Source organism: Aquitalea sp. (genome assembly GCF_030150775.1).
Lineage (GTDB): Bacteria > Pseudomonadota > Gammaproteobacteria > Burkholderiales > Chromobacteriaceae > Aquitalea > Aquitalea denitrificans.
Genome location: NZ_JASLFG010000036.1, coordinates 1 through 113,802, shown reverse-complemented (window position 1 = coordinate 113,802; position 113,802 = coordinate 1). Strand labels below are relative to the sequence as shown.

The following is a 113,802-nucleotide window of genomic DNA, read 5'->3' as shown; positions in this document are numbered from 1 at the left end:
AAAGTGATATTTGCCGAGCATCTGCTGCGCCACATCCCGCTGGCGGCACGCATCCGCCGCGTGTTGCAGGAACGCCCGGGCCAGCGCGCACCGCGCCTGCGCTTTGAACAGGAGCTGGAAGATTCGCTCAGCGATGGTGCCGCCGAGGAAACACTGGATACGGTAATCAGCTGGGGCCGTTATGCCGAGATCTTCTCTTATAACGACCACAGCGAAACCTTCAGCCTGGAAGACGTGGAAGGCGCGCAGTAAGCGCCCTCCTGTCTTTACCGCAAGGGCCGCACCCATCAGGGCGCGGCCCTTGTGCGTTATTCGGCTACAATAGCCGCTTACCCCCAGTCAGACGCCCCATGTCAGAACGCCAGTTTGAAGATATCGCCCGCGGCGACAGCACGCTGCGCCAGCTCACGCGCGAGGCCAATGCGCTGATGGCGCTGGACCAGGTATTCCGCAGCCAGTTGCCACCGCAGCTGGCCGAGGCCTGTCGTGCGGTGCGCATTCGCGATGGCGAACTGGTGGTGTTTGCCAACAACGGCATTGTTGCAGCCCGGCTGCGCATGATGGGCAACAGCCTGCTGGCCCCGCTGGAAGCACGCGGCTACAGCGCCAGCAAGGTGCGCATCAAGGTGGACATCCACCTGACGCCACCACCGCCACCGCCCAAGCGCATCGGCATCAGCCAGCAGGCGCTGGCTGAAATCGAAGCCGGTGCGCAGCAGGTGAGCAACCCGCTGGTGAGCGCCGCACTGGCGCGGCTGATTGCCCATCACAAGTCTCGTTCCTGAACCCCGCCTGCCAATGAAAACAGGCCGGAACCCTGAATGGTTACGGCCTGTTGTTTCGTGTGCGGGCAGCGACAATCAGATTACATAGTCCTGCTGTCCAGCGGCATCTTGCAGGAATACCGCCAGCTTGCGCGGGGTCACATACACGGTATCTCCCGGCACGATGCCCAGCGCGCGGAAACGCTCCTTGCTGACCGCCGCCTCGATAGTCTGGCCATCAGCCTGCTGCAGCTCAACCCGCACCACCGGCCCGACAGCGTGAATGTGCTCGACCCGGCCTTGCGCCAATGCACCATCGGCCTTCAAGGTAAGGTCCAGATCATGCGGGCGAACATAGGCCACCGCGGCATCGCCGCTGGCGTCCTGATGCTGGCTCAGCGCCTGTTCGTAATTGCCGATGGTGAGCTGACCGGCATCCACCCGGCCGTGGAACAGGTTCACATCGCCGAGGAACTGGGTGACAAAAGGCGTGGCCGGATGTTCGTAGATATCATCCGGACGGCCCACTTGCTCGATATGGCCGTGATCCATCACCACCACGCGGTCGGACACTTCCAGCGCTTCTTCCTGATCGTGGGTCACAAACACGCTGGTGATGTGCATGTCGTTGTGCAGCTCGCGCAGCCAGCGACGCAAGTCCTTGCGCACCTTGGCATCCAGCGCACCGAAGGGTTCGTCCAGCAGCAGCACCTTGGGCTCTACCGCCAGCGAACGGGCCAGGGCAATACGCTGGCGCTGGCCGCCGGACAACTGGCCGGGATAGGCATCGGCCAGCCAGTCCAGCTGCACCATCTTCAGCAACTTCATCACCCGTTCGCGGATTTCCTCTTGCGACGGGCGTTCGCGGCGCGGCTTGACCGACAGGCCAAAAGCCACGTTGTCGAATACCGTCATGTGGCGGAACAGCGCGTAATGCTGGAACACAAAGCCCACCTGACGTTCGGCCACATGGGTATGGGTGGCGTCGGCACCGCCAAACAGCACCTGGCCGGCATCGGGCCGTTCCAGCCCGGCAATGATGCGCAGCAAGGTGGTCTTGCCGCAGCCGGATGGCCCCAGCAGCGCCAGCAACTCGCCGGAAGCGACATCAAGACTGACATTGTCCAGCGCGGTGAACTGGCCGAACTGTTTGCGGATATTGCGGATTTCAATGCTCATGCTTGTTCTCCGACCGCAGCCAACAGCAGCGGTCCACCAGATCGTTTACGGTTGTGCGGCCTGTAGCCGGGCTTCGGCAGTACGCAGGGTGGAGGCCTGTTGCTGGCGGTGCAGCCGCCATTCCACCAGCGACTTCACCAGCAGGGTGATCAAGGCCAGCATGGCCAGCAGCGAGGCGCAGGCAAAGGCGCCAACAAAGTTGTATTCGTTGTAAAGGATTTCCACATGCAGCGGGATGGTGTTGGTTTCACCCCGGATATGACCCGACACCACGCTGACTGCGCCAAATTCACCCATGGCACGGGCGTTGGTCAGGATCACCCCGTACAGCAGACCCCACTTGATATTGGGCAGCGTCACCTTGCAGAAGGTCTGCCAGCCGCTGGCCCCCAGCACAATGGCGGCCTGCTCCTCATCCGCGCCTTGCGACTGCATCAGCGGAATCAGCTCGCGGGCGACAAAGGGGAAGGTGACAAATACCGTGGCCAGTACGATGCCCGGCACGGCAAAGATCACCTGCAGGCCGTGGTCCTGCAGCCAGCTTCCGGCAACGGTATTGGCACCGAACAGCAGGATGAACATCAGCCCGGCTACCACCGGCGATACGGCAAAAGGCAGGTCGATCAGCGTGGTGAGCAGGCTTTTGCCGCGGAATTCAAAGCGCGCAATGGCCCAGGCCGCTGCCACGCCAAACACCAGGTTGAGCGGCACCGCGATGGCGGCGGAAATCAGTGTCAGCTTGATGGCGGACAGCGCCTCCGGCTCCACCAGCGCAGTCAGGTACAGCTGCCAGCCCTTGTGCAATGCCTCCCAGAACACGCCGATCAGGGGCAGCAGCAAGAACAGGAACAAAAATACCAGCGCCACGGCGGTGAGGGCATAGCGTACCGGGCGGCTTTCAGTCGTCAGAGTGGCCATGTTTACCCCTTAACGCGCACCGTGGCGGCGTGCGGCCCACCACTGGATCAGGTTGATCAACAACAGGAAGACAAAGGAAATGCCCAGCATCACCAGCGCCACCGCGGTGGCCCCTTGCTGGTCGAACTGGTCCAGCTTGGAGACGATGATCAGCGGCGCGATTTCCGACACCATCGGAATATTGCCGGCAATGAAGATGACCGAGCCGTATTCACCGGTGGCGCGGGCAAAAGCCATGGTGCCGCCGGTAATCAGCGCGGGCAGCGTGGCCGGAAAGATTACGCGGCGGAAAATGTCCCAGCGGCTGGCACCCAGGCAGGTGGCGGCTTCTTCCAGTTCCTTTTCCAGGTCTTCCAGCACCGGCTGTACGGTTCGCACTACAAAGGGCAGGCCGATGAAGGTGAGCGCCACGATGATGCCCAGCGGAGTGAACGCCACCTTGATGCCCAGCGGGGCCAGAAACTGGCCGATCCAGCCATTGGGCGCATACAGGGTGGTCAGCGCGATACCGGCCACTGCGGTAGGCAGGGCAAACGGAAGGTCCACCAGCGCATCCACCAGCCGCTTGCCGGGGAAGGGGTAGCGCACCAGCACCCAGGCCACCAGAAAGCCGAATACCAGGTTGATGAGGGCGGACAGACCGGCCGTGGCAAAAGACAACCGGATGGATGCCATTACCCGCGGGCTGCCCACTGCAGCGGCGAAACCGTCCCAGCCCATGCCGACGGTGGAATACACCAGCGCGGCAAAAGGCAGCAGCACGATCAGCGCCAGCCAGAACAGGGTAATGCCAAAGCTGAGCCGGAAACCCGGCAGCACACTATGACGCAGATTCAGGATATTGCTCACGCTGGCTCCACTTAATGCTTGCTGTAGATCTGGTCAAACACACCGCCATCGGCAAAGTGCTTTTTATTGACCGCCGCCCAGGAACCGAACACGCTCTGCACGGTAAAGGTTTTCACATAGGGAAACTGGGCATCGAATTTCTGCGCCACCGCCTTGTCCTGCGGGCGCAGATAGTTTTGTGCGGCAATGGTCTGGCCTTCAGTACTCCACAAGAAGCGCAGGTAGTCTTCGGCCTGCTTGCGTGTCCCCTTCTTGTCCACCACCTTGTCAACAATGGCCACCGGGTTTTCTGCCAGCACCGACAGCGGCGGGTAGACAATTTCAAAGCTGCCACGGCCAAATTCGCGGGCAATCAGCTCGGCCTCGTTCTCGAAGGTCACCAGCACATCGCCAATCTGGCGCTGCATGAAGGTAGTGGTGGCGGCACGGCCACCGCCATCCAGCACCGGCACATTCTTGAAGATGCCCGTCACCAGTGCACGCGCCTTGGCTTCGCTGCCGCCCGGCTGTTTCAGCCCGGCACCCCAGGCGGCCAGATAGGTGTAGCGGCCATTGCCCGAGGTTTTCGGATTGGGGATGATCACCTGCACGCCCGGTTTGGCCAGATCGTTCCAGTCACGCACCTTGTGCGGATTACCCTTGCGCACCAGGAACACTGTGGTGGAGGTAAACGGCACCGAGGCATTGGGCAGGCGGCTGGACCAGTTGGCCGGAATCAGCCCACGGGTGGCCAGCAGGTCGATGTCCGATGCCTGGTTCATGGTGATCACATCCGCCGCCAGGCCATTGGCCACCGACAAGGCCTGCTTGCTGGAGCCGCCATGCGACTGCTGGATGGTGACGGTTTCGCCGGTCCTGGCCTTGTAGGCTTTCTGGAAGGCCGGGTTGTAGTCCTTGTAGAAATCGCGCATCACGTCGTAAGACACATTCAGCAAGCTGGCATCAGCCAGTGCATGAGCGGACAGGACCACGGCGAGAAGGCCGGCAAGGGCGCGCAATTTCATGATGGACTCCGGAATGATTGGGAACGGCCTTCATGCTAACCCGGTCGTTTTATTCTAAATAATAATATTATTTACTACATTTATATCAAATTAATCTATAAAACCAATGTAGGGTGGCAAGCAACTTTCCACCCTGCCATCCTCTCCGCTAGAAAATCCACCCCCCTCCATGCAGCAAACACGCTGCTCATGGCCGCACAACCACAGCTGAATGGTGGTCAGCCAACAAGCACCACCCTGGCGCGGTAATTGCATGGTGTGATGAAGCGACGATCAGGTATGCTGTTGCGCTCAAGCGGTTTGAGTCCTGACGGGTCCGGCGGCCTCCTCAGCACTGAAACCGTTTATTTTTCAGGACCAGCCATGACCACACTCACTCCGCACCACCTGCGCCGTGAACTGAATGAAGAGGCCCATGCCCGGCCCTATGCCGCCATTCCCTCGCCGGCCCGGCTAACCTCGCTCAGCCTGTATTACGACTTTGACGACGTCCCGCAGCGTGCTGCGCTGGCCAACCTGGCCGAGCGCATGGGCCTGCCCGCCCCCCTGCCCGGCCAGGCTTATTATTCAGCCAGTGCTGGCGACCTGATGGTGCGCTGGTCGCTGCATGCCGAGTTTGCCCGCTACACCTTCATTGTTAGTGGCGATTGCAACGACCCGTTCGACCGCACGCCGCTGGACCGCATCCCACCAGCCTGGCTACGCGATCTGCCCGGCGTGGTGCTGGTGGCACTGCATGCCGTGCTGCTGCCGGCCGAGCGCGAAACCGAGCTGGCCGACATGTCCAGCCGCTGGTTTGGCGGTCGCGAGCTGATTGGTGCCGAAATCGGCGATGGCAACGGTGCCGCTTATACCGACCTGCGCCTGCATCCGGATGCCCGGCTGGCTGAAGGATTCTCCCGCTATGTGGTGGTGGACCGCGCCATGGGCCCCAACCAGTCCGGTCGCATGCTGCAGCGGCTGTTCGAGCTGGAAACCTACCGCATGCTCACCTTGCTGGCCCTGCCCATTGCCAAGAAGCAAATGCGTGATCTGGACAATCTGGGCATCGCGCTGCGCGCCATTACCGAACGCATGGCCGGCAGTGAGGGCAATGGCTCGGACGCACAACTGCTGTCCGAGTTGACCGGCCTTGCCACCCGGGTGGAGCAGTTGATATCGGAAAGTCAGTATCGCTTTTCTGCTTCACAGGCCTACTACCGCCTGGTGGAAGCACGCATTGGCGAATTGCGCGAACAGCGCATCTCCGGCATGCAGCCCTTCCGTGAGTTCATGGAACGGCGGCTATCCCCGGCAATGAATACCTGCGACACCGTCCTGCGGCGGCAGGACCGCATCACCGCCCGCCTGCAACGCACCACCGCCCTGCTGCGTACCCGGGTGGAAGTGCTGCACGAAGAACAGAACCGCGCCTTGCTTGCCAGCATGGATCGCCGTGCCGCCTTGCAGCTGCGCTTGCAGGAAACGGTGGAAGGCTTGTCTGTTGGTGTGCTGACCTACTACATGGTGAGCCTGCTGCACCATCTGCTGGCTGCAGTCGAATCGGTAGGTGTACATCTGAATATCGAGCTGCTGACCGGCATTGCCATTCCGCTAGTGGCACTGGTGGTGTGGTTCAGCATGCACAAGCTGAAGGCCTCACTGGGAAGCGGGCACAAGGAACTGTAACAGGACAGCAGCACACAGAAACTTCAGGAGCCGGCCTATATTGCGTAGTCCGGCTCTTTTGCATTGCTACACCGGAGCGCTGGCAAGCAGGGCCGCAAGCAGCTCAGAATCATCTGGTTATTAACTATTCTTATTGTCAGTTGATAAACATTCCAGGAAAATTACCACTTTAATTTCAGGGTTTACCTTGTCTTGCTACAGCCAATTCGTATCCACTCCAGATACGTCACCCCGCCCATTACAGCAGCTTGCCACTGTCTGCACGGGCAATTGAATGAAATCAGCGACTTCGCTACAACAGCAGACTTCAGCCCCACCCACCGCGCGGTTACTCACCATGTCCCATCAAAACCAGAAGCTCAAACCCGTTCTCACCGGGTTCATTGCCATTGTCGTAGCCCTGTTACTTGCTCTTGGCAGCATCATGCTCTTCAGTCTGCAACGCATAGACCAGACTGCCCATTACGAATTGGACATCACCAATGCGCTGGTGCGGAACATGGCCGATGTGCGCTACCACGTGGTGCAGATCCAGCAATTTCTTACCGATGTCAGCGCCACCGGCGAGGCTGATGGCTACAAGGACGCCGAAGAGCACTATCAGGCCCTGTTGCAAAACCTGCCGAACATCAGCCGCCTTGACCCGCAGCTGAGCAGCCAGGTAAATGGCATGCAACAGTCGCTGGACCAGTTCTATGCGGTGGGAAAACGCATGGCCAAGGCCTATGTCGATGGCGGACGCGAAGCCGGTAACGTACTGATGAAGGAGAAGGGCAGCGGCTTTGATGACCGGGCTGAAACACTGACCAGACAAGTAGAAGCACTACACACGGAAATCCAGAAACGCGATAATTCAGCCTATGCAGCCATGAACCAGACTGCAGCGGATCTGCGCAATATGATGCTGGGCCTGACTGCCGTGCTGGTCATTGTGGTGTTGCTAGGCGGCGTTCTGCTGTACCGCCGTGTATTTGGCGTGCTGGGCGGCGAACCGGCCCTGGCAATGGAGGTGGCCAACCGCATTGCCAGCGGCGACCTGAGCCAGCACATCGAACTCTCAGCCGCCAGCCAGGGCAGCCTGCTGGATAGCCTGGCGGCCATGCAGCGCCAGCTGCGCGATATCACCAGTAATATCCGCAACCTGTCAGGCGAGCTGGACAGCAGCGCTGGCAGCATGAACGCGACAGCTCACAATCTGCAGCAAAGCAGCACGGTACAAAGCGAGTCCACCCGTCTGATGAGCGTATCGGTGGAAGAAGTATTGCAAAGCATCCAGCAATTGGGCGACCAGAGCGACGAGGTGGGCCAGGAAGCGCGCACCGCCGGTGCCATGGTGAGTGATTGCGAACAGCTGATCCATGCCACGGCCAGCGACATCAACCATATTGCCGAGCGTATCGGCAGTGCCGCCAGCGCCATCGACAATCTGGACAAGCAGACCGACGCCATAGCCTCCATTACCCGCACCATTCATGACATTGCCGACCAGACCAATCTGCTGGCACTCAATGCCGCGATTGAGGCGGCACGCGCCGGGGAAATGGGCCGTGGCTTTGCCGTGGTAGCCGATGAAGTGCGCAAGCTGGCCGAGCGCACCGGTGTGGCCACGGTGGAAATTTCCGGTCAGATCGACACCATCCGCCAGGGCATGAGCAACGTGGTGGGCGTGATGCAAAGCAGCGTGGATGCGTCCAGTCACGGTGTAGAACAAACCCACAAGGCACGTGAAGCCATCAGTGGCATCCGCCAGAATACCGACCAGATCGCCCAGCACATCCAGGGCATCAGCCTGGCCTTGCATGAGCAACAAAGTGCCATGAGCGACATGGCCCAGCGCATCGAAGTAGTGGCCAGCATGACCGAGTCCAACCAGGCGACGGTAGAATCCTCTGCCGCGGCATCGGACCAGCTCAACAGCCATGCCAAGGCGCTGAATGCTGCCATTGGCGTGTTCCGCGCCTGACAGTCATAAAAAAACCGCATCCGGCAAAGGATGCGGCTGAATCCACAGCCGGTAACTGACCCGCACCGGCTGCTTCCACCCAATCTGTCGTCCAGCTAGGACTGCACGGCCTCGCGCACTTGCTCCAGCCCGGTCGGATCGTCCAGTGTGGTCAGGTCGCCCGGGTCACGCCCCTCGGCCAGCGCCTGTATCGAACGGCGCAGCACCTTGCCGGAACGGGTCTTGGGCAGCTGGTTGACGAAATACACCCGTGCCGGATTGGCAATGGCTCCCAGCTGGGATGCCACCTTGGCAATCACTTCTTTTTCCAGTGCGGCTTTCTTGGCCGGGTCTTTCAACACCGAGGGATCGCGCAGCACGGCAAAAGCCTGCGGCACCTGGCCCTTCAGCGTGTCATGCACCCCCACCACCGCCACTTCGGCAATGGCGGAATGGCCTGACACGGCTTCCTCGATTTCACGGGTGCCCAGGCGGTGACCAGCCACATTGATCACGTCATCGGTACGGCCAAGAATGGTGAAGTAGCCATCGGCATCGCGAATGCCCCAGTCAAACGAGGAATACACCTTGCGATCCTGAAACAGGCTGAAATAGGTGTTTACAAAGCGCTCGTCCTGCCCCCACACCGTGCTCATGCAGCCCGGCGGCAGCGGCGGAATCACCGCAATTACGCCCTTTTCACCCGCCGGAACTTCCTCTCCGGTGGCCTCGTCCAGCAACTTCACGTTATAGCCATACACTGGCAGACCGGGGCTGCCTAGCTTGGTGGGCAGGGCTTCCACACCGTTGCACACGGTCAGCATCGGCCAGCCGGTTTCGGTCTGCCAGTAGTTATCCAGTACCGGAATCTTCAGCTCGTCGGCAATCCAGCTGGCGGTGGGTTCGTCCAGCGGCTCGCCGGCCATGAACAGGGCACGCAGACTGGACAAGTCATACTTGTGCAGCCATTCCGGGTCTTGCTTTTTCAGCACGCGGATGGCGGTGGGGGCGGAGAACATGATGGTGGCACGGTATTTTTCCACCAGCTGCCACCAGATGCCTGGGTCCGGACGGATGGGCAGCCCCTCGTACACCAGCGTGGCCATGCCGCAAATCAGCGGGGCATAGACGATGTAGGAGTGGCCTACCACCCAGCCGATGTCGGAGGTGGAAAAATAGGTTTCCCCCGCCTTGCCGCCATAGATGTATTCCATGCTGGAAGCCAGCGCCACAGCGTAGCCGCCGGTATCGCGTTGCACGCCCTTGGGTTTGCCGGTGGTGCCGGAGGTATACAAGATGTAGCTGGGGTGATTGGATTCCACCCACACCACCTCGGCACGGTCATCCAGATGCTGCTGGCGCAGGGTGGCGTAATCCAGATCGCGCCCCGGCTTCATCATCGGCGCTTCGGCCAAACCACGGTTGACCAGGATCACCTTGGCTGGTGCGGCGCTGCCTGCCAGTTCCATCGCCTCGTCCACCAGCGGCTTGTAGGCAATCACCTTGCCGCCGCGCATGCCGGCATCGGCGGTCACCAGCAGCTTGGGCGCAGCGTCTTCGATACGGGTGGCCAGGCTGGCCGAGGCAAAACCGCCAAACACCACCGAGTGAATCGCCCCCAGCCGCACCGTGGCCAGCATGGCAAACACGGCTTCGGGAATCATCGGCATGTAAATCAATACCCGGTCACCCTTGCCTACGCCCTGCGCCTGCATGATGGAGGCAAAGCGGCTGACTTCCTCGTACAGCTGGCGGTAGGTGTAGGTGATTTCAGCTCCGGTTTCGCTGGAAACATAGATCAGCGCAGCCTGGTCGGGTCGGCTTTCCAGGTGACGGTCTACCGCGTTGTAACAGAGATTGGTTTCGCCACCGGCAAACCATTGGCGAAACGGCGGATTGTCGTATTGCAGTACTTGCGAGTAGGGCTTGTGCCAGTGAATGCGCTGCGCCTCGGCACCCCAGAAGGCTTCTGGCTGCTCGATGGAACGGCGGTGAAATTCTTGATAGGCGCTCATGCAGTCTCCCGAGGATGTAGGCTAGTTCATTATTTTATTTATCAACCAAGCGGTTGCTAGATTAACAAAATAAGCCCTTTGCCGCACAGGGTCAAGTTTCATCGCCGGTAGATCTGCCTCCACTTCCTCGCGGTGGGGTCGGAAACAACAGCGTACGCATCAAAATACACTTAACTTCACTTATCAATAATACTTACCAATTTTGGCAATTTTTATTAGCGATAAACCAAATTTCATAGCTCGGTAACCGAATCATCATGCTGGGTCTCTAGACTGCGGCCAGTTACTTTTTGCCGAGAAACACCATGCCGCTAGATAGCACGCCCCAGGCCGCGCATACCGCCACGATGGCTGGTCATTTGTTGCAAACGCCGCCAACCGTGAGCCCTTCAGACAACAACTACCACGTACTGGAGCTGTTTTCGCAGGACGAATCGCTGGCCAATATCCCGGTGGTGGAACATCAGCGTGCGGTGGGCATCATCAACCGCAACACCTTCATGAGCACGCTGGCGCGGCCTTTTCACCGTGAAATCTTTGGCCGCAAGCCCTGCACCGCCTTCATGAATGCCAGCCCGCTGATCGTGGACTACCTCACCCCCATCACCGAGCTGTCCTTCATGGCGCTGGAAGCCGACCGCAAGGTGCTGTCGGACGGTTTTCTGATCAGTCTGGATAATGCTTACGCCGGCATGGGTCAGGGCGTATCGCTGATGCAGGCACTGGCCGACCAGCAGGCGGAGAAACACCGCCAGATGATGGAGAGCATCAACTACGCCAGCGTAATCCAGCAGTCCTTCCTGCAAAGCTCGCGCCGCGACATGGCAGCGGCGCTGGACGATTACTTCATGGTGTGGGCCCCGCGCGACATCGTCGGCGGTGACTACTACTACTTTGTCAAACGGCCGGATGGCTTCTTTGTGGCCGTCATCGACTGCACCGGCCATGGCGTGCCCGGGGCCTTCATGACGCTGATCATGGCCTCCACCCTGAAACAGGTACTGAGCAGCCACGACCTGCACAACCCGGCCGCCCTGCTGCGCGCCATCAACCAGCAGGTCAAACAGTCGCTAGGCCAGCTCACCCCGGAAGAAGCCGGCCAGGCCGACCACCCGGAACTGAACTCGGACGATGGCATGGACGGTGCCTTCTGCTGGTTCGACAACACCAGTCGCACCCTCACCTACGCCTCGGCCAAGACGCCGCTGTTTGTACTGCAGCCGGGCAAAGAGGAGGTGGACACGCTGGACGGCAACAAGAAAGGTGTGGGCTATGTCGGCACGCCGCTGGACTATCACTGGGACAATCACCAGCTACAGTTGCCGCCGGGTAGCAGGCTGTATATCAGCACCGACGGCATCATCGACCAGATTGGCGGCCCCAAGCGCATCTGCTTTGGCAAAAAGCGGCTGAAGGAAAACATCCTCAAGCACGCTAGCAAACCCATGCAACAGCAGCAGAAGCTGCTGATCGATGCCTTCCTCAAATGGCAGGGCGAAAACAGCCGTCGCGATGACGTCAGCCTGTTTGGCGTCCACCTTGCCTGAAGCCCATTCGTACCAGGAAAACAAAGCATGAGCCTGACCGACTTTCACCGATTCAAGGAACTGGCCCGCCAGGAAAACGTGGTGTTCTACTACACCGGCTATTTTTCCCAGAGCATCGTCACCGCCATGGGCGACTCGCTGCGCCTGCGCCTGGCCAGCCTGGATGCCAGCCAGACCGCCCGCCGCAAGCTGTTTTCAGTCTTCGTGGAAATGGCGCAGAACGTGGTGCACTACTCCGCTGATCACCTGAGTGCCAGCGCAGCCGCCGACCACGAAATCCGCATGGGTTCGCTATGGGTAGGCGAGGCCGATGGCCAGTTCTACGTGGTGTGTGCCAACCCCATCTCTGCCGAAGGGGTAGAGCACATCCGCGCCAAGCTCGAACCGCTGCGCACCATGACCAACGATGAAATCAAGGCGCGCTACAAGGAAAAGCTGCGTGCCGAAGGCGAAGCCGGTAGCAAGGGAGCCGGGCTGGGCTTTCTCACCGTGGCACGTGACTCCAGCAATCCCATCGAATTCGATTTTGTTGAAGAAACCGACGGCAAGCCCTTCACCACTTTCTACCTCAAAGCCACCATTTAAAAGCAGCCATCATGCAAAACCTGTATATCGCGCCCACTTCGTCCACGCCGGAAGTGAATTTCCAGTTCGACCGCCACCAGTTAAGCCTGCGCGGCGAGAGCTATCCGGAAAATGCCCACGCCTTCTTCGGCCCCATCATGCAGGCCATCAATGCCTACCTGCCCACCCTGCAATCCACCCAGGTCACGCTGGATGTTCAGTTGGCCTATTTCAACAGCTCCAGCACCAAGGTGCTGCTGGAACTGTTTGGTCTGTTCAACGATGCGGCAGTGGCCGGTAATTACGTCACGCTCAACTGGCACTACATTGAGGATGACGAAACCATTCTGGAGTTTGGCCAGGAAGTGGCCGACGACTTCACCGCGCTGGATTTCAACCCCTGCGCCCTGGTGGAGTAAACCACTGTCCGACAATATCCATCTGGCGGCTGACTGGATACGGCAGCAGGTTTTGGGGTAATCTGGCCGACTACCCTATCGTGATCTGTTTCAGGACATCCGCCATGAATGTGAAGGACTACATGCAGCGCGTCGGCCAGGCGGCGCGCAAAGCCAGCCGCGCCATTGCCAAGGCCGATACCCGCCAGAAAAACCAGGCGCTCAATGCCATGGCCGATGCCATCGTGCGTGATAGCGCCAAACTGCTGGCGGCCAACCAGCAAGATCTGGACGCCGCCCGCGCCGCCGGGCTGGATGCCGCCTTCATCGACCGTCTGGCACTGAGTGAAGCCACCGTGGCCAGCATGGCCGAAGGCCTGCGCCAGATCGCCACCCTGCCGGACCCGGTGGGTGAAATGGACGACTTCTGCTACCGTCCTTCCGGCATCCAGCTGGGCAAGATGCGCGTGCCGCTGGGCGTGGTGGGCATCATTTACGAAGCCCGCCCCAATGTCACCGCCGATGCCGCCGGCCTGTGCCTGAAGTCCGGCAATGCCACCATTTTGCGTGGCGGCTCGGAAGCCTTCCACAGCAACCAGGCCATTGCCGCCTGTGTCAGCGAAGGCCTGCGCGTGGCCGGCCTGCCCGCCGAAGTGGTGCAAGTGGTGGAAACCACCGACCGCGCCGCCGTGGGTGAGTTGATCACCATGCAGCAATATGTCGACGTGATTGTGCCGCGTGGCGGCAAGAGCCTGATCGCCCGCATCAGCGCCGAAGCCCGCGTGCCGGTGATCAAGCATCTGGATGGCAATTGCCATGTCTATATCGACGACACCGCCAATCCGGACAAGGCATTCAACATCGCGATGAATGCCAAGACCCAGCGCTATGCACCGTGCAACACCATGGAAACCCTGCTGGTGCATACCGCGTTTGCCGAATTCATCCTGCCGCGTCTGGCTGAGGCCTACTGGGAAAAGGGCGTGGAGCTGCGCGGCTGCGAACGCACCCGTGCCATCCTGGGCGACAAGGTAGTGGCAGCGACAGAAGACGACTGGTTTACCGAATACTCCGCGCCGATTCTGGCCATCAAGGTGGTGAAGGATCTGGACGAAGCCATCGAGCACATCAACCACTACGGCAGCCACCACACCGATGCCATCGTCAGCGAAGACTACGGCCGCGCCCGTCGCTTCCTGCGCGAGGTAGACTCTTCCAGCGTGATGGTGAATGCCAGCACCCGCTTTGCCGACGGCTTCGAATACGGCCTGGGTGCGGAAATCGGCATTTCCACCGACAAGATCCACGCCCGCGGCCCGGTAGGCCTGGAAGGGCTGACCAGCCAGAAATGGGTGGTACTGGGTGATGGTCAGGTACGCGGCTGAACCGCAGCAACTCCGTGATGAAACCGGCTACGGCCGGTTTTTTCATGCCTGCATGGCAGCGGCATGACAAATTCCCCACATTGCCACTTTCATGCCAGTGAAATACCAGCCACAACTTGCCAGCCACCGGCAGCTTCACTAGTGTAGGCAAACCAGATTGGCCGGGGGGCTCATCATGCTGCAATGGCTGTTCGCCACGCTACATTTGCTGGCCCTGGGCTGCGGCCTGGGGGCGATTGCCGCGCGCGGTCGCAATCTGGCATCCACACCCGATGCACCCGCGGTACAACGCAGTCTGCGCGCCGACAACTGGTGGTGCCTGTCCCTGCTGTTGTGGATAGTCAGTGGCAGCATGCTGGCAGCCAGCCATCTCTCCCTGCTGTGGTCGCAAGGCAGGCCGGTGCCGCTGGCCATGGCCAAGCTGGTGGGCATTGCCCTGCTGCTGCAGCAGGAATACCGTACCCGCCCACTGATACGGCAATGTCGGCAACGACTGGAACGCGGGCGCTTGCCGACCGAGGAAATCGGCAGCATGCTGGCACACCACAGCAGACGCCAGCTGCTTGTGCTGCTGGTGATCCTGGTGATTTCCACCGCGCTACAGTCCGGGCTGTTCAACACTCCTTAACATCTGCCTGGCCGGTCAGCAGGAACCACCAGCGCATGCCGGCTCTCCATCGGCTATTACCTGCCGGAGTCATCACAATGCCACCACAGCCAGCCTCCATCTTCCTGCGCGGCCTGCTCCTTGCCATTCTGCTTGGCACCAGCCTTGCCGCTCACGCCGACAGCACGCTGCAGCTGCCATCGGACAAGTCCCCGGCCCTGGTTGCCGATTGCCTGCAGCAGGGCATTCGCCGCCTGAAGATTCCGGATGACTACGTCAAGCGTGACACCGCCGCAGACAAGGCAGAATCCATCCGCCTGCTCAACCCGGTCAGTAACAAAACCAGCCTGCAAGTGGATATCCGTCCGCAAGGGGAAGGCAGCCAACTGCAGGCAGACCAGAACGGCATTCCGCTCACCCCACCCTGGCAACGACTGATCAAACGCTGTGCTGAATGAGCCTGTGGATAAATATAAAAAAGCACATTTATCTGTGGAAAACCGGGATAAAAACTGAACAAGCTGTGCATAAGCCCGCTTGCTGGTCTGTAATATGTGACAAGGGCTTGCAGGGAGGCCAAACTTCCCTGTGCACAACTTAACCTTTCCCACCCGCCATGGTGGATAGTGTGCATAGCCTGTGCATTATTCTGTGCATAAGTACACGGACAGTCTGCTGAGTGCCTCAGCATCATTGCCTGCTCGTCATCGCCGGTTCCGGCATGCCAATACACTGCAACTGCCCAAGCCGCCATCACATCATCAAATTTTCATGACCGAACGGTTACACTGGGGCGGAAGTCAATTTCTGGAACATCCACATGGCCACCATCGCCCATCCCCAGTATGAAGATCGCCTAGCCGCCGGCAGGGCTCGCCGAGAGCATTGCCCACGCACGCGTCAGGCCGAATGTGTGCTTAGCCCACAACGCGATGTGGTCGCCATGCTGCGCCAGACGTCTGCTGGCCGCGTCCCCGGGCTGGTGCCGCTACGCTATCAGCGCATGCAGGCCTCCCCGTTTGCCTTTTTCCGAGGTATGGCCATGATTCAGGCCGCTGATCTGGCAGCCGGCCCGCACAGCGGCATGCCGATGCAAGTATGTGGCGATGCGCATTTGATGAACTACGGATTCTTTGCCTCGCCCGAACGCCAGTTGATGTTTGACATCAACGACTTCGACGAAACCCATCACGGCCCGTGGGAATGGGATTTGAAACGCCTGGCCGTCAGCGTGGTGCTGGCCTCGCGTGAGCGCGGTTTTAGCGATGACGCCGCATCCCGTGCTGTTTGCCAGCTGGTCAGCACCTATCGCCGGCGCATGCAGGACTATGCCCGCATCAGCCAGTTGGAACTGTGGTACAGCAAGGTCGGTTTCGAACAACTGCTTGCGCGTGCGCCCAGCGACAGCATCCGCCAGCAACTGCTCAAGCTGGCAGACAAGGCCAGGGGCCAGACTCAGGAAAAACTGCTGCCGAAAATGACGGTTCTGGAGAACGGCAACCTGCGCCTGCGTGATGATCCGCCGGTTATCTTTCACATGCAGCAGCAAGATCAGGTATGGGGCAATGACGAACACTGGCTGGGTGACGAGCAGTACCAGGAACTGCTGCAGCCCATGCTGTCCCGGTACAGCAATACACTGAAGGAAGACCGCCGCGCTTTGCTGGACAGGTTCCGCCTGGTGGATGCTGCTTTCAAGGTAGTCGGTGTGGGCAGTGTCGGCACCCGCTGTCTGGTGATGCTGCTACAAGACAGTTACGACCAGCCCTTGTTCCTGCAACTAAAGGAAGCACGCAGTTCGGTGCTGGAACCTTATACCCAGCGTTGCGTCCACGGCCATCAGGGCAAGCGGGTGGTGTTTGGCCAGCGTCTGATGCAGGCCGCCAGCGACCTGTTTCTGGGCTGGACTACCGGCCCAGGCGACCGGCACTTCTATGTGCGCCAACTGCGCGACATGAAGGCAGCACCGACCCTGGAATCCTTTGCCAGCAGTGAAAGCCTTACCGCCTTTGGCCAAGCCTGCGCCTGGGCGCTAGCACGCGCGCACGCCAAATCCGGTGGACAAGCTGCCGGACTGGCAGGCTACATCGGACAATCTGACAAATTCGACCTGGCCATCGCCAGCTATGCACTTGCCTATGCCGATCAGGTAAAACGTGATTTTGCTGTTTTTACTGCCGCCCTGGCCCAGCAGGAGCTATAAGTAGATAAATTGCCACAAGCATGTCGGGATGTTGGGGTTTTCAGCAGTATTTCCCCAGCACTACTACATTTAGTATTAATAATGCTTCGGTATATTTATACATACCACTTATAAAAATTTCTCCAGCTAACGGGAACCCTACCGTGCGAGTCAATACCCGCCTCATCATCATCATTGCCGCCAGCCTGATTGCCCTGATCACCCTGGCCGCCACGTCGCTGTATATCACCCGCAGCACGCTGCAGAGTGAAAAACGCGAGCAGATCACGCTGCTGCTGCGCATGGCGGAAAACACCCTCGACTACTATGCCAAGCAGGAGGCCAGCGGCAAGCTGACGCGCCCGCAGGCACAGGACATGGCGCGCAAATCGCTCAAGGCGCTGAAGGTGAACGATATTTACTTCTTCGCCCGTGACAAGGACAACCGCCTGGTGCTGCATCCCAAGGCCGAGCGCGAAGGCAAGGTGGATATGGGCAGCACGGTGCCGGATGGTCGCACCACCGTAGCGGTATATGACGAGGCGCTGCAAAAAGACCACTACGGCATCGTCACCATTCTGACCTCGCGCGGGGACAGCAAGGAGCAGTTGCCCAAGCTCAACGGCGTGGTGCGATTCGACCCCTGGGGCTGGACTATCGGCACAGGCTTTTTCATTGATGACATCGATGCGCTGTTCTGGAAGCAAGGCACGGTATTGCTGATTCTCAGCGCAGTTGCCGTGGTTGCACTGGTACTGCTGGGTGCCGCCATGTCGCGCAGCATCATCCGCTCGCTGGGTGGAGAGCCGGCCTATGCCGCCCAGGTGGTGCGCCAGATTGCCCAAGGCAACCTCACCGAAAACATCGAAGTCAATGGCCCGCCACAAAGCCTGCTGGCTGCCATGCAGGAGATGCAACACAAGCTGCGCGAGATGATCAGCCAGATTCGCCAGTCCACTGACGATATCGGCCATGCCGGCCAGCAGCTGTCCGAACAGATGCAAAAGGTGGACGAGGTGTCAGGCATTGCCAGCAACTCCACCGCCTCTGCAGCAGCCTCCATCGAACAGCTGTCGGTCAGCATTGACCACGTCAAGGACAATGCCGGTGGTTCGGAAGAAGGTGCGCGCCGCTCCAGCCAACTGGCCCGCGAAGGCGAAGAAGTCGCCAAGGAAGCCGCCAGCGGTATCGAATCCATTGCCTCTCAGGTAGGTGATGTCAGCGACCTGGTCGGCAGCCTGGCCGAGCGTACCCGCAATATCAGTGGCATCGCCGAAACCATTCGCGACATTGCCAACCAGACCAATCTGCTGGCGCTCAATGCTGCCATCGAAGCAGCCCGTGCCGGCGAGATGGGTCGCGGTTTTGCCGTGGTAGCCGATGAAGTACGCAAGCTGGCCGAGCGCACCGCCAGCGCCACCGACGAAATCACCCATATCGTACAGGCCGTGGTCAGTGAAACCGGCACCGTCGCCGGACGCATGGAAGAAATCCGCCCAGCCGTGCAACTGGGTGTCGGCAAGGCCAATCAGGCCGCACAAACGCTGGATACCATCAGCCGTCAGGCCCAGTCTGCGCTGGAAAGCCTGCATGCCGTGGTCAGCGCCATGACCGAGCAAAGCCAGGCCGGGGCCAATATTGCCGTCAGCGTGGAACAAGTAGCCGGCGTAGTGGAAGAAACCCAGTCCTCGGTACAACTGGCGGTAACCGCCATGCGCAATATCGACGGCCACGCCCGCCAGCTGCACGAATCCGTCTCGCGCTTCCGCCTCTGACACCACACAGCCAAGGCAGCACACACCCGGCCCCGCCTGCGTGCGGGGCCGCTGCATTTGAGCCATCCACGACCAGCAAGGCAACACTAGGCTTGCCCTTCGGACTGCCAGTGGCATAATGCCCACAGGGCTCAGCCCACAAAACCAAAAAAATGATTCACCGACAGACAGGCAGATAGATGAAACAATCGAGAACGCTCCAGGGGAGACCTGCATGTCCCAGCATTCCATCACGGCTGCACAGGCCGAATGGCTGACCAAACATAACGTCCGCGACGTTGAACTTGCCTTTGCCGATGTCAGCGGATTTCCGCGCGGCAAAACCCTGCCCGCGCAGGCTCTGATCAAGGGCCAGGAATTGCGCATTGCCCGCGCCGTGGCCATTCAGACCTGCGTGGGAGAATTTCCCGACTACCGTTTCTACGGTGAAAACGACCCGGACGTAGTACTGCGCCCCGACTTTGCCACCCTCTACCCGGTGCCGTGGGCCAAGACCCCGCGCGCCATGGTGGTGTGCGACAACATCGACCACGACGGCAGCCTGTCGCCGCTGGCTCCACGCTCGGCACTGAAAAACATCCTGGCGCGTTATCAGGCCCGTGGTTGGACCCCGGTGGTGGCTCCGGAGCTGGAGTTCTACATTTTTGCCGCCCATGGTGATGCCGATCAGCCCTACCAGGCCCCGGCCCTGCGTACCGGCCGGCGCGAAAGCGGCTTCGATGCCTTCAGCTTCTCCACGCTGAATGACCTGGAACCCTTCTTCGACGACCTGTACCGCGCCTGCGAGCAGCTGGGCATCGACACCGATACCTATGTCCACGAAATGGGCCCCAGCCAGTTCGAGATCAACCTCAAGCACGGCGATGCACTGGCGTTGGCCGACCAGACCTTCCTGTTCAAGTATGCGCTGAAGGAAATCGGCTACCAGCACGGCCTGAACGTGGTATGCATGGCCAAACCGCTGTCAGGCCAGCCCGGCAGCTCCATGCACCTGCACCAGAGCGTGGTGGATGGCCAGGGCAATAATGTGTTCAGCCTGGCCGATGGCGAGGCCAGTCCGGATTTCTTCCACTACATTGGCGGCCTGCAGCAGTACCTGCCACACCTGATGCCGCTGTTTTGCCCCAGCCCCAACTCCTTCCGCCGCTTCGTCAAGGGCCTGGCCGCGCCGGTCAATGTCAGCTGGGGTGTAGACAACCGCTCGGTCGGCATCCGCGTGCCGGTATCAGGCCCGGCGGCACGCCGTGTGGAAAACCGCTTGCCCGGCTGCGATGCCAACCCCTATCTGTCGCTGGCCGCCAGCCTGGGTGCCGGCCTGCTGGGGGTGGAAGAAAAACGCAGCCCGAGCGAAGCGGCAGTCGGTAATGTCTTCAACAATGACAATGCTGCCACCTTGCCCAATACGCTGGATGCGGCCTGCGCACTGATGGCCGCGCACGACACTGCCAAGCGCCTGTTCGGTCAGGAATTCACCGATGCCTATCTGGCCGTGAAAGACATTGAACTGAGCCACTTCCACAACCAGATCACCGCATGGGAACGCCAGTACCTAACCACCCTGGCCTGATTTTCACCGTGCGTACAAAGCTGTCAGCCGCCCTCCTGCGACTGGCAGCTTTTTTCATGCCAACTACGCCGGATTGACCCTGCCACGCGCCTGGGCCACCATGCTGCTGTCCTGTCAGGACCAGACTGCCAACCCCGTCCCTCCCTGAGGAATGACATGCGTTTTACTGCCCTGCTCTTGTTGCTGCTGCCGCTGTGCACGCTGGCCGATACCGCGGCGCCGGAAGCGGCCAGCGGCTTTCAGACCCGTCCGGCGGTTTACAGCCGCCACAGCATGGTCAGCACTGCCAATCCCTACGCCAGTCAGGCTGCACGCGATACCCTGCGTCGCGGTGGCAGCGCCATTGATGCTGCCATCGCCGCGCAACTGGTGCTGGGGCTGACCGAGCCACAATCCTCCGGCATAGGCGGCGGCGCTTTCATGCTGTATTTCGATGGCCGCAAGCTCACCAGCTTTGATGGCCGCGAAACAGCACCAGTCACGGCAGATAGCCGCTTATTCCTGCAGGCCGACGGCAAGGCCATGGATTTTTACCGCGCCGTGGTGGGCGGGCGTTCGGTTGGCGTACCCGGCGTGGTGGCCATGCTGAAGCTGGCACATCAGCGTGGTGGCAAGCTCCCCTGGGCCAGCCTGTTCCAGCCGGCCATCCAGCTGGCACGGACAGGTTTTGCCATCTCACCGCGCCTGCACACCTTGCTGGGTACGGAACGTTTCTTGCAACAAGACCCACAGGCGCGGGCTTATTTCTATCAGGCGGATGGCAGTCCGCTGCCGGTGGGCAGCATCCTGAAAAACCCGGACTATGCCACCACGCTGGAACAGCTGGCGCAGCGTGGTCCGGCAGCGTTTTACCAGGGAGAAATCGGCCAGGCCATTGTCGATGCCATCAACCGGCACCAGGAGAACCCCGGCCACATGCGGGCTTCAGATCTGGCGGCCTATCAGGCCATTGAACGCAAGCCGCTGTGCGGCCCATATCGTCGCTGGCAGGTATGCGGCATGGATGCGCCCAGTTCCGGCGGTGTGGCCGTATTGCAGATGCTGGGACTGCTGCAGCGCTTCCCCCTGTCCACCATGTCGCCCACTGGCAGCAACACCATCCACCTGTTTGCCGAGGCGAACAAACTGGCTTTTGCCGACCGCAACCGCTATCTGGCCGATCCTGACTTTGTCGCCGTCCCCAGCCAGGCGCTGGTCAGCCGCGACTACCTGCAGCAACGCAGCCGGCTGATAGCCCCGGACCGCAGCATGGGACGCGCCACGGCGGGAGAACCATCCGGCATCCGGCTCAGCCTCTATGGCCGGGACAGCGCACCGGAACTCCCCTCCACCTCGCATTTGAACATTGTGGATCGCGCCGGGAGAGTGGTCAGCATGACCAGCTCCATCGAAGACCAGTTTGGCAGCCGGCTGATGGTGAAGGGCTTTTTGCTCAACAACCAGCTCACCGATTTTTCCTTCCGCCCGGATGAGGATGGCACACCGGTTGCCAACCGGGTGGAAGCAGGCAAGCGCCCGCGCAGCAGCATGTCACCCACTCTGGTATTCAATGACCGTGGTCAGTTTGTGCTGGCTACCGGCTCGCCGGGCGGCAGCCAGATCATCGGCTATGTCAGCCAGACGCTGCTGGGCTTGCTGGACTGGAAACTGGACCCGCAGCAGGCGGTCAGCCTGCCGCACTATGGCAACCGCAATGGCGATACCGAACTGGAAGAGAATCGTGGACTGGCGTCATCAATGGCAGCATTGCGCGCACTGGGCCATACGGTACAGGAAGTGGAGATGACCAGCGGCCTGTCCGCCATTGTCCGGACTGCACATGGCTATGCTGGCGGGGCAGACCCCCGCCGCGAAGGAGTAGTGCTGGGAGACTGAGCAGTCTTAACGGCGCGAAGCCTGTAGGCGACGTGCCAGTTGCTCAATGGCACCTTCACGGCTAAGCGGTTGACCATGCTGGTGCTGCTCGCTGGTAATCCATTTTTCCACCACCGAGCGATCACCCCGCGCAGCTTTCAACAGCAGGCCAAACGCGCGACCTGTGCTATGTTCCAACGGTTCCAGCGGACGCGACTGGGTATGTGCGGCATAGATACGACTATCTGCCATTTGCTGGGTTTTTTTTCGCCTCCCGGACTGTATGCTCCAGGCAAGAACAAGCACAATAGCCAGCAAACACAGTAAAGCAAAGATCATCATGATGTGAAACCAGTCTCCCTGAATGGCTTGGTGCAAGACGATAGCATACGACAATTTGTCGTAATGGCATTAAATGGCGACGCTGTTTACTTGAATTTGTTATAGATCAAGCAGTTCACAAATAGTTCGGGAAGCCAGGCTGGCCTGACTAGTATGCTAAAAACTAAAGATAACATTCTGTCGCGCCCCTTCTGATGGCTACCATGCCAGGCGCCAGACAGCGCCAGCCTGTAACTGGCTGGCAGACATGATGGTTTTACGAGGAGTGTGCCATGTACCAACATATCGTGATTGCTGTTGATGGTAGCAAGACCGCAGAAAAAGCACTAGATGAGGCAATTAGGATAGCAAAAATTGCGGATTCAGGAATTTCCCTGGTACATGTCGCCAGTTTGCGTGATATGGCCATTGAAGGCGTGGGTGCGCTGGACACCCACCAGTTGCACGATCTGGCTTTTCGCCAGGCGCGTGACTTGCTGGACAAGGCGGAAAAGCGGGCCATCAATGAAGGTATCAGCCGGGTAGACTGTCATATTGCTGAAAGCTGGGAGGGCGGCAAGGATATGGCCGAATCGCTAATCCGCTTTGCCGACAGCCGCCATGCCGAACTCATCGTCATCGGCACTCATGGCCGTACGGGTCTCGCGCATCTGCTGCTGGGCAGCTTTGCCGAAAACGTCATGCGCAAGACGCACTGCCCCTTATTGGTGGTGCGTGGCAACGAGGACTGAGCGCCAGAACCTGATCCCACTGCAGCGCAAGGCCACAGGCAAGGTGGCGGCTGCCATCCGCAGAGTGCAAGCGCTCTGCGGATTTTCTTTGGCCGCTCAGAACAGCGGACGGGCCAATACAAAGAACTCGCGGTTGCCGTCGGCCCCGGTAATCGGGCTTTCAATCCAGCGCTCCACCCGCCAGTCCAGATCGTCCAGACAATTGGCAATCTTGTCCTGCACACCGGCAAACAGGCTTTCATCCCGCACGATGCCGCCATGGCCCAGCGCACCGCGCCCCACCTCGAACTGCGGCTTGACCAAGCCGAGCAGACAGCCATTGTCCCCCAGCAAGGGCAGGGCCGAGGGCAGGATCAGGGTGAGCGAGATGAAGGACACATCGCACACCATCAGGTCGAAGGGCAAACCATCATTGGCCTGCAACAGGCGCTGCCTATCCAGCTCACGGGCATTCACGCCTTCAAGACAGCGAATGCGCGGATCATCCCACAACCGCGGGTGCAGCTGGTCATGCCCCACATCCACACCAACCACGTACTCGGCACCGGCTTGCAGCACGCAATCGGTGAAGCCGCCGGTGGACTGGCCCACATCCAGCACCCGCCAGCCATGAATATCCAGCCCGGCTTCCTGCAAGGCAGCATCCAGCTTCTGTCCACCACGCGAGACAAAGCGGTCGGATGGGTCCGGCCGGACTTCCAGCGGCGTACCGGCAGGAAACTTGCTGCTGGCCTTGCTGATAACCTGGCCATTGAGGCTGACCCGCCCGGTTTCCAGCAGGCTTTGTGCTGCCGTGCGCGAAGTGGCAAGTCCTTGTTCCACCAACAGAAGATCCACCCGCTTCATCGCCATTTCCTTGCTTGCATTTCAAAAGGCGACAGGGTGGCCAGTCCGCTGCAGCCTGTCAAGCACCACGCCATGTCACCGTCCGTGGCCACCAACTGTCACGCCCCTGTTGACAAGGCTTGGTCGCCTGCCCTGCTTGGTGCGATGATGTGCACATTGCAACAAGGAGCCAACGATGGACACACACCAACTGGACGCAGCAGAAGTCCGTGTGCTGGGCGCACTGATCGAGAAACAGGCGCTGACGCCGGACGCCTATCCGCTGACGCTCAACAGCCTGTCCTCCGCCTGCAATCAGCTGACCAGCCGTGAACCGGTCATGCAGCTGTCCGATGCCGACCTGAGCGCGGCGCTGGACAGTCTGCTGAGCAGAAAACTGATTGCCGAGCGCCTGCCAGCCGGCAGCAGGGTGGCCAAGTACGAGCACCGGCTGAACTATGAATGGAATATCGACGGAGCCCGTCTGGCCGCCCTGGCCCTACTGATGTTGCGCGGGCCGCAGACCAGTGCCGAAATCCGCACTCGCGCGGGCCGTATCTACAGCTTTGCCAGTGTAGAGGAAGTGGAAACAGCGCTGGAGGCACTGGCAGACAAATATCCGCCGCTGGTACAGAAGCTGCCGCGCCAGCCCGGAGAACGCGAGGCCCGCTGGTGCCATCTGCTCAGTGGCGAACCGGTTCTGAGCGAAACCGTTGCCGCGGCAGCAGTGATTGATGTTGGTCTGACCGGGCGCGTAGCCGCACTGGAAGCCGAGGTAGCCGCACTCAAGACCCGCTTGCAACAGCTGGAGCATAGCCTGGGCGAATAGCAGCCGGTTCTGCCAACAGCAAAAGCCCCGCCAGAGCGGGGCTTTTGTCTGCAACACCCATCCGGACCTATTTGGGCTCGAAGATGGCGTAAGTCTTGCGGGCTGGCTCCAGCACTTCCCATATGCCCTCGAATCCGGCAGGGATGACGAAATGGTCGCCGGCATACAGCTCTACACTGTCGCCCTGCTTATCGGTCAGGCGCACATAGCCTTCCAGCAGGGTGCAGAATTCGTGCTCGTGGTATTTCACGCGCCAGCTACCGCAGCCGCCGCTCCAGATACCGGCATGAAACTGACCGCTGGGATCGGAATAATGGTTCTCCACCGTCTGGGCGCATTCGCCGTCGATGCGGCGTTCGGCCGGTGCGGCAAACTGCTCCACCCGCACCGGGTTGCGTTGAAAAACGATGATGTCGCTAGCCTGGGTCATACCTACTTCTCCTGTTTTATTTGATCAAATTTCGCACAAAACAGGGCAAGCCGGCAAATTCTGCATGCACCAGACTGGTGAAGGCCTGACCAGGCCGGGGCATTCCTCAGGCATTTTCCACGGTAGCAGGTACACCCTCGTTCAGCCGCAATTCCCAATAACCTACATCCAGCCAGCGACCTGCCTTCCAGCCAACTTCGTGAAAAGTGGCCACCTGCTGGAATCCCAGGCTCTCATGTAAGGCAATGCTTGGTGGATTGGGCAAGGCAATACCAGCAATGGCCAGGTGCCCTCCCAGATCGCGCAATTGCTGCAACAAGGTGCGGTACAGCCGGCTGCCCAAGCCCTGGCCACGGGCGGCTGCGGCAAAATACACCGAAGTTTCCACCGCAAAGCGATAGGCATGGCGCACCCGCCAGCGTGTGGCATAAGCATAGCCCAGCAGCTCGCCGTGCAGTTCCACTACCAGCCAGGGCAGGCCTTGCTGCTGCACCTTGGCCACACGCTCAGCCATTTCTTCCGCACTGACTTCCTGTTCTTCAAAGCTGATGGTGGTGTCCCGCACGTAGGGATTGTAAATCGCCACAATGCTGGCGGCGTCGGCCGCCGTGGCCGGGCGGATGTGAATATCTTGGCTCATGCTCAGGGTCAGGGGCTGGATGATATCGTTCTACTCAGCAAGAAACGCGCCAGTCATGCTCAGGTCGTCCAGTCGGGAAAATATTGCCGACGCAGCCGCTCGACATAAGCCTGCAGATTCGGATGCTGCCGCACCGCCTGCTGGCTGGGGGTATCGCCCAGCGTGGCCAGCAGGGCCGAAGCGAGAAAGGCAAATACGGTGGCGTCCAGCCAGCACGGGGCCGCACCCAGCATATAGGGCTTGTCTGCCAGCAGCGCCGCCAGACTGGCGATATCCAGTTGCAACAGCGTTTTGCGTTCTTCCGGGCTGAACCGGCCCAGGCCCTGGCCGTGCAGATTGCCGCGCACCTTGCGCCGGATCATGCGGATGACCATGCCGCGCAGCAAGAATGGCACACGCTGGAAAAACACCCCGGGACCGCGGGCAAACACCGCATCATCCAGCCAGCGTTCATGCACCACACACCAGTACAGATGGTCGCTGCACAGGCATTCCATGCTCCAGGCCACGGCCTTGTCGGCATCGGACAGTCCGGCATCCAGCGAGATGCCATGCTTGCTGGCCAGATAGAGGCGGATCAGGGTGGAATCCGGCACCTGAGTACCATCGTCATCGATATACGGCAGCTTGCCCTTGGGTGCGCCACGCATGCTGCCGCGCTGCTTGCGGTAAGGCAGGCCGGAGAGCTTGAGTAGCAGCTCGGCCTTGATGACAAAGGGGCTGGGGTCGGGCAGGCCGAATGCCGGCCCGAAGGTGTAAAGCGTGATCATGCAAGCTTCTCCACAGGGCGGGGATCGCCCAGACTAGCACCGCCGCCGGACAATGACGATGGCTTTAATCCATCAGTTGCTGATACAGGTACACCAGCACCCGCGCCAGTTCCGCCGCGGTCTGCTCCTGACCGGCATTGCCGGTATGGCCACCGGCATCGGTTTCCATCAACAAGGCCGGATGCCCCAGCGCCTGCATCTGCGCCACCATCTTGCGCGCATGGCCGGGATGTACCCGGTCGTCCCGCGTGCTGGTGGTGAACAAGGGCAGCGGGTAAGGCACCGCGGCCTGCAGCTGGTGATAGGGAGAATAAGCCTGCAAGGCTGCCGCCTGCTGCGGGTCGGCCGGATCGCCGTATTCGTCTATCCAGCTGGCACCGGCCAGCAGCTCGGTGTAGCGCAGCATGTCCAGCAGCGGCACCTCGCACACCACGGCCTTGAACAATTCTGGCCGACGTACCATGCAGGCGGCCACCAGCAGGCCGCCATTGCTGCCGCCTTCAATGCCCAGCTTGTCCGGGCTGGTAAGGCCGCTGCCGATCAGCGCCTCGGCCACGCTGCAGAAATCATCAAACGATACCGGGCGCTTAATACCCTGCGCCGCCTGATGCCAGCCGGGGCCGAATTCCCCGCCACCACGAATGCACGCCAGCACGAAGGCTCCGCCCTTTTCCAGCCAGTGTGCGCCGAAGTTTTCCACGTAGTAGGGCATCATCGGCACTTCAAAACCGCCATAGCCGTACAACAGCGTCGGAGTTTGGCCATCAAGTACCGTATCGCGGGCGCGCACCACGAAATAGGGAATGTCCACACCATCGGACGCGGTGGCCCGGCACTGCTCGGCCACGAAACGGCTGGCATCGAATGCGGCGGGCTGCTGACGCAGGCAGCTGTGCTCGCCGGTAGCCACATTCAGCCGATACAGGCCGGTAGGGGTGAGGAAGTCGCTGAAACTGTAGCACAGCACATCGCTGTTCCAGGGCTGGTCGGCAAATTCGATGACGCCGCTGTCGGGCACCGGCAGGCTGCGGGCATGCCAGCTGCCATCCTGCCAGTCGAAAGCCAACAGACGACTGCGCACATTGTCGATCAGGTTCACCACCACGCTGCTGCGGGTGGTTTCCACCGACTCCACCGCCAGCCTGGCTGCCGGGGCCACCAGCAGCTGGATGCCACCCTCATCGCCAAGCAGGCAGGCCAGCGGCACCGCCAGCAGGCTGCCGGCGGCATGGGTTTTGTCCTGCCAGCACCAGTCTTCCGCCAGTTTGACGATGAACTGGCCATGCAGATAAGCCTCGATATCCGCCTTGGGCGGTAACGGCAGCGGGTGAGTCCGCAAGGCGGCGTCGATCAGGTGGTAAGTCTTGCTGTAAAAGCCGTCAGCCGCTTCGATCAGGTCCAGCCAGCCATCCGGCCCGTCCAGATAACGCCAGGCGGCCACCATCATGGCCTCCGGGTCGGCGGCAAACAGCTGCTGCCATTGATGCTGGCCGTCGGCCCCGCGTTCCACCAGCCACACTTCGCGCGGGTAGCCGGAACGGCTCAGTGGTGCGCCCTTCCAGCCGGGACATACCAGAACGCTGTCCGGGTCGCGCCAGGCAATATGGTTTTTGCCGTGCGGAAAGCGAAAGCCCTGCTCCACCCAGCTGGCGGTTTCCAGATCGTATTCCCAGGCCAGGCTGGCATCGCCACCGCCCTCGCTCAAGTGCACCAGCACGCGGGAAGGCTGCACCGTGCAGTGCGCCACCCCATCCAGATACCAATCCTTGCCGGCCGCGGCGGCAATGGCATCCACGTCCAGCACGGTATGCCATTGCTGGCTGGCCGCCTGATAGTCCGCCAGCGTGGTGCGGCGGTAAATGCCGCGCGGGTGGTGTTCATCCTGATGAAAGTTGTACAGCCAGCCGGCGTGTTCGGAAAAGAAGGGAATCTGCCGGGTATCGCGCAGATGATCCAGGATTTCCTGGCGCAAGGGCGCATAGCGCTCATCAGCATCAAGGATGGCTTGGGTACGGCTGTTCTGTACGGCAACCCAGCTGTCTACGGCGGGGTCGTCCAGGCTTTCCAGCCACTGGTGAGTATCGGGAAGGTGGGACATGGGAGAACCAGAAGTGCAAACAGGCGCACAGCTTAGCATCGGCGTGGCGAAATACTGCAGGAAAGGTAGGAATACGGCTGAAAGCGTACCGATACTTTAGGATAGTTAAAATCGGTAATCGCCAGAAAAACACACTGAAGAGGCCCCCAGCATTACCTTAAGTTTTATTTAAAACGACAAGAAAAAGTAGCGTTAAATAGCTTAATTTTAAAAATTAAATTTCAAAAGCAACAATGTATTACCAAATAAATATCATCAACAAAGCAAATGCTTTCAAATAGACCTATTGCCTATTCATTGTGATATTTCTATAAGATGTATGGAAATTTCTGAAATTAATCGAAATTATTCCACAGCAACTCGGGAGATCACCATGAAAAAGCTGCCCTGCACTGCCACCGTTCTCGCCATGCTGTTCTGCCATGGTGCATTTGCCAACTCAGGCGCCATCAACTTCCGTGGAGCCATCGTCAACTCACCCTGTAGCATTCCGGTCAGCACCTGGCTGCACTATGCACAGCAACCGGCAGCGTATCGCCAGGCACGGCAGGCCACGCCGACCCCCAGCTGCGCAGATGCTACCGCGACCCAGGCGGTACTGCTCACCCACCACACTAGCGACATGCAGCACGGCAGCACGCAAACCGGAGATACCATCACCGTGATTTACAACTGAGCCTGCCAGGGCGATGGCTGGTCGTGGCAAGTGTCCCAAGCTGGTGCATTAGAGATGCTGGCGTATCCAGCTGGAGATCTTGCCCACCACCTCCGCCTCGATGCCGTTATAGCCATGCGCAGCCCAGGGCTGGCAAGGGTCACCGGTATCCTTACCGCCATCAACCAGTATTAATTCGCGGGCTCTGGTCGCATGCAGGCCATCCATCACCGCCTGCACGTTACGGTAAAGCGTTTCCTTGCATTGATCATGCAGATGCTGCACCACCAGTACCGGCAATGTCAGTTGTGCCAGATTCATGGCCGCGACATTGCCCCGCTCGTGATTGATGGTTGAGGTTAGCACCACTCCGCCTACCTGCTCAGGCAAACGAATGGCAACAGCTGCCGCCGAAGTGGTACCACGGCTGGTTCCCACCAGCCATACCGGTACATCGGCCCGCTGATGCAGGGCGTCGATCACCACCGCCATATCCTGGGCATGTTCGGCACTGCTGCGAAAGTCGCCACGGCTGATACCGTCAGGGTGGTCGGACGGTGCATCCACCACCGCCACCTGAAAACCCTGTTCCACCCATAGCTGGCGGGTACGCACCAGAAAGTTGCCCGCGCCGGCATGCGGCTGGCCATCGTCCCCCAGTTTGAGCACGCCATCACCGCCGGTAAACAGAATCAGACTGGCCACGGGCTTGCCTGCCGGCTCCAGCAGCAGCAAGCCCTGTATGACACCGGGCCGGGTATTCAGCCGCAACATTTGTTCCGCAGCCTGTGCTGATGTCCACCACAGGCATAACAGCAGCCACATTGTCGTTTTCATCCCCGCCCTCCCTGTATCACCCCGATGAACAAGCCGGCTAACTCCGGCAACTAGTCGCTCAGTACTCTTTGCAGCACATCCAGCACCCGGTCGATGTCGCTGCGGCTGATCTGCCAATGCGTCACCAGCCGCATGCGGCCACCCTCGGGCGGATTGGCTTTGATACCGGCAGTTTCCAGTGCCGCCATCAGTTCGCTGACATCGATATCAGCCAGCAGACGAAACCACACCATATTGATGTGGACATCGGCCAGCTCGACTTCGATACACGGCATGCCGTGCAGGCGCTCGGCCAGATAGCGGGCATTGGTATGGTCCTCGCCCAGCCGCTGTGTCATCTCGGTGAGTGCCAGCAAGCCCGGCGCTGCCAGCACCCCGGCCTGGCGCCAGCCACCGCCCAGCAGCTTGCGCTTGTAGCGGGCACGGGCAATGAAGTCGGCCGTGCCGGCCAGAATGGAGCCCACCGGTGCGGCCAGGCCCTTGGACAGACAGCACATCACGCTGTCGGCATAGCGGGTGATGTCCTGCACCTCACAGCCAAGATACGTGGCGGCATTGAACACGCGCGCGCCATCCAGATGCACCGGCACGCCGTGGCGGCGGGCGATGTCGGCAGTGCGCTGCATGATGTCCAGCGGAATCACCCGACCATTGCTGTGAGCGTTTTCCAGGCAGATCAGCCCGGTTTGCGGCCAGTGGACGTCGTGGCCCACCCGGATGCGCGCTGCGATTTCGTCCGGGTCCATCACCCCCTTGTCACCGGCAATGGTGCGCAATTGCACCCCGGCAATCACCGCCGCGCCACCGGTTTCGTGCCACACGATATGGCAATCGTCGCCCAGAATCACCTCGTTGCCGCGCTGGCAGTGGGTGAAGATGGCCAGCTGGTTGCCGAAGTTGCCGGTGGGCACAAACAAGGCGGCCTCCTTGCCCAGCAGGCGGGCGGCCAGCGCCTCCAGTTCGGCTACCGTCGGGTCATCACCATAGACATCGTCCCCCACCACGGCATTGGCCATGGCCTGGCGCATGGCAGGGGTGGGCTGGGTGACGGTATCGCTGCGCATATCAATCCACTGCATGCTGTGCTCCTGCAAATGAAAGCGGCGGCCAGAGGGGCCGCCGTGAAGGGAAATGCCAGATCAGGCCTTGCCTGATTGTGCCAGCAAACTGCTTGCCGGGGGTGATACACAAATTGTCGGCGTCACTCCATCAGGCTATTCGATAGGCCTGCTTCAATTCGCTCACTCGGCGCTGGGCCGCCTGCATCGCAGTATGCGTCATTGAAATATCGCTGCCGCACTGGCAGCGCAGGCTGTGGTCGGGGGAAAGGGATTTCAGATGATGACGGTTTTCATGGCCGCATTCCACGCAGGCAATCACCACGGTGGCGTTGTAATGCTTGTCCAGATCGATATCGAAACTCGGGTGCTTCATGGGGAACTCCCTTGAGATCACTCAGGCCGGCCCGGATCAGAGGAATGCCGACATGCATTCGTGACGGACCTATGCAGAAGGATAGGCAAGCTGGCGGAAAGTTCCAGTAAATCAGCTGCTTGCTTTTTTCCGGGCAAACACTGGTCAGCCTCAGCGCTCTTGGTTATGCTTGGCCGTTTTTTGGTTCCGGATATACAGCAGATGTCGCACGACGCAGATCTTGACCGCCGCTTTGGCGGTATTGGCCGCCTGTATGGCCCCGATGCACTCAGCCGCTTTCAGGCAGCCCATGTCTGTGTAGTGGGGGTGGGTGGTGTGGGTTCCTGGGCGGTGGAGGCGCTGGCCCGCAGCGCAATCGGCCGCCTGACGCTGATTGATCTGGACAATATTGCCGAATCCAACACCAACCGCCAGCTGCCGGCGCTGGACCCGCACTACGGCATGGCCAAGGTGACGGCGCTAGCCGAGCGGGTGCGCGCCATCAACCCGGCCTGCGTGGTGCAGGAAATCGAGGATTTCGTTACCGAAGACAATCTGGACGCCATGCTGGGCCAGGGCTTCGACTTCATCATCGACTGCATCGACAATCTGCGGGTCAAAACCGCCATGGCGGCCTGGTGCGTGCGCCGCCGCCAGCCGTTTATCGTGTCCGGCGGTGCCGGTGGCCAGATGGACCCCACCAAGATCAAGCTGGCGGATCTGGGCGAGGTGACATACGACCCGCTGCTATCCAAGCTGCGTTACAACCTGCGGCGCTATCACGGCTTTCCGCGCGATGCCGGCAAGAAGCTGCATGTTCCCTGCGTGTTCTCCACCGAACAACTGGTTTATCCCGACACGCAAAGCTGTGATGCCGACAGCACGCGCGGTCCGCAAGGCCTGTCCTGCGCCGGCTTTGGTGCCGGCATGGTGGTGACCGCCAGCTTCGGGCTGGTGGCGGTTTCCCATGCGCTGAAGCAACTGGCCAAACCGCCAAAAAAGCGTTGAACCGCGCAGTCCCGTCATGAAAAAGGCCTCCCAAGGGAGGCCTTTTGCTGTCTGGCAGATAGCAATCAGTTGGCGATCAGCTTTTCCACCTTGGCAGCGCGTTCGCCCGGGGCCGGGTGGCTGGCCAGCATGCTGCTGTCGTTGCCGTACAGCTCGGCCAGCTTGCGCAGGGCCGACGGTGCACCTTGCACATTGTAGTTGTGGCGCTTGAGGAAGCCCACGCCGTAGGCATCGGCATCGCTTTCCTGCGATTGCGAGAACTGGGCGTTGACGATGGCTTCGGCAAAATTGCCCAGATCGGACTCGCTCAGGGCTGCAGCCGTGCTGTTGCCGCTGCTGCCGGCAGCCTTGCGCGCACCGGAAGCTGCGTAAGCCAGCTGCATGGCCTTCTTGCTGTGACCCAGCTTGACGTGGCCGATTTCATGGCCAATCACGAAGCGCACCTGGTCGTCATCCATCTTGTCCAGCAGGCCGCTGTAAACACGCACGGTGCCATCGGCCATGGCGAAGGCGTTGACTTCCTTGGTCTGGTAAACCTTGAAGTTGAGCTTGGTGCCGTCTTCACTGTCCAGACCCTTGACGATCTTGGCCAGACGTTTGCCATAAGCGCTGGAAGCTGCGGCAACCTTGTTCTTCTTGTCCATGACGGCGCTGGATTCTGCAGCCAGGTTCTTCACGTCAGCGTCGCTGAGCGTGGCGGCCTTGAGCAGGTCGCTGCCGGAACTGAGCATGCCATTAAGGTCGAAAGCCTGGGCGGTGCCAGACAGGGACAATGCAAAAACGAGAGCAAGGGACAATTTTTTCATATCAAAATTCCTTTTTAAAATGCGCCATGATGCTAACGTAATTTTTCAGTATTTAACAGTCATACTGGCATAAGCAGCCTGCAGAAATGAAAAAGGCCCCGCATGGTCAATGCGGAGCCGAGTAGCCAACAGGAGCTGAATCAGGCCAGCAAGCAGGAACTCTGGCTCTGCTCACTGATACGGCGCAGCTGGATGGTTTCCTTGCTGCAACGGTCCTCGGCTTGCGGGCAGCGGGTGCGGAACACGCAGCCGGACGGCGGATTGATCGGGCTGGGCAGATCACCTTGCAGGATCTGGATCACCTTGCCCTTTTCCAGCTTCGGGTCCGGAATGGGAATGGCCGACAGCAAGGCGCGGGTGTAAGGGTGGGCAGGCGCGTCGTACAAGGCATGCTTTTGCGCCAGCTCCATCTCGCGGCCCAGATACATCACCAGGATGCGGTCGGAAATATGCTTCACCACCGCCAGGTCGTGGGCGATGAAGATCAGCGCCAGGCCCATCTCGCGCTGCAACTCCTTCAGCAGGTTGATGATCTGCGCCTGGATCGACACGTCCAGCGCCGATACCGGTTCGTCGCAGATGATCAGCTTGGGCTCCAGAATCAGCGCGCGGGCAATGCCGATACGCTGGCACTGGCCGCCGGAAAATTCGTGCGGATAGCGGTTGATCATCTGCTCGCGCAGGCCCACCTTGCGCATCATGCTGCGTACGCGCTGCATGATGTCGTCGGCGGACAACTCCGGCTTATGCACGCGCAGCGGTTCGCCAATGATCTGGGCGACAGTCATGCGCGGGTTGAGCGAGGCCAGTGGATCCTGGAAGATCATCTGGATATCCTTGCGCACTGCATGCCAGTCCTGCGCGCTGCCGCGGGTCAGGTCCTTGCCCATCCACACGATTTCACCAGCAGTAGCCGGAATCAGGTTGAGGATGGCGCGCGACAGGGTGGACTTGCCACAGCCGGACTCGCCCACCACGCCCAGGGTTTCACCGGCGTACAGATCGAAGCTGACCCCGTCCACTGCCTTGAGCGTGCGCCTGGCGCTCCACGGCCAGCGGCCATCGCCCTTCACCTGAAAATGCACTTTGACATCACGTACCGACAGAATCGGCTGCTTGGCTTGTTCAGACATGTGCCACCTCCTGTGCAGCCAGCTGCAATTCGGCTACCGGCTTGTGACAGGCGCGCAGCACCTGCGGATTGCTGGTGCTGGCAGCCAGTGCCGGCAGTTCGTCGGCGCAGCGGCTGCTGGCGTGGGTGCAACGCTCGGAGAACGGGCAGCCCTTGGGCATGTGCGCCATATTGGGCGGATTGCCCGGAATGCTCACCAGCTCGCTGCCGTCGTGGTCCAGCCGCGGCAAGGCACCCAGCAGGCCGATGGTGTAGGGGTGGCTGGGCTGATAGAAGATGTTGTCAGCAGTGCCGTATTCCATGACGCGGCCGCCATACATCACCATCACTTTTTCGCACAGGCCGGCCACCACGCCCAGATCGTGGGTGATCATCACGATGGAGGTGCCGAAATCACGCTGCAGGTCTTTGAGCAGGGTGAGGATCTGCGCCTGTACCGTCACATCCAGCGCGGTGGTGGGTTCGTCGGCAATCAGCACTTCCGGTTCGCACAGCAGGGCCATAGCAATCATCACCCGCTGGCGCATGCCGCCGGAGAATTCGTGCGGATACATATTGATGCGACGGGCGGCCTCGGGAATGCGCACTGCGTCCAGCAGCTCGATGGCGCGCTTTTTCGCATCGCGGCGGCTGATGCCCTTGTGCAGCTCCAGCACCTCGGTCATCTGGCGCTCTACCGTCAGATAGGGGTTGAGCGAGGTCATCGGGTCCTGGAAGATCATTGCCAGCCGGTCACCGCGAATGCGGTTGAGTTCGGACGGGCTCATGGCCAGCAGGTTCTGGCCCTGGTACAGCGCCTCGCCCGTGGTTTTGCCGTTACGCGCCAGCAGGCCCATCATGGCCAGCACGGTCTGGCTCTTGCCGGAACCGGATTCGCCGACAATACCCAGGGTCTGGCCCTTTTCCAGCTCGAAGCTGACGCCGTTGACGGCGCTGACCACGCCGTCGTTGGTCTGGAACTGTACGCCCAGATTACTTACTTTCAATAGACTCATCTGTTGCTACCTCAACGATCTTTCGGATCGAGCGCATCGCGCAGGCCGTCGCCGATATAGTTGGCGCAATACAGGGTGACCGACAGCATGCCGGCCGGGAACAGCAGAATCCACGGGCTGGCATCCATCACCCCGGCCCCGTCCTGGATCAGCACACCCCAACTGGTCATCGGCTCCTGCACCCCCAGGCCCAGGAAGGACAGCACCGATTCGGTCAGGATCACACCCGGCACGGTGACGGTGGTGTAGATCACCACGATGCCCAGCAGATTGGGCACGATGTGGCGGAAAATGATCTTGGGTGTGGACACGCCAATGGCATGGGCCGCCTCGACATATTCCTTGGATTTGATCGCCAGCGTCTGGCCGCGCACCACCCGTGCCATGTCCATCCAGGAAAACACGGTAATGGTGAGCACCACCAGGTAGAAGTCGCGGCCCAGCAGGGTCACCATCAGGATGGCAATCAGCAGGTAGGGCACGGCGTACATCATGTCGACAATACGCATCATCAGCGCATCCACCTTGCCGCCCATGAAACCGGCCGTCGCACCCCAGACAATGCCCAGCGCCACCGAGGCAATGGTGGCCAGCGCGCCCACCATCAGCGAAATGCGCCCGCCGATCAGGCAGCGCACCAGCAGGTCACGCCCCAGCGCATCGGTACCGAACCAGTGGGTATTCAGCAGCGTCGGGGCAATGCCCATTGCATCCCAGTCGGTGTCTTCATAAGTGTGCGGCAGCACCATAGGCCCGAACACACAGGCCAGGGTAATGAAGGCCAGCACGATCAGGCTGAGCACGGCGGCCTTGTTGCGGAAAAAGCGCAGCCGCGCGTCACGCCACAGGCTGCGGCCTTCTACGGCGGCATCGGTGAGGCCATTGTCCAGCGCAGCCGTCATGGCTTTCTGTTTGCTTTGCATCATGATTTTGCTCCCGCTCAGTAGCGAATCTTCGGGTCCAGCAGCGCATAGGCCAGATCCACGAGCAGGTTGAGAACAACGGTAATCACCGTCACCAGCACCACCAGACCCAGTACCAGGGTGTAGTCGCGGTTGGCGGCACCATTGACGATGAGCTTGCCAAGGCCGGGCAGGCCGAACACGGTTTCGGTCACTACCGCAGCGGTAATCGAGGAAATGGCCAGCGGGCCGATCACCGACACCACCGGCATCAAGGCCGGTTTGAGCGCATGGCGCAGCACGATGGTGCGCATGGGCAGGCCCTTGGCGCGGGCGGTACGGATGAAGTTGCTGCCCAGTACCTCGATCATGCTGCCGCGCATCACGCGGCCGATGGTGGAGATGTTGATGAACACCAGCAGGGCAATCGGCAGCACCATGTAGCGCAGCGAGAAATCATCCCAGCCGCCGGCCGGCAACCATTCCAGGCCGATGGCAAACACCATCACCAGCACCGGGCCCAGCACGAAGGATGGAAAAGCGCCGCCGATATTGCCCAGCAGCATCACCAGATAGTCGATGATGCTGTTCTGGCGCAGTGCGGCCACAATGCCCAGCGCCACGCCGATGAACAGCGATATCACGATGGCACCACCACCGATGGCGGCAGACACCGGCAGGGCCTTGCCCACCAGATCGTTCACGCTCCAGTCGGCATAGCGGAAGGAAGCACCCAGATCACCCTGCAACAGGCTCTTGATGTAATACAGGTATTGCTGCCACAAGGGCAGGTCGAGATGGTATTTGGCCTGCAGATTGGCCAGCACGGCAGCAGACACCTTGCGCTCCCCGTCAAACGGGCCGCCCGGGGTCAGGTGCAGCAGCAGATAGCAAACGGTAATGACGGCCAGCAGTGTGGGAATGGTCGCCAGCACGCGTCGGAAAGTATAGGACCACATGGGGATACTCCAGCCGGGGTCGTCCGCCAGCGCAGCACAGGTCTTGTGAACATGGCTGCACGGCACGGTGCGCCGGCATGATGCGCTACATCACAAGCCGGATGTCCGTCTGGCGGACATCCGGCCTCTGTTCAACCGGGGACCGCAGCCCCCTCCTCTTGCATCACTCAGTCAAGCGCAAGGCTTAGTGCTGGATGATGTAGAGGTCCTTGCCGCGGTAGCGGTCCATCGGGTTCTTGCCGTAGCCACCCACATAGGACTTCACCAGACGCGGTGCGGTGTATTGCAGCAGCGGGATCATCGGATAGTCATCCATGATCATCTTCACGGCCTGGGTGAACAGTTGCTTGCGCTTGGCCTGATCGGTGCTATCGCTACCCTGCTTGATCAGCGCTTCGGCCTTGGCATTGCAGTTCTTGTTGTCGTTCTGGTCGTTGTCACACTGCACCAGCGCGAGGAAGGTGGTGGCGTCGTTGTAGTCGGCCACCCAGCCGTTACGGGCGATCTGGTAATCGGCATCGTGACGCTTCTTCAGCAGCACCTTGAACTCCAGGCTTTCCAGCTCGGTGTTCAGGCCCAGCTTGGATTTCCATTCGGAAGCGGCAAAGATGGCCATCTTCTTGTGGTAGTCACTGGTGTTGTAGGCAAACTTCAGCTTGCTGCCCGGCTTCACACCAGCCTCAGCCAGCAGCTTCTTGGCCTCTTCCACCCGCTTGGCCATCGGCCATTTTGCCCAGTCGTAGCTGGTGACATCGGCACCGGCAGTACCGGCCACGATGGCGCTGTAGGCCGGAGCCTGGCCATCGGCGGTGACTTTCTTGGCCAGGATGTCACGGTCGATCACCATGGACAGTGCCTTGCGCACGCGCACGTCTTTCAGCAGCGGGTCCTTGTTGTTCAGCGAGTAGTAACGCAGGCCCAGGAAAGGCGCATTGCGGATTTCCTTCGGATACTGCGCCTTGTACTTGTCGTAAGTGCCGGACGGCAGTTCCAGCACCCAGTCGTTTTCGCCGGATTCATACAGCTTCACGTCGGCGTTGTGGTCCTCGATCGGCAGATAGGTGATCTTGCCCAGCTGCACGTTTTTCACATCCCAGTACTGGGCGTTCTTTTCCACCACGATCTTGCTGTTGACCTGCCAGTCCTTCAGCGCAAACGCGCCGTTGGATACCATCTTGCCCGGCTTGGTCCAGTCCTTGCCGAACTTGTCGATGGTGGCCTTGGGCAGCGGTGCCAGCTGGGTATTGGCCACCAGCGACGGCATGAACGGTACCGGGTACGGGGTTTGTACTTCCAGCGTGTACTTGTCCACGGCCTTCACGCCCAGCGAAGAAGCGGGCTTCTTGCCTTCGGTGATTTCCTTGCCGTTCAGGATGAAGATGCCATAGGTGGAGGCATAGGGAGAGGCGGTCTTGGGCTCGACAAAACGCTGCCAGCCATACACGAAATCGCTTGCGGTCACGGTGGAACCATCCGACCACTTGGCATTCTTGCGCAGCTTGAATACCCAGGTGGTGGGGCTGGTCTGTTTCCACGATTCGGCCACGCCCGGCATCACCTTGCCAAAGCTGTCGGTGGCGGTGAGGCCTTCGAACAGATCCATGGTGATGGTATTGGCTGGTACCGATTCGGCCAGCACCGGATCGAGCGATTCCGGCTCGGAACCGGTGTTGCGGATCAGCTCCTGCTTGGCAGCCAGCTTGACGCCTGCCGGCACCTGGGCGGCCATGGCGAAACCGGTCGTACCGGCCAGTGCCAGGGCTACAGCTGCCGTGGCCACGCGCAGCGATTTATTGTGTGACATTCGCCTATTCTCCTGTTCTGTAGAGCCCCGCTTATTGCGGGTGCATAAATTCTTTTATCCAAATTATGTTCGGAACTTTCTGTTTAACTGTCCGAAACGGGCCGAGCCATTATGCGCTGGCGTTTTTGAAATCCTCAAGCCTGATTCAGAACAATATGACAAGCGTTTTGCAAAAGCCGTGTCATTTCAACGACGATCACCAATTTACCGCCATTTATTCACAGGAAAATCCGTAGCCCGGCAACATTTTTGCTCTCAATCATGAGTATTTATATTGGCAGCCATTAATATCTTGCATGCGTGCCGTATTTAAATTGCCGGCACTACGTCATTTGTGCCGCTGACTGCACGTTTCACCCTATTCGCATGTTTCTGGATATGGATTTGCATTTAACCCATTTCCACCGGTGATGGTTTATTTGCAGCAGGCCCTGCAATAAAGGCGTAAAGGCACATCAGGCATGGCGGTGGCTTGCCATGGCATATCGACCGATTGCCAGACAAGCGGGCAGCAGACGTAAAAAAAGCTCCCGCGCGGGGAGCTTTTTGTAGCAGCAGTACAAACCGGACTGTCAGCAGCTCTTAGTCCTGCATGCGCCAGTGCATGGCTTCGCCGGCACGCAGCGGCACCAGCACATCGTCGCCATATGCCAGTTCGGCGGGTACGGTCCAGCTTTCCTTCACCAGGGTGATGGTGTCGGCATTGGGGGCCAGGCCGTAGAAAGCCGGGCCGTTCAGGCTGGCAAAGGCTTCCAGCTTGTCCAGCGCGCCGGCCGCCTCGAAGGCTTCGGCATACAGCTCGATGGCAGCATTGGCGGTGTACATGCCGGCACAGCCACAGGCGGCTTCCTTGGCGTGGCGTGCATGCGGCGCGCTGTCGGTGCCGAGGAAGAACTTGGCCGAACCGGAGGTGGCAGCCTGCACCAGCGCCTGACGGTGCAGTTCGCGCTTGAGTACCGGCAGACAGTAATGATGCGGGCGGATGCCGCCAACGAAGATGGCATTGCGGTTCATCAGCAGGTGATGCGCGGTAATGGTGGCGGCGATGTTGTCCGGCGCGCTGGCCACGTATTCGGCGGCATCCTTGGTGGTGATGTGTTCGAACACCACGCGCAAGGACGGCAGGCGCGCCAGCAGCGGCTGGAATACCTGTTCGATGAACACGGCTTCGCGGTCGAAGATGTCGATGGCGGAATCAGTCACCTCGCCATGCACCAGCAGCGGCATGCCGCAGTCGGCCATGGCTTCCAGCGCCGGCATGGCTTTATCAATGCTGCTGACGCCAAAATCGGAATTGGTGGTGGCTCCGGCCGGATACAGCTTGATACCGTGCACGAAACCGCAATCCCTCGCCTTGCGCACTTCTGCGGCACTGGTGTTGTCGGTGAGGTAAAGCGTCATCAGCGGTTCGAAACGGCTGCCGGTCGGCAGTGCGGCCAGAATCCGCTCGCGATAGGCGGCGGCGGCTTCCACCGTGGTCACCGGCGGCTTCAGATTGGGCATGATGATGGCGCGGCCCATCTGGCGTGCGGTGTCGGGCAGTACGGCAGCCAGCGCTGCGCCATCGCGCAGGTGCAGGTGCCAGTCGTCGGGGCGGATCAGGGTCAGTGTCGTCATGCACTTGGGCTCTTTGTCGGGGCTAGCAGTATCGGGGCAGGCCGGGATCATCCCGTCCGGGCGGCAGGCTTACTTGCGACGCAGCACCATGCGGAACTTGCCTTCCGCCGTGGTGGTGGATTCCAGCAGCGCATTGCCGGTCTGGCGGCAAAAGGCTTCAAAATCCTTGGGTGCGCCGGCATCGGTGGCAATCACCTCCAGCACGCTGCCGCTCTCCATATCGGCCAGCGCCTTCTTGGCGCGCAGGATGGGCAAGGGGCAGTTGAGGCCGGACAGGTCAATCAGGCGGTTGGGAGTCATGGGGCGTGTCGCTCAGTCTTTACGTTACAATGCCAGGTGAAGGCGGTATTCTACCGGCTATCCGTCCGACTAGTGTACGCCACCCGTCAAGCCCCTCCCAAATCGGAATCCCCGCCATGTGCGTGATCGCTTTTGCCTACAAGATGCCCGGCCTGGGCCAGCTGGTTTTGCTGGCCAATCGCGATGAATATTATGCCCGTCCGGCCGCTGCGCTGGATTGGTGGGATGAGTACACCGACACCCTGGGCGGGCGTGATCTGCAGGCCGGCGGCAGCTGGCTGATGGTGGATGGCCGTGGCCGCTTTGCCGCGCTCACCAATTTCCGTGAAGGCTATGGCAAGAGCGGTGAGCGCTCGCGCGGCGAACTGGTGCAGCGCTTTGTCACCGGCGATGAAGACCCGTTTACCTTTGCCGACTGGCTGCGCGACAACCATCAGCACTATGCCCCATTCAACCTGCTGTACGGCAAGGTGGACGACCTGTTCCACTTTCACAGCCGTGGTGCCCGCATTGCGCGGGTGACGCCCGGCATCCATACCCTGTCCAATGCCACAATGGATACGCCGTGGTTCAAGAGCGAACGGCTGGCCGAACACCTGCGTGGCCTGCGCCGCCCACCCGGCGAAGACGAAGCCTTCGGCTGGCTGGCTGATGCCACCGCAGCCGGCCCCGGCCAGTTGCCCAATACCGGCGTGGGACTGGCACTGGAAAAGGTATTGTCACCGGTTTTCATTCAGGGGCGGGATTACGGCACCCGCGCGTCGATGCTGCTCAACGTATCGGCACGGGGTGATGTAAGCTTGTCCGAACTTTCCTGGGGGCTGGCCGGCCGCGAAGCCGGCCGCCGCCGTTACACCATCAGGCCGGGGCAGATTCAGCACCCGGCCAAGCCTTGAGCAGGAGATGTGCGTGAAACTGTCCCGATTTGGTCTGGCCCTGGCCGGGCTGCTGCTGGCACTGGCTGCCCAGGCCAGCGAATACAACAAGGGCTTCAACAACACCAATTACGCCATGGAAGATGTCAAACCCTGGGAAGAAGGCAAGTACACCCTGCCTGACTTTCCTGCGGCACCAGACTGGATCGGCTTTTACGTCGGCCCGGAAGTAGCCAACAAGTACTTTGCCGACAGCAAGAGCCTGACCGTGGGTGAGGACGGCGTGGTACGGCTGATCTTGCGGGTGCAAAGCCCGGCCGGTGCCGAGAACCTTAGCGTGGAAGGCATCCAGTGCAGTGCCAACACCTACCGCAGCTATGCTTTTGGCGACAGCATCAACAAGCGCTGGATTGAGTCCATGCGCGAGGAATGGCGCAAGATTGAATACGATGACAAGGCACGCCGTGCACTGCGCGAGGACCTGTGCGTAGACAAGACAGCCCCGAAATCCGCCGAACAGGCCGTCAAGCTGCTGCGTGCCGCGCCCTGGCGCTGACAAACCTGGCACTGCCGCCATGTGGCAGCCCCGTGCGGCGCAAGCACCACAACGGTTTTAGTTGGCAGCCCCTGACACGGGCGATGCCGGGCTGACTTGGCCTGACATCGCCCGAGCTTGCACCAGCCCGGTGCATTCGCCATGACAAGCAAGTGAAATTGCGGTATCAATAAGGCTTTCCCCCATCTGGCCGTATTGTGTCTTCACCTGCCCCCTCCCCGCGCAGCGCCCTGGCGCTGGCACAGTTCAAGATCCTGCTTTCCGCCATCGGCTTTGGCAGCATGGCCATCCTGGCGCGCTTTGCCTATGCCGACGGCGTGTCCACGCCCAGCCTGCTGTTTCTGCGCTTTTTCCTTGCCGGCGTATTGTTGCTGCCCTGGGTGCTGTGGAAAAAGCTGCCGTGGCCACGCGGGCGCGCGCTGCTAGTGCTGATGGGCATGGGCAGCCTGGGCTATGCCGGCATGGCCGCCTGCTATTTTTCCGGCCTGCACTATGCCAGCGCCGGCACCATCGCCCTGCTGCTCTACCTGTTTCCCGCCATCGTGCTGGTGCTGTCCACCCTGCTGCTGGAAGAGCATTTCAGCACCCGGCGCATGCTGGCACTGGCGCTGGCCATTGGCGGTTTGGCCATCACCATCGGGCTGGAGCTAAGCGCGCAGCCACTAGGCCTGCTGCTGGGGCTGGGATCGGCCATCATCTATTCGCTGTACATCCTGGCCGGTAGCCGTTATGCAGCGGATTGCAATCCGCTGACCTCAGCCTGTGTGGTGGTGTTTTCCGCCGCCAGCTGCTACGGGGTGTATCTGGCCAGTACCGGTTTTCATGGCCCGGCCAGCCTGCATGGCTGGCTGTCGGTATTGGGCATTGCCTGTCTTGGCACGGTGGCCGCACTGGCGCTGTTCCTGTCCGGGCTGGCCAAAACCGGGGCCACCCAGGCCTCGTTGATTTCCACGGCCGAACCGGTGGTCACCATCGTACTGGCCTGGCTGCTACTGGGTGAACCGCTGGGCTGGAGCCAGGCGCTGGGCGGTGCACTGATATTGTCCGCCGTGGTGTTGATCAGCCGCGAAGCACGGCCAGAGCAGGTGCAACTGACCGAGCTGCATGACTAGAACCGGGCGAAACGGGAGGGAGCATCAATGAAATACGGTCTGAGTGTCCTGCTAATGGCAGGACTGTGCAGCAACATGGCGCTGGCTGCCAGCGACAGCTGCCAGAATGCCATGACGCAGACGGACATGAATGTCTGCGCGGCCAAGGCGCATGATCTGGCGGATAAGCAGCTGAACAGCCTCTACAAACAGTACCGCCAGCGCCTGGCTGCCGACGACCAGCAACGGCTGACTGTTGCCCAGCGTGCCTGGATAGGCTACCGGGATGCCGCTTGCCGCTTTGAAACCGCTCAGGTCAGCGGCGGCAGCATTTTCCCCACCATCTGGTTACAGTGCCTGACCGGCAAGACGGAGAACCGCATCAAGGAGCTGCAAAAACTGATGCAATGCAAGGAGGGTGATCTGGACTGCCCTTCACTGCAATAAAGCGGCAGGAGGCAAACTGCTCTGTCTGAACATAGGGGATACTTTGCATGAGCAGCTGGCTGCAATTGCCTGCCCACCCTGACCGGCGACTCAGGCCCCGGCTTTCCAGTGCCCGCTCTTGCCACCCTCTTTTTCCTGCAACTGCACGGCAGATATCACCATGCCACGGTCCACGGCCTTGCACATGTCGTAGATGGTGAGCAGGCCGACGCTGGCGGCGGTGAGCGCTTCCATTTCCACGCCGGTCTGGCCGCTGCATTCGGCGGTCACGGTAATGCTGACGCTGCTGCTGGCTTCGTCCAGCTCAAATTCAACGGCCACGCGGGTGAGCGCGATGGGGTGACAGAGCGGAATCAGGTCGGCAGTGCGTTTGGACGCCATGATGGCGGCGATGCGGGCAATGCCCAGCACGTCGCCCTTTTTATGATTGCCATCGCGGATTAGGGCCAGGGTGGCAGGCAGCATGCGGATACTGCCCTGCGCCACCGCACGGCGACGGGTGATCTGCTTGTCGCCAACATCCACCATATGGGCCTGGCCGCTGGCATCGAAATGGGTTAATCCGGACATGAAAACCTCCCGCAAGCAGCAACCGTGGGCTGCCGTCAGATAAAGATGGCTGGCAGTGTGCCGCTAGCGCAGCAACCTGGCAATCAGCCAGAAGAGGGAGAGCAGCAGCCCCAGTGCGCCGGTCCATTTGCATAGCCGCAGACTGAGCGCCAGGTAGCGCGGGTTGCGGGTGAGTGCATAACTGATGGCTGACCAGCCAAACGCCAGGATGATGACAATCGCCCACAGCCGCCACCACAAGAGCATGCTTACACCGCCTCGGGCAGGCGATGGAAGCTGGACGGGGCATCCAGCGGGTCGACAAAGCTGGCGTATTCCCAGGCATCCGGAGTTTCCAGCAGTTTGCGCAGCAGCTTGTTGTTCATCGCATGGCCGGATTTGTGGCCGGAGAAGGCGGCAATCAGCGGGTGGCCGACAATGTAGAGGTCGCCGATGGCATCCAGAATCTTGTGGCGTACGAATTCGTCGGGGAAGCGCAGGCCTTCCGGATTCAGCACGTACTCGTCATCAATCACGATGGCGTTATCCAGGCTACCACCCAGTCCCAGGCCATGCTGGCGCATGTATTCCACTTCGTGCATGAAACCGAAGGTGCGGGCGCGGCTGATTTCATCCAGATAAGAGCTGCTGGCAAAGTCGATTTCGACTTTTTGCGGTGCCAGATTGAAAGCCGGGTGATTGAATTCGATGGACAGGGTGATCTTGAAACCGTCCATCGGGTCCAGCCGGACCCATTTGTCGCCTTCAACAATTTCCACCGGCTGTTTCACCCGGATGAAGCGTTTGGGCACGGACTGCTCGACCACTCCAGCGCTTTGCAGCAGGTAAATGAAGGGGGCGGCGGAGCCATCCATGATGGGGATTTCCGCCGCCGTCACCTCGACCACAAGGTTGTCGATGCCAAAGCCGGCAAAGGCTGACATCAAATGCTCGATCGTGCCGACACGCACGCCGGTGTCTGTCACCAGCGTGGAGGAGAGGCGCGTGTCGTTGACGAGCGCAGGCTCGACTTTCACATCCACCGGCTCGGGCAAGTCGGTTCGGCGAAAGACGATGCCGGTGTCGGGCGCTGCCGGCAGCAGGGTGAGTTTCACCCGCTCGCCAGAATGCAAGCCGACACCTGTGGCGCTGATCGCTTGTTTTAGCGTGCGCTGGAATATCATGTGAAGCTCTCAGGCAATCGGGAAAACCCGATTCTAGCACAGGCCGTGGCCATGCTTTATTGATTGCTTGTCACAGATAAATAGTTTTTAACTATTTTACCAAGCGTGTCCTTTTCAATCGGCCTGCTTGCGCAGGAAGGCCGGAATATCATAGCTGTCGCTGACTTCCGGGTTGGAGAAGTCGGTGGATGGCGCAGCACGGCGACGGCCCTGACGCATGATGGCCGGGGTATCGAAATCGTCGTAGTTGATGACTTCAACCGCACGGTCGTCGGTGCCGGTCTTGACGATCTTGATGTATTCCGGACGCTCTTCGCGTACCGGCTTTTGCTGGCCCAGGCCGGTGGCAATCAGGGTGACACGGATGGTGTCTTCCGGCATTTCTTCCACTTCGGCGGTACCGAACTTGATCTGTGCATCTTCGTCGGCGTACTGACGGATGATGCCCATGATTTCGCGGTATTCGCTCATCTTCAGGCAACCCGGTGCGGTGGAGATGTTCACCAGCACGCCACGTGCGCCTTCCAGGGTGATGTTGTCCAGCAGCGGGCTGGCCACGGCTTGCTCGGCGGCCACGCGGGCACGGTCGATACCGGAGGCGTAGGCGGAACCCATCATCGCCAGGCCCATTTCACCCATCACGGTGCGTACGTCGGCAAAGTCGACGTTGATCAGGCCGGGGCAGGTAATCACTTCGGCGATACCGGCTACCGCACCCTTAAGCACGTCGTCGGCAGCACGGAAGGCTTCGCGCATGGTCACGTCGTCACCCAGCACTTCCATCAGCTTTTCGTTGGGGATGACGATCAGCGAATCGACATGCTTTTTCAGGTCCTCGATCCCGTTTTGTGCCACTTTCAGGCGCTTGCCTTCGTGTTCGAACGGGCGGGTGACCACGCCTACGGTGAGGATGCCCAGTTCCTTGGCCACTTCAGCCACCACCGGGGCGGCACCGGTACCGGTACCACCACCCATACCGGCAGTCACGAATACCATATTGGCACCACGCAGGGCGTCGGCTATGCGTTCGCGGTCTTCCAGTGCGGCGCTGCGGCCTACTTCCGGGTTGGCACCGGCACCCAGACCACGGGTCAGGTTGTTGCCCAGTTGCAGCTTCTGCGGCGACTTGTTGCGCTGCAGGGATTGCGCATCGGTATTGGCGCAGATGAATTCAACACCATGGACATGGCTGCTGATCATGTTGTCGATGGCATTGCAACCGCCGCCACCTACACCAATTACTTTGATCACAGCCGCGTTGGCGGTCTCTTGCATTACTTCAAAAACCATTCCGCTCATTTGCCTCTCCTCAAGTTTAAGATGAGCTTGCATTCCACTATTTACTGCTGCCCGAAAAACAAAAATCACAGCAGCGGCCACCCGGCCGCCGTTGCTTAGAAATTACCGGCGAACCAAGCCTTCATGCGGCCAAACAGCTGGCCCACACCCGCGCTTTCCACTTTGGGTCCGCTATGGGTCTGGATCTGGTCCTTGCCGTACAACAACAGGCCGACACCGGTCGAGAAACGTGGCGTCTTCACCACCTCGGCCAGGCCGCCTACATACTTGGGCACGCCCACGCGCACCGGCATGTGGAACACTTCTTCTGCCAGTTCCACCATGCCCGGCATCAGGCTGGCACCACCGGTCAGCACGATGCCGGAGGACAGCAGGTCCTCGAAGCCACTACGACGCAGTTCCTGCTGTACCAGCTGGAACAGTTCTTCCACCCGCGGCTCCACCACTTCTGCCAGGGTGGCGCGCGACATCTGGCGCGGCCCGCGTTCGCCCACGCCCGGTACTTCGATCATCTGGCCCGGATCGGCCATGGTGACCAGCGCCACTGCGTGCTGGATCTTGATGTCTTCCGCTTCCTTGGTGGGGGTACGCAGCGCCATGGCGATGTCGTTGGTGATCTGGTCACCGGCAATCGGAATCACCGCGGTATGGCGGATGGCACCATTGGCATACACCGCGATGTCGGTAGTACCGCCACCGATGTCGATCAGGCACACGCCCAGGTCTTTTTCGTCTTCCGACAGCACGGCAATGGCCGAGGCCATCGGTTGCAGCACCAGGTCGGACACTTCCAGCCCGCAACGACGCACGCATTTGGTGACGTTTTGCGCAGCAGACACCGCACCGCTGACGATGTGTACCTTGGCTTCCAGTCGTACGCCGCTCATGCCCAGCGGCTCGCGTACACCTTCCTGGCCGTCGATGCTGTATTCCTGGGTGAGGATGTGCAGCACCTGGTGGTCCGGCGGGATGGTGACGGCGCGGGCGGTTTCAATCACACGGTCGATGTCCATCTGGGTGACTTCGCGGTCCTTGATGGCCACCATGCCGTGCGAGTTGATGCTCTTGATGTGCGAACCGGCAATGCCGGCAAACACCTCGTGAATCTTGCAGTCGGCCATCAGTTCGGCCTCCTCCAGTGCACGCTGGATGGCTTGCACGGTGGATTCGATATTCACCACCATGCCGCGCTTCAGACCACGTGACGGGGTCTGGCCCATGCCGATGATGTTGAGCTGGCCGTCATCCAGGACCTCCGCGACAATCGCCACGATCTTGGACGTTCCGATGTCCAGGCCGACCAGCATGTTCTTGCTTTCCTTAGGTTTGCTCACCTGTCGCTCCAGCTAGGTATTACTTTTTCACTTGTGCCGGCGGGGCCTTGTAATCAGGCATCCGCACAGCAAATCCATTGGGGTAGCGCATGTCCACGTAATCAATGTGGTAAGGCAGCGCTGCCAGCTTGTCTTTCCAGTACAGGGCGAATCGCTCCACCCGCAATTCCACGTCGCCACGACCCAGATCCAGCTTGATGTCGTTGTCCAGCCCTACCTGCCAGGCCCGACGTGGCGACAGCCAGATGTCCTTGGGGGCCAGCCCCGTCGGCTTCAGGCCCTGACGCAAACGCGCCAGCATGGCTGTCATGTCTTTTTCTGCCCCTGCCGGGCCGTAAAACACCGGCAGTTGCTGGTCGCTGGCGGCATCGAAGCGGTCACCGTGGCTGTCCACCAGCCCGTTTTCGCCCCAGCGCGCCAGCGCCACGTGTTCTTCCACTGCAATTTCCAGTGCATCCGGCCAGCGCCGCCGCACCTGGGCGTCCCGCACCCATGGCAGCTTGCCGAATGCTGCCCGCGTCTTGTCGATGTCCAGCGTGAAGAAGGTTCCGGTCAGTTCGTGCTCGGCAATGAAGCGCAACTGTTCCGGCGTCACTCTTTTCATCTGTCCCTGGATCTGGATTTTCTTCACCGGAAAAACCGGTGCATGTGTCACCCAGAATCCACCTGCGTACAGCAACATCAGCAGCGAGGCGCCCAGCAGGAAATTGGCCAGGCCTTTCAGCAGCTGATGGTTATCCCACATGCACCATATCCAGCACGTTCAGGCACAGGTCCTCATAGCTGATGCCCTGGGCACGTGCGGCCATCGGCACCAGGCTGTGACTGGTCATGCCCGGATTGGTGTTCACTTCCAGCAGGTAAATCCCGCCAGCTTCATCCATCAGGAAATCCACCCGGCCCCACCCCTGGCCACCCAGTACCTGGAAGGCTTGCAGGCACAGTGCGCGGGCGCGTTGCTCTACTTCTGCACTCAGGCCGGACGGGCAGCGGTATACGGTGTCGTCACGGAAATACTTGGCCTGATAGTCGTAATACTCGGTGGCCGGTTCGATCTTGATGGTGGGATAGGCCTGGCCATCAATCACGGCACAGGTGTATTCGCCACCACCGACAAAGCGCTCGGCCAGCACCAGCGGGTCGTACTTGCGCGCTTCTTCAAATGCGGCTTGCAGTTCGCCCGGCTGCTTTACCTTGGTGACGCCAATGCTGGAGCCCTCGGTCGCCGGCTTCACGAACAGCGGCAGGCCCAGACGGGCTTCCACGGCGGCAAAGTCGCTGTTTTCGTCCAGCAGTTCGAAGTCGGGAATCGGCAAGCCGGCACCACGCCACAGCAGCTTGGTGCGCCATTTGTCCATACAGATGGCCGATGCCATCACGCCACAGCCGGTATACGGAATGCCCAGCGTTTCCAGCGCGCCCTGCAGGGTGCCGTCTTCGCCAAATGGGCCGTGCAGGATAATGAACACGCGCTCGAAGCCTTCTTCCTTCAGCGCAGCCAGCGGCTTTTCCGCCGGGTCGAAGGCATGGGCGTCCACACCGCGCGAGCGCAGGGCGTTCAATACGCCGTTGCCGCTCATCAGCGAGATTTCACGCTCGGCGGAGCTGCCACCCATCATCACTGCCACTTTGCCGTACTGCTTCATTTCTCTTCCTTACTGGGAGGGTCTGTCCCCTCCCGCCAAAATTCGCCTGTCGCTTACAGCTTGCCGGCCACCAGCTTGCCCGGCACCGCGCCAATCGAGCCGGCACCCATGGTGATCACCACATCGCCATCGCGGGCGATGTCCATGATGGTGCGCGGCATGTCGGCAATCTGTTCGACAAACAGCGGTTCCACCTTGCCCGACACGCGCACGGCACGGGCCAGTGCACGGCCATCGGCGGCCACGATGGGGGCTTCGCCGGCGGCATACACTTCGGATAGCAGCAGCGCGTCCACCCCGTTCAATACCTTGACGAAGTCTTCAAACAAATCACGGGTGCGGCTGTAGCGGTGCGGCTGGAAAGCCAGCACCAGCCGCTTGTCCGGGAAGGCACCACGTACCGCGGACAGCGTGGCGGCCATCTCCACCGGGTGGTGGCCGTAATCGTCCACCAGGGTGAAGCTGCCACCATCCGGCAAGGCCACCTCGCCATAACGCTGGAAGCGACGGCCCACACCGGCAAACTCGGCCAGACCGCGCTGGATGGATGGAATATCGGCACCGCATTCCAGACCAATGGCGATGGCCGACAAGGCATTCAACACGTTGTGACGGCCCGGCAGGTTGAGCAGCACCGGGAAACGCTGCTGGCTGCCGTTGTTGATCACCACGTCAAACTGCATCTGGCCACCGGCGGCCACCACGTTTTCGGCATAGATGTCGGCCGAATCGTCCAGACCGTAAGTGGTAACCGGCTTGGTGATGCGGCTGCGGATTTCGCGCACGTTCGGGTCGTCCACGCACAGCACGGCACGGCCATAGAACGGCAGCCGGTGCAGGAAGTCGACAAAAGCCTGTTTGAGCTTGTCGAAGCTGTGGTCGTAGGTATCCATGTGGTCGGCGTCGATATTGGTGACCACGGCCATCACCGGGGTAAGGTGCAGGAAAGACGCGTCCGACTCATCGGCCTCGGCCACCAGGAACTCGCCGGAACCCAGCTTGGCATTGGTGCCAGCCGCGGTCAGCTTGCCGCCGATCACGAAAGTCGGGTCCAGCCCGGCAGCTGCCAGCACCGATGCCGTCAGGCTGGTGGTGGTGGTTTTGCCGTGGGTGCCGGCAATGGCAATGCCCTGCTTGAAGCGCATCAGCTCGGCCAGCATCATGGCGCGCGGAATCACCGGAATGCGACGCTCACGGGCGCGCAGAACTTCCGGGTTGTCCGCCTTCACTGCGGTGGAAGTCACCACCACATCGGCACCTTCCATATAGGTTGCATCATGGCCAAAGAACACGCGTGCACCCTGGCTTGCCAGGCGCTGGGTGGCGGCACCATCGGCCATGTCCGAACCGGACACGGTGTAGCCCAGGTTCAGCAGAACCTCGGCGATGCCGCACATGCCGACACCACCGATGCCGACGAAGTGAATGTGTTTGACCCTGTGTTTCATGTTCTTTCTCGTTGCTTCTGGCCGCTTGTGGCTGCCGTATTACTGTTCGTCTGCCAGTCCTTCACACACATCGGCCACCCGGGCGGCTGCCCCCGGTCTGGCCAATGCGCGTGCCTGACTGGCAAGTTCCAGCAGACCTTCCCGATTCAGTCCGGACAAAACGTCTGCCAGCTTTTGTGCTGTCATTTCCTGCTGCGGCAAGTGAATCGCCGCGCCTGCTGCTGCCATCCACTTGGCGTTGTCGCGCTGGTGCGCGGTGGTGGACACCACCAGCGGCACCAGAATGCTGGCCACGCCTGCCGCGCACAGCTCGCTTACCGTAATGGCACCGGCGCGGCAGATGATCAGGTCGCAGTCGGCCAGGCGGCTGGGCATGTCATCGATAAACGGCAACAGCGTCACATCCTGTTCCAGCCCGGCGGCACGGTAAGACGCCTGCACCTCGGCAAAGTTGGCCTCACCGGTCTGGTGGGTCAGCTGCGGGCGTTTTTCCTGCGGCAGCAGTGCCAGCGCCTGCGGCAGGGTCTGGTTAAGCACCCGCGCGCCCAGGCTGCCACCCACCACCAGCACGCGCAGCGGGCCGCTACGACCGGCCATGCGCTGTGCCGGTGCCGGCAGGGCTTCGATTTCCTGGCGTACCGGGTTACCGGTCACCAGCGCCTTGGCCCCGCTCTGGGCAGCGCTGCCGTCAAAACCGCACACCAGCTTGCGGGCAAACGGCAGCAAGGCCTTATTGCTCAACAGCAGGCTGGCATCGGCATTCACCAGCACCAGCGGTTTCCACAGCAGGCCGCTCATCACACCACCCGGCAGGCAGACATAGCCACCCATGCCCAATACCACATCCGGTCGATGACGCAGCAGCAGTTGTGCCGAGCGTACAAAAGCGCCGCACAGCTGCAGCACGCCCTTGAGCGAGCCCAGCAAGCCCTTGCCGCGCACGCCATGAAACGCCAGCCGCTCCAGCGGAATGCCGGTGGGTGGTACCAGCTTGTTTTCCATGCCGCGCTCGGTACCCAGCCACACCACTTTCCAGCCGCGCGCCTGCAGCGCTTTGGCCACGGCAAGGCCGGGGACGATGTGTCCACCCGTACCAGCTGCCATTACCATGACCGTTCTGTTCGTCATCTTCATCAAACCTTGTAACCGCGCATGATGCGCTGTTTTAGCTTCGTCCTGCGGCCTCGCAGAAACCGCCACCACCGGGCTTGCGCCCTTACGCGCCTGTCGGCGCTTGTCCTGCGCGGCTACACTTTGTAGCCACGCATGATGCGGCGGTTTTCATAATCCACCCGCAGCAGCACGGCCATGGCGATGAGGTTCATCAACATGGCCGAACCACCAAACGACATCAGCGGCAGGGTCAGGCCCTTGGTGGGCAACAGGCCCATGTTCACGCCGATGTTGAAAAACACCTGAATACCCAGCCAGATGCCCAGCCCCTGCGCTACCAATGCCTGGAAAAAGCGCTCCAGTTTTTTCGACTCCACGCCGATGTGAAACGCACGCCGCACAATCCAGGCATACAGGCCGATCACCACGCAGATACCAACAAAGCCGAATTCTTCCGAAATCACCGCCATGATGAAGTCGGTATGGGCCTCGGGCAGATAGAACAGTTTTTCGATACTGGAACCCAGCCCCACGCCATACCACTCGCCACGGCCAATGGCGATCAGCGAATGCGACAGCTGGTAGCCCTTGCCATAGGGGTCGTCCCACGGGTCCATGAAGCCCAGCACCCGCTTGAGCCGGTATGGCGAGGAGATGATCAGCAGCACGATGGCCACGGCGGCCATTACCGCCAACCCGGAAAAAATCCGCATATTGATGCCGCCGAGGAACAGCACGCCCATGGCAATCGACATCACCACCATCAGCGCGCCGAAGTCCGGCTCGCGCAGCAACAGGAAGGCCACCATCACCATGGCGGCAAACATCGGCGCAAAGCCTTCTTTCAGGCTGTGCAGCTTGTGGGTTTTGCGCACGGTGTAATCGGCGGCGTAAATCACCGTGGCGAACTTCATGATTTCCGACGGCTGCAGGTTGAGCACAAACAGGTTGATCCAGCGGCGCGAACCGTTCACCACCCGGCCAATGCCGGGAATCAGCACCAGCACCAGCAGCACGATGCCCAGCAGGAACAATTTGCCGGCGTACTTCTGCCAGATGCGGGTAGGCACCTGGAACATCACGTAGGACGCGGTGAGGCCGATCACCATGAAAATGATGTGGCGGATCAGGTAGAAATAGCGGTTTTGCGTGGCCACATCGGCCTCGGCATAGGCAATCGACGCCGAGTACACCATCACCAGGCTGATGGACAGCAGCAGGGCCAGGGCCCAGGCCAATGCCTCGTCAAACGGTTTGATGGCAGTGTAGCGACGCGCCGAGTGCACGATCATGGCTGCCCCTTTCCGGATGCGGCCTTGATCTGTGCCACGGTGTCGATAAACACCTGGGCGCGATGGGCGTAGTTGCGGAACATGTCCAGGCTGGCGCAGGCGGGCGACAGCAGCACCACATCACCCGGCTGGGCCAGTTCAGCTGCAGCGCGGGTGGCTTCTTCCAGCGTGGCGCAATCCTGCAGCGCAACGCCGCTGCCTGCCAGTGCGGCGCGGATGCGAGCGGCGTCACGGCCAATCAGCAACACGGCGCGGGCAATGCGCTGGCAAGCCGGGGCCAGCGGGCTGAAATCCTGACCCTTGCCATCGCCACCGGCAATCAGCACCACCTTGCGGGTCATGCCGTTGAGGGCGGCCTCGGTAGCGCCGACATTGGTGCCCTTGGAATCGTCAATCCAGGCGATGCCGTCAAATTCGTCCACCAGCTCCACGCGGTGCGCCAAACCCTGGAAGCTTTGCAGGCCTTGCAGCAGAGCGGCACGCTCCAGCCCGATGCTGTCGCACAAGGCCAGCGCGGCCAGTGCGTTGGCGGCATTGTGCAGGCCTTGCAATTGCAGCTTGCCCTGCGACAGCACGGTCTCGCCCTGTGCGCTGAGCCAGTACTGGCCATCCTGCTGGGTGAGGCTGTATTCCACCGGCTGCTTGAGCGAGAACCATTTGACCACATGGCCGGGGCGCACCATGGCCGGAGCCAGAATGTCGTCGCGGTTCAGCACCTGCACCCCCAGGCCATTGAACACGGCGGTCTTGGCGTGGGCGTAGTCCAGCAGGTCGTTGTAGCGATCCAGATGGTCTTCGGAAATATTCAGCACGGTGGCGGCATCGGCGGCGAGGCTGTACGTGGTTTCCAGCTGGAAGCTGGACAACTCCAGCACCCACACGTCCGGCTGCTTGCCGGACTGTTCGCGTTCCAGCAGGGCTTCCAGTACCGCCAAGCCGATATTGCCGGCCACGATGGTATCCAGCCCGGCCTGTTGGCACAGATGGCCAACCAGGCTGGTGACGGTGGTCTTGCCATTGGAACCGGTAATGGCAATCACCTTGCTGCCATTGCCCTTGATGGCGCGGGCCAGCAGTTCCACATCGCCCACCACTTCGCCACCGGCGCGACGGAAAGCATCCACAGCCGGGTTCTTCAGCGGTACGCCAGGGCTGAGCACCAGCATGTCGATGCCGGCAAAGGTGCTGGCATCAAACGCACCAACGCGCAGTTCGGCATCCGGCACATGGCGCTGCAGTTCGGCCACGCGCTCGGGCGCGGGCTTGCTGTCGGCCACCACCACGCGTGCGCTGTGGGCAGCCAGATAGCGCGCGGCAGCCAGCCCCGAGCCTCCCAGCCCCACTACCGCGATGTGTCGATCAGCAAAGTTCATGAGCCCTTGTCCTTAACGCAATTTCAACGAAGCCAGGCCGGCCAGCACCAGCATCATGGTGACAATCCAGAAGCGCACCACCACCTGGGTTTCCTTCCAGCCCTTCAATTCGTAGTGGTGATGCAGCGGTGCCATGCGGAACACGCGCTTGCCGGTGAGCTTGAACGAAGCCACCTGGATCATCACCGACAGTGCTTCCATCACGAACAGACCGCCCATGATGAACAGCACGATTTCCTGACGCACGATCACCGCCACGGTGCCCAGTGCCGCGCCCAGCGCCAGTGCGCCGACATCGCCCATGAACACCTGCGCCGGATAGGCGTTGAACCACAAAAAGCCCAGGCAGGCCCCGCAGATGGCGGCACAGAACACCACCACCTCATGTGCGCCGGGAATGAAGGGCAGGCCCAGATAGCGGGAAAACACCACGTGGCCAGCCACGTAAGCGAAGATGGACAGGCCGGAAGCCACCATCACCACCGGCAGCGCCGCCAGGCCGTCCAGACCGTCGGTCAGGTTGACCGCATTGGAGGTGCCGACAATCACCAGATAGGTCAGCACGCAGAACCCCACCACGCCCAGCGGATAGGCCACGGTCTTGAAGAAGGGCACGATGAACTCGGTGGAGGCCGGCAGCTTGGCGGTGGCAATCAGGAAAATACCCGCCGCAATGGCGATGGTGGATTGCCATACCATCTTGAATTTGGCCGACACGCCTTTCGGGTCCTTGTACACCACCTTGCGCCAGTCGTCGTAAAAGCCCAGCGCGCCGGTTCCCAGCATCACCGCCAGCAGCAGCCAGACGTATTTATTGGACAGATCCGCCCACAGCAGGGTGGTGATGGTGATGGACAGCATGATCAGCGAACCACCCATGGTCGGGGTACCGGCCTTGACCAGATGGCTTTGCGGACCGTCGTTGCGCACGGCCTGGCCAACTTTCAGCTCGGTCAGTTTGCGGATGACCCACGGCCCCATCAGCAGCGAGATGGTCAGCGAAGTAAGCGCAGCCATCACCGCACGCAGGGTAACGTAGTAGACAACGTTGAAAGTCCGGATATGAGAACCCAGCAGATCGGCTAGCCAGAGCAGCACCTTACACTCCCTCTTCTTGTTGTTTTGCGGTCGTCAGGTGTTCCACCACCCGTTCCATACGCATGAAGCGCGAGCCTTTCACCAGCACGGCAGCTCCCGCTTGCAAATTGGCGTCCAGCCAGTTGGCCAGCGCCGCGAAATCATCAAAACTGTGTGCGCCGTCACCAAAGGCGGCGGCAGCGTGACGGCTGAGTTCGCCCAGCGTCACCAACTGCGCAATACCGCGCTGGCGGGCATGCTCGCCCACCTCGCGGTGCAGTTGCGGCGCGGTATCTCCCAGTTCGCCGATATCACCCATCACAAAGCAATGCGGTGCCGGCAAGCCGGCCAGCACGTCGATACCGGCTTTCATCGAATCCGGATTGGCGTTGTAGCTGTCGTCAATCACCACACCGCCGTGACGACCGGTTTTCTGTTGCAGACGGCCCTTGGCATTGCCGAACACCGCTAGACCGGCAGCGATGGCTGCCAGCGGCACCTCCAACGCCAGCGCCATGGCCGCAGCGGCCAGCGCATTGCGCACATTGTGTTCGCCCGGTGCCGGCAGGCTGATGGCCTGCTCGCCTTGCGGGCTGCACAAGGTAAAACGGCTGCCCAGTGCCTGCAGGCTGATGTCACGCGCGCTGATGTCCGCCGGCTGCTGCAGGCCGAAGCTGCAGATGCGGTGCGCACCGGCGGCTGTACGGAACAGCGCGATATTGGCGTCATCGGCATTGACGATGGCCACGCCGTCCGCTGGCAGGCCGGAGAAGATTTCCGCCTTGGCACGGGCGATGTCGGCGGTATCGGCAAAATAGCCCAGGTGGGCACGCATGGCGTTGTTGACCAGTGCCACTTGCGGCCGTGCCATCTTGCTCAGATAAGTCAGCTCGCCGTGGTGGTTCATGCCCATTTCCAGCACCGCATAGCGGTGGGCGGCAGTCAGCCCCAGCAAGGTCAGCGGCAGGCCGATGTCGTTGTTGAAATTACCGGCGGTAGCGTGCACCGCCTGCGCTCCGGCATGGGCCTTGAGAATGGCGGTGAGCATTTCCTTGACCGTGGTCTTGCCGTTGGAGCCGGTAATGCCCACGCGCAGCGCGGGCAGTGCGCCAGCCCAGCCAGCAGCCAGACGGCCCAGCGCCAGCCGGGTATCGTCCACCCTAATCAGACTGGCGTTGTCCAGCGCAAAATCCTCGGCCACCAGCGCAGCGGCGGCACCGCGGGCCAGCACATCGGCCACAAAGTCGTGTGCATCAAAACGCTCGCCCTTGAGCGCGACAAACAAATCGCCCGGCTGCACCGCACGGCTGTCAGTCACCACGCGGGTCAGACGGACTTGCCCGTCTGCGCCCGACAGGGTGCCAACTGCCCATTGCGCGGCCTGCTGCAAGGTCATCATGCCTGGTCTCCCCAGGCCGTCAGCGCTTCTTCGGCAATGCGGAAGTCGGAAAACGGGTGCTTCACACCGGCGATATCCTGGTATTCCTCGTGACCCTTGCCGGCAATCAGCACGATATCGCCGGCCTGTGCCTGGGCGACCGCCCAATGGATGGCGGCAGCACGGTCGGCTTCAACATGGCCGGGATGGCTCATGCCGGCCAGAATGTGGTCGATGATGGTTTGCGGGTTTTCGGTACGCGGATTGTCGCTGGTCACCACCGCCACATCGGCGATGCGCTCGGCGATTTCGCCCATCATCGGGCGCTTGCCCGGATCGCGGTCGCCACCGCAACCGAATACGCAATACAGCTTGCTGCCTGCCGGACGGATGTCGGCCAGCGTGGCCAGTGCCTTTTCCAGCGCATCCGGGGTATGGGCGTAGTCAATCACCACCAGCGGTTCGTGGCTGCCACCAATGCTTTGCATGCGGCCACGCGCCGGCTGGATGCGCGCCATCACGGCTGCAGCATCAGTCAGGCTGATGCCGTTGACGCACAAGGTGGCCAGACAGGCCAGAAGATTGCTGGCATTGAACCGCCCTACCAGACCGGTGCGCACATCCACTTCGCCCCACGGCGTGGCAACCCGCAATTGCAGGCCATCCAGATTTGCCGTCAGGCTGAGCGGGCGCACATCGCCCTGGCTCAGGCCGTAGCTCACCACCCGGGTCTGGCTGGCATCGATGTCCTGCACCAGCTGACGGCCAAACGGGTCGTCCACATTGATGACCGCGTGCTTGAGGCCTTCCCAGTGGAACAGCTTGGCCTTGGCCGCGCCGTAGGCTTCCATGCTGCCGTGGTAATCCAGATGATCGCGGGTCAGGTTGGTGAATACCGCGGTGGCAAAGCTCACGCCGTTCACCCGCGACTGGTCCAGACCGTGGCTGGATACTTCCATGGTGACCACATGCGCACCCTGACGACGGTATTCGGCCAGCTTTTGCTGTACGGTCACCGGGTCTGGCGTGGTGTGCGTGGTTTGGGTCAGTTCGCCATAAAAACCATTGCCCACGGTGCCGATCAGCGCGGCTTTCTGGCCCAGCAGCGAAAACGCCTGCGCCAGCCAGTGCGAGATGGAAGTCTTGCCATTGGTGCCGGTAATGCCGATTACGGTCATCGCCTGACTGGGCTGGCCGTAGACATGCGCTGCCACCATGCCGGCACGCTCACGCAGCGCCGGGACAGGGAGGTTGGGCAGCTGCCAGTCGGGATTCCAGCAAAAACCGTCGGCGGCATCCCACAAGACCGCGGCGGCTCCCTTTTCCAGCGCGGCAGGGATAAAGTCGCGGCCATCGGCATATTCACCATGGCAGGCCAGGAAGACATCGCCGGGCAATACACGGCGGCTGTCCGCTTCCACCCGTTTGATGGGGAAGCCCAGCTGGTTCAGTTGTGCCGGATCCCAGTCCGGCAAGCTTGTCAGGCGACTTTTCATATTCTGTTTCTTCAAAAATCCGCAGGGACCGGCGTGGAATCCGGCAGCAAGCTGTTGTTGGACGGCTCGTCCGGCTGCACATTCAGCACGCGCAGCGCGCCGCCAGCCACCTGGGAAAACACCGGTGCGGAAATGGCACCGCCGTAGTATTTGCCAGCCGTGGGTTCGTCAATCATCACGGCCACGATCAGTTTCGGGTTCTTGCCCGGGGCAAAGCCCATGAACAGGGCGCGGTGCTTGTTGGCCACATAGGTGCGGCCTTCCAGCTTGCGCGCCGTACCGCTCTTGCCACCAATGCTGTAACCGATGATGCGGCCACCAACTGCGCCACCGCCCGGTTCGCTATTGGCCACCAGCAAGTCGTGCATTTCATGCGCGGTTTTTTCGCTCAGCACCCGCTTGCCTGGCATCGGATTGCTGGTTTTGTACAGAGAGATGGGCAGCATCACGCCATCATTGGTAAAAATGGTGTAAGCCCGCGCCATCTGGAGCAGGCTGACCGATACGCCATAGCCAAAGGACATGGTGGCCTGCTCGATAGGCCGCCAGTTTTTCCAGTCACGCAGGCGTCCGGCGGCCTCGCCGGGGAAGCCGGTATTGGGGGCGCGGCCAAAACCCAGCGCATCATAGTAGGTCCAGAAATCCTGCGGGCTGCTCAACAGCGCCAGCTTGCTGGTACCAACGTTGGACGACTTCTGAATGATGCCCAGAATGTTCAGGCTGGGCTGCGGCGACACGTCGCGGATGGTGGCCGGGCCAATCATGTAGGTGTGGGTATCCAGCACAGAGTTGACCGTGGTCTTGCCATGTTCCAGTGCCAGCGAAATCGACAGCGGCTTCATGGTGGAACCCGGCTCGAACAGGTCGATCACCGCGCGGTTGCGCAGCATTTCCGGTGTGGTGCCTACCCGGTTATTGGGGTTGAACGAGGGGAAGTTGGCCAGCGCCAGCAGTTCGCCGCTCTTGGCATCCAGCACCACCACACTGCCGGCCTTGGCCTTGTTTTCTTCCACTGCCGCCTTGATTTCGCGGTAAGCCAGATACTGGATGCGGTGATCCACCGCCAGGGCCAGGGTCTGTCCGTCCTTGGGCGGTTCAATGGCGGCGACATCCTCGATGATGTGGCCACGACGATCCTTGATCACCACGCGACGGCCATCCTTGCCGGCCAGCATTTTTTCGCGCGCCAGCTCCACCCCTTCCTGGCCTTTGCCATCCACCCCGGTGAAACCGATGATGTGGGAGATGATTTCGCCAGCCGGATAAAAGCGGCGGTATTCCTGCTGCTTGGCAATGCCGGGAATGCCCAGTGCCATCACTTTGTCTGCCAGTTCCGGGCTGATCTGGCGCTTGATATAGACAAATTCTTTCTTGCGGTCGGACAGCTTGGCGGCCAGTTCTTCCGGGCCGAGATCCAGCAACTGGCCCAGCTCGCGCAACTTGGCCGGCGGCACCGGCTCCATGTCGGCCGGGCTGGCCCAGATGGTTTGTACCGGCGAGCTGATGGCCAGCGGTTCGCCGTTACGATCAGTAATCACACCGCGGTTAGCTTCCAGCGTCATGGCGCGGCGGAAACGCGCCTCGCCCTGGCCTTGCAGGAAGTCCTGCTGCACCACTTGCAGATAAATGGCCCGACCAATCAAAGCCAGAAACAGCAGGCCCAGCATCAACAGCACAAAACGCACACGCCCTGCCGTCATTTTCAGGGCAGGGCTGGCGTCGGCGATACGTTCACGCTGGTGGGCTGAATAGCTGGTGCGCATCAGGCACCTCCTCGCGGTGAAATCACCTGGATCTGGCGCGGGTCCGGCGTGTGCATCCCCAAACGGCTGCCGGCGGCCTTTTCAATCACCGCATGCGCCCCCCAGGTACTTTGCTCCAGTTGCAGCTGGCCGTACTCGACTTCCAGCTGCTGGGCGGACTTCTGCTCTTTCTGCAGGTCGCTGTAAAGCCTGCGCGATACGTGCTGCGAGGTGACCACCGACCAGGCGGACACCACGACGAGCACCAGAAGGATCGCGCACAGGCGGTTCATGCATCCCCCTCCCGCCACGGTGCGGCGGTACGTTCGGCGATACGCATGATGGCGCTGCGCGAACGGGCGTTTTCACGCACCTCTTCCTCGCTGGCGCGCACCGGCTTGCCCACGGTCTCCAGCGGTGGCCTGGCCATGTCTTCGGCACGCACCATCACCCAGGCAGGCAGCTTTTCCACACTGCTGGCATCGCGCAGGTACTGTTTGACGATACGGTCTTCCAGCGAGTGAAAGCTGATGATGGCCAGCCGGCCACCCTCCGCCAGATGTCGGGCCGCTTGCGGCAATACCGCTTTCAGCTCGTCCAGCTCGCGATTCACAAAGATCCGGATCGCCTGGAAGGTACGCGTGGCTGGGTCCTGACCCGGTTCCCGAGTACGGACGTTTTTCCCAACGAGCAAGGCGAGCTCACGCGTGGTCTGGATGGGAGCGAGCTCCCGTTGCGCAACAATGGCTGCTGCGATCTTGCGAGCAAACCGCTCTTCACCATAAGTCTTGATGACCTCTTTGATTTCGTCTTCTTCCGCACTGGCCAGCCACTGGGCGGCAGTAATGCCGCGCGTGGTGTCCATGCGCATGTCCAGCGGCGCGTCGAAGCGGAAACTGAAACCGCGACGGCCATCGTCGATCTGGGGTGAGGACACGCCCAGATCCATCAGTACACCATTCACCGTGGCCACACCCAGGCGGGCCAGTTCCTGACCCAGGGTCTCGAAACCGTTGTGGACAATGGTGAAGCGTGCATCTTCCACCGCCAGCCTGTCGGCCTCGGCAATGGCTTCCGGATCCTTGTCAAAAGCAATCAGACGACCTTGCGGCCCCAGTTGCGACAGGATCAACCGGCTATGGCCACCTCGACCGAAGGTGCAGTCGACATACACGCCATCGGGCTTGATGGCGAGCGCGGCGACAGCCTCGGCAAGCAGAACCGTGCGGTGCACGTACGGGGTGGGACTCACAGCGTAAAATCTCCAAGATGTTGTGCCAGATCGGCTTGGTCGATAGCCAGTGCTTCCGTGGTCTGGCTGTCCCATTCCTCGGCATTCCACAGCTCGAAGCGGTTGCCCATGCCCACCAGGGACACGTCCTTGTCGAGACCGACCAGTTCGCGCAGGCGGGAAGGCAGCAGGATGCGTCCGGCACTGTCCATTTCCAGCGTTTCTGCGTGGCCAAGCACGAGGCGCTGGTAGCGTTTCAGCGTGGGATTGCCGGTGGGAAGGGCGAGAAGGCGGGCTTCGACCGGACGCCAGTTGGGTTCGGGATAAATCAGCAGATGGTCGGGGGATTCGAGAGTGACAACCAGCTTGTGGCCAAACGCGGACAGCAGTGTCTCACGGTGCTTGGCCGGAATGGCCAAACGACCCTTGCTATCAAGAGAGACAATGCTGACTCCACCAATCATGACCTGGACACCACCGCTGAAAGTTGAGGGGCCGTCGCCCCACTTTTACCCACTTCACCCCACTTTCCGCCACTATAAGAAAGAACTTCAACATGGTCAACATCACTCGGCGCTAATTCACCTTTTGCGACAATGACTTAGCGGCAGGGTGAAAATGTGCTTTCCGTGTCAAATCAGTGGGTTAATAACGGCTATCAAAGTGAGCTATGAACTGGAATGGTGCAGGAAGGCAACACAATGATTTTTAATGACATGCACATTGAAGATCAGTCACTACACAGCGCCGTGGCGGCAATGCAAGCCTGAGCATGCAAAAACAGAACGGCATGCCGCAGCATGCCGTTCGTGCCTTCACTGTCCGGGACAGCGTTTCAGCGGGCCATCAAGCCAGTTTCTGCTTCAGGATGTCCTGCACCTGAGCCGGATTGGCCTTGCCCTTGGAGGCTTTCATCACCTGACCGGCCAAGGCGTTCAGCGCCTTTTCCTTGCCGGCGCGGAATTCCTCCACCGCCTTGGGGTTGGCGGCAATGGCTTCTTCCACCATCTTTTCGATGGCACCCACGTCGGACACCTGCTTCAGGCCATCGCGCTCGATGATGGCATCGGCAGACAATTCGCTATCCCACAAGGCGTCGAACACCTGCTTGGCCAGCTTGCTGGACAGGGTGTTGTCGGCAATGCGCAGGATCAGGCCGGTCAGCCGTTCGGCGGAAATCGGGCAGTCGGCAATATCCTTGCCTTCGCGGTTCAGGCGGGCAGCGATTTCACCATTCACCCAGTTGGCGGCCAGCTTGCCCTGACCGGAGGCCTGGGCAACTGCTTCGAAATATTCCGCCGTGGCGCGGCTGCCGGTCAGCAGGGCCGCATCGTAGGCCGACACGCTGAAGGCTTCGACAAAACGTGCCTTCATGGCGCTGGGCAGTTCCGGCATTTCGCTGCGGATGCGGGCAATCTGCTCGTCGCTGATGCGCACCGGCAGCAAGTCCGGATCGGGGAAGTAGCGGTAGTCGTGCGCGTCTTCCTTGCTGCGCATCATGCGGGTTTCGCCGCTGTCCGGGTCGAACAGCACAGTTGCCTGTTCCACGCGGCCGCCATCTTCCAGGGTGTCGATCTGCCACTGGATTTCGTACTTCATCGCCTGCTCGAGGAAGCGGAAGGAATTGAGGTTCTTGATTTCGCGGCGAGTGCCGAATTCCTGCTGGCCGAACGGGCGCACCGACACGTTGGCATCCACGCGGAAGCTGCCTTCCTGCATGTTGCCGTCGCAAATGCCCAGCCACATCACCAGACTGTGCAGGGCACGGGCATAGGCCACAGCCTCTTCCGGCGAGCGCATGTCCGGCTCGGAGACTACTTCCAGCAGCGGGGTGCCGGCACGGTTGAGGTCGATGCCGGTCATGCCGCTGAAGTCTTCATGCAGCGATTTGCCAGCATCTTCCTCCATGTGGGCACGGGTCAGCTTGACCAACTTTTCTTCCTCGCCCACCAGAATCGGCAGCACGCCGCCTTCGACGATAGGCAGCTCCATCTGACTGATCTGGTAGCCCTTGGGCAGGTCGGGGTAGAAGTAGTTTTTGCGCGCAAATACATTCTTCTGGTTGATCTTGGAGCCCAGTGCCAGGCCCAGGCGGATGGCTTTTTCCACCACGGCCTTGTTCAGCACCGGCAGTACACCGGGAAAGGCCAGTTCCACGGCCGAGGCCTGGGTGTTGGGCTCGGCACCAAAGGCGGTGCTGGTACCGGAAAAAATCTTGGTAGCGGTGTTGAGCTGCACATGCACCTCAAGACCGATGACGACTTCCCATTTCATCGCGGAGAAATCCTTTTGCTTATGTCGTCAGGGGTGCGCAGCGCACGCCCCTGCACGATCTTGATTACAGGGCGGGAGCGCGGGTGTGCCAATCGGTAGCCAACTGGAACTGGTGCGCCACATTCAGCATTTTTGCTTCGCCAAAATAATTGCCGATGATCTGCAGGCCCACCGGGCGGCCACGGCGATCGAAACCGGCCGGCACGCTCATGCCAGGCAGGCCGGCGAGGTTGACCGACAGGGTGTAGATATCGGACAGATACATCTGCACCGGATCACCGGATTTCTCGCCGATATTGAAGGCGGCAGTCGGTGCCACCGGCCCCAGGATCACGTCGCACTGCTCGAACGCGGCCTTGAAATCGTTGGCGATCAGGCGGCGGATCTTTTGTGCCTTCAGGTAGTAGGCATCGTAATAGCCGTGCGACAGCACATAGCTACCCACCAGAATGCGGCGCTTGACCTCGGCACCGAAACCTTCGGCGCGGGTCTTTTCATACATGTCCACCAAGTCTTTGTACTCTGCCGCACGGTGGCCGTAACGCACGCCATCGTAACGCGACAGGTTGGTGGAGGCCTCCGCCGGGGCAATCACGTAGTAGGCCGGGATCGACAGCTCGGTGTTGGGCAGGCTGATGTCCACCACTTGTGCGCCCTGCTTTTTCAGCTCGGCCACCGCGTCTTCAATCACCTTGGCCACGTCGGCATCCAGACCTTCGGCAAAGTACTCGCGCGGCAGACCCACGCGCAAACCGGCCAGCGGCTGGTTCAGCTCGCGGGTGTAGTCTTCGCGGGCACGTTCCAGGCTGGTGGAGTCGCGCTCGTCGAAACCGGCCATCACGTTCAGCATCAGCGCGCAGTCTTCGGCGGTCTGGGCAATCGGGCCGCCCTGATCCAGCGAGGAGGCATAGGCCACCATGCCGTAACGCGATACCACACCATAAGTGGGCTTGATGCCGGTGACGCCGCAGTGGCTGGCCGGCTGGCGGATGGAGCCGCCGGTATCGGTGGCGGTAGCCACCGGGGTGAGGCGCGCAGCGACAGCAGCAGCGGAACCACCGGACGAGCCGCCGGGAATGGCGTTCAGGTCCCACGGGTTTTTCACGGCACCGTAGTAGCTGTTTTCATTGGACGAGCCCATGGCGAATTCGTCCATATTGGCGCGTCCCAGCGTGATCAGGCCGGCGGCATTGCATTGCTCCACCACATGGGCGCTGTAGGGTGAAATGAAGTTGTCCAGCATCTTCGAGCCGCAGCTGGTTTTCCAGCCCTGCTGACAGAAGATGTCCTTGTGCACCATGGGCACGCCGGTGAGCAGGCCGGCATTGCCAGCCGCACGGGCGGCATCGGCAGCTGCGGCATCCGCCAGGGTGCGGGCGCGGTCTACGGTGATGAAGGCGTTCAGCTGCGGGTTCAGCGCCTCGATGCGGTCGAGGTAGTGCGTGGCCAATTCCACGCTCGACACCGCGCCCGCCGCCAGTTGTTGCGACAGTTGCTTGAGGGTGGCGTTCGTCATTTTGTCTTGATATCCGGTTAAGCTGGGATCGATGAGCGGGTGCGCCTGTCACGGCAGGCCGGCAGCACAGGTCCGGGAAAAAGCCATTCCCAAGCGGGAACCATCCGAAACCATGCTGCTCTGAGACTCACTCGATTACCTTGGGAACGAGGAACAGACCCTTTTCCACCTGCGGGGCAAGCGCTTGAAATGCCTCGCGCTGGTTGGTCTGGGTCACGATGTCTTCACGCAGGCGCAGGCTTACATCCTGCGGATGCGCCATCGGTTCGATGCCATCGGTGTTGACGGCCTGCATCTTCTCGATCAGGCCAAAAATATTGTTAAGCTGGTTGCCGACTGCCGCGATTTCTTCATCGCTTACGTTGATGCGGGCAAGCTTGGCAATCCGCGCGACATCCTGGTGCGTCAGAGACATGGCGTCCTCGTTAAAACCTTTAATATTTCAAGCTTTATAGGGTATCATAAGGGGTTTGATTCTCCCAAGATCGACATCACACATCGCAACAGGAAAGACGCATGCGGCAACAGGGTTATCTACCTGTTATAACGCTGTTTATTTCTTCGCTGCAATGCAACAATGATGTCCCCCCGGGGAGCCGCCGTCCGCAGCGCCAGCTTAGTCTGGAAAGCTGCGCCGCGTCGGAAACCGGGAAGCCAAGCCCATGCTAAGATTTTGCCGGACGCGCATCGCGCCCGACTGACGGAAACTGAACCAGGACCGCCCAATGTTTCGTTCGCTCACCGGATACTTCTCCAACGACCTTGCCATCGACCTTGGCACGGCCAACACCCTCATCTACATGCGTGGCAAGGGCATCGTGCTTGACGAGCCGTCGGTAGTCGCCATTCATAGCGACGCCCCCACCAATAAGAAATCCATCCTGGCCGTCGGCCTGGAAGCCAAGAAGATGCTGGGCCGCACGCCGGGTTCGATCCAGGCCATCCGCCCGATGAAGGATGGCGTGATTGCCGACTTCACTGTCACCGAGCAGATGCTCAAGCAGTTCATCAAGAAGGTGAACCCCAACCGCTTTTTTGCCGCCAGCCCGCGCATCGTGATTTGCGTACCCTGCGGTTCCACCCAGGTGGAACGCAAGGCGATCCGCGACTCGGCCCTGGCTGCCGGTGCGCGCCGCGTCGAACTGATCGAAGAACCGATGGCCGCTGCCATCGGTGCCGGCCTGCCGGTAGAGGAACCGACCGGCTCCATGGTGGTGGACATCGGTGGCGGTACCACCGAAGTTGGCGTGATTTCGCTGGGTGGCGTGGTGTATTCCAACTCGGTACGGGTTGGCGGTGACAAGTTTGACGAAGCCATCATCAATTACATTCGCCGCAACTACGGCATGCTGATTGGCGAAACCACTGCCGAAGAAATCAAGAAGACCATCGGCTCGGCCTTCCCCGGTGCCGAAGTGCGTGAAATGGAAGTCAAGGGCCGCAATCTGGCCGAAGGCATTCCGCGTGCCTTCACCGTGTCTTCCAATGAAATTCTGGAAGCACTGACCGAACCGCTGAACCAGATCGTCTCCGCGGTGAAGATTGCCCTGGAACAGACCCCGCCGGAACTGGGTGCCGACATTGCCGACAAGGGCATGGTGCTGACCGGTGGTGGCGCGCTGCTGAAGGATATCGACCGCCTGCTGGCCGAAGAAACCGGCCTGCCGGTATTCGTGGCCGAAGAGCCGTTGACCTGCGTGGTACGCGGTTCGGGCAAGGCGCTGGAAAAAATGGACAAGATCGGCACCATTTTCACCAACGTACCCTGATTGTTGCCTAAACGGAGTTGCTGCCGCCCCGTCAAGGGGCGGCATACCGCCTGATGGACTTCGCCAACACCCCCAGTTTTTTCCGTTCCGGGCCCAAGCCCGGCACACGCCTGTTCCTGTGCGTGCTGGCCTCTATCGCGCTTTTGGTAGGCGATAGCCGCTACGGACTGATGGAACAGGCCCGCGATGGCATGTCGCTGGTGCTCTATCCCCTGCAGCGTGTGGTCAACATGCCACTGGGCATGGTGCGCCATTTCGGCGACTACCTCACCGCGCAGGCCGACCTCAAAAGCGAAAACGACCAGTTGCGCACCCGCCAGCTGGAAATGTCCGCCCGGCTGGCCAGGCTGGAAACCGTAGAGCGCGAACTGACCGAACTACGCGGCCTGAACGCCATCAAGGCCGGCCGCAGCGATGCGGCCCAGCTGGCAGAAATCCTGTACACCGGTCGCGACCCCTTCTCCTACAAGATCATCATCGACAAGGGTGCCGATGCCAATCTGCAGCCGGGCCAGCCGGTGGTGGATGCACGCGGCCTGCTGGGGCAGATTACCCGGGTACAGCCGCTGACTGCCGAAGTTTCGCTGATCATCGACAAAAACCAGATGGTACCGGTAATGATTGCCCGTACCGGCGAGCGCGCCATTCTGTACGGCTATGGCGGCGGAGTGGAAATCCGCTATCTGCCGCTGCATGCCGATGTGCGTGAAGGTGACAGCATTGTCACCTCCGGGATTGACGGCCTGTATCAGGAAGGTACGCCGGTAGCGCGGGTAAGCAAGGTGGAACGCAATGCCGGCGCGGCATTCAGCCGTATCACCACCGAGCCGCTGGCCGGGGTGCAACAAACCCGCTATGTACTGGTATTGCAGCAAAAAGGCCAGACACCGCCGCGTCCGGCCGAGCCGGTTGTGCCCGTGAAAAAGACCAAGGGCAAGAAGCCCGCCGATTCGGAGTAAGCATGTCGTTCGACCGCCCCAAGGAATTGCTCAAGCCGGTCAAGCGCCGCTTCATTTTCATGACCCTGCTGCTGGCGGTGCTGGTGGAAATGATTCCGCTTCCGCATGGCTCCACCCGCTGGCTGCCAGACTTCATCAGCCTGGTACTGCTGTACTGGGTGATCAACCAGCCGCGCCGGGTGAATGTGGGCATTGCCTTCCTGATGGGACTGGTGGCCGATATCGCCACCGCCGGCATGCTGGGGCAGCACGCGCTGGCCTACTCGGCCACATCTTATCTGGCGCTGAGCCGCCAGCGTCAGCTGATCATGTTCAATCTGGGTCAGCAGGCACTGAGCGTGCTGGGGTTGATGCTGTGCAACCAGAGCATCATGGTAGTGGCGCGCATGCTCACCGGCTCGGCCTTTGTCGGCTGGAGCTATTTCCTGCCGCCCCTGATCGGTGCCTTGCTGTGGCCGCTGCTGACCAAGCTGCTGCTACTGCCTTACCGTCATCACTCGGTGTAAGTCGTGCGTCCTACCCGTTTCAAGAATCCGCAGGCTGAAGACGGCCAATTCCAGCTCCGGCTGATCGTGGCTTATGTGTTCATGCTGCTGATGTTCTGCGTGCTGATTGCCCGCTTTATCTGGCTGCAGGTGTACCAGTACGAACACTTTTCCACGCTGGCGCAAAACAACCGCATTTCTCTGTTGCCCATCCTGCCCAATCGCGGGCTGATCATGGACCGTAACGGCGTGATTCTGGCGCAGAACTATTCTGCCTATACGCTGGAACTGGTGCCCAGCAAGATGCCGGACATGAACGCCACCGTTGCCGAGCTGAAAAAGCTGGTCAACATCACCCCGCGTGACGAAAAGCTGTTCAAGAAGCTGCAGGGCGAATCCAAGGATTTCGAATCCATTCCGCTCAAGGTCAAGCTCTCCGAGGAGGAGGCTGCCCGGGTGGCTGCCAATGCCTGGCGCTTCCCCGGCGTACAGGTAAAGGCCCGGCTGTTCCGCGACTACCCCTACAAGGAACTCACCAGCCACGTACTGGGCTATATCGGCCGCATCAACCAGAAAGACCAGGAGCAGCTGGACGACGAGGACAAGACCACCAATTACAAGGGGACCAACTACATCGGCAAGACCGGCCTGGAAGCAGTGTACGAGGACGATCTGCACGGTCAGGTGGGCTTCGAGGAAGTGGAAACCGACTCCGGTGGTCGCGCCATCCGCAGCCTGCGCCGCACGCCGCCGGTCAATGGTAACAATCTGAAACTGGCGCTGGATATCCGCCTGCAGGAAGTCGCCGACAAGCTGTTCGGCAACCGCCGTGGCGCGCTGGTGGCCATCGACCCGCAAACCGGCGGCGTGCTGGCCTTCCTGTCCAAGCCGGGTTTCGACCCCAATCTGTTTATCGACGGCATCGACAGCCAAAGCTGGGCCGCGCTCAACAGCGACTGGCAAAAGCCGATGATCAACCGCGCACTGCGCGGCACCTACCCGCCCGGCTCCACCTTCAAACCCTTTGTCTCGATGGCGGCGCTGGAAACCCACTCCATCGGCATGCATGACGTGCGCCCGGCACCGGCCTTCTTCACCCTGCCCGGCTCCAGCCATCAGTTCCGCGACAGCAACAAGAACGGCAACGGCTCGGCCAATCTGGCCCGCGCCATCCAGGTATCCAGTGACACCTTCTTCTACAAGCTGGCCTGGGACATGGGCATAGACAAGATTGCCCCCACCGTCGGCCAGTTTGGCCTGGGCCGGCCCACCGGCATCGATCTGGACGGTGAAGCCAGTGGCGTGCTGCCCACCAAGGAGTGGAAGGCCAAGCGTTTTGCCCGTTATAAAGAAGAATTCCGCCGCTGGTATCCGGCGGACGTAGTGAGCATTGGCATCGGTCAGGGCTTCAACTCCTACACCCCGCTGCAGATGGCCAATGGCGTGGCCATCCTGGCCAATGAGGGCGTGGCGTACAAGCCGCACCTGGTGCAGGAGGTGGTGGATGCAAAAACCGGCAAGAGCCGCCTGATCGAAGCCAAGCCTGATCGCACACTGCCATTCAAGAAGGAAAACTTCGAGTATGTGAAGGCGGCCATGCAGTCGGTACTGAAACCGGGTGGCACCGCCTGGCGGCTGGGCGTGGGCCTGCCCTACACCATGGCCGGCAAAACCGGTACCGCACAAGTGGTGGCCATCAAGCAGGGGGCCAAGTACAACGCCTCAGCCCTGGCCGAGCAGTACCGCGACCACTCCTGGTTCGTGGCCTTTGCCCCGGTGGACAAACCGCGCATTGCCGTGGCTGTCATCGTGGAAAACGCCGGTTTCGGTGCTGCTGCGGCTGCGCCGATCGCGCGTGGCCTGTTCGACTATTACATCACCGGCAAGGTCCCCGGCTCCATCAGCGGAGACATGAAGACCGTGCCAATGGATACTGCCGATGACGCTGCAGCCACATCTGATTAAACGCCTGTGGCTGACCATCAAGGCTCCGCTTGATGGCCCGCTGATGCTGTTTCTGGGCCTGATTTTCGCGCTGAGCCTGGTGGTGCTGTATTCCGCCAATAACCAGGGCCTGGACAAGATCGACAACAAGCTGGTCTATACCCTGCTGTCGCTCAGCATCATGTGGCTGCTGGCGCGCAGCCGACCGCAAAGCATCATGAACTTTGCCCCGCCGATTTACGGCATCGGGGTGGTGCTATTGTTGGCTGTGCATTTCAAGGGCGTGACGGTCAACGGCTCCACCCGCTGGCTGGAGCTGGGCATCACCCGTATCCAGCCGTCGGAGATCATGAAAATCGCTCTGCCGATGATGCTGGCCTGGTTCTTCCAGAAATACGAACTGTCGATGCGCTGGTGGCACTACCTGGTAGCTGCGGTGATGATTGCCATCCCCTGCGCGCTGGTGCTCAAACAGCCTGATCTTGGCACCACCATGCTGATTGCGGCATCCGGCTTCTTTGTACTGTTCTTCGTCGGCCTGCCGTGGAAGGTGATTCTGGGCGGGATGATTGCCGCCGGGGCCTGCATGCCGGTGGTGTGGAACATGCTGCACGACTACCAGCGCCGCCGGGTGATGACCATGATAGACCCGATGGAAGACCCGCTGGGCGCGGGCTATCACATCATCCAGTCGATGATCGCCATCGGATCGGGCGGCCCCTGGGGCAAGGGCTGGCTCAATGGCACCCAGACCCATCTGGACTACATCCCGGAACGCACCACCGACTTCATCTTTGCCGTGTATTCGGAAGAGTTCGGTCTGGTGGGCAATGTGCTGCTGGTGATTCTCTATACTCTGGTGCTCAGCCGCGCCATGATGATTACCGCTGGTGCGCAAACCCTGTACGGTCGCGCCATGGCCGGTGCCATCACCCTGTCCTTCTTTGTCTACGCCTTCGTCAACATGGGCATGGTGGCAGGTATCCTGCCGGTGGTGGGCGTGCCGCTGCCCTTTGTTTCCTATGGCGGCACAGCAACCGTAACACTGTTTGTCGGCATGGGCATGCTGATGAGCATAGGCAATGCCCGGCGTTAAGCTGTCGCCAGACCGTCCACACCGGTCTGGCCATCACGCGTTACTTGGCGCTGCTGACCAAACCGCGTAGACAATCCGCGCCAAGGCGCGCCGACGCCAGTACAAATAGTACGGCAAGGAGGCGCAACGCAGGAGCGGGGGTTTTGTTAGCGGGTCTTACAGCCCCAGTCCCCAGCGCCACAAGCCATACACCACAAAGCTGACCACAATCGCCAGCAGGGTCTTGCCGCTTTTCCACGCCACCAGCGCGGCCACGATGATGCCGGGCAGATAGGCGTTGTGCAGGCTGATGTCCACCGTGCCGGCCGGTGCCAGCGCCATCGGCACCACCAGCGCCGACAGTACTGCCGGCGGCACATAATGTAGCGCACGGTTCAGCCAGTCCGGAAAAGCCAGCCGCTGGCCGAATACCAGAAAACTGGCGCGAATCAGTACCGTCAGCAGCATCATGCCGACAATGGCAAGCCAATGGTTCATGCAGCCTGCTCCTTACGTTTGTTCCACTGTTCCAGCAGCAGCCCGCTAGCCACCCCCACCACCGCAGCCAGCATCAGATCCAGCTTGTACGGCAGGCCGCGTCCCAGCATGGCCACCACACTGGCGGCCAGCGCCGCGCCCAAGGCGGGACGGCGTTTGAGCTGCGGAGCCACGATGGCTGCAAAAGTGGCCCCCATGGCAAAGTCCAGCCCCAGCGTGGCCAGACCGGGCAAGGACTGGCCCAGGCTCACGCCCACCATGGTCCAGAACAACCAGTTGCCATACATGGCGAGTGACGACGCCAGCCAGTACCACTGGCCACCATCCGTACCCTTGGTGCGGAAGCGATGCTCCACCACGGCAAAGGTTTCATCGGTCAGCCAGAAAGCCAGTGGCCAGCGCCAGCACAGCGGCCAGTCACGGGCATAGGGCAGCAAGGTGGCGCTGTACAGCGCATGGCGCAGGTTTACCACAAAGGTGGTGAGCCACAACACGGGCAAGGCAGTGCCGGCACCGATCAGGCTGACGCCGATGAACTGGGAAGAACCGGCAAACACCAGCACCGACATGCCAAGCGCTGTGGCCGGGGACAAGCCGGCCGCAATGGCCAGCGTGCCGAAAATCACCCCGAACGGGGCCGCCCCCACCAGCATGGGTACGGTATCGCGCGCGCCTTCCAGCAACAGCGCGCGACGATTGAGGGCATGCGTCATGATGCCTCCCGCGGGCCGGGCCATACCGCGCGCAGGCTGTCGCCATGCAGGCTCATGTTGGCCCCTTCTGTGGCACGCACCGGCAACTGCCGATAGTCGTAATCGTCCAGACAGTGAATGTTGACACCATAGTGATCCGGCATCGCCCGCTTGCGATGGAAGGTGTAGATGCCGCAATGCTGGCAGAAGAAATGGCGGGCAATGCCGGTATTCCAGCGGTACTCGCTCAGCGCCTCGGCACCGGACAGGATCTCCAGCTGGCTTTCATGCACCCGCGTCATCAGCGCATTCTTTTTCACGCACAGTGAACAATCACAGGTAGTCAGTTCTTCGGGTTCGGCATGCAGACGAAAGCGCACTGCGCCGCAATGACAGGAGCCGGTATAAGACATGGGCAGGGAATCATGATTGGGAACAGTCCTACCCTACCATGCCAATTGCTTGCCAGCTTGAACGATCTTGCGCTCAGCGCCGGAGGCTGCGCTGGTAGGCCGCCGGCGTAATGCCCAGCGCCTGGCGAAACACGCGGGTGAGGTGTGGCTGGTCGGAAAAACCCAGCGCTTGTGCCGCCATGGCCGGGCTGTGGCCGCCAGCCAGCAGCTGACGCGCCCGCACCACCCGCAACTGATTGCGCCAGGCCACCGGCGGCAGGCCAAGGTGACGGGAAAACTGCCGGTTAAGCTGCCATGGCGACAAGCCAACGGCCTCTGCCAGCGTAGCCAGCGACAGATTATCTGCCACGCAGTCGGCCAGCATCTGGCGGGCACGCTCCACCGCCTGCGGCCATGGTCGCTGCCGCCGCTCGGTAATCAGCATGTGCCGCTGCACCACCTGACTGAACACGGCATAGAGGGCCGATTCGCGCTGCAAGGCATCCCGGCTGTCGCGCAGCAGCTGGTGCAGCTGGTTAAGCTGCGCCGCCAGCGGCGGATCAAAGACCACGGTTTCGCGGAAATACGGGGTGACGCCGGGCTGGCCGCTAATGTCGGCCGCCAGCTGGCAGATCAGCGCGGCGGAAGGATAAAAACCGCGATAGGCCCAGCCCTGCTGGTGGGCGCACTCTCCGGTATGCACCTCGCCGGGGTTCATCAACACCAGCGCGCCCACCCCGGCAATATGATTGCCCCCGCGATGACGATAAGCCTGCGCCCCGGCCAGCAGCGCATTCACCACATATTCTTCGTGAAAATGCGGCGCAAATACCTGTTCCCGGTAAAAGGCATCCAGGCATTCCAGCGGCGCGATATCGTCGGCGCGGAAGAAACGGGAGTATTCAGATTCAGACATGACAGGAGACCGGGACAGACAGCGTCCCGCTTATTCTGGCACAGCCTCAGGCTGAAAACTTGAACGATCTTGCCGTCTCAGGAGCCGGCCATGAAGGTGCGAATGCCGGAGCCGACAAATTGCACACCCACGCAAATCAGTAAAAAGCCCATCAGCCTAGTCGTCACCTCACGCCCGCCTCGGCCCAAGCGGGCGGAAATCATGGCTGAGGAGCGCAGCACCAGCCACATGCCCAGGCTGGTGGCGGCAATGGCAGCAAAGATCATGCCAAAGGCCAGCGCTTTGGCCGGCCAGCCAGCCAGTTCGGCAATTTCGGTGGAAATGCCGATCACCACCGCGATAGTGCCAGGCCCACTGATGCCGGGCATGGCCAGCGGAAAAAAAGCATAGTCCTCACGTTCGCCGGTTTTCGGAGCCATACCCGGGTCCTGCGACAGAAACAGCATGCGATAGCCCAGCACCGCCACCACCAACCCGCCGGCAATGCGCAGCGCACCATAGGAAATACCGAAGGCGGTCATGATGAGATTACCGGCCAGCAGGCTGACCAGCATGATGGCCGCGGCAAACAGGCAGGCACGACGCGCCTGGTTGGCTCGCCCGGCTTCGCTCATGTCCTGGGTCAGCGAGATGAACAGCGGAATCTTGGACAGTGGATTGGTAATCGTGATCAGGCTGAGCAGACCACCAAACAGGAACTTCAGCGACAGGGTTTCCAGCATGATGACAAAACCATTAAATATAAGCTAACGATTATAATTATCTGTCGGGTAAATGATAGCCCGGCGTCGTGCCTGTCCCTGTGCGATGTCGCATCCCGGCAATCTGCTGTCTGCGGCACTTTGTCGCAGGCAACTGGGTCTGAACTATGCTAATTTGCCCGCAACCCAACACCGGAGATGTCCATGACCCTGCCACGTCTGCTTACCCTGCTGTCCGGCCTGCTGCTGGCGGCAACCGTGTCTGCCCACAGCTTCACGCTAGGCACACTGGAACTGGGCCATCCCTGGAGCCGGGCCATGCCAGAAGCCAGCCCCACCGGCGCGGCCTATCTGAGCATCAAGAACAAGGGCAAGGAAGCCGACACCCTGCTGTCTGTCAGCACACCGCGCGCCGACAAGGCCGAATTGCATGTCCACCTCAACGACAACGGCGTGATGCGCATGCGTGAAGTCAGCGGCGGCGTTGCCGTGGCTGCGGGGAGTGAAGTGAAATTTGCACCGGGCGGCTATCACATCATGCTGATGGGCCTGAAACAGCCGCTCAAGGCTGGCGACCATTTCCCGCTGACCTTGAAGTTTGCCAGGTCCGGCAGTATTACCGTGGATGTCCAAGTGGAAAAAGATGCTCCGGCCGCAATGGAACACAGTGGCCACTAAAGGCTGCAGCCAGTGAAATTCACTGCCAGAGTAGTGAATTTTCTGGCCAAATCATCCGCATGCCCGCAAAAGCGGGCATTTTTCTGCCTGGCGTTGCGCCAATGTGACATCGTGCAATGCAGCATATGGCCCTTGTTAGAGTATTCGCTTTACCGCTGCACCAAGCTTGGGCAAACTGGCGTCCGGAAATTGAGTTGAACAACGCTCTGTACTGCTCAGTCCGCCGGTTACCCTAACAGTAGTAAGCGCCAAGTCTGCACCAAAAGAGTCAACACGATGGAGGAGCGGACCTTGCACAGCAAGGCCCGTCAAATAAATAGATCGACTCAGGGAACCGGCGGATTTTTCCTCATTCTGCGTTATGCTATCCGGCATACTTCATTTGCCAGCCAGCCATGACCCACACCACGCACTCCTCTTCAGTACTCCCCCGTATCAGCATCGAATATTGCACCGGTTGCCGCTGGATGCTGCGTGCTGCCTGGATGGCGCAGGAACTGCTCACCACCTTTGAAAAAGAACTGGCCGAAGTGGCCCTGCGCCCCGGCAACGGCGGCGTGTTCCGTGTCTGTGTGGATGGCGAGCAAATCTGGGACCGCAAGCAAGATGGCGGCTTCCCCGACATCAAGCAGCTCAAGCAGCTGGTGCGCGACCGGGTGGCACCGGACAAGTCATTGGGTCACAGCGAGCGCGCTGCCGACTGATAGCCGCAGCATGACCGGCCAACGCAAGATCATCCATGTCGATTGCGACTGCTTTTATGCCGCCATTGAAATGCGCGACAACCCGGCGCTGCGAGATATCCCGCTAGCCGTGGGCGGGCAGCCGGACAGCCGCGGCGTGATTGCCACTTGCAACTACATCGCCCGCCGCTTTGGCGTGCACAGCGCCATGTCATCGGCACGGGCGCTGCGTCTGTGTCCACAGCTAATCATCCTCCCCCCTGACATGGCCCGCTATCGCACGGCCAGCCAGCAGATCATGGCCATCTATGAGCGCTACACCCCGCTGATCGAGCCGCTATCGCTGGATGAGGCCTATCTGGATGTCAGCACCCAGCCGCACGAGCAAGGCAGCGCCACTCTGATGGCCACGGCCATTCGCCGCCAGATTCAGGCCGAAGTCGGCATAACCGCCTCGGCGGGTATTGCGCCCAACAAGTTTCTGGCCAAGATTGCCAGTGACTGGAACAAACCCGACGGGCAGTTCGTGATCCGCCCGCAAGATGTCGACCATTTTGTGCTGAGCCTGCCCGTGGAAAAGATTCATGGTGTGGGAAAGGTGACCGCAGCCCATCTGAAAAAGCTGGGCATCCATCGCTGCAGTGAGCTGCGCCAATGGGAGGTAGTGGACCTGATACGGCATTTCGGCCGCTTTGGCGAACGCCTGTACGCGCTGGCGCGTGGTGAAGATGATAGGCCGGTCAGCACCGACCGCAGCCGCAAATCCATTAGCGTGGAAGAAACCTATGTACAGGATCTGCCAGACCTAAGCGCCTGCCTGGACAAGCTGCCAGAGCTGATGGCCAAGCTGCAGGGCCGCATTGCACGAGCGGAGAACCCGCCATTCAAGGGACTGAGCGTGAAACTGAAGTTTGCCGACTTCAGCCAGACCACCGCAGAGCAGACTGGCCGACAATTGACAGCCGCAGCCTATACCGAGCTGCTGGGCATCGCCTTCGAGCGCGGCCAGCGACCGGTACGGCTGGTGGGAGTGGGGGTAAGGCTGGCCGACGAAGCCGACCAGCCACAGCAATTACCGCTGTTTGAGTCGCTGTAGACAGGCTTACTGCTGGCGGGCTTCCATAAAAGCAGCACGGGCAGCGGCGCTGTCCTGCCACATGCGGGCCACGCTGGCACGCTTGCCCAGCAAGGCCAGGTAGTCTGCAATACCCGGAATGATGGTAGTCAGATCTTCACCATAGATTTGCTGCGTGGACGAGGCCACCAGCGGCAGCACACAGGCGGCAGAGATATCCGCAAAACTGAAATACTCACCAGCCAGCCACGGCCCGTACTGCACCAGGCGCGACAGCGCCAGCAGGCTGCGTTCGATCGCCGCCCGGGCGCTGGCCTTGGCCGCATCATCCAGCACGGCACCAAACAACAGGTGACGGTATAGCGGGCCAACCGCCGGCATCAAATACAGATCCAGCACCGTCATCAGCTCGCGCGCACTGGCCCGGCCATTCGGGGTGGGCGGCAGCAAGGCGGCGGTGGGGTAGGCATCTTCCAGCCACTCCAGAATCACCGTGGATTCGGACAGGGCATGGCCGTTGATATCAACATAGGGAATCTTGCCCATCGGGCTTTGTTCCAGCATGGCCGGTTCCTGCGAAGGGCGCATCGGTACTTCCTGGAAGTTGACACCCTTCTCCAGCAAGGCAATCTTCACCTTGTTGTAGTAGGCAGACAGCGGCACGCCGTAGAGCTTGATCATGCGGATTTCCTTGCGGGCTCTGCCCTGAAGTGAATATGGATGCTTTGCACTGCACCGCACGCGGCACATGGCAAAACAGGCGTTGTCAGGCCGCCTTGACCCACAACGCCTGCATTATGCCATCTTTCATGGCGGCGGCCAGCCGGGTAGCGCTTAGTGCGCCAGTGCCAGCGCCTTTTGCTGCAAGCGACTGCGCAGCAGTGGCATCAGCTGCTGCGCAGCCTTTTCGCCCTCCAGAATGGCCTGGTGGCGGGCTTCAAAGTCAGCCGAGCCGATATTCAGCACATTCGGGCGAATCACCAGGTCGGCCTGTTTCAGCTCGGCCGCCAGCGTGGGGCCGCTCATGATGTTGAAACTCTGGTCCAGCATGGAGAACAGACCGGTAGCCTTGCCGGCCTTGGGCTTGGCAGAAATATCCACCGCAATGACAAAATCGGCCCCCATCTCGCGTGCTGCCGATACCGGCACCGGACTGACCAGCCCGCCATCGACATAACGCTTGCCACCTATCACCACCGGCAGGAAGACATTGGGAATGCTGGCTGAAGCCCGCACCGCTTGGCCGGTATTGCCGGTGCGGAACACCACTTTCTGACCGGAATCCAGCTCGGTGGAGACGATGCCCAAGCGGCGTGGCAGCTTCTCGATGGGGCGGTTACCCAGCTGGGTATTAATGTAGTTCTCCAGCTTCTCACCCTTGAGAAAGCCCTTGGTGGATAAGGTCCAGTCGGTCAGTTCGGATTCGTCCAGCTGCATGGCCTTGGCCTGTAGCTGCATGCCGTTCAGGCCGGAGGCATACAGGCTGCCCACCACGCTGCCGGCGCTGGTGCCGGTGATGATGTCAGGCACAATGCCGTTGGCTTCCAGCACCTTGATGACACCGATGTGGGCAAAGCCTTTGGCCGCCCCACCACCCAGTGCCAGCGCAACGCGCGGCTTGACCGGGACTTTCGGAGCAGTGATTTCAGTTTTGGGTTGGGTAATGGTACAGGCGGCCAGCAGGACCAGCAGGCTGGCCGGCATCAGGCGGCGTAGGAGCATCATGATAGCGGGTACGGGTAGTGACGGGGTTGAATGCGTAATGGGATCATTCGATTACTGCGGTGCAGCATGGTTCCCGGCAGCGCTCAGGAAATCATGCCTGCGGACAGCACCAGACCCCGGGCGGATCCGGCGGAGGCTGTCGCGCAGGCCGTTCGGCATCAAAGACCTCAGACCTTGCCCGGCCAGCTGCCCGGTTTGACGAATTCGATCACCTGACGGCCATCCGGCAGGGTATTGCCCTTTTTCTTCAGCGTGCTTTTCCAGGCATGGCCATACACCACTTCGTAAGTGGCCGGCAGCTTGCCGTCGCGGCGGCGGGCTTCATAGTGGGCCTCCACCCGCTGCCAGGCCTGCTTGCCCATCAGGCCACGACTGCGGTCGCGCGTGGCATTGTGCGCGCCGATGGCCTTGAGGTCGTGCATCACGTCGCGCACCTTGTCGTAGGTGAGCACGATCTTGTCCATGTCCATCACCGGCTCGGCAAAGCCCACCCGCATCAGCGCATCGCCCAGGTCGTGCATGTCGATGAACTGGTTGACGTGGGTGGCATGGTCCACACCGCCAAAGGCCTCGCGCAGCTCGAACAGGGTGTCGGGGCCCAGGGTGGAAAACATCAGCATGCCATCCGGCTTGAGCACACGCTCGAATTCGCTGAACACGCTGTCCGGAATGTTCACCCATTGAATGGTGAGGTTGGACCAGATCATGTCCACGCTGTTATCGGCCAGCGGCAGCCTTTCCACATCGGCACACACCTGCCAGGGCTGGCTGCGCTTGAACAGTTTTTTCAGCAGGCCGTCACCGGCGCGCTGACGCTCGCGCGAGGCGCACAGCATGGCGTGGGCCAGGTCCAGCTCGACAATCTGGGCATCGGGGTATTGGGTGCGCAGCTGGGCGGCACCATAGCCGGTGCCGGTGCCGGCATCCAGAATCACTTGCGGCTGGTGCTTGATGTAGGACAGGCGCTCGGCCATGCGGTCGGACACCTCGCGCTGCAATACGGCGGCAGCATCATAACTGGCTGCCGCGCGTTCGAATGAGGCACGGATACGGTCTTTATCGGTATAAAACGCTTCGCTCATGCAGAGGCTTCCAGATGCTGGGCCAGCTTGGCGACAAACTCGTCCTGATGGGACAAAAATGGCGCATGCGAAGCCTGGGTGAATTCATGCAGGGTGGCGTCGGCCAGTTCGGCTTGCAGCCAGCGGCCAGCGCCAATGGGGGTAATGGCGTCGCGCACCCCGAAAAACAGTGCCACCGGGCAATGGATCTGCCCGGCCAGCGCGCGTGCGTCGGCTTCCAGCAGCAGCTCCAGTGCCGGCAACAAACCTTGTGGCCGGCCATGGGCAAACAATTGTTCGCGCACAGCCTTGACCGTGTCGCGTGCCGCCGGGGCACCCATCATCTGCAAGGCGAGAAAGCGCTCCAGCGTCTGTTCGAAGGCGCTATCCAGGCTGGCCCCCACGGCTTCGATGGCGGCACGCTGCTGGGCATGCGGCCAGGAATCATCGCGCACAAAGCGCGGACTGGTGGCCACCAGTGCCAGGCTCTTTACCTTGTCCGGGTGGCGGGCAGCCCAGTGCTGGGCAATCAGCCCACCCAGCGACCAGCCGACAACTTGTACCGGAAAGGGGAATTGGGCATCGACCAGGTCGGCAACTTCGTCGGCGTCAAAGCGCGCCAAGGGGGCGGATGCACCATGGCCGGGCAGGTCGACCAGATGGACACAGTAATGATCGGCCAGCTGGCTGGCGATACGGTCGAACACCCCGCCATGCAGGCCCCAGCCATGCAACATGACCACATCCGGGCCACGGCCTCGGCTTTCAACAAACAGATTCATGGGCAGTTAAATGGGGGGGCGTGGCAATTTTCGCAAGTAGCGGCATGAAAAGAAAACCGCCCGCACCTGCCCGAGCAGCACGGCGGGCTGCCGCTGATTCAGGCAGCACGGCGGAATTCCTGCACGAAACGCGCCAGTCGCTCCCAGTCGATGGCTTCGGCCGGGGTGGGGGTGGCAAAGTAATAGCCCTGCAATTTGGCGCAACCCATTTCCTGCAACCGGGCCAGTTGCTCTGCCGTTTCCACACCTTCGGCCACCACATCCAGCCCCAATGCCTGTGCCAGTGCCAGAATGGCGCGCACAATGGCGGCCGACTCTTCCTTGCGGTCCACATCGAACACAAAGCTCTGGTCGATCTTCAGCACGTCGAAGCGGTAGCGGTGCAGATAGGACAGCGCCGAATAGCCGGTACCAAAGTCGTCCAGCGCCAGCTTGACGCCCAGATCATGCAGCGCGTGCATCACGGTGGCGGCAATTTCCGGCACGTCGATCAGCGCGCTTTCGGTGATTTCCAGATGCAGGATCGCCGCCGGCAACTGATAGCTTTCAATAATGCCACGCATCCAGCTGACCAGTTCCGGATCGTGGAAATTGGCCGACGACAGGTTGATGTGCAGGGCGATGTCACGCGATACCCGGTTTTCATCCAACCACTGGCGCAGTTGACGGCAAGCGGCATTAATCATGTAGCGGTCTACCCGCGTGATCAGGCCGCTTTCTTCGGCCACCGGCAGAAACAGCGCCGGTGAAATCAGGCCGCGCACCGGGTGCAGCCAGCGTACCAGTGACTCGAAGCCCACCAGCTCGCCACTGCGGGCATCGATAAAGGGCTGGAAATAAGGCTGCAGCTGGTCGTCCACCTCCAGTGCGCGGCGCAGTTCGCTCTCCAGTGCCAGTTGGTCGGCCTGATTGATGCGCAGCTGGTGGTTGAACACAGTATAACCTTGCCGCCCCTGCTGTTTGGTGCAGTACATGGCATGGTCGGCATCGCGCAGCAGCTCTTCTGCCTTGTGATAGTGGTCGCGGTCAGCCAGTACCACGCCGACACTGGCTGTGGAAAACACCTCGCGCCCAGCCAGGATGACAGGGCGTTCAAACTCGCTGACAATGCGCCGCGCAATCATTTCGCAGCCTTCCAGTGTCTCGGTGCCAAACAGCAGGATGGCAAATTCATCTCCCCCCAGCCGGGCCAGAAAGTCGTAGTGACGCAGGCAGGAGCGGATACGGGCACCGGCTTCGAACAGCAGATGATCTCCCGCCAGATGGCCCAAGGTATCGTTTACCAGCTTGAAGCGGTCCAGGTCGATGAAGATGACGCTGAAGCGGGCACCGGTGCCCGCCAGATAGCCATCCCAGGCACGGCGCAGGGTTTTGGCAAAGTAGTTGCGGTTGGGCAGCTTGGTCAGCGGGTCGTGCAAGCTGTCGAACTCCAGCTGGGCATTGACCGCATCCAGCTCGCTGGTGCGTTCGCGCACCCGCTCTTCCAGCTCGGCATAGGCGTTCTGCAATTCCTGCATCGCCCGCACCCGTGCCAGCGCGGTGCCGATATTGTTGGCGACAAACTCCATCACCTCCTGGTCGCGGTAGCTGTACACCACATCGTCCTGGTAGCTGTGCACCGACAGCACGCCCAGTAATTCGTGTCCGCAATACAGTGGCACACCCAGCCAGCTGCGCATGGCCGGTACATTCGTCTCGTCCGGCACAGACGGGACAAGGGGAACACGATCCAGCAACAATGGCCGGCCGCTGTGCAGTACCTGTTCCAGCTGTCCTTTGCCTGGGCGGCGCGACTTGCTGACCTGCAGGTAATCATCCGAGCAATAGGGAAAGCTGAGCAGATCACTGTCCATGTTGTACAGGGCTACCTGGCAATTGCGTGCGGCCACCAGTTCCATCAGCAAGCGGTGCACGCCGGCCAGAAAGGCCTCCAGCGACAGGCTGGTATTGGACAGGTCGGCAATGCGGTACAGCACATCCTGAAAACGCTCGGCGCGCTGCCGCTCCGATATTTCCGAACGCAGCCTTGCATTCACCCCTTCCAGCTCGCAGGTGCGCAGCCATACCTGCCGCTCCAGCTGACTGCGATACAGCATACGGTCCAGCGCATAAGCAATATGCCGGGTAACAAACAGGAACAAAGCTTGCTCGGCCGAGGTGCATGGCTCCTGGCTGGCATAAAACTGCAATACGGCAGCACCGATAACTGCGTTATTGGCATTGCTCAGCGGCACCCCCATCCACAGCTCCGGCACCGGCCCGTACATTACCAGCTTTTCCTGCTGGCAGATTTCCTGCAGGCGCTCGCGCGTCAGAACCAGCGGTTTACCCATGCGCATTAACCAGGCGGTGAGCGAACGATCGTTCTGCTCTCCGGAAAACAGTTCTTCCGGCGACGGTGGGGCCGGGTCGAGCTGATCGGCATAGAAGGGGTAGTGCAGGCTGCTGGCCTGCTCATCGTAGAGAGCAATATAGAAATTGCTGGCATCCATCAGCCGCATCAGCAGCCGGTGCAGCTTGGGCAGCATTTCATCCAGAGTGGCGCATTCACTGGGCAACTGGCTGATTTCCAGCAGGGTCTCGTTCATGATCCGGGCGCGGGACTGGGCAGAATGCAGTCTCGCGCTCTGCAAATGCCCGGTCAGCAATGCCGCCACCGCGGCCACATTGTCAGCAACCTTGCCGCGCCAGACCAGCCAGCCAACGGTTTCGCCATGTTGCATCAAGGGCAGCGCGCCGCCATCCGGTCCGGGAAGCCGGCCTGCGGCCAATGCTGCGGCCGGGGTCAGGTTGTCTGCTGCACCCAGAATCGCCAGACATTGCCAGCTTGTGCCAACCAGGGCCCAGACCGCAGCAGCAACAGGCTCGTCCGGACGCTTGATCAACGCCAGGGCGGTATTGGCAGCCTCTTGCTGGGTAGACAGGTATTCAGCCGTACTCTTCATGTCGTTATCGTAGTATGAGTTAGCCGGAAAATCCGGTCATGCTACGAACAGACGCAGCCATCCCCTATGGCTGTGTTGCCGCCACCACGCAATCCAGCAAGCCCTCCAGCTGGTCCGGTGTGTGGGCCGCCGTCAAAGTGATCCGCAGACGAGCCGTCCCCTCAGGTACGGTGGGTGGCCGTATTGCAGGCACCCAGTATCCACGCTCCTTCAATCGTGCAGCCAGCAACATTGCCTGCTCGTTCCTGCCTATGATAATCGGCTGTATCGGCGTTCGCGATGACATCAGCTGAAAATTTACATCAGCGAGTCTTTCCCGCACGCGGTGCACATACTGCTGCAGACGCTGTCGGCGCCAGGGTTCGCCAGCAATCAGCTGCAGGCTGGCCAGTACGGCGGCGGCCAATGCAGGTGGCTGGGCTGTGGTAAAAATATAGGTCCGGGCACTGTTCACCAGCCACTGCACCAGTTGCTGGCTGGCGGCAACAAAGGCACCGGCCACGCCAGCAGCCTTGCCCAGTGTAGCCATGTAGATCAGCCGCTCGCCGTGCAGGCCGTTTTCCACTGCCGAACCACATCCCTCACCAAGTACGCCGAACCCGTGCGCATCATCGATATAAAGCCAGGCATCGTATTTATCGGCCAGCTGCTGCAGTTTCTTTAGCGGTGCTTCATCGCCGTCCATGCTGTACACCGCATCCACGGCAATCAGCCGCGTCCTGGCCGGTGTGGTAGCCAGCAGGTGCTCCAGCTGTGTCAGGTCATTGTGGCGAAAGCGACGAAAGCTGGCGCGCGACAGTTGGCAGGCATCATTCAGCGAAGCATGATTCAGCTTGTCGGCAAATACGGCATCACCACGTCCCACCAGGCTGGTGATTACCGCCTGGTTAGCCGCATAGCCAGAACTAAACAACAGGGCAGCCTCACTACCGCAAAACGCAGCCAAGGCGTGTTCTGCCTCCTCGTGCACGGCAAAGTGCCCGGCCACCAGATGTGATGCGCCGCCCCCTACCCCCCAACGACCCAGTGCCTGCTGTGTAGCTTCAATGAGCGCCGGGTGATTGGCCAGTCCCAGATAGTCGTTACTGGCAAATGCCACATAGCTTTTACCCTCGATTACCACTTGGCAGGACTGTGGTGTTTCCAGAATGTAACGCTGCCGGAACTGGTGCTGCTGTTGCAAATCCAGCAGTGCGCCGGGGATATCTTGGGCTCGCATGGGGCTTTCCGGAAAATTGGGCTAAAACAGGCCGGATTAGGGCAAAAGTATTCCTTATATATACATTGCAAAAATCCGACCGGATTGACACGGTAAAACCAGAAGATTTACAGCGGCGACAAGTCCAGTTTTTCCATCAGCACACGATCGGCATCGACATCCGGATTACCCGTCGTCAGCAGCTTGTCACCATAGAAAATCGAGTTGGCACCGGCAAGAAAGCACAGTGCCTGCATCGCTTCGGGCATCTCGCGACGACCTGCCGACAAACGCACATAACTTTTCGGCATGGTAATGCGGGTAACGGCAATGGTACGCACGAATTCGGTCCAGTCCAGCGGATCGGCCCCTTCCAGCGGCGTGCCGCCTACCTTCACCAGATTGTTGATCGGCACCGACTCCGGCTGCGGCTCCAGATTGGCCAGTTGGGCAATCAGGCCGGCACGATCCTGACGAGTTTCATTCATGCCGACGATACCGCCACAGCATACCGACAAACCGGCACCACGCACCTTGCCCAGCGTGTCCAGACGGTCTTCATACTCGCGGGTATGAATGATGTCACCATACTTTTCCGGTGCGGTATCCAGATTATGATTGTAATAATCCAGACCAGCCTGTTTCAGCTTTTCCGCCTGGCCATCCTTCAGCAGGCCGAAAGTGGCACAGGTTTCCAGGCCCAACGATTTCACTTCGCTGACCATGCGCAGCGTCTGCTCCAGGTCGGCATCCTTCGGGCCGCGCCAGGCAGCGCCCATGCAGAAGCGACCGGCACCATTGGCCTTGGCGGTACGTGCAGCATCAATCACCTCATCCACCGTCATCATCGGCTGGTTTTCCACCGGGGTATCGTGATGAACCGACTGCGGGCAGTAGCCGCAGTCTTCCGGACAGCCACCGGTCTTGATGGAAATCAGCGTAGACAGCTGAACCTTGGTCGGATCAAAAAACTGGCGGTGAATCTCGGCCGCCCGAAAAACCACCTCCATAAAGGGCAGGTCCAGCAGGGCTTCAATTTCTGCTACCGACCAGACATTGCTCTCCGGGTGGGGTGTGGCCGGACGGGAAAACTGGATGGATTGCGTGGTCATAATGCGCTTTCTTTGCAACAAAAATGCCAATTGTATTTATTACAAAATTACAACTGAACAAATGGATAATTTAAGAAAAAAACAGCATGCCTGAGAGTGTCTGGCCGCAGTCTTGCAGAGGGGTTCACATGCTGTCAAATATCAAAAGAAAATTTATTGACAATTGCTCAATATTTAATCAGAACTGTTTGTTGTGTAATTACCCAAACTGTCCCATCGGGCTGTGCAGCGGCTGCAAAGCCAGCTTGCCGTCCTTACCACCCATCCATTGCCCCATTTGCGCAGAACCAGCACTGACGCGGGATATCTGCGGCTTTTGCCTGCGCCGGCCCCCCGCTTTCGACGCCATACACACTCCATACCTGTTTGGCTACCCCCTGAATGCAATTATTTATGCAGTGAAGTACGGAAAACGGCTGGAAATGACCGGAACACTAGCCTGGTTAATGGCAGAATTTGCTGGAAAAACCCCGGTCTATAGCGACCTGGTCATCCCCGTTCCCTTGTCAAAAGAAAGACTTGCAGAACGCGGCTTTAATCAGAGCATTCCACTGGCCCAGGCAATCGCTGCTACAATGCAAAGCCGTTTTTCCGCTACACTGTGTTGGCGAAAACGCAACACTGTGCCGCAAGCCTCTCTCGGACGTGCCGAAAGAAGCCGAAACGTCCGCGATGCATTTGGCGTAAAACAACGTATTGACGGGCTTTCCGTCACCATTGTGGATGATGTGGCAACCAGTGGAGCGACCCTCTCCGCCCTAGCTGAAAAGCTCAAAAAACAGGGGGCAAAACGGGTCGATGCGTGGGTGCTCTGCAGGGCATCTTTCCCAAAAACTTGACCAAGATTTTGATTCTTTGGAACAATCCAGCCAGCCAACGATGTTCACCGTTGTTCTTTTTCAGCCGGAAATCCCGCCCAATACGGGCAATGTGATTCGTTTATGTGCCAACACCGGCTGTGAACTGCATCTGGTCAAACCCATGGGTTTTCCCATGGAGGATGCCAAGTTGCGACGTGCGGGCCTCGACTACCACGAATATGCCCGTGTCGTTGTCCATGAAAACTGGGCTGCCTGCCAGCAGGCCCTGCGAGGACGGCGGATTTTCGCTGCAACAACCAAGGGCGCTACGCGCCACGACCAGATCAATTTCCAATCTGGGGACGTATTGCTGTTCGGTCCCGAATCCCGCGGCTTGCCGCCAGAAGTGCTGGAGGATTTTCCTTCCACACAGAGGATTCGTTTGCCCATGCGTCCCGAATCGAGAAGCCTGAACCTTTCCAACGCCGTCGCGATCACGGTGTTCGAAGCGTGGCGGCAGCTGGATTTTGCAGGAGGAAGCTGACAGTTCACAGGCCGGCCAACACTAACGGGCCAGCAAGAAATGTTGATGCCTGAAGTGAAGCGGACCGCATGCCGGGCCTGAGCCAGTCATGGCACAGGCAGCAAGCAGTCCATGTACACGAAGGCAGGAGGTAGCGCCCGCAAGGGCAGTACCCGCTGACGTTTGTTGATGTGCCCAACAGCATAAGGGAGGTCTATGCAACCAGTACTCCGATGGCTGTGGCTTGTTTTTGTCAGTCTCGTACTCGTGGCCTGCTCCACCGTGAAGACGGCGAGCGCCACCAGCCAGTCGGCCAAGCCGACCAATAAGCCCACCGTAGCCAACAACAAGGGCGGTGCCTATTTTCAGAAAGACGGCCCTGCCGACCATATCCCGGTCAACCTGAATCTGGTACCGGATGCAGTACCCCAGACAGAACCGCTGATCAAGTCAGCCAACCTGCCGTACTCGGCAATGGGCATGAATTTCCGCCCGGACACCAGCGATAAGCCGTTCAAGGCCACTGGCGTGGCCTCCTGGTATGGCAAACAGTTTCAAGGCCGGAAAACCACTTCTGGTGAACGTTACGACATGTTCGCCATGACAGCGGCCCATCCGACCCTGCCGATTCCCAGCTATGTACGGGTGACCAATGCGTCCAATGGCAAGTCGGTCATCGTTCGCATCAATGACCGTGGTCCTTTCCACAGGAATCGTGCAATGGACCTGTCCTATGCTGCAGCCTACAAGCTTGGCTTCGTTAAGCAAGGCAGCGCCCGCGTCAGCATCGAACGCGTTTGGCCGGTAGCCGGTGGTGAAGCTATTGCCAGCAATAGCCCGGACGTCCGTCAGGAAGACAATCCGCGCTATCTGCAGTTGGGCTCCTTCAACAAGCTGGCCAATGCCGAAGCACTGTTGAAGAAAATGCTGGACGAGATGGACGACCATTACGATGCCAAGCTGGGCATCGTGAACCAGCAGGGCAACTACAAGGTCCGCCTGGGGCCCTTTCCGACCGATGCTGCCGTACGCAGCGCGGCGGAAAGCCTGAAAGTGGGAAATGTAGTGATGAAGGACTGATGTACCCTCCCCGCCATCCCTGCGGGATGGAGCCGGATCGCAAGCGAGAGCGCCATGCTCTCGCTTTTTTTATTTCTGGCTGACGCGTGTAGCAGGCAATAAAAAACCCGGCGCACAAAGCGCCGGGGTAAAGGCCTTAATTGTCAGCGTAAGGCTCCCGCTCAGGGAGGCAAGCGGGAGGTGCCGGAGCACCTGCACGGTTAGTAGGGTCCGCGCCGGCAAAGTTCCATCATTCGCTGTCCGGCAGCGAATCCTGTTCTTTCAGTACAGCATCAAACCAGCCTTCGACTACCTGTTCCACTTGTTCGCCGCCAGTTTTCTTGAGGCTGGAAAACAACTGCACCGATACCGCAGGGTAATCTGCCAGCTCACGCCTGACCATGGTCAAGGTCTGCTGCTGGTCGCTACGCGATAATTTGTCGGATTTGGATAGCAGGATGTGCACCGGACGACCCGTATCGCGGAAGAAGTTGAGCATCTGCCGGTCCAGTTCCAGCAGCGGGCGGCGCGAATCCATGATCAGGATCAGCCCGACCAGGCTGTCGCGGGTTTGCAGGTAGCGCCCCAGCAATTGTACCCAGTGCGCCCGCACGGCTTCCGGAACCTCGGCATAGCCGTAACCGGGCAAGTCCACCATGAAGCGTTCGTGGCCCAGGTCGAAAAAGTTAATATGCTGGGTACGACCCGGAGTCTTGGAGACATACGCCAGCCGGGTCCGGTTGGCCAGGGTATTGATGGCGCTGGACTTGCCGGCATTGGACCGTCCCACGAAGGCAACCTCGGCCCGGGTGGGCGGCAGGTCCTTCAAATGGTTGACGGTGGTATAAAAAGTGGCGTTTTTAAAAATCGACATAGTAGTAAGGTTGATTTCAGTTGGTATAGAATAACAGGTTTGAAATTGCCACTTTTACAGATATTTAAGAATTCCTCACAAGGAGCGATCATGAAACGGATGATGCTGTTGGCTGTAGCTGCGGCAACCCTGGCTGGAAGTGCATGGGCAGAAGGCATTGCCAAGGGAGACCCGGTAAAGGGCAAGCAGATCGTTGACACGGTATGTGCCGCCTGTCACGGTGCTGATGGCAACAGCGTAGCGTCGGCAAACCCGACCTTGGCCGGCCAGCATGAGGTATATATCTACAACCAGCTGCAAGCCTTCAAGAAGGGTGATCGCAAGAATCCGATCATGCTGGGCATGGCCTCGGCACTGTCTGACGATGACATGCGTAATGTAGCCTCCTACCTCAGCCAGCAAAAGCCCAAGGCGCGTGAAGCAGCCAACAAGGAGCTGATGCCGCTGGGTGCCAAGATCTACCGTGTCGGCAATCCGGTTACCCACGTCCCGGCCTGTATGGCTTGCCATGGCCCTGCTGGCAAGGGCATCCCGGACCAGTTCCCGCGTGTTGGCAGCCAGCACGCTGCCTATATCACCAAGCAGCTGGGTGATTTCAAGGCTGCTACCGATCGCAAGAACGTGACCATGACTGATGTGGCTTCCCGCATGACTGATGCCGAAATGAAGGCCGTGGCCGAATACATTTCGGGTCTGCGCTAATCGCAACTTTTGCGGATAGCCTTGTTCAAAAGGGAAGCCATAACAGGCTTCCCTTTTTGTGTTCGGCACCAAGATGACTAAAAACTCCCGCCACACCGCTGTTTACAAGCTGTACGAGCTGTTCAGTTCCATGCGCTTTGCCATTGGTCTGCTGACCATTCTGGCCATTGCCTCGATCATCGGCACCGTACTCAAGCAAAATGAACCCTACCCCAACTACGCCTTCGAATTCGGCCAGTACTGGTTTGCCGTGTTCGAACAGCTGGGCCTGTACGATGTCTACCACTCCGGCTGGTTCCTGACCATTCTGGCCTTCCTGGTGCTGTCCACCACCTTGTGCATCGTGCGCAATGGCCCGGGCTTCATCAAGGACATGAAGGCCTATCGCGAAAAGGCGTCGGACAACTCGCTGGCAGCGATGAAGCACAGTGTTGAAATCGACGCCGCCGGCAGCGACCCCGCCTACCTGCGCGCCTACCTGCGCGCCCAGGGCTGGCGCTGGCGCGAACACCTGCGCGCAGACGGCAGCCTGGTGCTGGCCGCCAAGAAGGGTGCCGCCAGCAAGCTGGGCTACTTCTTCGCCCACATCGCGCTGGTGGTGATTTGTATCGGCGGCCTGATGGATGGCAACCTGCCGCTGAAGCTGGCAGAAATGGTGGGCAGCGTGGTGCCGGAAACCCGCGACATCCCGCAAAGCCAGATCCCGCCCCAAAGCCGCCTTTCTACTTCCAACCTGTCTTTCCGCGGCAATGTCACCATCGCCGAGGGCAAGAGCGGTGACGTGATCTTCCTGAACTCCGGCAACGGCTATCTGGTGCAGGACCTGCCCTTTACCGTGACCCTGAAGAAGTTCTATGTCGACTACTACAGCAATGGCATGCCCAAGCTGTTTGCCAGTGACATTGCCGTCACCGACAAGGCCACAGGCAAGGTGACCGAAGCCCAGGTGAAGGTGAACCATCCGCTGATCGTGGACGGTGTGGCCATCTACCAGGCCAGCTTTGGCGATGGCGGTTCTCCGCTGAGCTTCAAGGCATGGAACCTGGATGCCCCGCAAATGACACCGGTAACCATCAAGGGCATTTCCATGGCCGGCCAGCCTCTGCGTGCCAATGGCAAGGACTACAGCTTGGAATTCGGCGAGCTGCGGGTGTTCAATATCGAGAACATGGGCGGCAAGAATACCGATGGCGGCGACAAGAGCCTGTCCCAGCGCATGCAGGATGCACGCGAGGTGAAACACGAGAAACAGCTGAAGAACATCGGCCCGTCCGTTACCTTCAAGCTGCGTGACAAACAGGGTCAGGCGGTGGAGTTCCACCATTACATGGCACCGATTCAGCAAGATGGTGCCAGCTACCTGGTAGCCGGTGTGCGCAGCAAGGTATCGGACCCCTTCCAGTACCTGCGCCTGCCACTGGACGACAGCATGTCGCTGGACAGTTTCATGCGACTGCGCACAGCATTCATGAATCCGGCGCTCTATGATGAAATCGCCAAGCGCACTACTGCCAAGGCCATGCAGGGCTCGGCCATCAGTCCGGCCATGCAGCAGCAGTTTGCCAATAGCGTGAAATGGATTCTGGGCCGCTTTGCCCAGGGTGGCTTTGTGGCCCTGGAGCAGTTTCTGGATGAAAAAGTACCGCAGGACAAGCGCCAGGCCGTGGCCCAGACCTATGTGAAAATCCTGCAGGGTGCAGTGGTTGACGTGATGGATGTCGCCGATACCAAGGCCGGGCTCAAGCCGGTAGCCATGGACGGCAAGCGTTACCGCTTCTTGCTGGACAGCCTGGTGGGTATCAGCGCGCTGCATGATTACAACGCACCGGTGTTCCTGCAGCTGCAGGGCTTTGATCAGGTGCAGGCTTCCGGCTTGCAACTAACCCGCTCACCGGGCAAAAACCTGGTGTATCTTGGCTCGCTGATGCTGGTAATCGGCATCGTGCTGATGTTCTATATCCGGGAAATCCGCCTGTGGATACGCTGCGCACCCGGCAGCGTCAGGGTGGCAATGAGTTCCAACCGGCACAAGCGTGACCTGGATGCGGACTTCCGTCGCCACAGCGAGGCAATTCAACAGTTGGTACGAGGTAAGTGATGGAACTGGCTCAATCCTTTGTCGAACAACCGCTGTACAAGCGCCTGAAAACCGCAGACTGGCTATACGCCGTGCTGATCCTGGTGGCGGCCGCTCAGGCCTGGCGGCTGTACAACCCCTTCATGGACGGCTATGAACAGGCCATTCTGGCTGGCTCCGCCATCGGCCTGGTGGCACTTGGCTGGTTCTGGAAAGCCTGGCGCTGGTTCTTCCCGCTGTCCGCCGGTGTGGCCCTGATTGGCATCAGCCTGTACCACGGCCAGCTGGCGCGTGGCCAGACCGCGTTCTGGCTGAAGTTCCTGCTATCCAGCCAGTCCGCCATCATGTGGATGTGCACACTGTTCTTCCTGGCCACCCTGGTGTACTGGGCCGGGCTTGTCAGCCGCTCGGCCATGCTCGCGCGTATGGGCAGCGGTCTGACCTGGGCGGCAGCGGTGATGGGAGCGGCCGGCCTGTTCGTGCGCTGGTACGAAAGCTATCTGATCGGCAGTGATGTCGGCCATATTCCTGTATCCAACCTGTACGAAGTCTTCATCCTGTTTTCGCTGATCACCGCCCTGATGTATCTGTACTACGAAGCCCGCTTTGCCACGCGTCAGGCCGGTGCTTTCGTGCTGCTGGTGATCTCTGCCGCAGTCGGCTTCATCCTGTGGTACAGCTTTGATCGCCAGGCGCATGAAATCCAGCCGCTGATTCCGGCCTTGCAATCGTGGTGGATGAAGATTCATGTTCCTGCAAACTTTGTCGGTTATGGTGCGTTTGCCATGTCGGCCATGCTGGGCGTGGCCGAGCTGCTGGTGCTCAAGGGCTTGCTGAAAGACCGCCTGCCCAGCGCGGAAGTGCTGGACGAAATGATGTACAAGGCCATTTCCATCGGCTTTCTGTTCTTTACCATTGCCACCATTCTGGGGGCGATGTGGGCGGCAGATGCCTGGGGTGGCTACTGGAGCTGGGACCCGAAGGAAACCTGGGCGCTGATCGTGTGGCTGAACTACGCCGCCTGGTTGCATATCCGTCTGGTGAAGGGCTGGCGCGGCGAACCGCTGGCCTGGTGGGCGGTGATCGGCCTGCTGGTCACCACCTTCGCCTTCCTCGGGGTGAACATGTATCTGACCGGCCTGCACTCCTACGGCGGCCTGTAATCCTCCCCCAGCCCCGGCCTGCAGCATCGCCGGGGCTTTGCTTTGCCTGCACCACGGACAAGATGGCCGTGGTTTGTTATTGTGTTGACTGTTTCTTTTCAAGGACCCCGTTTTTACATCATGGATTTATCCTGGCTGTCTGACCCTTATGCCCTGCTCGGCCTCCTCACCCTGATTGTGCTGGAGGTAGTGCTCGGCGTCGACAACCTGATTTTTGTGGCCATCCTGGCCGAAAAACTTCCGCCACATCAGCGCGACCGCGCCCGGGTGCTGGGCCTGTCGCTGGCGCTGATCATGCGCCTGTTCATGCTGGCCGGCATCAGTTGGCTGGTAAAACTCACCGAACCACTGTTTTCCGTACTGGGCCAGAGCTTTTCCGGCCGCGACCTCATCATGCTGGGCGGCGGCCTGTTCCTGCTGTTCAAGGCCACCATGGAGCTGCACGAGCGGCTGGAGGGGGTGGAACACAGCGAGGGCAATGGCCAGAAGGCCTACGCCGCCTTTGCCACGGTTGTCGTGCAGATCCTGGTACTGGATGCGGTGTTCTCCATCGATTCCGTCGTCACCGCCATCGGCATGTCCGAACACCTGGGCATCATGATGCTGGCAGTGGTGATTGCCATGAGCATGATGATCATGGCCAGCAAACCGCTGACCCGCTTCGTCAATGCCCACCCCACCGTAGTGATGCTGTGCCTGGGCTTCTTGCTGATGATCGGCTTCAGCCTGATTGCCGACGGCTTCGGCTTCCATATTCCCAAGGGCTATCTGTACGCTGCCATCGGTTTCTCGGTGCTGATTGAAGTGTTTAACCAGGTGGCCAATGTCAATCACCAGCGCTATCTGAACAGCCGCAACACCTTCCGCTCCCGTACCGCCGACACCGTGCTGCGCCTGCTGGGCAATGCGCCGCTGCAACACGGCAGCCATAACGAGCAGGAACACGAGGAAGGCCCGCATGAGGATGCGGAAGAAGCTTTTGCCCACAACGAACGGGCGATGATCCACAGCGTGCTGACACTGGCAGAACGCCCGATCCGGGTGATTGCCACCCCGCGTTCCGACATCCACCGCCTGGACATCAGCCAGGACGCCGACAAGCAACGCAAGGTATTGCGTGACAGCCCCTACTCCCGCTTGCTGGTGGTGGGTGCCGGCCGTATCGACGAGCCGCTGGGCATCGTGGCACGCAAGGACCTGCTGGCCCAGTTGCTGGATGGCCAGACGCTGGACGTGATGGCCGCGCTGCGCCAGCCGCTGGTGCTGCCGGAAGGCATGACGGTGCTCAAAGCCATGGAAGCCTTCCGCCAACAGGCCGCCGACATGGCCTTTGTGGTGAATGAATTCGGCAGCCTGGAAGGCATCGTCACCCAGAAAGACCTGATGGAAGCCATTGCCGGCGACTTCCCGGAAGAACACGAGCGCCACGAGCAGCCGGCGCTGGTACAAGGCGAGGATGGCAGTCTGGATGTGGAAGGCAGCACCGAACTGGTGACGCTGGAGCAGTACATCGAACTGGGCAATTACGAGGACGAGGATTTCCACACTGTAGCCGGCCTGCTGATGCACCGGCTGGAGCGCATCCCATGCCAGGGCGACAGCATCCGCGAAGCGGGCTGGGACATTGTGGTGACCGAGCAAAAAGGCAACCGTACCGAGCGGGTCAGCATCCGCCCGCTGCCCAAGCTGGATGATGAGCAAGGCTGACACCACCAGCCCCTCCGGCCAGTGGCATCTGTATGTGCTGGAGTGCCGTGACGGCGCGCTGTACACCGGCATCAGCAATGACGTGGCGCGGCGCTATGCTGCGCATCTGGCGGGTAAGGGAGCGCGCTATACCCGCATCAACCCGCCGCAGCGCATTGCGCTGATTCACCCCTTTGCCGACAAGTCGCAGGCGCTGAAAGCCGAATACGCCTTCAAGCGCCTGTCGGCCGCCGCCAAGCGCCAGCTGGTGGCAGGCGGCGACCTGAGCGGCTGGCTGACGGCACGCGCCGCCCTGACCGACACCAATCAATAAACAAAGCGTTCGCGCAGCTCGTCCAGGTTCAGCTCATGCAGAATGGCTTCCTGCCGTTCACGCGCACTCTGTTTGCCCTTGCCGGTTTTTTTGGCAATGATCAGTTCGTTCTTCATCGAATGTTCCCAGCCCACCAGCTCGGTCACCGTCAACTGGTAACCACGCGCCTCCAGCTGCAGGCAACGCAGCACATTGGTCAGCTGGCTGCCGAATTCGCGGGTGTGGATGGGGTGACGCCACAGCTCGGATAGTGGCGTCTTGCCGAAGGTCTCGTTTTTCTTCTGCCGCAGTACGGCGGCCACCTCGGCCTGACAGCAGGGCACCAGCACGATGTACTTGGCGTCCTTGGCCAGTGCAAAGCGGATGGCGTCGTCGGTGGCGGTGTTGCAGGCGTGCAAGGCGGTAATGATGTCCACCTGGGCCGGCAACTGCTCGGAGGTGATGGACTGCTCCACCGTCAGGTTGAGAAAACCCATGCGGTCAAAGCCCAAACGTTCGGCCAGCTCTTCCGAGCGGCTGACCAGCTCTGGCCGGGTTTCAATGCCGAACACCCGACCGGCCTCCTTGTCCTTGAGAAACAGGTCGTACAGGATGAAGCCCAGGTAGGACTTACCCGCGCCGTGGTCGGCCAGGCTGACGTCCCCCTTGCTTTGCAGCACGTCCTGCATCAAGGGCTCGATGAACTGGTACAGGTGATACACCTGCTTGAGCTTGCGGCGGGTGTCCTGGTTGATCTTGCCGTCGCGGGTGAGAATATGCAGTTCTTTGAGCAACTCCAGCGACTGCTGCGGTTTGATTTCGGGAATCAGGCTCATCATGGCCTCCGGTAAAGCGGGAATGGCGCGATTTTACCAGTTTCAGCCGCCCAGCCCCGACAAGCTTGGCCGCAGCGGCCGACCATGCCACAATTTGCCATCCCAATTGCACCGAGCATCGCCATGGCCCTGCAGTATCACCTGATTCCGGTTACCCCCTTTGCCCAGAACTGCAGCGTGCTGTGGTGCGATGTCAGCCGTGAAGCGGCCATTGTCGATGCTGGAGGCGATATTGCCCGCATCCGTGCCTGGATCGAACAAAAGGGCCTGACCGTCACCAAGCTGCTGCTGACCCACGGCCATATCGACCATGCCGGTGGTGCCGGCGAGCTGGCCGCCCAGCTGGGCGTGCAGATTGAAGGCCCGGAACAGAGCGAAAGTTTCTGGCTGGACCAGCTGCCCAATCAGGGCCGCATGTTCGGCTTTCCCTCCAGCCCGGCCCTCACCCCGGAGCGCTGGCTGAACGAGGGCGATACGGTCAGCATCGGCCAGGAAACGCTGCAGGTAATCCACTGCCCGGGCCACACGCCAGGCCATGTGGTGTTCTACAGCGCCGCCGCCGGCGTGCTGGTGGCCGGTGACGTATTGTTCCAGGGTTCCATCGGCCGGACAGACTTCCCGATGGGTAATCACCAGCAGCTGATCGATGCCATCCAGCAAAAGCTGTTCCTGTTGCCGGACGACACCGTGGTGATTCCCGGCCACGGCCCGCTCACCACCATTGGCGACGAAAAGCGCCACAATCCCTTCGTGGCGGACGCCCGCTTCCGCTGATGTCGCCCGCCTTCGAACTGGCGGTGCTGGCGCTGGTGCGGCAGATACCGCCCGGCCGGGTCAGCAGCTACGGCGTGCTGGCGGCGGAGGCTGGCTTTCCACGGCACGCCCGTCATGTCGGCAAATTACTGGGCAGCCTGCCGGACGGCCACGGCCTGCCCTGGCACCGGGTGGTGAACAGTGCCGGCCGCCTGTCCCGCCCCGGCAGCGAGCAGGCCGACTGGCAGCGCGTGCTGCTGGAACAAGAGGGCGTCGATTTTTCCGCCAGCGGCAGCATCAGCCTGCTGCGCTATGGCTGGCCGGATAGCGCCTACTTGCCAGCCAATGTCCGCTGATGGCGACAGTTGCTGCATATTGTCCAACAGCAATACAGCCCGTTTTCATAATGTTGCTGAAATGTTACGTCGCTTGAACTGAAACTTTTCAATGTAGAGACTTGTGCGCTACCCTGCGCGCCCCGTATGGTCTGCCCTGCGGGTTTTACATAAAAAAAGTTCACTTAGGCGGAAAAAATGAAAGCTCGCAAACTGCTGCTGGCCCTGTCCCTGATCAGCGGCTCCACCCTGGCGCATGCCGACAACTGGTCTTTTGCCAATGTCAGTGCCAACTACCTCGACTGGTCGTCCCGCACCACCGAACAAAGCGGCAAGAAAGACTTTGGCTACCTGGAAGCCGAAGGCGGCATGGGTGGCAACTGGGGTGATGTCTACGGCTTCTTCGACCTGGAAAACCCGGGCAAGAGTGGCGACGGCCTGAACGGCTACGACCGCCGCTACACCACCAAGGCCATTGGCCGCTTCAACCTGACCCAGGTCGGCAACGTACCGGTACAACTGTACGCACACGTTTACGACACCCGTGGCAACAACTTCTTCAGCCAGAACCGCGTGCTGGGCCTGAGCACCGAGCTGAAATACGGCAACCTGACCATCAAGCCCTTCATTGGCGCACACAACGAGCTGGACTCCTTCGGCATCGGTTCCGGCTACAACGGCTGGATGGCCGGCTATGTGCTGCTGTACCCGTTCAGCGCCTTTGGTCAGTCCTTCCTGGTGACCCAGTGGCATGAAACCGAATTCGCTCGCAAGCAGCAATTCGTGGCCAACTACAAGCACAACACCGGCGAAAACGGTGCCATCGCCCTGTGGTGGAATGTGAACAAGCGTTTCACCACCGGCGTGCAATACCGCTATGCCGACCAGAAGCTGGGCTCGTCCGAGTACCAGAACGCCGTGATCTACAGCGCCAAGTATAACTTCTGATCAACTGTCGATCCCGACGGCCCGTATCATGCAAAACGCCTCCGCAAGGGAGGCGCCAGGCTGCTGACTATGTAATTTGGTGCGATGGCACAGGTCCCGGCAAAGCCGGGCCTTTCGACTAAAAGACTGATTCCGCAGCCTTCCCGTCTATTCCCTATCCCCCCGCCCTTTCCCTGAAAGGGAGCCTCGCTTTCCTTACGGAAAGCGAGAGAGGGGTTTGATGTAAATCGGGCTTACTTGCTCTTGTTGGCCTGACGGTACAACTGGATCAGGCGGCGGGTGGAGCTGTCGTGCTCCGCCGATTTCAGCTTGCCGGTCAGCTCGCCGTGGATGGTCTTGGCCAGTTGCTTGCCCAGTTCCACCCCCCACTGGTCGAAGCTGTTGATGCCCCAGATTACGCCTTGCACAAAGATCTTGTGCTCATACAGCGCAATCAGCGAACCCAGGTTGCGCGGGTCGAGGAAGCTCATCAGCAAGGTATTGGTGGGACGGTTGCCGGCAAACACCTTGTGCGGCACCAGTGCTTCCAGCGCCTCGCCCTTCATGCCTTGTGCGGCCAGTTCTTCCCGTACTTCCTCGGCGGTCTTGCCGCGCATGAAGGCCTCGGCCTGGGCAAACACATTGGCCAGCAGGATTTCATGGTGACCGGGCAGGCTGCCACGGCTTTCCAGCGAGGCAATCAGGTCGATCGGCGAAATATGGGTGCCCTGGTGCAGGAGCTGGAAGAAGGCATGCTGGCCGTTGATACCGGTTTCACCCCAGATGATGGGCGCGGTTTCGAAATTGACCGGATTGCCGTTGAGCTGGGTCTGCTTGCCGTTGGACTCCATGTCCAGCTGCTGGATGAAGGCCGGCAGGCGGTGCAGGTACTGGTCGTACGGCGCAATCACATGGCTGCCGCCACCAAAATAGTTGATGTACCAGATACCGATCATCGCCAGCAGCACCGGCATGTTCTGCTCGAACGGCGCATTGCGGAAATGCTGGTCCATGATGTGGGCACCGTTGAGCAGCTCGGTGAAGTTTTCTTCACCCAGATACAGCATGATGGGCAGGCCGATGGCCGACCACAGGCTGTAGCGGCCACCCACCCAGTCCCAGAATTCGAACATGTTGGACGGGTCGATACCGAAATCGGCCACCGCCTTCTGGTTGGTGGACACGGCGACAAAGTGCTTGGCCACCGCTTTTTCGTCACGCGCACGCTGCAGGAACCAGTCACGCGCGGTCAGTGCATTGGTCAGGGTTTCCTGGGTGGTGAAGGTTTTGGATTCCACCACAAACAGGGTGGTTTCCGAGTGCACCTTCTTCAGGGTTTCCTTCAGCTGGGCACCGTCCACATTGGAAACAAAGTGCATGTTCATGCGCGGGTGACCAAACGGGCGCAGCGCACTGCACACCATCAGCGGGCCCAGGTCCGAGCCGCCAATGCCGATGTTGACGATGTCGGTGATGGGCTGGTTGGTATAACCCAGCCACTCGCCGGAGCGCACGGCGTGGGCAAACTTGCCCATCCGTTCCAGCACGGAATTCACCTTGGGCATCACGTCTTCGCCATCAACGAAAATGGGCGAGTTGGTGCGGTTGCGCAGCGCCACATGGAGCACAGCGCGGTTTTCCGTGCTGTTGATCTTTTCGCCCTTGAACATGGCCTTGATGCGTTCCAGCAGCCCGGCTTCACGCGCCAGCTGCATCAGGCCCTTCAGGGTTTCGTCGGTAATGCGGTTCTTGGAGTAATCGAGGAACAGCCCGCCCACCTCCAGGCCATAGCGTTCGGCCCGCTCCGGGTCGTTCTGGAACAGCTCGCGCATGTGCAGCTGCTTGGCATCGGCAAAGTGGTCCCACAGGGTTTGCCAGGCGGGGTGCTGGGTCAGTTCGCTCATGATGATTAATCCTCTTCTGTCCGTTCAGCCAGTCTCTTTGCTTTGAGACTGTGCTTGGTTTTTTCTAGTTGTCCGATCACGCCGGGGCCACGGCGCAAGGCCACGCCCACGGCCAGCACATCGATGAGCACCAGATGGATGATGCGGGAAATCATCGGGCTGTAAGTTTCGTTGTCCTCCTGGGTGTCCGCCATCAGGGCGATGGTGGCGGCGCGTGCCAGCGGTGAACCACTGGCGGTGATGGCCACCACGGTGGCACCGGAAGCGGTGGCTTCTTCCACGGCATCCAGCAGCTCGCGCGAGCGGCCGGAGCTGGAAATGGCCACCAGCACGTCGTCGGCATTCAGCACCGAAGCCGCCATCATCTGGATGTGGGTATCGGCATAAGCCACGGTGGAAATGCCGAAGCGGAAGAACTTGTGCTGGGCATCGGCGGCGGTGATGCCGGAATTGCCCAGACCGTAAAATTCTACCCGGCGCGCACGGGAAATGGCCTCGATGGCCGCTTCGATGGCCTGCGGATTGACGTCGTTACGGCTTTTGAGCAGGGCGGTGACGGTGTTGTCGAACACCTTGGCCACGATTTCCGAGGTGGGGTCTTCCGGCCGGACGCTGGAGTGCACATAAGGCACGCCGGTGACCAGGCTGCCGGCCAGTTTCAGCTTGAAATCGGGCAGGCCGGAGCAGCCCATGGAGCGGCAGAAGCGAATCACCGTGGGCTGGCTGACGCCGGCATTGCGGGCGATATCCGCCACTGCGGCCTGCATCATGGTGTAGGGCTGAGCCAGCACCAGTTCGGCCACCTTGCGTTCGGCCGAAGACAGGGCTTCTAGCTGAGACTTGATTCTTTCCAGCATGGGTCAGTGCTCCAGATGCGCCGCCAGCGCTGCCGACGCGCCGATCAGCGCAGGGTAACGGCTGTTGATGACAAACACCGGAATCCCCGCCAGATAAGCGGAAAAACGGCCCTTGTCTTCGAAGCGCGGGCGGAATGGCGACGTTTTGAAGTAGTCGATCAAACGTGGAACGATACCACCGCCAAGGTATACCCCGCCACGGGCGCCGAGCGTCAGCGCCAGATTGGCCGCCGCCGTACCCAGCATGGCGCAGAAGGCGTCCAGCGTTTCGCGGCAGCGCGGACAGCTGCCGGCCAGGCCACGCTCGGTGATGTCGGCGGCGGACAGGTCCTGCTCGGGCTCGCCAGCCAGTGCCGCCAGCGCATGGTAAATCAGCACCAGGCCGGGGCCGGACAGCAGGCGCTCGGCCGATACATGGCCGTGACGATCACGCGCATAACGCCAGATGGCGGCTTCACGCTCATCAAACGGGGCAAAGCTGACGTGGCCGCCTTCGCCAGCCAGCGGCATCACGCCGCCGGGGTAAGGCATCAGCGCAGACACGCCCAGGCCGGTGCCGGGGCCAATCAGCGCCAGCGGGCTGCCACTGATCGCTTCACCGCCGCCCACCTGTACCAGCTCATTACGCGGCAAGTGCGGCAGCGACAAGGCCAGCGCGGTGAAATCGTTGATGACAATCAGCGAAGTCAGCTCCAGCGCCTGTCGGGTGGCTTCGATGGAAAAGGCCCAGTGATGGTTAGTCATCTGCACCCAGTCGCCGGTCACCGGATTGGCAATGCCGATGGCGGCATGGGCCACCGCGCGGGTGTCCACCTCGGCCAGATAGCTGCGCATGGCCGCTTCCAGCGTGGGATGGCTGGCACAGGGCAGCACGATGATGTCTTCCAGCACGCCGGGGGCGGTTTCCAGTGCAAAGCGGGCATTGGTGCCGCCGATATCGGCCAGCAGCCGCGGCCAGGTATTAGGCAGTCCAGTAGACATCAATGGGGCACTCCGTCTGCAACAGGAAATGGCTGATGGGCAGGCTGTCGTTGATGCCTTGTGCAGCCTGATCGAACACCTGGCGTTTGCCCGCCCTCTGAATCGACAGGATCAGGCTGTCACACGCGAGCAAGGCGGCCTTGCTCATGCTGAAGCGCAGGTGCGGCGCGGTGAGCGGCTGTACGGCGAGCAAGGGCAGGCTGCGGGCCATGTCCAGCCCCTCCGCCAGCGCCGCAGCACCGGGAAATAGCGAAGCGGTATGGCCGTCCTCACCCATGCCCAGCACGGCAACGGTGGGACGCAGATAGGCAGCGTTGGCGGCAGCCAGTTCGGCCACCTCATCACTTGCAGCGCCCACCAGCGGCAGGAAACGGGCTGCGGCGGCGGCATCCTGCAACAGATGTTCGCGTACCAGCGCGGCATTGCTGTCCGGGTGATCTGCCGGGACAAAGCGTTCGTCCACCAAGGTGATCAGCACGCGCGACCAGTCCAGCGGCTGGCTGCGCAGCGCGTGAAAGAAGGGAACCGGCGATTTGCCACCGGAAACAGCCAGCACGGCGCGACCATCGCGCGCCAGAGCGGCCGACAAGCGTTGTGCCACGGTAGCGGCCAGGGCGGCGGCGCTGGCCGGTGCATCGGGAAATTCAAACCATTGCATGCATGTCATCCTCACCTTGCACCCGGCCCCTGATATCCATGACACCGGGTGATTGCCGCTCTTGCTGGCCGGCTTGTTATGAATTGTCCTGCCCGGGCAGGCCAGTGCGGCGGCCCGGACGGGTCAGGTCGGTCAGCTTTCTTCGTGCCAGCTGATGCCGTCGCGGCTGAGCAGGGCGCTGGAAGCCGCCGGGCCCCAGGTGCCTGCGGTATATTGCTTGGGCGGGGTGTTGCTGCTGTTCTGCCAGCATTCCATGATGGGCATCACCCAGCGCCAGGCTTCCACCAGCTCGTCACGGCGCATGAACAGCGCCAGCTTGCCGCGGATCACATCCAGCAGCAGGCGCTCGTAGGCATCGGCACGGCGCACCTTGAAGGCCTTGTAGAAGTCCAGATCCAGATAGGCCGGTTGCAGGCGCATGGTGTCGCCCGGCTCCTTGGCCAGGAAGTACAGGCGGATGCTTTCTTCCGGCTGCAGCTGGATTACCAGCCGGTTGGCGGTATGGCTGCCGCTGAGCGGGCCGGAGAACAACTGGTGCGGCACGTCGCGGAAGTTGATGACGATTTCCGCCAGCCGCTCCTGCATGCGCTTGCCGGTACGCAGGAAGAAGGGCACGCCCGCCCAGCGCCAGTTGTCGATTTCCGCCTTGAGGGCAACAAAGGTTTCGGTCTGGCTGTCGGCCGGAATGCCTTGCTCCTGCAGATAACCCACCACCGGCTGACCGGCCACCGCACCGGCCTTGTACTGGCCGCGCACGGTCTTGTTGGCCACATCCTGCTCGCTGAACGGGCGCAGTGCCTTCAGCACCTTGAGTTTTTCGTCACGCACCGCATCGGCTTCCATATTGGCCGGCGGCTCCATGGCGACGATACACAGCAGTTGCAGCAGGTGGTTCTGCACCATGTCGCGCAGCGCGCCGGTGCCATCGTAGAAATCGCCACGGGTGCCGACACCCAGGTCTTCGGCAATGGTGATCTGTACATCGTGAATCCACTCGCGCCGCCACAGCGGTTCGAACAGGGCATTGGCAAAGCGGATGGCCATCAGGTTCTGCACCGACTCCTTGCCCAGGTAGTGGTCGATACGGTACAGCTGTTCTTCCTTGAAAAAGTGGGCCACGGCATCGTTGATTTCGTTGGACGAATCCAGATCGATACCCAGCGGCTTTTCCAACACCACGCGCACATTGGGGCGGTTAAGGCCAACGGCGGCCAGATTTTCGCAAATGCCGGCAAACAGATTGGGCGCGGTGGCCAGATAACAGACCACCACCCGTTCCGGATGCTGGCCCACCGCTTCGGCCAGGGCCGGGTAGTGGGCGGCCTCGCCGGCATCCACCTGCAGGTAATCAATGCGGCTACGGAAGGATTCCCACGCCGCCGCATCGAAATGTTCCTTGATATGCTGGCGGGCGCTTTTTTCCACCAGTGCCAGGTAATCGTCGCGGCTCATCGCCTTGCGACCCAGCGCCAGCAGGCGGCCTTGCTGGTTGAGCAGGCTGGCGGCATGGGCCTGATACAGGGAAGGCAACAGCTTGCGCATTACCAGATCGCCGGTGCCGCCGAACAGCACCATATCGAAGGCCGGGGTGGGCGTGCTACGGTTATCCATAGTGATCTTCCGTCTTGTGCATTTGCAATGTAGTTATATTACCACCCGATTTGGTCATGTCCATGCGTGCAGCCAGGACAATCCGCAGAAAGCAACACCTACCCAATCGAGTATAAAACTATAAAACCCTTTACTGGAGTGACTTTCATGCCAATCACCCCCAATACGGCACTATCAGCCAGCAGCTGAATTCTTGCAATTTAAGTGTAGTAAAACTACCATTTACCCATATTCATCACGGGAATTGCCATGGCCCTGCACCCGGTACTACACACCGTTACCCAGCGCATCATAGATCGCAGCCGCGCACGCCGCGCAGCTTATCTGGATCACCTTCATGCCGCAGCCCAGCAGGGCAAGGTGGAACGCGCCCAGCTGTCCTGCACCAATCAGGCCCACGCCTTTGCGGCGATGCCGGACAATATCAAGATTCATCTGAAAGAAGCCCACCGCCCCAATCTGGCCATCGTCTCCGCCTACAACGACATGTTGTCCGCCCACCAGCCGCTGGAAGCCTACCCGGCCTGGATCAAGGAAGAAGCGCTCAAGGCCGGTGCCACCGCCCAGTTTGCCGGCGGCGTGCCCGCCATGTGCGACGGCGTGACCCAAGGCCAGCCGGGCATGGAGCTGTCCTTGTTCTCGCGTGACGTGATTGCCATGAGCACCGCCGTGGCCCTGTCGCACCAGATGTTCGACGCCAGCCTGTATCTGGGCGTGTGTGACAAGATTGTTCCCGGCCTGATGATTGGTGCGCTGACCTTTGGCCATCTGCCCGCGGTATTTGTGCCGGCCGGCCCGATGACCACCGGCATTGCCAACGACGACAAGGCGAAGGTGCGCCAGTTGTTCGCCGAAGGCAAGGTGGGACGGGATGTGCTGCTGGATTCCGAGTGCCAGTCCTACCACGGTCCGGGCACCTGTACCTTCTACGGCACCGCCAACTCCAACCAGATGATGATGGAAATCATGGGCCTGCATCTGCCGGGCACCGCTTTCGTCAATCCGGGCACACCGCTGCGCGAGGCACTGACCCGTGCCGCCGCCCGTCAGGCTGCCCACATTGCCGCCCAGGGGGACAACTTCACCCCGGTTGGCCGCATGATTGATGAAAAATCCATCGTCAACGCCATTGTCGGCCTGCTGGCCACCGGCGGCTCCACCAACCACACCCTGCATCTGGTAGCCATTGCCCGTGCTGCCGGCATCGACATCAACTGGGACGACTTTGACGAACTGTCGGCCATCATCCCGTCGCTGACCCGCGTTTACCCCAATGGCAAGGCCGACGTAAACCACTTCCACGCCGCTGGCGGCATGGGCTTTGTCATTCGCGAGCTGCTCTCTGCTGGCCTGCTGCACGAAGACGTGGACACCATCGTCGGCCACGGCCTGTCAGCCTATGCCAATGAGCCATGGCTGGACAATGGCACGCTCAAGTGGCGTCCGGCACCGGCGGTGAGCGGCGACGACAGCGTGCTGCGCACCGTGGCCGATCCGTTCAGCCCGGATGGTGGCCTGCGCGTGGTGGCTGGCAATCTGGGCCGTGCCGTGATCAAGGTATCCGCCGTCAAGCCGGAACACCGCATTGTAGAAGCACCTGCTCTGGTGTTCGACGATCAGAACGACATGCTGGCGGCGTTCAAGCGCGGCGAGCTGGAACGCGACTTTGTCGCCGTGATCCGCTTCCAGGGCCCGCGCGCCAACGGCATGCCGGAACTGCACAAGCTGACCCCGGCATTGTCCATCCTGCAGGAACGCGGCTTTGCCGTGGCACTGGTGACCGATGGCCGCATGTCCGGTGCGTCGGGCAAAGTGCCGGCTGCCATCCACGTCTCGCCGGAAGCGGTCTTGGGCGGTAGTATCGGCAAGGTTCGCGCTGGCGACATCGTGAGACTGGACGCTGTGGCCGGCACGCTGGAAGTAAAAGTGCCAGCAGCAGAATGGGCGGCGCGCGAGCAGGCCAGCGCCGACCTTGCACACAATCAATTTGGCGTGGGACGTGAACTGTTTGCGGTATTCCGCGAATCCGCCGACGCCGCGGAAGCTGGTGCCATGAGCTTCCATCACCCGCTGTGGAGAAACTGATATGGACGCTTTGACCCTGTTGCGCCAGGGACCGGTAGTACCGGTCATCGTGGTAAATGACGCCGCTGTGGCGGTAGACCTGGCGCGTGCGCTGGTGGATGGTGGCATCCGTGTGCTGGAAGTCACCCTGCGCACCAAGGCGGCCCTGGCTGCCATGCGCCGCATGCGCGACGAAGTACCCGGTGCCATTGTCGGCGCCGGTACGCTGCGCAACCGCGCCCAGCTGGAAGCTGCGCTGGACGCTGGCGCCCAGTTTGGCGTCAGCCCCGGCCTGACCCCGGAGCTGGCCTCCGCTGCGCGCAATGCCAACCTCACCCTGCTGCCTGGCGTGGCCACCGCCTCGGAAGCCATGCGTGCCCAGGACGAAGGCTTTGACATCCTCAAGCTGTTCCCGGCCGAAGCCGTGGGTGGCATCAAGCTGCTCAAATCGCTGGCAGGCCCGCTGCCGGACCTGCGTTTCTGCCCCACCGGCGGCATTGATCTGGCCAAGGCCAAGGACTACCTGGCCCTGCAAAATGTCCTGGCCGTTGGCGGCAGCTGGCTGACCCCGGAAGACGCGATTGCCAACCGCGACTGGGCCCGCATTACCGAACTGGCCAAGCAAGCCAGCGCGCTGGCGCAGTAAACCCACCCCACTCCGTCAAAGCCCGCCATGTGCGGGCTTTTTGCTGCGCCGCACACTGCAGGGTGATGGCACAGCCCGGCTAATCTGCACTACCATCAAGCCTTCATTCCCGCCCATCCCCACTCATGAAACTGTTTCTGGCCGAAGATGATGCCGTACTGGCCGATGCCCTGCTCACCCGCTTGGGCCAGCTGGGTTTTGCCGTCAGCCACTGTGACGATGGCTTGGCTGCACAACAGCTATTGCTGGCCGAGCACTTTGATGCGGTGATCCTGGATATCGGCCTGCCCGGTCAGGACGGGCTGAAAGTGTTGCGCAATGTCCGCGTACACCGGCCTGCCCTGCCCATTCTGCTGCTGACCGCACTGGACAGCATGGAGGACCGGGTGGCCGGGCTGGATGCCGGTGCTGATGATTATCTGGTCAAGCCGTTTGAATTCCCCGAGCTGGAAGCCCGTATCCGCGCCCTGCTGCGCCGTCATCGCGCCATCGACCCGCAACGCGACGAGCTGCAACGGGAAGAATTGCACTTTGGCCCCTTGCGGCTGGATCGCAGCGCCCAGCGCGCCTGGGCAGGAACGCAGCCGCTGGACCTGTCCGCCCGCGAACTGGAACTGCTGTTCATCCTGATGAGCCAGGCAGAGAAAGTACTGACCAAGGAGCAGATTTCCAGCGAACTCTCCGGTCAGGGCGAGGAAATCGGCAGCAATGCAGTGGAAGTGTATGTGCACCGCCTGCGCAAGAAGCTGGATGGCAGCGGCGTAGGTATCCGCGCAGTACGTGGCCTTGGCTATCTGCTGATGCAGGCTGCCGATGGCTGAAACCTCCCGTCCACGCCAGCTGTCACTGCGCCGCCAGTTGCTGCTGTGGTTGCTGCTGCCGCAGCTTGTATTGTGGCTGGCCGCCGCCATGCTGGCGCATGCCATGGCGGTGCGCTACACCAATGAGGTCATCGACCAGACCCTGGCGCAGACATCGCGCGCGCTGGCACGGCAGGTAAAGCCTTTCGGCAACGGCTTTTATGTCGACTTCCCCCGTGCCGCGCGGGAAATCCTGGAAGAAGACCCCAGCGACCGGGTGTATTACATGGTCAGCTCGCCGCCTTCCGCCTTCCTGCTGGGCGAACCGACCATGCCACCGCCACCGCATGAGCTGGTGGCCAAGGCGGGCAACAGCTATTTCTACAACGCCAGCATGAAGGGCCAGGATGTGCGGGTGGCGGCCCTGTACCTGCTGGCCGGCACGCCGGAACAACCGCAACTGATGCTGGTGCAAGTGGCCAAAAGCCGCGCCCTGAGTGCCGAACTCACCCGCAAGATCCTGCTGGACATGGGCCTGCCACTGCTGGGGCTGATGCTGCTGACCAGCCTGCTGGTATGGGCCGGCATCAGCCGTGGCCTGTCGCCACTGCGCCGCCTGCGCCGGGTGGTGGAAAACCGCTCGCCACGCGATATGGCGCCTATCGAAGTCAACAATGCCCCGGCAGAAGTACGCACCCTCACCGCCGCCATCAACAGCCTGCTGGAAGAGGTCAATCGTCAGGTCGAACAGCAGCGGCGTTTTATCGGCGATGCCGCCCACCAGTTGCGTACCCCGTTGGCCGGGCTGAAATCACAGACCGAACTGGTCAAGGCCGAACTGCAAGGCCACACACCTGACATTCCGCGTGCCTGCCGCCAGCTGGAGCAAGTGGAAACCAGCGTGGCGCGCTCCATCCATCTGGTTAATCAGCTGCTGGCGCTGGCCCGTGCCGAACCGGAAACCGGCCTGCAACGCAGCCTGCTGGACCTCAACCAGCTCACCCGCGAAGTCACCGCCGAAGCCGTGCCGCGAGCGCTAGCCCGCGGACTGGATCTGGGCCTGGACAGTGGCGACGAGAAGATGCCGGTGCTGGGCCATGCCGGTCTGCTGCGCGAGCTGCTGGCCAATCTGCTAGACAATGCCATCCAGTACACCCCGGCCGGCGGGGAAATTACCGTAGAGCTGCATCGCCAGCACAAGCAGCTACGCCTGGCGGTGCGCGATAACGGCCCCGGCATTGCCGCTGCCGAGCGCGACAAAGTGTTCCAACGCTTTTACCGGGTCAACCACCAGCCGGGCGGCAAGGGCTGCGGGCTGGGGCTGGCCATCGTACAGGAGATCGCCCGCCGCCATCACACCCGGGTGGAACTGAGCGACAACATCCCCCATGGCCTGTGCGCCAGCCTGTTGTTCAAACCAGAAAACAGCACGGAAAAATCAGATAAGTAGTGTAGTTGACACACTACGCTGCACCACTTTGCTGCATAGCAGCACCAGCGCAGTGCCTTGTCAGACTTGATAAATTCCAAATGTCATGATGCATTGCATCTGGTTTTTGTCATTTTCTTACAGCAATTCCGATCAAACCTTACACAAAACTTACAATCTGCCGCTATAGTTCTTGCACATCCCATATCCGGCCATTCTCCGGCCACAAAGGGATGAAACATAAAAACCGAAATGCAACGCTACAAGATGGAGACAAGAGAATGAAACGCAAGCAACTGAGCGCCGCCCTGCTGGCCGCCACCCTGCTGCCGGCCACGGTATTTGCCGGTGAAGTGGAAGTGCTGCACTGGTGGACTTCCGGTGGCGAGGCCAAATCCGTGGCCGAACTCAAAAAAATGATGACCGCCAAGGGCGATAACTGGAAAGACTTCGCCGTGGCCGGTGGTGGTGGCGACAATGCCATGACTGCGTTGAAAACCCGCGTGGTATCCGGCAACCCGCCGACCGCCGCCCAGATCAAGGGTCCGGCCATCCAGGAATGGGGTGCCGAAGGCGTGCTGGCCAATATCGATGCCGTGGCCAAGGCCGAAGGCTGGGACAAGCAGCTGCCGCCGGTGGTCAGCCAGGTGATGAAATACAAGGGCCAGTACGTGGCCGCTCCGGTGAACGTGCATCGCGTGAACTGGCTGTGGGTGAACCCTGACGCCTTCAAGAAGGCCGGTGCCAAGGTGCCGACCACCTGGCCGGAATTCTTCGAAGCCGCCGACAAGCTGCAAAAAGCCGGCATCCAGCCGATTGCCCACGGTGGCCAGCCGTGGCAGGACGCCACCCTGTTTGAATCGGTGGCGCTCGGCGTAGGTGGCCCGGCCTACTATAAGAAGGCTTTCGTACAGCTGGACCAGGCCACCCTGGCCGGCCCCACCACGCTGAAGGTGTTTGAAACCCTGCAAAAGGTGAAAACCTATATCGACAAGGGCGCAGCAGGCCGTGACTGGAACCTGGCCACCGCCATGGTAATCAACGGCAAGGCCGGTATGCAGTTCATGGGCGACTGGGCCAAGGGCGAATTCACCGCCGCCGGCAAGAAGCCGGGCAAGGACTTCCTGTGCGTAGCCGCACCGGGCACTGCTGGCAGCTTCACCTTCAACATCGACAGCCTGGCCATGTTCAAGCAGAAGGACGCCGCTGCGCAGAAGGCGCAGGCTGATCTGGCCGAAACCGTGATGAGCAAGAACTTCCAGGAAGTGTTCAACCTGAACAAGGGTTCCATCCCGGCCCGTCTGGATACGCCGATGGACAAGTTTGACGATTGCGCCAAGAAGTCCAAGGCCGACCTGACCGCTGCCTCCAAGAGCGGCGGCCTGGTGCCCAGCTTCGCCCACAAGATGGCCATGCCGTCTGCCACCGAAGGCGCAATGGATGACGTGATTTCGCAGTTCATGAACTCCTCCATGAGCCCGAAAACCGCCACCGAGCGTCTGGCCAAGGCTGGCAAGGTGCATTAAGCAAGCAGCAATATGGCCCCGGGCCTGCTGCCCGGGCGCGCTATGCCGTGGACAGCTGCCAGCCAAGCCGGCCCGGTAGCTGTCTGTCCCACACCGAAGCAAAACATGTACGTCGTCTGCCCTTCCGCACCGTGACCACGGTCGGGACGCGGCCTGCTGCGCGCCTGCGCCAGCACGCCACGGCTGCATGCAAGGATTGATTCATGTCCTCATCCCAATCACACGCCAGCCTGTCGGCGCTGGCAGACCGCTGGTTGCCCAAGCTGGTGCTGTCGCCCACCTTGCTGATCAGCCTGGTGTTCGTCTACGGCTTCATTGCCTGGACCGGCTGGCTGTCGCTGACCGAGTCACGCCTGCTGCCGCAGATGGACCTGGCCGGCCTGATCCAGTACCAGGCGCTGTTCGAGAATGACCGCTGGTGGACTGCCGTGGCCAATCTGGGCATTTTCGGCGGCCTGTTCATCGGCTGCACGCTGGCCGTCGGCCTGTTCCTCGCCGTGCTGCTGGATCAGAAAATCCGCGCCGAAGGCACGCTGCGTACCATTTACCTGTACCCGATGGCGCTGTCCTTCATCGTTACCGGCACCGCCTGGAAATGGATGCTCAACCCCGACATGGGCCTGCAGAAGGTCATCAATGACTGGGGCTTTCCTGACTTCACCTTCGACTGGCTGGTGGACCCGGACAAGGCCATTTACACCGTGGTGATTGCCGGGGTGTGGCAGTCGTCGGGTTTCGTGATGGCGCTGTTCCTGGCCGGTTTGCGCGGCATCGACGACTCCATCATCAAGGCCGCCCAGGTGGATGGTGCCAGCCTGCCGGTGATCTACTGGCGCATCATCATCCCCAGCCTGCGCCCGGTGTTTTTCAGCGTGCTGCTGATCCTGTCGCACATCGCCATCAAGAGCTTCGACCTGGTGATGGCGCTGACCGGCGGCGGCCCCGGCACGGCATCCGACGTACCGGCCATCTTCATGTACCAGTTTGCCTTTACCCGTGGCCAACTGGGCCTGGGGGCAGCCTCGGCCATGATGATGCTGATGACCATTGTCGCCGTACTGGTGCCGCTGATGTATATGGAAACAAGGAGCGCCAAACGTGGCTAAACACCTGACTCCCGGCCGCATCGTGCTGTATGCCGCACTGGTGCTGATGGCCATTTACTACCTGCTGCCCTTGTACGTGATGCTGTCCACCTCGGTGAAAACCCTGGACGACATCCGTGGCGGCAACCTGATTGCCCTGCCGCAATCCATCACCCTGGATGCCTGGAGCAAGGCCTGGTCCAGCGCCTGCACCGGGGTGGAATGTGGCGGCATGAAGGGCTTTTTCTGGAACTCGGTGAAGATGGCGGTGCCCTCGGTGCTGATTTCCACCCTGATCGGCGCGGTCAACGGCTATGTGGTGTCGATGTGGCGCTTCCGTGGTTCGGACGTGCTGTTCACCCTGCTGCTGGTGGGCTGCTTCATTCCCTTCCAGGTGGTGCTGCTGCCGATGGCGCGCCTGCTGGGCGAGCTGGGCATTGCCAATACCACCAGCGGGCTGGTGCTGGTACACGTGATTTACGGCCTGGCCTTCACCACGCTGTTCTTCCGCAACTTCTTCGTCACCATCCCGGACGAGCTGGTAAAGGCCGCGCGCATTGACGGCGCCGGTTTCTGGACCATCTTTTTCCGCATCCTGCTGCCCATTTCCGGCCCCATCTTCATGGTGTGCGTGATCTGGCAGTTCACGCAGATCTGGAACGACTTCCTGTTCGGCGTGGTGTTCGGCGGCGCCGATGCGCAACCGATCACGGTGGCGCTGAACAACCTGGTCAACACATCGACCGGCGTGACCGAATACAACGTCAACATGGCGGCGGCCATCATTGCCGCCTTGCCGACCCTGGTGATCTACATGGTCGCGGGTAAATACTTCGTGCGCGGCCTGACCGCCGGCGCCGTCAAAGGTTAAACAGGAGACAAACATGGCAAGCTTATCGATCCGTAATGTGCGCAAGGTCTATCCCAACGGCGCGGAAATCCTCAAGGGCATCGACCTCGACATCGAGGATGGCCAGTTCCTGATCCTGGTGGGCGGTTCCGGCTGCGGCAAGTCCACCCTGCTGAACATGATCGCGGGCCTGGAATCGGTGACGCACGGTGAAATCGCGATCGGCGAACGGGTGGTCAACAAGGTGCCGCCGAAAGAGCGCGACATCGCGATGGTGTTCCAGTCGTATGCGCTGTATCCGACCATGACGGTGCGTGAAAACATTTCGTTCGGCCTGGGCATCCGCAAGGTGCCGCAGGCGGAACAGGACAAGATCGTGGCGCGCGTGGCGGACACCCTGCAAATGGGCCACCTGCTGGAC

The 113,802-nt window shown here is 60.7% G+C and carries 111 protein-coding genes (1 of these 111 only partly in view); 49 read left to right on the top strand and 62 right to left on the bottom strand.

The features are described 5' to 3' along the window. Both QVF59_RS12580 and QVF59_RS12575 read left to right on the top strand, forming a co-directional pair. Window positions 1–252, top strand: the 3' portion of a protein-coding gene (locus QVF59_RS12580; protein ID WP_159880105.1) for an ABC transporter ATP-binding protein. The gene continues 1,065 nt to the left of window position 1, outside the view; only the last 252 of its 1,317 coding nucleotides appear in the window; its start codon lies off the left edge, out of view; the stop codon is at window positions 250–252. Between the two features lie 98 nt (window positions 253–350). Continuing rightward, window positions 351–785: a DciA family protein gene (locus tag QVF59_RS12575; RefSeq protein WP_089082893.1), complete on the top strand. Its 435-nt coding sequence runs from the start codon at window positions 351–353 to the stop codon at window positions 783–785. Window positions 786–860: 75 nt separating this feature from the next. Here the strand turns inward: QVF59_RS12575 and QVF59_RS12570 are convergent, their stop codons facing one another. Genes QVF59_RS12570 through QVF59_RS12555 form a run of 4 tightly spaced genes read right to left on the bottom strand, consistent with a single transcriptional unit; the run spans window position 861 to window position 4,714 of the window. Continuing rightward, window positions 861–1,943, bottom strand: a complete 1,083-nt coding sequence (locus tag QVF59_RS12570; RefSeq protein WP_287880328.1) for a sulfate/molybdate ABC transporter ATP-binding protein — start codon at window positions 1,941–1,943, stop codon at window positions 861–863. A 45-nt stretch (window positions 1,944–1,988) separates the two neighbouring features. Further along, entirely contained in the window at window positions 1,989–2,861 is an 873-nt protein-coding gene (gene cysW / locus QVF59_RS12565) for a sulfate ABC transporter permease subunit CysW (RefSeq protein WP_287880326.1), read from the bottom strand. Between the two features lie 9 nt (window positions 2,862–2,870). Next, the gene (cysT, locus tag QVF59_RS12560) at window positions 2,871–3,701 is read right to left on the bottom strand and encodes a sulfate ABC transporter permease subunit CysT (RefSeq protein ID WP_287880463.1); all 831 of its coding nucleotides are present in this window, start codon (window positions 3,699–3,701) and stop codon (window positions 2,871–2,873) included. Window positions 3,702–3,721: 20 nt separating this feature from the next. Further along, window positions 3,722–4,714, bottom strand: coding sequence for a sulfate ABC transporter substrate-binding protein (locus QVF59_RS12555; RefSeq protein ID WP_287880323.1), 993 nt, complete (start codon window positions 4,712–4,714; stop codon window positions 3,722–3,724). 363 nt (window positions 4,715–5,077) lie between these two features. Between QVF59_RS12555 and QVF59_RS12550 the strand changes: the two genes are divergently transcribed. Continuing rightward, on the top strand, window positions 5,078–6,382 hold the full coding sequence (locus tag QVF59_RS12550) for a DUF3422 family protein (RefSeq protein WP_287880320.1): 1,305 nt from the start codon (window positions 5,078–5,080) through the stop codon (window positions 6,380–6,382). 337 nt (window positions 6,383–6,719) lie between these two features. Further along, window positions 6,720–8,345, top strand: coding sequence for a methyl-accepting chemotaxis protein (locus QVF59_RS12545; protein WP_287880319.1), 1,626 nt, complete (start codon window positions 6,720–6,722; stop codon window positions 8,343–8,345). A 95-nt stretch (window positions 8,346–8,440) separates the two neighbouring features. Here the strand turns inward: QVF59_RS12545 and QVF59_RS12540 are convergent, their stop codons facing one another. Next, a complete protein-coding gene (locus QVF59_RS12540; protein ID WP_287880316.1) occupies window positions 8,441–10,339 on the bottom strand; it encodes a propionate--CoA ligase in 1,899 nt (632 codons plus the stop codon). A gap of 305 nt (window positions 10,340–10,644) precedes the next feature. Between QVF59_RS12540 and QVF59_RS12535 the strand changes: the two genes are divergently transcribed. The 10 genes from QVF59_RS12535 (at window position 10,645) to ggt (ending at window position 22,239) form a co-directional block, all read left to right on the top strand. Continuing rightward, entirely contained in the window at window positions 10,645–11,886 is a 1,242-nt protein-coding gene (locus QVF59_RS12535; RefSeq protein WP_205677464.1) for a PP2C family protein-serine/threonine phosphatase, read from the top strand. A gap of 27 nt (window positions 11,887–11,913) precedes the next feature. After that, entirely contained in the window at window positions 11,914–12,471 is a 558-nt protein-coding gene (locus QVF59_RS12530; protein WP_159880136.1) for a SiaB family protein kinase, read from the top strand. Between the two features lie 11 nt (window positions 12,472–12,482). Then, entirely contained in the window at window positions 12,483–12,869 is a 387-nt protein-coding gene (locus tag QVF59_RS12525; RefSeq protein ID WP_287880315.1) for a DUF1987 domain-containing protein, read from the top strand. Window positions 12,870–12,973: 104 nt separating this feature from the next. After that, window positions 12,974–14,233, top strand: coding sequence for a glutamate-5-semialdehyde dehydrogenase (locus QVF59_RS12520; RefSeq protein ID WP_287880313.1), 1,260 nt, complete (start codon window positions 12,974–12,976; stop codon window positions 14,231–14,233). A gap of 175 nt (window positions 14,234–14,408) precedes the next feature. Next, a complete protein-coding gene (locus QVF59_RS12515) occupies window positions 14,409–14,861 on the top strand; it encodes a DUF2214 family protein (RefSeq protein WP_287880311.1) in 453 nt (150 codons plus the stop codon). 77 nt (window positions 14,862–14,938) lie between these two features. After that, complete coding sequence (locus QVF59_RS12510) at window positions 14,939–15,298, top strand: hypothetical protein (protein ID WP_287880310.1); 360 nt, start codon at window positions 14,939–14,941, stop codon at window positions 15,296–15,298. Between the two features lie 362 nt (window positions 15,299–15,660). Continuing rightward, window positions 15,661–17,043, top strand: a complete 1,383-nt coding sequence (locus QVF59_RS12505; protein WP_159880146.1) for a DUF2252 domain-containing protein — start codon at window positions 15,661–15,663, stop codon at window positions 17,041–17,043. A gap of 143 nt (window positions 17,044–17,186) precedes the next feature. Further along, the gene (locus QVF59_RS12500) at window positions 17,187–18,797 is read left to right on the top strand and encodes a methyl-accepting chemotaxis protein (protein ID WP_287880308.1); all 1,611 of its coding nucleotides are present in this window, start codon (window positions 17,187–17,189) and stop codon (window positions 18,795–18,797) included. A gap of 214 nt (window positions 18,798–19,011) precedes the next feature. Then, entirely contained in the window at window positions 19,012–20,364 is a 1,353-nt protein-coding gene (locus tag QVF59_RS12495) for a glutamine synthetase family protein (RefSeq protein WP_287880306.1), read from the top strand. Window positions 20,365–20,520: 156 nt separating this feature from the next. Beyond that, the gene (gene ggt, locus QVF59_RS12490; RefSeq protein ID WP_287880303.1) at window positions 20,521–22,239 is read left to right on the top strand and encodes a gamma-glutamyltransferase; all 1,719 of its coding nucleotides are present in this window, start codon (window positions 20,521–20,523) and stop codon (window positions 22,237–22,239) included. Between the two features lie 6 nt (window positions 22,240–22,245). Here ggt and QVF59_RS12485 read toward each other — a convergent pair whose 3' ends face one another. Next, entirely contained in the window at window positions 22,246–22,470 is a 225-nt protein-coding gene (locus tag QVF59_RS12485; RefSeq protein WP_159880154.1) for a hypothetical protein, read from the bottom strand. A gap of 362 nt (window positions 22,471–22,832) precedes the next feature. Between QVF59_RS12485 and QVF59_RS12480 the strand changes: the two genes are divergently transcribed. Then, window positions 22,833–23,291 (top strand): universal stress protein, encoded by a 459-nt coding sequence (locus QVF59_RS12480; protein ID WP_159880156.1) that lies wholly within the window; start codon window positions 22,833–22,835, stop codon window positions 23,289–23,291. Between the two features lie 96 nt (window positions 23,292–23,387). On the opposite strand, the gene QVF59_RS12475 is transcribed toward QVF59_RS12480, so the two are convergent. Then, complete coding sequence (locus QVF59_RS12475) at window positions 23,388–24,137, bottom strand: TlyA family RNA methyltransferase (RefSeq protein ID WP_159880158.1); 750 nt, start codon at window positions 24,135–24,137, stop codon at window positions 23,388–23,390. Between the two features lie 175 nt (window positions 24,138–24,312). On the opposite strand from QVF59_RS12475, the gene QVF59_RS12470 reads away from it, so the two are divergent. Beyond that, window positions 24,313–24,945: a YceH family protein gene (locus QVF59_RS12470; RefSeq protein WP_159880160.1), complete on the top strand. Its 633-nt coding sequence runs from the start codon at window positions 24,313–24,315 to the stop codon at window positions 24,943–24,945. Between the two features lie 67 nt (window positions 24,946–25,012). On the opposite strand, the gene QVF59_RS12465 is transcribed toward QVF59_RS12470, so the two are convergent. The 4 genes from QVF59_RS12465 to QVF59_RS12450 form a co-directional block, all read right to left on the bottom strand. Continuing rightward, entirely contained in the window at window positions 25,013–25,375 is a 363-nt protein-coding gene (locus QVF59_RS12465; RefSeq protein ID WP_287880297.1) for a cupin domain-containing protein, read from the bottom strand. A gap of 106 nt (window positions 25,376–25,481) precedes the next feature. Then, window positions 25,482–26,015, bottom strand: coding sequence for an arsinothricin resistance N-acetyltransferase ArsN1 family B (locus tag QVF59_RS12460; RefSeq protein WP_159880164.1), 534 nt, complete (start codon window positions 26,013–26,015; stop codon window positions 25,482–25,484). Between the two features lie 59 nt (window positions 26,016–26,074). Beyond that, the gene (locus QVF59_RS12455) at window positions 26,075–26,785 is read right to left on the bottom strand and encodes a glutathione S-transferase family protein (protein ID WP_287880293.1); all 711 of its coding nucleotides are present in this window, start codon (window positions 26,783–26,785) and stop codon (window positions 26,075–26,077) included. 64 nt (window positions 26,786–26,849) lie between these two features. After that, window positions 26,850–28,883, bottom strand: coding sequence for a prolyl oligopeptidase family serine peptidase (locus QVF59_RS12450; RefSeq protein ID WP_287880292.1), 2,034 nt, complete (start codon window positions 28,881–28,883; stop codon window positions 26,850–26,852). Between the two features lie 373 nt (window positions 28,884–29,256). Here QVF59_RS12450 and QVF59_RS12445 point away from each other — a divergent pair, with 373 nt between their 5' ends. Continuing rightward, window positions 29,257–29,559 carry a fimbrial protein gene (locus QVF59_RS12445; protein WP_287880289.1) on the top strand — a complete coding sequence of 101 codons (303 nt, stop codon included), beginning with the start codon at window positions 29,257–29,259 and terminating at the stop codon, window positions 29,557–29,559. Between the two features lie 48 nt (window positions 29,560–29,607). On the opposite strand, the gene QVF59_RS12440 is transcribed toward QVF59_RS12445, so the two are convergent. The 3 genes from QVF59_RS12440 to QVF59_RS12430 all read right to left on the bottom strand — a co-directional run bounded on the left by QVF59_RS12440 (window position 29,608) and on the right by QVF59_RS12430 (window position 31,809). Beyond that, on the bottom strand, window positions 29,608–30,375 hold the full coding sequence (locus QVF59_RS12440) for an alpha/beta hydrolase (protein ID WP_287880288.1): 768 nt from the start codon (window positions 30,373–30,375) through the stop codon (window positions 29,608–29,610). Between the two features lie 50 nt (window positions 30,376–30,425). Next, window positions 30,426–31,454 carry a low-specificity L-threonine aldolase gene (ltaE, locus tag QVF59_RS12435; protein ID WP_287880285.1) on the bottom strand — a complete coding sequence of 343 codons (1,029 nt, stop codon included), beginning with the start codon at window positions 31,452–31,454 and terminating at the stop codon, window positions 30,426–30,428. A 130-nt stretch (window positions 31,455–31,584) separates the two neighbouring features. Then, a complete protein-coding gene (locus QVF59_RS12430) occupies window positions 31,585–31,809 on the bottom strand; it encodes a hypothetical protein (RefSeq protein WP_287880283.1) in 225 nt (74 codons plus the stop codon). Between the two features lie 201 nt (window positions 31,810–32,010). Here QVF59_RS12430 and QVF59_RS12425 point away from each other — a divergent pair, with 201 nt between their 5' ends. Further along, window positions 32,011–32,796: a tRNA threonylcarbamoyladenosine dehydratase gene (locus QVF59_RS12425; RefSeq protein ID WP_287880281.1), complete on the top strand. Its 786-nt coding sequence runs from the start codon at window positions 32,011–32,013 to the stop codon at window positions 32,794–32,796. Between the two features lie 65 nt (window positions 32,797–32,861). Here QVF59_RS12425 and QVF59_RS12420 read toward each other — a convergent pair whose 3' ends face one another. From QVF59_RS12420 to QVF59_RS12385, 8 genes are all read right to left on the bottom strand, one after another. After that, on the bottom strand, window positions 32,862–33,602 hold the full coding sequence (locus tag QVF59_RS12420) for a M48 family metallopeptidase (protein ID WP_287880279.1): 741 nt from the start codon (window positions 33,600–33,602) through the stop codon (window positions 32,862–32,864). Between the two features lie 140 nt (window positions 33,603–33,742). Beyond that, window positions 33,743–34,735, bottom strand: a complete 993-nt coding sequence (gene oppF, locus QVF59_RS12415; RefSeq protein ID WP_287880276.1) for a murein tripeptide/oligopeptide ABC transporter ATP binding protein OppF — start codon at window positions 34,733–34,735, stop codon at window positions 33,743–33,745. After that, window positions 34,728–35,729, bottom strand: coding sequence for an oligopeptide/dipeptide ABC transporter ATP-binding protein (locus tag QVF59_RS12410; protein ID WP_287880273.1), 1,002 nt, complete (start codon window positions 35,727–35,729; stop codon window positions 34,728–34,730). The genes oppF and QVF59_RS12410 overlap by 8 nt, the downstream gene beginning before the upstream one ends. A gap of 11 nt (window positions 35,730–35,740) precedes the next feature. Further along, entirely contained in the window at window positions 35,741–36,655 is a 915-nt protein-coding gene (locus QVF59_RS12405) for an ABC transporter permease subunit (RefSeq protein ID WP_089082922.1), read from the bottom strand. 14 nt (window positions 36,656–36,669) lie between these two features. Then, on the bottom strand, window positions 36,670–37,590 hold the full coding sequence (gene oppB, locus QVF59_RS12400; RefSeq protein ID WP_287880270.1) for an oligopeptide ABC transporter permease OppB: 921 nt from the start codon (window positions 37,588–37,590) through the stop codon (window positions 36,670–36,672). Window positions 37,591–37,774: 184 nt separating this feature from the next. Continuing rightward, entirely contained in the window at window positions 37,775–39,394 is a 1,620-nt protein-coding gene (locus QVF59_RS12395; RefSeq protein WP_287880267.1) for a peptide ABC transporter substrate-binding protein, read from the bottom strand. Window positions 39,395–39,976: 582 nt separating this feature from the next. After that, window positions 39,977–41,011, bottom strand: coding sequence for a dihydroorotase (pyrC, locus tag QVF59_RS12390; RefSeq protein WP_159880192.1), 1,035 nt, complete (start codon window positions 41,009–41,011; stop codon window positions 39,977–39,979). Window positions 41,012–41,080: 69 nt separating this feature from the next. After that, window positions 41,081–41,311, bottom strand: a complete 231-nt coding sequence (locus QVF59_RS12385; protein WP_159880194.1) for a sulfurtransferase TusA family protein — start codon at window positions 41,309–41,311, stop codon at window positions 41,081–41,083. A gap of 116 nt (window positions 41,312–41,427) precedes the next feature. Between QVF59_RS12385 and QVF59_RS12380 the strand changes: the two genes are divergently transcribed. The 4 genes from QVF59_RS12380 (at window position 41,428) to QVF59_RS12365 (ending at window position 44,280) form a co-directional block, all read left to right on the top strand. Beyond that, window positions 41,428–42,207, top strand: a complete 780-nt coding sequence (locus tag QVF59_RS12380; RefSeq protein ID WP_287880265.1) for an NRDE family protein — start codon at window positions 41,428–41,430, stop codon at window positions 42,205–42,207. 13 nt (window positions 42,208–42,220) lie between these two features. Then, the gene (locus tag QVF59_RS12375) at window positions 42,221–42,742 is read left to right on the top strand and encodes a CNP1-like family protein (protein ID WP_287880263.1); all 522 of its coding nucleotides are present in this window, start codon (window positions 42,221–42,223) and stop codon (window positions 42,740–42,742) included. A 197-nt stretch (window positions 42,743–42,939) separates the two neighbouring features. Next, window positions 42,940–43,854, top strand: coding sequence for a DMT family transporter (locus QVF59_RS12370; RefSeq protein ID WP_287880261.1), 915 nt, complete (start codon window positions 42,940–42,942; stop codon window positions 43,852–43,854). 27 nt (window positions 43,855–43,881) lie between these two features. Further along, on the top strand, window positions 43,882–44,280 hold the full coding sequence (locus QVF59_RS12365) for a lysozyme inhibitor LprI family protein (protein WP_287880260.1): 399 nt from the start codon (window positions 43,882–43,884) through the stop codon (window positions 44,278–44,280). Between the two features lie 90 nt (window positions 44,281–44,370). On the opposite strand, the gene moaC is transcribed toward QVF59_RS12365, so the two are convergent. The 21 genes from moaC to gatC form a co-directional block, all read right to left on the bottom strand. Continuing rightward, a complete protein-coding gene (gene moaC / locus QVF59_RS12360) occupies window positions 44,371–44,850 on the bottom strand; it encodes a cyclic pyranopterin monophosphate synthase MoaC (protein ID WP_287880257.1) in 480 nt (159 codons plus the stop codon). Between the two features lie 63 nt (window positions 44,851–44,913). Continuing rightward, complete coding sequence (locus tag QVF59_RS12355) at window positions 44,914–45,096, bottom strand: hypothetical protein (RefSeq protein WP_287880255.1); 183 nt, start codon at window positions 45,094–45,096, stop codon at window positions 44,914–44,916. Window positions 45,097–45,098: 2 nt separating this feature from the next. Further along, complete coding sequence (gene lpxC, locus QVF59_RS12350) at window positions 45,099–46,010, bottom strand: UDP-3-O-acyl-N-acetylglucosamine deacetylase (protein WP_199103721.1); 912 nt, start codon at window positions 46,008–46,010, stop codon at window positions 45,099–45,101. Window positions 46,011–46,127: 117 nt separating this feature from the next. Further along, window positions 46,128–47,312, bottom strand: coding sequence for a cell division protein FtsZ (gene ftsZ / locus QVF59_RS12345; RefSeq protein WP_287880254.1), 1,185 nt, complete (start codon window positions 47,310–47,312; stop codon window positions 46,128–46,130). Window positions 47,313–47,407: 95 nt separating this feature from the next. After that, a complete protein-coding gene (gene ftsA, locus QVF59_RS12340; protein WP_231960293.1) occupies window positions 47,408–48,619 on the bottom strand; it encodes a cell division protein FtsA in 1,212 nt (403 codons plus the stop codon). Window positions 48,620–48,665: 46 nt separating this feature from the next. Next, window positions 48,666–49,391 carry a cell division protein FtsQ/DivIB gene (locus QVF59_RS12335; protein WP_159880208.1) on the bottom strand — a complete coding sequence of 242 codons (726 nt, stop codon included), beginning with the start codon at window positions 49,389–49,391 and terminating at the stop codon, window positions 48,666–48,668. Further along, entirely contained in the window at window positions 49,381–50,292 is a 912-nt protein-coding gene (locus QVF59_RS12330; RefSeq protein ID WP_159880210.1) for a D-alanine--D-alanine ligase, read from the bottom strand. Before QVF59_RS12330 ends, QVF59_RS12335 begins: the two co-directional genes overlap by 11 nt. Before the next feature lie 53 nt (window positions 50,293–50,345). Beyond that, window positions 50,346–51,740 carry a UDP-N-acetylmuramate--L-alanine ligase gene (murC, locus tag QVF59_RS12325; RefSeq protein ID WP_287880251.1) on the bottom strand — a complete coding sequence of 465 codons (1,395 nt, stop codon included), beginning with the start codon at window positions 51,738–51,740 and terminating at the stop codon, window positions 50,346–50,348. A 39-nt stretch (window positions 51,741–51,779) separates the two neighbouring features. Next, the gene (gene murG / locus QVF59_RS12320) at window positions 51,780–52,868 is read right to left on the bottom strand and encodes an undecaprenyldiphospho-muramoylpentapeptide beta-N-acetylglucosaminyltransferase (RefSeq protein ID WP_287880249.1); all 1,089 of its coding nucleotides are present in this window, start codon (window positions 52,866–52,868) and stop codon (window positions 51,780–51,782) included. Window positions 52,869–52,987: 119 nt separating this feature from the next. After that, entirely contained in the window at window positions 52,988–54,145 is a 1,158-nt protein-coding gene (gene ftsW / locus QVF59_RS12315) for a putative lipid II flippase FtsW (RefSeq protein WP_287880246.1), read from the bottom strand. Continuing rightward, window positions 54,142–55,518 (bottom strand): UDP-N-acetylmuramoyl-L-alanine--D-glutamate ligase, encoded by a 1,377-nt coding sequence (gene murD / locus QVF59_RS12310; protein ID WP_287880244.1) that lies wholly within the window; start codon window positions 55,516–55,518, stop codon window positions 54,142–54,144. Before murD ends, ftsW begins: the two co-directional genes overlap by 4 nt. 12 nt (window positions 55,519–55,530) lie before the next feature. Further along, on the bottom strand, window positions 55,531–56,616 hold the full coding sequence (mraY, locus tag QVF59_RS12305; protein ID WP_502866807.1) for a phospho-N-acetylmuramoyl-pentapeptide-transferase: 1,086 nt from the start codon (window positions 56,614–56,616) through the stop codon (window positions 55,531–55,533). 1 nt (window position 56,617) lies between these two features. Then, on the bottom strand, window positions 56,618–57,994 hold the full coding sequence (locus QVF59_RS12300; RefSeq protein WP_287880242.1) for a UDP-N-acetylmuramoyl-tripeptide--D-alanyl-D-alanine ligase: 1,377 nt from the start codon (window positions 57,992–57,994) through the stop codon (window positions 56,618–56,620). Beyond that, on the bottom strand, window positions 57,991–59,469 hold the full coding sequence (locus tag QVF59_RS12295) for a UDP-N-acetylmuramoyl-L-alanyl-D-glutamate--2,6-diaminopimelate ligase (RefSeq protein WP_287880240.1): 1,479 nt from the start codon (window positions 59,467–59,469) through the stop codon (window positions 57,991–57,993). The genes QVF59_RS12300 and QVF59_RS12295 overlap by 4 nt, the downstream gene beginning before the upstream one ends. 11 nt (window positions 59,470–59,480) lie before the next feature. Further along, complete coding sequence (locus QVF59_RS12290; protein ID WP_159880224.1) at window positions 59,481–61,232, bottom strand: peptidoglycan D,D-transpeptidase FtsI family protein; 1,752 nt, start codon at window positions 61,230–61,232, stop codon at window positions 59,481–59,483. After that, complete coding sequence (ftsL, locus tag QVF59_RS12285) at window positions 61,232–61,504, bottom strand: cell division protein FtsL (RefSeq protein WP_159880226.1); 273 nt, start codon at window positions 61,502–61,504, stop codon at window positions 61,232–61,234. Before ftsL ends, QVF59_RS12290 begins: the two co-directional genes overlap by 1 nt. Further along, a complete protein-coding gene (rsmH, locus tag QVF59_RS12280) occupies window positions 61,501–62,463 on the bottom strand; it encodes a 16S rRNA (cytosine(1402)-N(4))-methyltransferase RsmH (RefSeq protein ID WP_287880237.1) in 963 nt (320 codons plus the stop codon). The genes ftsL and rsmH overlap by 4 nt, the downstream gene beginning before the upstream one ends. Further along, window positions 62,460–62,906: a division/cell wall cluster transcriptional repressor MraZ gene (gene mraZ / locus QVF59_RS12275; RefSeq protein WP_159880230.1), complete on the bottom strand. Its 447-nt coding sequence runs from the start codon at window positions 62,904–62,906 to the stop codon at window positions 62,460–62,462. The genes rsmH and mraZ overlap by 4 nt, the downstream gene beginning before the upstream one ends. Window positions 62,907–63,288: 382 nt before the next feature. Beyond that, window positions 63,289–64,716 (bottom strand): Asp-tRNA(Asn)/Glu-tRNA(Gln) amidotransferase subunit GatB, encoded by a 1,428-nt coding sequence (gene gatB, locus QVF59_RS12270; RefSeq protein WP_287880235.1) that lies wholly within the window; start codon window positions 64,714–64,716, stop codon window positions 63,289–63,291. 64 nt (window positions 64,717–64,780) lie between these two features. Further along, window positions 64,781–66,232 (bottom strand): Asp-tRNA(Asn)/Glu-tRNA(Gln) amidotransferase subunit GatA, encoded by a 1,452-nt coding sequence (gatA, locus tag QVF59_RS12265; RefSeq protein ID WP_287880233.1) that lies wholly within the window; start codon window positions 66,230–66,232, stop codon window positions 64,781–64,783. Window positions 66,233–66,359: 127 nt separating this feature from the next. Further along, window positions 66,360–66,647, bottom strand: coding sequence for an Asp-tRNA(Asn)/Glu-tRNA(Gln) amidotransferase subunit GatC (gatC, locus tag QVF59_RS12260; protein WP_159880236.1), 288 nt, complete (start codon window positions 66,645–66,647; stop codon window positions 66,360–66,362). Between the two features lie 310 nt (window positions 66,648–66,957). Here gatC and QVF59_RS12255 point away from each other — a divergent pair, with 310 nt between their 5' ends. Genes QVF59_RS12255 through rodA form a run of 5 tightly spaced genes read left to right on the top strand, consistent with a single transcriptional unit; the run spans window position 66,958 to window position 72,485 of the window. Then, window positions 66,958–68,001, top strand: a complete 1,044-nt coding sequence (locus QVF59_RS12255; protein WP_045846501.1) for a rod shape-determining protein — start codon at window positions 66,958–66,960, stop codon at window positions 67,999–68,001. 53 nt (window positions 68,002–68,054) lie between these two features. Beyond that, window positions 68,055–68,960 (top strand): rod shape-determining protein MreC, encoded by a 906-nt coding sequence (gene mreC, locus QVF59_RS12250; protein ID WP_287880227.1) that lies wholly within the window; start codon window positions 68,055–68,057, stop codon window positions 68,958–68,960. Between the two features lie 2 nt (window positions 68,961–68,962). Further along, a complete protein-coding gene (mreD, locus tag QVF59_RS12245; protein WP_159880240.1) occupies window positions 68,963–69,466 on the top strand; it encodes a rod shape-determining protein MreD in 504 nt (167 codons plus the stop codon). Window positions 69,467–69,469: 3 nt separating this feature from the next. Continuing rightward, complete coding sequence (gene mrdA, locus QVF59_RS12240; protein WP_287880223.1) at window positions 69,470–71,410, top strand: penicillin-binding protein 2; 1,941 nt, start codon at window positions 69,470–69,472, stop codon at window positions 71,408–71,410. After that, window positions 71,385–72,485, top strand: a complete 1,101-nt coding sequence (gene rodA, locus QVF59_RS12235) for a rod shape-determining protein RodA (protein ID WP_205677466.1) — start codon at window positions 71,385–71,387, stop codon at window positions 72,483–72,485. The genes mrdA and rodA overlap by 26 nt, the downstream gene beginning before the upstream one ends. 156 nt (window positions 72,486–72,641) lie before the next feature. On the opposite strand, the gene QVF59_RS12230 is transcribed toward rodA, so the two are convergent. The 5 genes from QVF59_RS12230 to QVF59_RS12210 form a co-directional block, all read right to left on the bottom strand. Beyond that, window positions 72,642–72,962: an AzlD domain-containing protein gene (locus QVF59_RS12230; protein ID WP_287880222.1), complete on the bottom strand. Its 321-nt coding sequence runs from the start codon at window positions 72,960–72,962 to the stop codon at window positions 72,642–72,644. Then, on the bottom strand, window positions 72,959–73,675 hold the full coding sequence (locus tag QVF59_RS12225; protein WP_287880220.1) for an AzlC family ABC transporter permease: 717 nt from the start codon (window positions 73,673–73,675) through the stop codon (window positions 72,959–72,961). Before QVF59_RS12225 ends, QVF59_RS12230 begins: the two co-directional genes overlap by 4 nt. Continuing rightward, window positions 73,672–74,067, bottom strand: coding sequence for a GFA family protein (locus tag QVF59_RS12220; RefSeq protein WP_287880217.1), 396 nt, complete (start codon window positions 74,065–74,067; stop codon window positions 73,672–73,674). Before QVF59_RS12220 ends, QVF59_RS12225 begins: the two co-directional genes overlap by 4 nt. A 73-nt stretch (window positions 74,068–74,140) precedes the next feature. Further along, a complete protein-coding gene (locus QVF59_RS12215; RefSeq protein WP_159880248.1) occupies window positions 74,141–74,962 on the bottom strand; it encodes an AraC family transcriptional regulator in 822 nt (273 codons plus the stop codon). A 77-nt stretch (window positions 74,963–75,039) separates the two neighbouring features. Then, a complete protein-coding gene (locus tag QVF59_RS12210; protein ID WP_287880215.1) occupies window positions 75,040–75,684 on the bottom strand; it encodes a MarC family NAAT transporter in 645 nt (214 codons plus the stop codon). Window positions 75,685–75,867: 183 nt separating this feature from the next. On the opposite strand from QVF59_RS12210, the gene QVF59_RS12205 reads away from it, so the two are divergent. The 3 genes from QVF59_RS12205 to dinB all read left to right on the top strand — a co-directional run bounded on the left by QVF59_RS12205 (window position 75,868) and on the right by dinB (window position 78,120). After that, window positions 75,868–76,341: a copper chaperone PCu(A)C gene (locus QVF59_RS12205; RefSeq protein WP_287880212.1), complete on the top strand. Its 474-nt coding sequence runs from the start codon at window positions 75,868–75,870 to the stop codon at window positions 76,339–76,341. Between the two features lie 395 nt (window positions 76,342–76,736). Next, complete coding sequence (locus tag QVF59_RS12200; RefSeq protein ID WP_287880211.1) at window positions 76,737–77,045, top strand: Rdx family protein; 309 nt, start codon at window positions 76,737–76,739, stop codon at window positions 77,043–77,045. A gap of 10 nt (window positions 77,046–77,055) precedes the next feature. Beyond that, a complete protein-coding gene (gene dinB / locus QVF59_RS12195) occupies window positions 77,056–78,120 on the top strand; it encodes a DNA polymerase IV (RefSeq protein ID WP_287880209.1) in 1,065 nt (354 codons plus the stop codon). A gap of 6 nt (window positions 78,121–78,126) precedes the next feature. On the opposite strand, the gene QVF59_RS12190 is transcribed toward dinB, so the two are convergent. The 7 genes from QVF59_RS12190 to bioB form a co-directional block, all read right to left on the bottom strand. Next, window positions 78,127–78,780 (bottom strand): glutathione S-transferase family protein, encoded by a 654-nt coding sequence (locus QVF59_RS12190; RefSeq protein WP_287880207.1) that lies wholly within the window; start codon window positions 78,778–78,780, stop codon window positions 78,127–78,129. Window positions 78,781–78,933: 153 nt separating this feature from the next. Beyond that, complete coding sequence (locus QVF59_RS12185; protein ID WP_420837514.1) at window positions 78,934–79,824, bottom strand: patatin-like phospholipase family protein; 891 nt, start codon at window positions 79,822–79,824, stop codon at window positions 78,934–78,936. Window positions 79,825–79,991: 167 nt separating this feature from the next. Further along, window positions 79,992–80,906, bottom strand: coding sequence for a malonyl-ACP O-methyltransferase BioC (bioC, locus tag QVF59_RS12180; protein WP_287880206.1), 915 nt, complete (start codon window positions 80,904–80,906; stop codon window positions 79,992–79,994). Further along, complete coding sequence (gene bioH / locus QVF59_RS12175) at window positions 80,903–81,667, bottom strand: pimeloyl-ACP methyl ester esterase BioH (protein ID WP_287880204.1); 765 nt, start codon at window positions 81,665–81,667, stop codon at window positions 80,903–80,905. Before bioH ends, bioC begins: the two co-directional genes overlap by 4 nt. Window positions 81,668–81,765: 98 nt before the next feature. Further along, on the bottom strand, window positions 81,766–84,612 hold the full coding sequence (locus tag QVF59_RS12170) for a putative bifunctional diguanylate cyclase/phosphodiesterase (protein WP_287880202.1): 2,847 nt from the start codon (window positions 84,610–84,612) through the stop codon (window positions 81,766–81,768). Between the two features lie 64 nt (window positions 84,613–84,676). Next, the gene (bioF, locus tag QVF59_RS12165) at window positions 84,677–85,831 is read right to left on the bottom strand and encodes an 8-amino-7-oxononanoate synthase (RefSeq protein WP_287880201.1); all 1,155 of its coding nucleotides are present in this window, start codon (window positions 85,829–85,831) and stop codon (window positions 84,677–84,679) included. A gap of 107 nt (window positions 85,832–85,938) precedes the next feature. Next, window positions 85,939–86,922 (bottom strand): biotin synthase BioB, encoded by a 984-nt coding sequence (gene bioB / locus QVF59_RS12160; RefSeq protein WP_159880276.1) that lies wholly within the window; start codon window positions 86,920–86,922, stop codon window positions 85,939–85,941. 128 nt (window positions 86,923–87,050) lie between these two features. Here bioB and QVF59_RS12155 point away from each other — a divergent pair, with 128 nt between their 5' ends. The 3 genes from QVF59_RS12155 (at window position 87,051) to QVF59_RS12145 (ending at window position 89,325) form a co-directional block, all read left to right on the top strand. Next, complete coding sequence (locus QVF59_RS12155) at window positions 87,051–87,761, top strand: ComFC family protein (RefSeq protein ID WP_287880200.1); 711 nt, start codon at window positions 87,051–87,053, stop codon at window positions 87,759–87,761. A gap of 40 nt (window positions 87,762–87,801) precedes the next feature. After that, window positions 87,802–88,266 carry a tRNA (uridine(34)/cytosine(34)/5-carboxymethylaminomethyluridine(34)-2'-O)-methyltransferase TrmL gene (gene trmL, locus QVF59_RS12150; protein WP_287880454.1) on the top strand — a complete coding sequence of 155 codons (465 nt, stop codon included), beginning with the start codon at window positions 87,802–87,804 and terminating at the stop codon, window positions 88,264–88,266. A 261-nt stretch (window positions 88,267–88,527) separates the two neighbouring features. Next, window positions 88,528–89,325 (top strand): septal ring lytic transglycosylase RlpA family protein, encoded by a 798-nt coding sequence (locus QVF59_RS12145; RefSeq protein ID WP_287880199.1) that lies wholly within the window; start codon window positions 88,528–88,530, stop codon window positions 89,323–89,325. A 229-nt stretch (window positions 89,326–89,554) separates the two neighbouring features. Here the strand turns inward: QVF59_RS12145 and yihA are convergent, their stop codons facing one another. Further along, entirely contained in the window at window positions 89,555–90,178 is a 624-nt protein-coding gene (gene yihA / locus QVF59_RS12140) for a ribosome biogenesis GTP-binding protein YihA/YsxC (protein ID WP_159880282.1), read from the bottom strand. A gap of 90 nt (window positions 90,179–90,268) precedes the next feature. On the opposite strand from yihA, the gene QVF59_RS12135 reads away from it, so the two are divergent. The 5 genes from QVF59_RS12135 (at window position 90,269) to QVF59_RS12115 (ending at window position 96,140) form a co-directional block, all read left to right on the top strand. Then, on the top strand, window positions 90,269–90,880 hold the full coding sequence (locus QVF59_RS12135; RefSeq protein WP_159880284.1) for a c-type cytochrome: 612 nt from the start codon (window positions 90,269–90,271) through the stop codon (window positions 90,878–90,880). Between the two features lie 73 nt (window positions 90,881–90,953). After that, a complete protein-coding gene (locus QVF59_RS12130; protein WP_287880196.1) occupies window positions 90,954–92,978 on the top strand; it encodes a cytochrome c biogenesis protein ResB in 2,025 nt (674 codons plus the stop codon). Then, entirely contained in the window at window positions 92,978–94,120 is a 1,143-nt protein-coding gene (gene ccsB, locus QVF59_RS12125) for a c-type cytochrome biogenesis protein CcsB (RefSeq protein WP_287880195.1), read from the top strand. Before QVF59_RS12130 ends, ccsB begins: the two co-directional genes overlap by 1 nt. Before the next feature lie 120 nt (window positions 94,121–94,240). Further along, window positions 94,241–95,827, top strand: a complete 1,587-nt coding sequence (locus QVF59_RS12120; protein ID WP_159880300.1) for a TerC family protein — start codon at window positions 94,241–94,243, stop codon at window positions 95,825–95,827. Continuing rightward, window positions 95,814–96,140, top strand: a complete 327-nt coding sequence (locus tag QVF59_RS12115; protein ID WP_287880193.1) for a GIY-YIG nuclease family protein — start codon at window positions 95,814–95,816, stop codon at window positions 96,138–96,140. Before QVF59_RS12120 ends, QVF59_RS12115 begins: the two co-directional genes overlap by 14 nt. On the opposite strand, the gene QVF59_RS12110 is transcribed toward QVF59_RS12115, so the two are convergent. Continuing rightward, on the bottom strand, window positions 96,134–96,955 hold the full coding sequence (locus QVF59_RS12110; protein ID WP_287880191.1) for a class I SAM-dependent methyltransferase: 822 nt from the start codon (window positions 96,953–96,955) through the stop codon (window positions 96,134–96,136). The two genes, QVF59_RS12115 and QVF59_RS12110, sit on opposite strands and share 7 nt — an antisense overlap. 123 nt (window positions 96,956–97,078) lie before the next feature. Here QVF59_RS12110 and QVF59_RS12105 point away from each other — a divergent pair, with 123 nt between their 5' ends. The 3 genes from QVF59_RS12105 (at window position 97,079) to QVF59_RS12095 (ending at window position 98,991) form a co-directional block, all read left to right on the top strand. Continuing rightward, a complete protein-coding gene (locus QVF59_RS12105; protein ID WP_287880452.1) occupies window positions 97,079–97,729 on the top strand; it encodes an MBL fold metallo-hydrolase in 651 nt (216 codons plus the stop codon). Beyond that, on the top strand, window positions 97,729–98,064 hold the full coding sequence (locus QVF59_RS12100; RefSeq protein WP_287880189.1) for an MGMT family protein: 336 nt from the start codon (window positions 97,729–97,731) through the stop codon (window positions 98,062–98,064). The genes QVF59_RS12105 and QVF59_RS12100 overlap by 1 nt, the downstream gene beginning before the upstream one ends. A 177-nt stretch (window positions 98,065–98,241) precedes the next feature. After that, window positions 98,242–98,991 (top strand): outer membrane protein OmpK, encoded by a 750-nt coding sequence (locus QVF59_RS12095; protein WP_287880187.1) that lies wholly within the window; start codon window positions 98,242–98,244, stop codon window positions 98,989–98,991. 233 nt (window positions 98,992–99,224) lie between these two features. On the opposite strand, the gene pgi is transcribed toward QVF59_RS12095, so the two are convergent. The 5 genes from pgi to zwf form a co-directional block, all read right to left on the bottom strand. Continuing rightward, window positions 99,225–100,874 carry a glucose-6-phosphate isomerase gene (gene pgi / locus QVF59_RS12090; protein WP_287880185.1) on the bottom strand — a complete coding sequence of 550 codons (1,650 nt, stop codon included), beginning with the start codon at window positions 100,872–100,874 and terminating at the stop codon, window positions 99,225–99,227. A 5-nt stretch (window positions 100,875–100,879) separates the two neighbouring features. Next, window positions 100,880–101,731 (bottom strand): transcriptional regulator HexR, encoded by an 852-nt coding sequence (gene hexR, locus QVF59_RS12085; RefSeq protein ID WP_159880310.1) that lies wholly within the window; start codon window positions 101,729–101,731, stop codon window positions 100,880–100,882. 3 nt (window positions 101,732–101,734) lie between these two features. Next, entirely contained in the window at window positions 101,735–102,712 is a 978-nt protein-coding gene (locus QVF59_RS12080) for a glucokinase (RefSeq protein WP_287880183.1), read from the bottom strand. Further along, a complete protein-coding gene (pgl, locus tag QVF59_RS12075; protein WP_287880180.1) occupies window positions 102,693–103,370 on the bottom strand; it encodes a 6-phosphogluconolactonase in 678 nt (225 codons plus the stop codon). The genes QVF59_RS12080 and pgl overlap by 20 nt, the downstream gene beginning before the upstream one ends. A gap of 132 nt (window positions 103,371–103,502) precedes the next feature. Beyond that, window positions 103,503–104,981, bottom strand: coding sequence for a glucose-6-phosphate dehydrogenase (zwf, locus tag QVF59_RS12070; RefSeq protein WP_159880316.1), 1,479 nt, complete (start codon window positions 104,979–104,981; stop codon window positions 103,503–103,505). 249 nt (window positions 104,982–105,230) lie between these two features. On the opposite strand from zwf, the gene edd reads away from it, so the two are divergent. The 8 genes from edd to QVF59_RS12030 form a co-directional block, all read left to right on the top strand. After that, window positions 105,231–107,066: a phosphogluconate dehydratase gene (edd, locus tag QVF59_RS12065; RefSeq protein ID WP_287880177.1), complete on the top strand. Its 1,836-nt coding sequence runs from the start codon at window positions 105,231–105,233 to the stop codon at window positions 107,064–107,066. 1 nt (window position 107,067) lies between these two features. Continuing rightward, window positions 107,068–107,691 carry a bifunctional 4-hydroxy-2-oxoglutarate aldolase/2-dehydro-3-deoxy-phosphogluconate aldolase gene (locus tag QVF59_RS12060; RefSeq protein WP_089082976.1) on the top strand — a complete coding sequence of 208 codons (624 nt, stop codon included), beginning with the start codon at window positions 107,068–107,070 and terminating at the stop codon, window positions 107,689–107,691. A gap of 125 nt (window positions 107,692–107,816) precedes the next feature. After that, complete coding sequence (locus QVF59_RS12055) at window positions 107,817–108,512, top strand: response regulator transcription factor (RefSeq protein ID WP_287880174.1); 696 nt, start codon at window positions 107,817–107,819, stop codon at window positions 108,510–108,512. Further along, window positions 108,505–109,941: a sensor histidine kinase gene (locus QVF59_RS12050; protein ID WP_287880172.1), complete on the top strand. Its 1,437-nt coding sequence runs from the start codon at window positions 108,505–108,507 to the stop codon at window positions 109,939–109,941. The genes QVF59_RS12055 and QVF59_RS12050 overlap by 8 nt, the downstream gene beginning before the upstream one ends. Before the next feature lie 260 nt (window positions 109,942–110,201). Further along, window positions 110,202–111,446 (top strand): ABC transporter substrate-binding protein, encoded by a 1,245-nt coding sequence (locus QVF59_RS12045; RefSeq protein WP_159880326.1) that lies wholly within the window; start codon window positions 110,202–110,204, stop codon window positions 111,444–111,446. A 203-nt stretch (window positions 111,447–111,649) separates the two neighbouring features. After that, window positions 111,650–112,552 carry a carbohydrate ABC transporter permease gene (locus tag QVF59_RS12040; protein ID WP_287880169.1) on the top strand — a complete coding sequence of 301 codons (903 nt, stop codon included), beginning with the start codon at window positions 111,650–111,652 and terminating at the stop codon, window positions 112,550–112,552. Then, window positions 112,545–113,402, top strand: coding sequence for a carbohydrate ABC transporter permease (locus tag QVF59_RS12035; RefSeq protein WP_287880166.1), 858 nt, complete (start codon window positions 112,545–112,547; stop codon window positions 113,400–113,402). The genes QVF59_RS12040 and QVF59_RS12035 overlap by 8 nt, the downstream gene beginning before the upstream one ends. A 13-nt stretch (window positions 113,403–113,415) precedes the next feature. Then, window positions 113,416–113,802, top strand: a 387-nt coding sequence (locus QVF59_RS12030) for an ABC transporter ATP-binding protein (protein ID WP_287880164.1), incomplete at its 3' end; no start/stop codon positions are given.

Excerpts from the sequence above, each read along its gene's own strand:
- QVF59_RS12045 (WP_159880326.1), top strand. The coding sequence starts at position 110,202 with ATGAAACGCAAGCAACTGAGCGCCGCCCTGCTGGCCGCCACCCTGCTG.
- QVF59_RS12430 (WP_287880283.1), bottom strand. The coding sequence starts at position 31,809 with ATGAAGCACCCGAGTTTCGATATCGATCTGGACAAGCATTACAACGCC.
- QVF59_RS12135 (WP_159880284.1), top strand. The coding sequence starts at position 90,269 with ATGAAACGGATGATGCTGTTGGCTGTAGCTGCGGCAACCCTGGCTGGA.
- QVF59_RS12540 (WP_287880316.1), bottom strand. The coding sequence starts at position 10,339 with ATGAGCGCCTATCAAGAATTTCACCGCCGTTCCATCGAGCAGCCAGAA.
- QVF59_RS12425 (WP_287880281.1), top strand. The coding sequence starts at position 32,011 with ATGTCGCACGACGCAGATCTTGACCGCCGCTTTGGCGGTATTGGCCGC.
- QVF59_RS12545 (WP_287880319.1), top strand. The coding sequence starts at position 6,720 with ATGTCCCATCAAAACCAGAAGCTCAAACCCGTTCTCACCGGGTTCATT.
- ftsL (WP_159880226.1), bottom strand. The coding sequence starts at position 61,504 with ATGAACCGCCTGTGCGCGATCCTTCTGGTGCTCGTCGTGGTGTCCGCC.
- QVF59_RS12060 (WP_089082976.1), top strand. The coding sequence starts at position 107,068 with ATGGACGCTTTGACCCTGTTGCGCCAGGGACCGGTAGTACCGGTCATC.
- QVF59_RS12440 (WP_287880288.1), bottom strand. The coding sequence starts at position 30,375 with ATGAAAACGACAATGTGGCTGCTGTTATGCCTGTGGTGGACATCAGCA.
- QVF59_RS12295 (WP_287880240.1), bottom strand. The coding sequence starts at position 59,469 with ATGAAAAGTCGCCTGACAAGCTTGCCGGACTGGGATCCGGCACAACTG.
- cysW (WP_287880326.1), bottom strand. The coding sequence starts at position 2,861 with ATGGCCACTCTGACGACTGAAAGCCGCCCGGTACGCTATGCCCTCACC.
- yihA (WP_159880282.1), bottom strand. The coding sequence starts at position 90,178 with ATGTCGATTTTTAAAAACGCCACTTTTTATACCACCGTCAACCATTTG.
- QVF59_RS12210 (WP_287880215.1), bottom strand. The coding sequence starts at position 75,684 with ATGCTGGAAACCCTGTCGCTGAAGTTCCTGTTTGGTGGTCTGCTCAGC.
- QVF59_RS12185 (WP_420837514.1), bottom strand. The coding sequence starts at position 79,824 with ATGATGCTCCTACGCCGCCTGATGCCGGCCAGCCTGCTGGTCCTGCTG.
- QVF59_RS12520 (WP_287880313.1), top strand. The coding sequence starts at position 12,974 with ATGAATGTGAAGGACTACATGCAGCGCGTCGGCCAGGCGGCGCGCAAA.
- oppB (WP_287880270.1), bottom strand. The coding sequence starts at position 37,590 with ATGTGGTCCTATACTTTCCGACGCGTGCTGGCGACCATTCCCACACTG.
- QVF59_RS12110 (WP_287880191.1), bottom strand. The coding sequence starts at position 96,955 with ATGAGCCTGATTCCCGAAATCAAACCGCAGCAGTCGCTGGAGTTGCTC.
- bioH (WP_287880204.1), bottom strand. The coding sequence starts at position 81,667 with ATGAATCTGTTTGTTGAAAGCCGAGGCCGTGGCCCGGATGTGGTCATG.
- QVF59_RS12300 (WP_287880242.1), bottom strand. The coding sequence starts at position 57,994 with ATGATGACCTTGCAGCAGGCCGCGCAATGGGCAGTTGGCACCCTGTCG.
- QVF59_RS12495 (WP_287880306.1), top strand. The coding sequence starts at position 19,012 with ATGTCCCAGCATTCCATCACGGCTGCACAGGCCGAATGGCTGACCAAA.
- pyrC (WP_159880192.1), bottom strand. The coding sequence starts at position 41,011 with ATGACGACACTGACCCTGATCCGCCCCGACGACTGGCACCTGCACCTG.
- QVF59_RS12155 (WP_287880200.1), top strand. The coding sequence starts at position 87,051 with ATGCTGTCAAATATCAAAAGAAAATTTATTGACAATTGCTCAATATTT.
- trmL (WP_287880454.1), top strand. The coding sequence starts at position 87,802 with ATGTTCACCGTTGTTCTTTTTCAGCCGGAAATCCCGCCCAATACGGGC.
- QVF59_RS12515 (WP_287880311.1), top strand. The coding sequence starts at position 14,409 with ATGCTGCAATGGCTGTTCGCCACGCTACATTTGCTGGCCCTGGGCTGC.
- gatC (WP_159880236.1), bottom strand. The coding sequence starts at position 66,647 with ATGTCTCTGACGCACCAGGATGTCGCGCGGATTGCCAAGCTTGCCCGC.
- QVF59_RS12530 (WP_159880136.1), top strand. The coding sequence starts at position 11,914 with ATGAGCCTGACCGACTTTCACCGATTCAAGGAACTGGCCCGCCAGGAA.
- QVF59_RS12100 (WP_287880189.1), top strand. The coding sequence starts at position 97,729 with ATGTCGCCCGCCTTCGAACTGGCGGTGCTGGCGCTGGTGCGGCAGATA.
- QVF59_RS12170 (WP_287880202.1), bottom strand. The coding sequence starts at position 84,612 with ATGAAGAGTACGGCTGAATACCTGTCTACCCAGCAAGAGGCTGCCAAT.
- QVF59_RS12480 (WP_159880156.1), top strand. The coding sequence starts at position 22,833 with ATGTACCAACATATCGTGATTGCTGTTGATGGTAGCAAGACCGCAGAA.
- QVF59_RS12450 (WP_287880292.1), bottom strand. The coding sequence starts at position 28,883 with ATGTCCCACCTTCCCGATACTCACCAGTGGCTGGAAAGCCTGGACGAC.
- gatB (WP_287880235.1), bottom strand. The coding sequence starts at position 64,716 with ATGAAATGGGAAGTCGTCATCGGTCTTGAGGTGCATGTGCAGCTCAAC.
- QVF59_RS12190 (WP_287880207.1), bottom strand. The coding sequence starts at position 78,780 with ATGATCAAGCTCTACGGCGTGCCGCTGTCTGCCTACTACAACAAGGTG.
- QVF59_RS12575 (WP_089082893.1), top strand. The coding sequence starts at position 351 with ATGTCAGAACGCCAGTTTGAAGATATCGCCCGCGGCGACAGCACGCTG.
- ggt (WP_287880303.1), top strand. The coding sequence starts at position 20,521 with ATGCGTTTTACTGCCCTGCTCTTGTTGCTGCTGCCGCTGTGCACGCTG.
- QVF59_RS12505 (WP_159880146.1), top strand. The coding sequence starts at position 15,661 with ATGGCCACCATCGCCCATCCCCAGTATGAAGATCGCCTAGCCGCCGGC.
- moaC (WP_287880257.1), bottom strand. The coding sequence starts at position 44,850 with ATGTCCGGATTAACCCATTTCGATGCCAGCGGCCAGGCCCATATGGTG.
- murD (WP_287880244.1), bottom strand. The coding sequence starts at position 55,518 with ATGAACTTTGCTGATCGACACATCGCGGTAGTGGGGCTGGGAGGCTCG.
- QVF59_RS12255 (WP_045846501.1), top strand. The coding sequence starts at position 66,958 with ATGTTTCGTTCGCTCACCGGATACTTCTCCAACGACCTTGCCATCGAC.
- ftsA (WP_231960293.1), bottom strand. The coding sequence starts at position 48,619 with ATGCTGGTCGGCCTGGACATCGGAACGTCCAAGATCGTGGCGATTGTC.
- oppF (WP_287880276.1), bottom strand. The coding sequence starts at position 34,735 with ATGTCTGAACAAGCCAAGCAGCCGATTCTGTCGGTACGTGATGTCAAA.
- gatA (WP_287880233.1), bottom strand. The coding sequence starts at position 66,232 with ATGACGAACGCCACCCTCAAGCAACTGTCGCAACAACTGGCGGCGGGC.
- QVF59_RS12550 (WP_287880320.1), top strand. The coding sequence starts at position 5,078 with ATGACCACACTCACTCCGCACCACCTGCGCCGTGAACTGAATGAAGAG.
- QVF59_RS12365 (WP_287880260.1), top strand. The coding sequence starts at position 43,882 with ATGAAATACGGTCTGAGTGTCCTGCTAATGGCAGGACTGTGCAGCAAC.
- QVF59_RS12555 (WP_287880323.1), bottom strand. The coding sequence starts at position 4,714 with ATGAAATTGCGCGCCCTTGCCGGCCTTCTCGCCGTGGTCCTGTCCGCT.
- QVF59_RS12130 (WP_287880196.1), top strand. The coding sequence starts at position 90,954 with ATGACTAAAAACTCCCGCCACACCGCTGTTTACAAGCTGTACGAGCTG.
- QVF59_RS12525 (WP_287880315.1), top strand. The coding sequence starts at position 12,483 with ATGCAAAACCTGTATATCGCGCCCACTTCGTCCACGCCGGAAGTGAAT.
- QVF59_RS12380 (WP_287880265.1), top strand. The coding sequence starts at position 41,428 with ATGTGCGTGATCGCTTTTGCCTACAAGATGCCCGGCCTGGGCCAGCTG.
- murG (WP_287880249.1), bottom strand. The coding sequence starts at position 52,868 with ATGACGAACAGAACGGTCATGGTAATGGCAGCTGGTACGGGTGGACAC.
- QVF59_RS12120 (WP_159880300.1), top strand. The coding sequence starts at position 94,241 with ATGGATTTATCCTGGCTGTCTGACCCTTATGCCCTGCTCGGCCTCCTC.
- QVF59_RS12040 (WP_287880169.1), top strand. The coding sequence starts at position 111,650 with ATGTCCTCATCCCAATCACACGCCAGCCTGTCGGCGCTGGCAGACCGC.
- QVF59_RS12420 (WP_287880279.1), bottom strand. The coding sequence starts at position 33,602 with ATGAAAAAATTGTCCCTTGCTCTCGTTTTTGCATTGTCCCTGTCTGGC.
- QVF59_RS12510 (WP_287880310.1), top strand. The coding sequence starts at position 14,939 with ATGCCACCACAGCCAGCCTCCATCTTCCTGCGCGGCCTGCTCCTTGCC.
- murC (WP_287880251.1), bottom strand. The coding sequence starts at position 51,740 with ATGAAACACAGGGTCAAACACATTCACTTCGTCGGCATCGGTGGTGTC.
- QVF59_RS12570 (WP_287880328.1), bottom strand. The coding sequence starts at position 1,943 with ATGAGCATTGAAATCCGCAATATCCGCAAACAGTTCGGCCAGTTCACC.
- QVF59_RS12225 (WP_287880220.1), bottom strand. The coding sequence starts at position 73,675 with ATGACGCATGCCCTCAATCGTCGCGCGCTGTTGCTGGAAGGCGCGCGC.
- QVF59_RS12330 (WP_159880210.1), bottom strand. The coding sequence starts at position 50,292 with ATGAAGCAGTACGGCAAAGTGGCAGTGATGATGGGTGGCAGCTCCGCC.
- bioF (WP_287880201.1), bottom strand. The coding sequence starts at position 85,831 with ATGCGAGCCCAAGATATCCCCGGCGCACTGCTGGATTTGCAACAGCAG.
- ftsW (WP_287880246.1), bottom strand. The coding sequence starts at position 54,145 with ATGATCGTGCACTCGGCGCGTCGCTACACTGCCATCAAACCGTTTGAC.
- QVF59_RS12410 (WP_287880273.1), bottom strand. The coding sequence starts at position 35,729 with ATGAGTCTATTGAAAGTAAGTAATCTGGGCGTACAGTTCCAGACCAAC.
- QVF59_RS12205 (WP_287880212.1), top strand. The coding sequence starts at position 75,868 with ATGACCCTGCCACGTCTGCTTACCCTGCTGTCCGGCCTGCTGCTGGCG.
- QVF59_RS12475 (WP_159880158.1), bottom strand. The coding sequence starts at position 24,137 with ATGAAGCGGGTGGATCTTCTGTTGGTGGAACAAGGACTTGCCACTTCG.
- ltaE (WP_287880285.1), bottom strand. The coding sequence starts at position 31,454 with ATGCAGTGGATTGATATGCGCAGCGATACCGTCACCCAGCCCACCCCT.
- QVF59_RS12215 (WP_159880248.1), bottom strand. The coding sequence starts at position 74,962 with ATGTCTGAATCTGAATACTCCCGTTTCTTCCGCGCCGACGATATCGCG.
- QVF59_RS12535 (WP_205677464.1), top strand. The coding sequence starts at position 10,645 with ATGCCGCTAGATAGCACGCCCCAGGCCGCGCATACCGCCACGATGGCT.
- QVF59_RS12220 (WP_287880217.1), bottom strand. The coding sequence starts at position 74,067 with ATGTCTTATACCGGCTCCTGTCATTGCGGCGCAGTGCGCTTTCGTCTG.
- QVF59_RS12055 (WP_287880174.1), top strand. The coding sequence starts at position 107,817 with ATGAAACTGTTTCTGGCCGAAGATGATGCCGTACTGGCCGATGCCCTG.
- QVF59_RS12105 (WP_287880452.1), top strand. The coding sequence starts at position 97,079 with ATGGCCCTGCAGTATCACCTGATTCCGGTTACCCCCTTTGCCCAGAAC.
- pgl (WP_287880180.1), bottom strand. The coding sequence starts at position 103,370 with ATGCAATGGTTTGAATTTCCCGATGCACCGGCCAGCGCCGCCGCCCTG.
- QVF59_RS12445 (WP_287880289.1), top strand. The coding sequence starts at position 29,257 with ATGAAAAAGCTGCCCTGCACTGCCACCGTTCTCGCCATGCTGTTCTGC.
- pgi (WP_287880185.1), bottom strand. The coding sequence starts at position 100,874 with ATGAGCGAACTGACCCAGCACCCCGCCTGGCAAACCCTGTGGGACCAC.
- rodA (WP_205677466.1), top strand. The coding sequence starts at position 71,385 with ATGACGCTGCAGCCACATCTGATTAAACGCCTGTGGCTGACCATCAAG.
- edd (WP_287880177.1), top strand. The coding sequence starts at position 105,231 with ATGGCCCTGCACCCGGTACTACACACCGTTACCCAGCGCATCATAGAT.
- QVF59_RS12290 (WP_159880224.1), bottom strand. The coding sequence starts at position 61,232 with ATGCGCACCAGCTATTCAGCCCACCAGCGTGAACGTATCGCCGACGCC.
- mreD (WP_159880240.1), top strand. The coding sequence starts at position 68,963 with ATGTCGTTCGACCGCCCCAAGGAATTGCTCAAGCCGGTCAAGCGCCGC.
- ccsB (WP_287880195.1), top strand. The coding sequence starts at position 92,978 with ATGGAACTGGCTCAATCCTTTGTCGAACAACCGCTGTACAAGCGCCTG.
- ftsZ (WP_287880254.1), bottom strand. The coding sequence starts at position 47,312 with ATGAGCGGAATGGTTTTTGAAGTAATGCAAGAGACCGCCAACGCGGCT.
- QVF59_RS12050 (WP_287880172.1), top strand. The coding sequence starts at position 108,505 with ATGGCTGAAACCTCCCGTCCACGCCAGCTGTCACTGCGCCGCCAGTTG.
- QVF59_RS12455 (WP_287880293.1), bottom strand. The coding sequence starts at position 26,785 with ATGATCACGCTTTACACCTTCGGGCCGGCATTCGGCCTGCCCGACCCC.
- QVF59_RS12335 (WP_159880208.1), bottom strand. The coding sequence starts at position 49,391 with ATGTGGGATAACCATCAGCTGCTGAAAGGCCTGGCCAATTTCCTGCTG.
- zwf (WP_159880316.1), bottom strand. The coding sequence starts at position 104,981 with ATGGATAACCGTAGCACGCCCACCCCGGCCTTCGATATGGTGCTGTTC.
- QVF59_RS12200 (WP_287880211.1), top strand. The coding sequence starts at position 76,737 with ATGACCCACACCACGCACTCCTCTTCAGTACTCCCCCGTATCAGCATC.
- mreC (WP_287880227.1), top strand. The coding sequence starts at position 68,055 with ATGGACTTCGCCAACACCCCCAGTTTTTTCCGTTCCGGGCCCAAGCCC.
- hexR (WP_159880310.1), bottom strand. The coding sequence starts at position 101,731 with ATGCTGGAAAGAATCAAGTCTCAGCTAGAAGCCCTGTCTTCGGCCGAA.
- QVF59_RS12095 (WP_287880187.1), top strand. The coding sequence starts at position 98,242 with ATGAAAGCTCGCAAACTGCTGCTGGCCCTGTCCCTGATCAGCGGCTCC.
- QVF59_RS12385 (WP_159880194.1), bottom strand. The coding sequence starts at position 41,311 with ATGACTCCCAACCGCCTGATTGACCTGTCCGGCCTCAACTGCCCCTTG.
- QVF59_RS12355 (WP_287880255.1), bottom strand. The coding sequence starts at position 45,096 with ATGCTCTTGTGGTGGCGGCTGTGGGCGATTGTCATCATCCTGGCGTTT.
- bioC (WP_287880206.1), bottom strand. The coding sequence starts at position 80,906 with ATGAGCGAAGCGTTTTATACCGATAAAGACCGTATCCGTGCCTCATTC.
- QVF59_RS12485 (WP_159880154.1), bottom strand. The coding sequence starts at position 22,470 with ATGGCAGATAGTCGTATCTATGCCGCACATACCCAGTCGCGTCCGCTG.
- QVF59_RS12115 (WP_287880193.1), top strand. The coding sequence starts at position 95,814 with ATGAGCAAGGCTGACACCACCAGCCCCTCCGGCCAGTGGCATCTGTAT.
- QVF59_RS12230 (WP_287880222.1), bottom strand. The coding sequence starts at position 72,962 with ATGAACCATTGGCTTGCCATTGTCGGCATGATGCTGCTGACGGTACTG.
- QVF59_RS12465 (WP_287880297.1), bottom strand. The coding sequence starts at position 25,375 with ATGACCCAGGCTAGCGACATCATCGTTTTTCAACGCAACCCGGTGCGG.
- QVF59_RS12395 (WP_287880267.1), bottom strand. The coding sequence starts at position 39,394 with ATGTCACACAATAAATCGCTGCGCGTGGCCACGGCAGCTGTAGCCCTG.
- bioB (WP_159880276.1), bottom strand. The coding sequence starts at position 86,922 with ATGACCACGCAATCCATCCAGTTTTCCCGTCCGGCCACACCCCACCCG.
- QVF59_RS12460 (WP_159880164.1), bottom strand. The coding sequence starts at position 26,015 with ATGAGCCAAGATATTCACATCCGCCCGGCCACGGCGGCCGACGCCGCC.
- QVF59_RS12405 (WP_089082922.1), bottom strand. The coding sequence starts at position 36,655 with ATGATGCAAAGCAAACAGAAAGCCATGACGGCTGCGCTGGACAATGGC.
- QVF59_RS12080 (WP_287880183.1), bottom strand. The coding sequence starts at position 102,712 with ATGTCTACTGGACTGCCTAATACCTGGCCGCGGCTGCTGGCCGATATC.
- dinB (WP_287880209.1), top strand. The coding sequence starts at position 77,056 with ATGACCGGCCAACGCAAGATCATCCATGTCGATTGCGACTGCTTTTAT.
- QVF59_RS12470 (WP_159880160.1), top strand. The coding sequence starts at position 24,313 with ATGGACACACACCAACTGGACGCAGCAGAAGTCCGTGTGCTGGGCGCA.
- mraZ (WP_159880230.1), bottom strand. The coding sequence starts at position 62,906 with ATGATTGGTGGAGTCAGCATTGTCTCTCTTGATAGCAAGGGTCGTTTG.